Annotated in this window: 97 protein-coding genes, 1 tRNA gene, 2 rRNA genes and 2 pseudogenes (2 of these 102 only partly in view); 37 read left to right on the top strand and 65 right to left on the bottom strand. The window is 64.1% G+C overall.

All coding sequences use genetic code 11. The features are described 5' to 3' along the window. Positions 1–962: the 3' portion of a class I adenylate-forming enzyme family protein gene (locus tag G6N08_RS12780; RefSeq protein ID WP_163757824.1), read on the top strand. It extends 541 nt beyond the left edge of the window; only the last 962 of its 1,503 coding nucleotides appear in the window; its start codon lies beyond the left edge, outside the window; its stop codon occupies positions 960–962. Positions 963–1,086: 124 nt separating this feature from the next. On the opposite strand, the gene G6N08_RS12775 is transcribed toward G6N08_RS12780, so the two are convergent. Then, a complete protein-coding gene (locus G6N08_RS12775) occupies positions 1,087–1,317 on the bottom strand; it encodes an MbtH family protein (RefSeq protein ID WP_163757822.1) in 231 nt (76 codons plus the stop codon). A 1,071-nt stretch (positions 1,318–2,388) separates the two neighbouring features. On the opposite strand from G6N08_RS12775, the gene G6N08_RS12770 reads away from it, so the two are divergent. The 5 genes from G6N08_RS12770 to G6N08_RS12750 all read left to right on the top strand — a co-directional run bounded on the left by G6N08_RS12770 (position 2,389) and on the right by G6N08_RS12750 (position 11,183). Further along, positions 2,389–2,820: an MmpS family transport accessory protein gene (locus G6N08_RS12770; protein WP_163760563.1), complete on the top strand. Its 432-nt coding sequence runs from the start codon at positions 2,389–2,391 to the stop codon at positions 2,818–2,820. Next, entirely contained in the window at positions 2,817–5,699 is a 2,883-nt protein-coding gene (locus G6N08_RS12765; RefSeq protein WP_163757819.1) for an MMPL/RND family transporter, read from the top strand. Before G6N08_RS12770 ends, G6N08_RS12765 begins: the two co-directional genes overlap by 4 nt. A 22-nt stretch (positions 5,700–5,721) precedes the next feature. Then, positions 5,722–8,637: an MMPL/RND family transporter gene (locus G6N08_RS12760; protein ID WP_163757817.1), complete on the top strand. Its 2,916-nt coding sequence runs from the start codon at positions 5,722–5,724 to the stop codon at positions 8,635–8,637. A gap of 227 nt (positions 8,638–8,864) precedes the next feature. Continuing rightward, positions 8,865–9,890: a hotdog fold thioesterase gene (locus tag G6N08_RS12755; RefSeq protein WP_163757815.1), complete on the top strand. Its 1,026-nt coding sequence runs from the start codon at positions 8,865–8,867 to the stop codon at positions 9,888–9,890. A 90-nt stretch (positions 9,891–9,980) separates the two neighbouring features. Beyond that, positions 9,981–11,183, top strand: a complete 1,203-nt coding sequence (locus G6N08_RS12750; protein WP_163757813.1) for an amidohydrolase family protein — start codon at positions 9,981–9,983, stop codon at positions 11,181–11,183. Between the two features lie 243 nt (positions 11,184–11,426). Here G6N08_RS12750 and G6N08_RS12745 read toward each other — a convergent pair whose 3' ends face one another. Together G6N08_RS12745 and G6N08_RS12740 are read right to left on the bottom strand one after the other, a co-directional pair. Then, positions 11,427–12,659, bottom strand: a complete 1,233-nt coding sequence (locus G6N08_RS12745) for an acyl-CoA dehydrogenase family protein (protein WP_163757811.1) — start codon at positions 12,657–12,659, stop codon at positions 11,427–11,429. After that, positions 12,656–13,792, bottom strand: a complete 1,137-nt coding sequence (locus tag G6N08_RS12740) for an acyl-CoA dehydrogenase family protein (RefSeq protein WP_163757809.1) — start codon at positions 13,790–13,792, stop codon at positions 12,656–12,658. The genes G6N08_RS12745 and G6N08_RS12740 overlap by 4 nt, the downstream gene beginning before the upstream one ends. Before the next feature lie 178 nt (positions 13,793–13,970). Here G6N08_RS12740 and G6N08_RS12735 point away from each other — a divergent pair, with 178 nt between their 5' ends. Further along, entirely contained in the window at positions 13,971–14,810 is an 840-nt protein-coding gene (locus tag G6N08_RS12735; RefSeq protein ID WP_163757807.1) for an Rv1363c family protein, read from the top strand. Then, positions 14,807–15,433 (top strand): hypothetical protein, encoded by a 627-nt coding sequence (locus tag G6N08_RS12730; RefSeq protein ID WP_371869021.1) that lies wholly within the window; start codon positions 14,807–14,809, stop codon positions 15,431–15,433. The genes G6N08_RS12735 and G6N08_RS12730 overlap by 4 nt, the downstream gene beginning before the upstream one ends. Positions 15,434–15,526: 93 nt before the next feature. Here the strand turns inward: G6N08_RS12730 and G6N08_RS12725 are convergent, their stop codons facing one another. Further along, a complete protein-coding gene (locus G6N08_RS12725) occupies positions 15,527–16,489 on the bottom strand; it encodes an alpha/beta hydrolase (protein WP_163757804.1) in 963 nt (320 codons plus the stop codon). A 370-nt stretch (positions 16,490–16,859) separates the two neighbouring features. On the opposite strand from G6N08_RS12725, the gene G6N08_RS12720 reads away from it, so the two are divergent. Both G6N08_RS12720 and G6N08_RS12715 read left to right on the top strand, forming a co-directional pair. After that, the gene (locus G6N08_RS12720) at positions 16,860–18,074 is read left to right on the top strand and encodes a cytochrome P450 (protein ID WP_163757802.1); all 1,215 of its coding nucleotides are present in this window, start codon (positions 16,860–16,862) and stop codon (positions 18,072–18,074) included. Next, positions 18,071–19,228 (top strand): Zn-dependent alcohol dehydrogenase, encoded by a 1,158-nt coding sequence (locus G6N08_RS12715; RefSeq protein WP_163757800.1) that lies wholly within the window; start codon positions 18,071–18,073, stop codon positions 19,226–19,228. The genes G6N08_RS12720 and G6N08_RS12715 overlap by 4 nt, the downstream gene beginning before the upstream one ends. Here G6N08_RS12715 and G6N08_RS12710 read toward each other — a convergent pair. Both G6N08_RS12710 and G6N08_RS12705 read right to left on the bottom strand, forming a co-directional pair. Beyond that, the gene (locus G6N08_RS12710; protein ID WP_163757799.1) at positions 19,206–19,949 is read right to left on the bottom strand and encodes an SDR family NAD(P)-dependent oxidoreductase; all 744 of its coding nucleotides are present in this window, start codon (positions 19,947–19,949) and stop codon (positions 19,206–19,208) included. The two genes, G6N08_RS12715 and G6N08_RS12710, sit on opposite strands and share 23 nt — an antisense overlap. Continuing rightward, the gene (locus G6N08_RS12705) at positions 19,946–20,386 is read right to left on the bottom strand and encodes a VOC family protein (RefSeq protein WP_163757797.1); all 441 of its coding nucleotides are present in this window, start codon (positions 20,384–20,386) and stop codon (positions 19,946–19,948) included. Before G6N08_RS12705 ends, G6N08_RS12710 begins: the two co-directional genes overlap by 4 nt. A 134-nt stretch (positions 20,387–20,520) precedes the next feature. Between G6N08_RS12705 and G6N08_RS12700 the strand changes: the two genes are divergently transcribed. After that, positions 20,521–21,288 carry an alpha/beta fold hydrolase gene (locus G6N08_RS12700; protein ID WP_246216750.1) on the top strand — a complete coding sequence of 256 codons (768 nt, stop codon included), beginning with the start codon at positions 20,521–20,523 and terminating at the stop codon, positions 21,286–21,288. Positions 21,289–21,347: 59 nt separating this feature from the next. Here the strand turns inward: G6N08_RS12700 and G6N08_RS12695 are convergent, their stop codons facing one another. From G6N08_RS12695 to G6N08_RS12685, 3 genes are all read right to left on the bottom strand, one after another. Further along, the gene (locus G6N08_RS12695) at positions 21,348–22,568 is read right to left on the bottom strand and encodes a cytochrome P450 (protein ID WP_163760559.1); all 1,221 of its coding nucleotides are present in this window, start codon (positions 22,566–22,568) and stop codon (positions 21,348–21,350) included. A gap of 25 nt (positions 22,569–22,593) precedes the next feature. After that, the gene (locus G6N08_RS12690) at positions 22,594–23,634 is read right to left on the bottom strand and encodes an LLM class F420-dependent oxidoreductase (RefSeq protein WP_163757795.1); all 1,041 of its coding nucleotides are present in this window, start codon (positions 23,632–23,634) and stop codon (positions 22,594–22,596) included. Positions 23,635–23,710: 76 nt separating this feature from the next. Further along, on the bottom strand, positions 23,711–24,169 hold the full coding sequence (locus G6N08_RS12685) for a pyridoxamine 5'-phosphate oxidase family protein (RefSeq protein ID WP_163757793.1): 459 nt from the start codon (positions 24,167–24,169) through the stop codon (positions 23,711–23,713). Between the two features lie 120 nt (positions 24,170–24,289). On the opposite strand from G6N08_RS12685, the gene G6N08_RS12680 reads away from it, so the two are divergent. Genes G6N08_RS12680 through G6N08_RS12670 form a run of 3 tightly spaced genes read left to right on the top strand, consistent with a single transcriptional unit; the run spans position 24,290 to position 27,735 of the window. Beyond that, positions 24,290–25,786 (top strand): acyl-CoA carboxylase subunit beta, encoded by a 1,497-nt coding sequence (locus G6N08_RS12680; protein WP_163757791.1) that lies wholly within the window; start codon positions 24,290–24,292, stop codon positions 25,784–25,786. A 43-nt stretch (positions 25,787–25,829) separates the two neighbouring features. Next, entirely contained in the window at positions 25,830–26,021 is a 192-nt protein-coding gene (locus tag G6N08_RS12675) for a hypothetical protein (protein ID WP_163757788.1), read from the top strand. Between the two features lie 31 nt (positions 26,022–26,052). After that, positions 26,053–27,735, top strand: coding sequence for an acyl-CoA synthetase (locus tag G6N08_RS12670; RefSeq protein ID WP_163757786.1), 1,683 nt, complete (start codon positions 26,053–26,055; stop codon positions 27,733–27,735). Positions 27,736–27,832: 97 nt separating this feature from the next. On the opposite strand, the gene G6N08_RS12665 is transcribed toward G6N08_RS12670, so the two are convergent. From G6N08_RS12665 to G6N08_RS12630, 8 genes are all read right to left on the bottom strand, one after another. Further along, the gene (locus G6N08_RS12665; protein ID WP_163757784.1) at positions 27,833–29,020 is read right to left on the bottom strand and encodes an acyl-CoA dehydrogenase family protein; all 1,188 of its coding nucleotides are present in this window, start codon (positions 29,018–29,020) and stop codon (positions 27,833–27,835) included. Positions 29,021–29,037: 17 nt separating this feature from the next. Then, positions 29,038–30,105: an acyl-CoA dehydrogenase family protein gene (locus tag G6N08_RS12660; RefSeq protein WP_163757782.1), complete on the bottom strand. Its 1,068-nt coding sequence runs from the start codon at positions 30,103–30,105 to the stop codon at positions 29,038–29,040. A gap of 2 nt (positions 30,106–30,107) precedes the next feature. Beyond that, positions 30,108–30,956, bottom strand: a complete 849-nt coding sequence (locus tag G6N08_RS12655) for an amidohydrolase family protein (protein WP_163757780.1) — start codon at positions 30,954–30,956, stop codon at positions 30,108–30,110. Next, entirely contained in the window at positions 30,946–32,589 is a 1,644-nt protein-coding gene (locus G6N08_RS12650) for an acyl-CoA synthetase (RefSeq protein ID WP_163757778.1), read from the bottom strand. The genes G6N08_RS12655 and G6N08_RS12650 overlap by 11 nt, the downstream gene beginning before the upstream one ends. Positions 32,590–32,593: 4 nt before the next feature. Further along, positions 32,594–33,799 (bottom strand): amidohydrolase family protein, encoded by a 1,206-nt coding sequence (locus tag G6N08_RS12645; RefSeq protein ID WP_163757775.1) that lies wholly within the window; start codon positions 33,797–33,799, stop codon positions 32,594–32,596. Positions 33,800–33,837: 38 nt separating this feature from the next. Next, entirely contained in the window at positions 33,838–34,683 is an 846-nt protein-coding gene (locus G6N08_RS12640) for an enoyl-CoA hydratase (protein ID WP_163760556.1), read from the bottom strand. A gap of 166 nt (positions 34,684–34,849) precedes the next feature. Further along, complete coding sequence (locus G6N08_RS12635; protein WP_163757773.1) at positions 34,850–35,857, bottom strand: dihydrodipicolinate synthase family protein; 1,008 nt, start codon at positions 35,855–35,857, stop codon at positions 34,850–34,852. An 85-nt stretch (positions 35,858–35,942) separates the two neighbouring features. After that, positions 35,943–36,740, bottom strand: coding sequence for an SDR family NAD(P)-dependent oxidoreductase (locus G6N08_RS12630; protein ID WP_163757771.1), 798 nt, complete (start codon positions 36,738–36,740; stop codon positions 35,943–35,945). A gap of 178 nt (positions 36,741–36,918) precedes the next feature. Here G6N08_RS12630 and G6N08_RS12625 point away from each other — a divergent pair, with 178 nt between their 5' ends. Beyond that, complete coding sequence (locus G6N08_RS12625; protein ID WP_163760554.1) at positions 36,919–37,782, top strand: TetR/AcrR family transcriptional regulator; 864 nt, start codon at positions 36,919–36,921, stop codon at positions 37,780–37,782. Between the two features lie 842 nt (positions 37,783–38,624). Here G6N08_RS12625 and G6N08_RS12620 read toward each other — a convergent pair. The 5 genes and pseudogenes from G6N08_RS12620 to G6N08_RS12600 all read right to left on the bottom strand — a co-directional run bounded on the left by G6N08_RS12620 (position 38,625) and on the right by G6N08_RS12600 (position 44,953). Further along, complete coding sequence (locus tag G6N08_RS12620) at positions 38,625–39,383, bottom strand: DUF5631 domain-containing protein (protein WP_163757769.1); 759 nt, start codon at positions 39,381–39,383, stop codon at positions 38,625–38,627. Between the two features lie 1,454 nt (positions 39,384–40,837). Continuing rightward, positions 40,838–41,293 carry a hypothetical protein gene (locus tag G6N08_RS12615; protein ID WP_163757766.1) on the bottom strand — a complete coding sequence of 152 codons (456 nt, stop codon included), beginning with the start codon at positions 41,291–41,293 and terminating at the stop codon, positions 40,838–40,840. 837 nt (positions 41,294–42,130) lie between these two features. Further along, positions 42,131–42,715, bottom strand: coding sequence for a lipoprotein LppJ family protein (locus tag G6N08_RS12610; RefSeq protein ID WP_246216749.1), 585 nt, complete (start codon positions 42,713–42,715; stop codon positions 42,131–42,133). Next, a pseudogene (locus G6N08_RS12605) lies at positions 42,699–44,657 on the bottom strand (putative alpha/beta hydrolase). The gene G6N08_RS12610 and the pseudogene G6N08_RS12605 overlap by 17 nt, the downstream one beginning before the upstream one ends. Next, positions 44,639–44,953, bottom strand: coding sequence for a DUF2563 family protein (locus G6N08_RS12600; RefSeq protein ID WP_163757764.1), 315 nt, complete (start codon positions 44,951–44,953; stop codon positions 44,639–44,641). The pseudogene G6N08_RS12605 and the gene G6N08_RS12600 overlap by 19 nt, the downstream one beginning before the upstream one ends. Positions 44,954–45,150: 197 nt before the next feature. Between G6N08_RS12600 and G6N08_RS12595 the strand changes: the two are divergent. After that, a pseudogene (locus G6N08_RS12595) lies at positions 45,151–45,395 on the top strand (transposase); the annotation flags it as partial. 255 nt (positions 45,396–45,650) lie between these two features. On the opposite strand, the gene G6N08_RS12590 reads toward G6N08_RS12595, so the two are convergent. From G6N08_RS12590 to fabG, 6 genes are all read right to left on the bottom strand, one after another. Continuing rightward, positions 45,651–46,610, bottom strand: coding sequence for a hypothetical protein (locus G6N08_RS12590; protein WP_246216747.1), 960 nt, complete (start codon positions 46,608–46,610; stop codon positions 45,651–45,653). Positions 46,611–47,165: 555 nt separating this feature from the next. Beyond that, positions 47,166–47,879 carry a GntR family transcriptional regulator gene (locus tag G6N08_RS12585; protein ID WP_163757762.1) on the bottom strand — a complete coding sequence of 238 codons (714 nt, stop codon included), beginning with the start codon at positions 47,877–47,879 and terminating at the stop codon, positions 47,166–47,168. 2 nt (positions 47,880–47,881) lie between these two features. Then, a complete protein-coding gene (locus tag G6N08_RS12580; protein ID WP_163757760.1) occupies positions 47,882–49,075 on the bottom strand; it encodes an acyl-CoA dehydrogenase family protein in 1,194 nt (397 codons plus the stop codon). After that, positions 49,072–50,289 carry a CoA transferase gene (locus G6N08_RS12575; RefSeq protein ID WP_163757758.1) on the bottom strand — a complete coding sequence of 406 codons (1,218 nt, stop codon included), beginning with the start codon at positions 50,287–50,289 and terminating at the stop codon, positions 49,072–49,074. The genes G6N08_RS12580 and G6N08_RS12575 overlap by 4 nt, the downstream gene beginning before the upstream one ends. After that, complete coding sequence (locus G6N08_RS12570) at positions 50,286–51,503, bottom strand: acetyl-CoA C-acetyltransferase (protein ID WP_163760549.1); 1,218 nt, start codon at positions 51,501–51,503, stop codon at positions 50,286–50,288. Before G6N08_RS12570 ends, G6N08_RS12575 begins: the two co-directional genes overlap by 4 nt. A gap of 2 nt (positions 51,504–51,505) precedes the next feature. Further along, positions 51,506–52,246 carry a 3-oxoacyl-ACP reductase FabG gene (gene fabG / locus G6N08_RS12565; RefSeq protein ID WP_163757755.1) on the bottom strand — a complete coding sequence of 247 codons (741 nt, stop codon included), beginning with the start codon at positions 52,244–52,246 and terminating at the stop codon, positions 51,506–51,508. A 166-nt stretch (positions 52,247–52,412) separates the two neighbouring features. On the opposite strand from fabG, the gene G6N08_RS12560 reads away from it, so the two are divergent. Further along, positions 52,413–53,576, top strand: a complete 1,164-nt coding sequence (locus tag G6N08_RS12560) for an acyl-CoA dehydrogenase family protein (RefSeq protein WP_163757753.1) — start codon at positions 52,413–52,415, stop codon at positions 53,574–53,576. A 99-nt stretch (positions 53,577–53,675) separates the two neighbouring features. Here the strand turns inward: G6N08_RS12560 and G6N08_RS12555 are convergent, their stop codons facing one another. From G6N08_RS12555 to G6N08_RS12520, 8 genes are all read right to left on the bottom strand, one after another. Further along, positions 53,676–55,127, bottom strand: coding sequence for an adenylate/guanylate cyclase domain-containing protein (locus tag G6N08_RS12555; RefSeq protein ID WP_163760547.1), 1,452 nt, complete (start codon positions 55,125–55,127; stop codon positions 53,676–53,678). A 203-nt stretch (positions 55,128–55,330) separates the two neighbouring features. Next, positions 55,331–56,551 (bottom strand): cytochrome P450, encoded by a 1,221-nt coding sequence (locus G6N08_RS12550; RefSeq protein WP_163757752.1) that lies wholly within the window; start codon positions 56,549–56,551, stop codon positions 55,331–55,333. 15 nt (positions 56,552–56,566) lie between these two features. After that, positions 56,567–58,051 (bottom strand): aldehyde dehydrogenase family protein, encoded by a 1,485-nt coding sequence (locus G6N08_RS12545; protein WP_163757750.1) that lies wholly within the window; start codon positions 58,049–58,051, stop codon positions 56,567–56,569. Further along, a complete protein-coding gene (locus G6N08_RS12540) occupies positions 58,044–58,943 on the bottom strand; it encodes an SDR family oxidoreductase (RefSeq protein WP_163760545.1) in 900 nt (299 codons plus the stop codon). Before G6N08_RS12540 ends, G6N08_RS12545 begins: the two co-directional genes overlap by 8 nt. Continuing rightward, on the bottom strand, positions 58,936–60,075 hold the full coding sequence (locus G6N08_RS12535) for a spirocyclase AveC family protein (protein ID WP_163757748.1): 1,140 nt from the start codon (positions 60,073–60,075) through the stop codon (positions 58,936–58,938). The genes G6N08_RS12540 and G6N08_RS12535 overlap by 8 nt, the downstream gene beginning before the upstream one ends. Before the next feature lie 2 nt (positions 60,076–60,077). After that, positions 60,078–61,190, bottom strand: a complete 1,113-nt coding sequence (locus G6N08_RS12530; protein ID WP_163757746.1) for an ABC transporter substrate-binding protein — start codon at positions 61,188–61,190, stop codon at positions 60,078–60,080. An 88-nt stretch (positions 61,191–61,278) separates the two neighbouring features. Further along, entirely contained in the window at positions 61,279–62,085 is an 807-nt protein-coding gene (locus tag G6N08_RS12525; protein ID WP_163757744.1) for a CbbQ/NirQ/NorQ/GpvN family protein, read from the bottom strand. Between the two features lie 2 nt (positions 62,086–62,087). Further along, positions 62,088–63,812: a nitric oxide reductase activation protein NorD gene (locus G6N08_RS12520; protein ID WP_246216746.1), complete on the bottom strand. Its 1,725-nt coding sequence runs from the start codon at positions 63,810–63,812 to the stop codon at positions 62,088–62,090. Positions 63,813–63,908: 96 nt separating this feature from the next. On the opposite strand from G6N08_RS12520, the gene G6N08_RS12515 reads away from it, so the two are divergent. From G6N08_RS12515 to G6N08_RS12505, 3 genes are read left to right on the top strand one after another with little or no spacing between them, the layout of a single operon-like run. Beyond that, positions 63,909–65,066 carry an acyl-CoA dehydrogenase family protein gene (locus G6N08_RS12515; RefSeq protein ID WP_163757742.1) on the top strand — a complete coding sequence of 386 codons (1,158 nt, stop codon included), beginning with the start codon at positions 63,909–63,911 and terminating at the stop codon, positions 65,064–65,066. Then, a complete protein-coding gene (locus tag G6N08_RS12510; protein WP_163757740.1) occupies positions 65,063–66,172 on the top strand; it encodes an acyl-CoA dehydrogenase family protein in 1,110 nt (369 codons plus the stop codon). Before G6N08_RS12515 ends, G6N08_RS12510 begins: the two co-directional genes overlap by 4 nt. Beyond that, positions 66,169–67,098: an SDR family NAD(P)-dependent oxidoreductase gene (locus G6N08_RS12505; protein WP_163757738.1), complete on the top strand. Its 930-nt coding sequence runs from the start codon at positions 66,169–66,171 to the stop codon at positions 67,096–67,098. The genes G6N08_RS12510 and G6N08_RS12505 overlap by 4 nt, the downstream gene beginning before the upstream one ends. A gap of 178 nt (positions 67,099–67,276) precedes the next feature. On the opposite strand, the gene G6N08_RS21095 is transcribed toward G6N08_RS12505, so the two are convergent. Genes G6N08_RS21095 through G6N08_RS12485 form a run of 4 tightly spaced genes read right to left on the bottom strand, consistent with a single transcriptional unit; the run spans position 67,277 to position 69,602 of the window. After that, positions 67,277–67,648: an LLM class flavin-dependent oxidoreductase gene (locus G6N08_RS21095; protein ID WP_281352748.1), complete on the bottom strand. Its 372-nt coding sequence runs from the start codon at positions 67,646–67,648 to the stop codon at positions 67,277–67,279. After that, positions 67,585–67,872 carry an LLM class flavin-dependent oxidoreductase gene (locus G6N08_RS21335; RefSeq protein ID WP_163757734.1) on the bottom strand — a complete coding sequence of 96 codons (288 nt, stop codon included), beginning with the start codon at positions 67,870–67,872 and terminating at the stop codon, positions 67,585–67,587. Before G6N08_RS21335 ends, G6N08_RS21095 begins: the two co-directional genes overlap by 64 nt. A 36-nt stretch (positions 67,873–67,908) precedes the next feature. Continuing rightward, positions 67,909–68,379, bottom strand: a complete 471-nt coding sequence (locus tag G6N08_RS12490; RefSeq protein ID WP_163757732.1) for a VOC family protein — start codon at positions 68,377–68,379, stop codon at positions 67,909–67,911. Beyond that, on the bottom strand, positions 68,376–69,602 hold the full coding sequence (locus tag G6N08_RS12485; RefSeq protein ID WP_246216745.1) for an alkyl sulfatase dimerization domain-containing protein: 1,227 nt from the start codon (positions 69,600–69,602) through the stop codon (positions 68,376–68,378). The genes G6N08_RS12490 and G6N08_RS12485 overlap by 4 nt, the downstream gene beginning before the upstream one ends. 76 nt (positions 69,603–69,678) lie before the next feature. Between G6N08_RS12485 and G6N08_RS12480 the strand changes: the two genes are divergently transcribed. Both G6N08_RS12480 and G6N08_RS12475 read left to right on the top strand, forming a co-directional pair. Further along, positions 69,679–70,863, top strand: a complete 1,185-nt coding sequence (locus G6N08_RS12480; protein ID WP_163760539.1) for a sulfotransferase family protein — start codon at positions 69,679–69,681, stop codon at positions 70,861–70,863. Beyond that, positions 70,860–71,882 (top strand): zinc-dependent alcohol dehydrogenase, encoded by a 1,023-nt coding sequence (locus G6N08_RS12475; RefSeq protein ID WP_163757730.1) that lies wholly within the window; start codon positions 70,860–70,862, stop codon positions 71,880–71,882. The genes G6N08_RS12480 and G6N08_RS12475 overlap by 4 nt, the downstream gene beginning before the upstream one ends. A 17-nt stretch (positions 71,883–71,899) precedes the next feature. Here G6N08_RS12475 and G6N08_RS12470 read toward each other — a convergent pair whose 3' ends face one another. Both G6N08_RS12470 and G6N08_RS12465 read right to left on the bottom strand, forming a co-directional pair. After that, the gene (locus G6N08_RS12470) at positions 71,900–72,541 is read right to left on the bottom strand and encodes a TetR/AcrR family transcriptional regulator (RefSeq protein WP_163757728.1); all 642 of its coding nucleotides are present in this window, start codon (positions 72,539–72,541) and stop codon (positions 71,900–71,902) included. Positions 72,542–72,657: 116 nt separating this feature from the next. Continuing rightward, entirely contained in the window at positions 72,658–73,440 is a 783-nt protein-coding gene (locus G6N08_RS12465) for a spirocyclase AveC family protein (protein ID WP_163757726.1), read from the bottom strand. A gap of 303 nt (positions 73,441–73,743) precedes the next feature. On the opposite strand from G6N08_RS12465, the gene G6N08_RS12460 reads away from it, so the two are divergent. The 4 genes from G6N08_RS12460 to G6N08_RS12445 all read left to right on the top strand — a co-directional run bounded on the left by G6N08_RS12460 (position 73,744) and on the right by G6N08_RS12445 (position 78,239). Further along, positions 73,744–75,030 (top strand): amidohydrolase family protein, encoded by a 1,287-nt coding sequence (locus tag G6N08_RS12460; RefSeq protein ID WP_163757724.1) that lies wholly within the window; start codon positions 73,744–73,746, stop codon positions 75,028–75,030. Between the two features lie 6 nt (positions 75,031–75,036). Continuing rightward, a complete protein-coding gene (locus G6N08_RS12455; protein ID WP_163757722.1) occupies positions 75,037–75,684 on the top strand; it encodes a nitroreductase family protein in 648 nt (215 codons plus the stop codon). A gap of 106 nt (positions 75,685–75,790) precedes the next feature. Then, positions 75,791–77,164 carry a TetR/AcrR family transcriptional regulator gene (locus tag G6N08_RS12450; protein ID WP_163757720.1) on the top strand — a complete coding sequence of 458 codons (1,374 nt, stop codon included), beginning with the start codon at positions 75,791–75,793 and terminating at the stop codon, positions 77,162–77,164. Between the two features lie 232 nt (positions 77,165–77,396). Next, a complete protein-coding gene (locus tag G6N08_RS12445) occupies positions 77,397–78,239 on the top strand; it encodes an SDR family oxidoreductase (RefSeq protein ID WP_163757718.1) in 843 nt (280 codons plus the stop codon). Positions 78,240–78,342: 103 nt separating this feature from the next. On the opposite strand, the gene G6N08_RS12440 is transcribed toward G6N08_RS12445, so the two are convergent. Together G6N08_RS12440 and G6N08_RS12435 are read right to left on the bottom strand one after the other, a co-directional pair. Next, a complete protein-coding gene (locus G6N08_RS12440; RefSeq protein ID WP_163757716.1) occupies positions 78,343–79,419 on the bottom strand; it encodes an NAD(P)H-dependent amine dehydrogenase family protein in 1,077 nt (358 codons plus the stop codon). Between the two features lie 29 nt (positions 79,420–79,448). Beyond that, the gene (locus tag G6N08_RS12435; protein WP_163757714.1) at positions 79,449–80,429 is read right to left on the bottom strand and encodes an LLM class flavin-dependent oxidoreductase; all 981 of its coding nucleotides are present in this window, start codon (positions 80,427–80,429) and stop codon (positions 79,449–79,451) included. A 327-nt stretch (positions 80,430–80,756) separates the two neighbouring features. Here G6N08_RS12435 and G6N08_RS12430 point away from each other — a divergent pair, with 327 nt between their 5' ends. Together G6N08_RS12430 and G6N08_RS12425 are read left to right on the top strand one after the other, a co-directional pair. Then, positions 80,757–81,860, top strand: a complete 1,104-nt coding sequence (locus G6N08_RS12430) for an NAD(P)H-dependent amine dehydrogenase family protein (RefSeq protein ID WP_163757712.1) — start codon at positions 80,757–80,759, stop codon at positions 81,858–81,860. Positions 81,861–82,181: 321 nt separating this feature from the next. After that, positions 82,182–82,598: a lipoprotein LpqH gene (locus G6N08_RS12425; RefSeq protein ID WP_163757710.1), complete on the top strand. Its 417-nt coding sequence runs from the start codon at positions 82,182–82,184 to the stop codon at positions 82,596–82,598. A gap of 129 nt (positions 82,599–82,727) precedes the next feature. Here the strand turns inward: G6N08_RS12425 and G6N08_RS12420 are convergent, their stop codons facing one another. Then, on the bottom strand, positions 82,728–83,393 hold the full coding sequence (locus G6N08_RS12420; RefSeq protein WP_163757708.1) for a nitroreductase family protein: 666 nt from the start codon (positions 83,391–83,393) through the stop codon (positions 82,728–82,730). Between the two features lie 145 nt (positions 83,394–83,538). Next, positions 83,539–83,622: transfer RNA gene (locus tag G6N08_RS12415), tRNA-Leu, on the bottom strand. Positions 83,623–83,775: 153 nt separating this feature from the next. On the opposite strand from G6N08_RS12415, the gene G6N08_RS12410 reads away from it, so the two are divergent. Together G6N08_RS12410 and G6N08_RS12405 are read left to right on the top strand one after the other, a co-directional pair. Then, positions 83,776–84,156 carry a hypothetical protein gene (locus G6N08_RS12410; RefSeq protein WP_163757706.1) on the top strand — a complete coding sequence of 127 codons (381 nt, stop codon included), beginning with the start codon at positions 83,776–83,778 and terminating at the stop codon, positions 84,154–84,156. Next, positions 84,153–84,497: a DUF3817 domain-containing protein gene (locus tag G6N08_RS12405; protein WP_163757704.1), complete on the top strand. Its 345-nt coding sequence runs from the start codon at positions 84,153–84,155 to the stop codon at positions 84,495–84,497. The genes G6N08_RS12410 and G6N08_RS12405 overlap by 4 nt, the downstream gene beginning before the upstream one ends. 2 nt (positions 84,498–84,499) lie before the next feature. On the opposite strand, the gene rdgB is transcribed toward G6N08_RS12405, so the two are convergent. The 11 genes from rdgB to clpS are packed head-to-tail and all read right to left on the bottom strand — an operon-like array spanning position 84,500 to position 91,916. After that, positions 84,500–85,108 carry an RdgB/HAM1 family non-canonical purine NTP pyrophosphatase gene (gene rdgB, locus G6N08_RS12400; protein WP_163760537.1) on the bottom strand — a complete coding sequence of 203 codons (609 nt, stop codon included), beginning with the start codon at positions 85,106–85,108 and terminating at the stop codon, positions 84,500–84,502. Next, a complete protein-coding gene (gene rph, locus G6N08_RS12395; protein ID WP_163757702.1) occupies positions 85,105–85,884 on the bottom strand; it encodes a ribonuclease PH in 780 nt (259 codons plus the stop codon). The genes rdgB and rph overlap by 4 nt, the downstream gene beginning before the upstream one ends. Positions 85,885–85,916: 32 nt before the next feature. Continuing rightward, complete coding sequence (locus tag G6N08_RS12390; protein WP_163757700.1) at positions 85,917–86,690, bottom strand: cyclic nucleotide-degrading phosphodiesterase; 774 nt, start codon at positions 86,688–86,690, stop codon at positions 85,917–85,919. A gap of 42 nt (positions 86,691–86,732) precedes the next feature. Next, positions 86,733–87,569, bottom strand: coding sequence for a glutamate racemase (murI, locus tag G6N08_RS12385; RefSeq protein ID WP_163757698.1), 837 nt, complete (start codon positions 87,567–87,569; stop codon positions 86,733–86,735). After that, on the bottom strand, positions 87,566–88,219 hold the full coding sequence (locus G6N08_RS12380) for a rhomboid family intramembrane serine protease (RefSeq protein ID WP_163757696.1): 654 nt from the start codon (positions 88,217–88,219) through the stop codon (positions 87,566–87,568). The genes murI and G6N08_RS12380 overlap by 4 nt, the downstream gene beginning before the upstream one ends. A gap of 49 nt (positions 88,220–88,268) precedes the next feature. Further along, entirely contained in the window at positions 88,269–89,240 is a 972-nt protein-coding gene (locus tag G6N08_RS12375; protein ID WP_163757694.1) for a PLP-dependent cysteine synthase family protein, read from the bottom strand. 9 nt (positions 89,241–89,249) lie between these two features. Continuing rightward, positions 89,250–89,522 carry a MoaD/ThiS family protein gene (locus G6N08_RS12370; protein ID WP_163757692.1) on the bottom strand — a complete coding sequence of 91 codons (273 nt, stop codon included), beginning with the start codon at positions 89,520–89,522 and terminating at the stop codon, positions 89,250–89,252. 33 nt (positions 89,523–89,555) lie between these two features. Further along, a complete protein-coding gene (locus G6N08_RS12365; RefSeq protein ID WP_163757690.1) occupies positions 89,556–89,978 on the bottom strand; it encodes a M67 family metallopeptidase in 423 nt (140 codons plus the stop codon). Position 89,979: 1 nt separating this feature from the next. Beyond that, complete coding sequence (locus tag G6N08_RS12360; RefSeq protein WP_163757688.1) at positions 89,980–91,017, bottom strand: P1 family peptidase; 1,038 nt, start codon at positions 91,015–91,017, stop codon at positions 89,980–89,982. After that, the gene (gene aosR / locus G6N08_RS12355; RefSeq protein ID WP_163757686.1) at positions 91,014–91,592 is read right to left on the bottom strand and encodes an oxidative stress transcriptional regulator AosR; all 579 of its coding nucleotides are present in this window, start codon (positions 91,590–91,592) and stop codon (positions 91,014–91,016) included. Before aosR ends, G6N08_RS12360 begins: the two co-directional genes overlap by 4 nt. Before the next feature lie 21 nt (positions 91,593–91,613). Continuing rightward, positions 91,614–91,916: an ATP-dependent Clp protease adapter ClpS gene (clpS, locus tag G6N08_RS12350; protein ID WP_163757684.1), complete on the bottom strand. Its 303-nt coding sequence runs from the start codon at positions 91,914–91,916 to the stop codon at positions 91,614–91,616. Between the two features lie 47 nt (positions 91,917–91,963). Here clpS and G6N08_RS12345 point away from each other — a divergent pair, with 47 nt between their 5' ends. After that, the gene (locus G6N08_RS12345) at positions 91,964–93,262 is read left to right on the top strand and encodes a nicotinate phosphoribosyltransferase (RefSeq protein ID WP_281352747.1); all 1,299 of its coding nucleotides are present in this window, start codon (positions 91,964–91,966) and stop codon (positions 93,260–93,262) included. Between the two features lie 21 nt (positions 93,263–93,283). Then, positions 93,284–95,317 (top strand): ATP-dependent DNA helicase, encoded by a 2,034-nt coding sequence (locus tag G6N08_RS12340; protein ID WP_163757680.1) that lies wholly within the window; start codon positions 93,284–93,286, stop codon positions 95,315–95,317. A gap of 34 nt (positions 95,318–95,351) precedes the next feature. On the opposite strand, the gene G6N08_RS12335 is transcribed toward G6N08_RS12340, so the two are convergent. Further along, positions 95,352–97,943, bottom strand: coding sequence for a glycosyltransferase family 1 protein (locus tag G6N08_RS12335; protein ID WP_163757678.1), 2,592 nt, complete (start codon positions 97,941–97,943; stop codon positions 95,352–95,354). Between the two features lie 243 nt (positions 97,944–98,186). On the opposite strand from G6N08_RS12335, the gene G6N08_RS12330 reads away from it, so the two are divergent. Beyond that, positions 98,187–100,265: an alpha-1,4-glucan--maltose-1-phosphate maltosyltransferase gene (locus tag G6N08_RS12330; RefSeq protein WP_218033375.1), complete on the top strand. Its 2,079-nt coding sequence runs from the start codon at positions 98,187–98,189 to the stop codon at positions 100,263–100,265. A gap of 4 nt (positions 100,266–100,269) precedes the next feature. After that, a complete protein-coding gene (glgB, locus tag G6N08_RS12325) occupies positions 100,270–102,465 on the top strand; it encodes a 1,4-alpha-glucan branching protein GlgB (RefSeq protein WP_163757674.1) in 2,196 nt (731 codons plus the stop codon). A gap of 12 nt (positions 102,466–102,477) precedes the next feature. Here the strand turns inward: glgB and G6N08_RS12320 are convergent, their stop codons facing one another. Further along, the gene (locus G6N08_RS12320; protein ID WP_163757672.1) at positions 102,478–103,380 is read right to left on the bottom strand and encodes a tetratricopeptide repeat protein; all 903 of its coding nucleotides are present in this window, start codon (positions 103,378–103,380) and stop codon (positions 102,478–102,480) included. Between the two features lie 178 nt (positions 103,381–103,558). After that, a complete protein-coding gene (locus G6N08_RS12315) occupies positions 103,559–104,740 on the bottom strand; it encodes an acetyl-CoA C-acetyltransferase (RefSeq protein ID WP_163757668.1) in 1,182 nt (393 codons plus the stop codon). An 81-nt stretch (positions 104,741–104,821) separates the two neighbouring features. On the opposite strand from G6N08_RS12315, the gene mce reads away from it, so the two are divergent. Beyond that, the gene (gene mce, locus G6N08_RS12310; RefSeq protein WP_163757666.1) at positions 104,822–105,298 is read left to right on the top strand and encodes a methylmalonyl-CoA epimerase; all 477 of its coding nucleotides are present in this window, start codon (positions 104,822–104,824) and stop codon (positions 105,296–105,298) included. Positions 105,299–105,349: 51 nt separating this feature from the next. Here mce and G6N08_RS12305 read toward each other — a convergent pair whose 3' ends face one another. Next, positions 105,350–105,643 (bottom strand): Rv1322 family protein, encoded by a 294-nt coding sequence (locus tag G6N08_RS12305; RefSeq protein WP_163757664.1) that lies wholly within the window; start codon positions 105,641–105,643, stop codon positions 105,350–105,352. Between the two features lie 22 nt (positions 105,644–105,665). Continuing rightward, entirely contained in the window at positions 105,666–106,337 is a 672-nt protein-coding gene (gene nucS, locus G6N08_RS12300; RefSeq protein ID WP_163757662.1) for an endonuclease NucS, read from the bottom strand. A 59-nt stretch (positions 106,338–106,396) separates the two neighbouring features. On the opposite strand from nucS, the gene G6N08_RS12295 reads away from it, so the two are divergent. Then, entirely contained in the window at positions 106,397–108,001 is a 1,605-nt protein-coding gene (locus G6N08_RS12295) for an adenylate/guanylate cyclase domain-containing protein (RefSeq protein WP_163757661.1), read from the top strand. Positions 108,002–108,505: 504 nt separating this feature from the next. On the opposite strand, the gene G6N08_RS12290 is transcribed toward G6N08_RS12295, so the two are convergent. Then, positions 108,506–109,813 carry an ISL3 family transposase gene (locus G6N08_RS12290; RefSeq protein WP_163757659.1) on the bottom strand — a complete coding sequence of 436 codons (1,308 nt, stop codon included), beginning with the start codon at positions 109,811–109,813 and terminating at the stop codon, positions 108,506–108,508. Positions 109,814–110,592: 779 nt separating this feature from the next. On the opposite strand from G6N08_RS12290, the gene G6N08_RS20760 reads away from it, so the two are divergent. Beyond that, positions 110,593–112,311, top strand: a complete 1,719-nt coding sequence (locus G6N08_RS20760) for a PGRS repeat-containing protein (protein ID WP_443093848.1) — start codon at positions 110,593–110,595, stop codon at positions 112,309–112,311. A 578-nt stretch (positions 112,312–112,889) separates the two neighbouring features. Here G6N08_RS20760 and rrf read toward each other — a convergent pair. Both rrf and G6N08_RS12275 read right to left on the bottom strand, forming a co-directional pair. After that, positions 112,890–113,004: ribosomal RNA gene (gene rrf, locus G6N08_RS12280) — 5S ribosomal RNA — on the bottom strand. 61 nt (positions 113,005–113,065) lie between these two features. Beyond that, positions 113,066–115,343: ribosomal RNA gene (locus G6N08_RS12275) — 23S ribosomal RNA — on the bottom strand; it runs 853 nt beyond the window's last position.

The raw sequence follows: 115,343 nt of genomic DNA, 5'->3' as shown, positions 1-115,343 counted from the left end.
ACAGCGTTCCGTTCATGGCGGCCTGGTCACCGGTGCCGCAACCGCAGACGATTCTGGTGCCGGGGCCGATGTATCACACCAACGGCTTTGCTCCACTCAACAACCTGTTGGGTGGGGACCGTTTGGTAATCCTGGAAAAATTCGACGCGGCAATGGTCCTCGACGCGATCGAGCGGTATCGGATCACCAACTTCACCGCCACACCCACGATGCTGGCGCGTATTGCCGCGCTGCCCGATATTGGCCGCCGAGACTTCTCCAGTGTTGTTTGGATTTTGCAGGGAGCCGCGGTGATGCCGCCTGCGCTGCTGCACACCTGGTTCGATCTGCTCAGTCCCGAGCAGATTCTGATGGCTTACGGGATGACCGAAAACCTTGGGCTTACCGCACTGCGGGGCGACGAGTGGCTGACCCATCCGGGCAGTGTGGGCCGTGGCTTCCGGGGAACCGAGATCCGCATCTTAGATGCACATGGAAATCCGGTAGGTCCTGGTGAACTCGGCGACATCTACTTGCGCGCACCGATGAGCAGCGGGTATCGCTACTTGGGCGGGGCACCGCCGCTACCGTCGACGGCCGACGGATTCCGCTCCGCCGGCGATATCGGTCACCTCGACGACGAGGGGTACCTCTACCTCGTCGACCGCCGTGCCGACATGATCGTCACCGGCGGCGCCAATGTCTATCCCGCCGAGGTGGAATGCGCGCTGGCCGAACATCCCGGCATCGCTGACGTGGTGGTCATCGGACTCGCTGACCCGCAGTGGGGGCGCCGGGTGCATGCCGTGGTCCAGCGCGCGGAGTCGGGGCCGCCGCTGACCGAACAGCAGGTGATCCGGTACGCGAAGAGCCGCCTCGCCGGCTACAAAGTGCCCAAGACCGTCGAGTTCGTCGACCAGATTCCCCGCACGGCCGCGACCAAGGTCAACCGCTCGGCGATGATCGCGGCCCGAGGCGGGTGATCGAATCGTGTTCACGCTATCGGCTAAATACGGCAACCGTAGCTCGGCGTCGTGAGCCCCGTCCGCGTCACAGTGCAAATGCGCACCGGTCACGTCTCAGCTGAATTCCCCTCATCCAGAGGGTTCATCGGTCAACGCCTCGCCCCTCTGCCAACCTTTCGCGCAAACTCTTAGGCCGTATATCGGTCCAATTCTGTTCAATGTAGTCCAGGCAGGCCGCTCGGTCTGCTTCGCCGTAAACTACCCGCCACCCGGCGGGAACAGCGGCGAAGGTCGGCCACAGGCTGTGTTGCTCTTCGTCGTTGACTAGTACGAAAAACCTGCCGTTGTCATCGTCGAACGGATTGACGCTCACCGCTTCCCCAATTCTCGCGTATCGGACATGTCTGACTTGCGGGACAGCGCAACGTGTCGCCGGCGGTCGTGGTATCGCGGCGTGCGCCGCTTACCTAGGTTTAACACTCGGGTCGCCGAGCACCCCGGGCGAGGGTGGGCTAGCCGCGGTAACGGGGCGAATAGCGGGCAGCAAAACCACCCTCGTTGTCGAACGGGTTGACGGGCCGGGATTCTCCTGGCCGTACCGTCTCCTCGACTTGACTCCATCTCATCCACCCCATACTGAAGACCTCCGGGCGGCTCCGGGGGCCGGGAAGGCGGGAAGGCTCCTGACAAGCCTCACGCCGCAGTTCAGGTTAAAGCTGCAGCCGGGTCCGGGGTGCATTTTTCGCGTTAGTGGAGATCGACGCAAGCCAACTACCACATCGAACCACCACCGCAGCCGCGGTAAGCGCGGCTGCGCGATCAACGGTCGTCCCTCTGCAGCGGGCCGCCCAGTGACGCCAATTAGGCTTGCGACGAGAAAGACGCGGTGGGGACTGGATGCCAGCGGTGTTTGCTCGATCACGTCGGCGGCATCATGGCAGCAGCACGTCGTCATCTCGACACCTTGCCTCGATCCACGTCGTGCTCGAGGTGGCGGCGGCCTCGCCAGGCATGGGGCAACGCCGTTCCAGGCTGTCGGCGACCGCTGCCACACGTGGGTACAGCGTCTGTTTCATGATCTGTTTCGTGGGCAGATGGCAGAAGCCGGACTCGGCCAGCGCCGACGGTAAGGACACGACGTGCTCGGCGGCCTGAATAGCCAGACGACGGTCTCACGCGTTGACGCAGCCGGTATGCATTACGATCGCATACCGCGCGCAAGGGAACCAACATGGGTGCACAACCGGCATGGTTTACTCGTCGAGATCTGGTCACGTTGCTTAGGTGTGTGCCGCACGGTTGAGGTGACCGTCACCCGGTTCGCCGGGGACGCCGCCTGCGTCCACGCGGTGCAGTCGTCTGGCATGCCGTTGCCCGAGGGGTAGTTGCATTGGTCGAGCGGCTGAAATGACGCCGGTCTGGAAACGGGCGGAGGGGATTAGCGATTTTCAGGGTTCTCAGGCGATTATGGATTCCACTGGTCATACTAATTGTGATCGGTGCCGGAGGACTGGCTGTGGCGCGGTTGCACGGCATCTTCGGCTCTGAGAAACGCCCCTCATATGCCGACACGAAAATTAACGACACTCAACCGTTTAACCCCAAACAGTTGACATATGAAGTTTTCGGGCCGCCCGGAACCGTGGCCGACATCAGCTATTTCGACGTCAATGCCGACCCGCAACTTGTTGAGGGAGCACGTTTGCCATGGTCGGTCAAGTTTGCGACCACCCAGGCGGCAGTGGTGGGAAGTATTGTGGCGCAAGGCGATAGTGACAGCATCGGCTGCCGCATCGTCGTTGACGGTGAAGTAAAGGCTGAACACGTATCGCACGAAGTAAACGCATTTACCTTCTGTCTGCTGAAGGCTGCATGAGCGACCAACACGACGACGACCGCCACCCCGGGCCGTCACTGATTGCCCAAACAATCCACCGATTTTCGGTGCCCATCATCTTGATCTGGTTGGCGGTCGCCATCATCGTCAGTATCGGCGTGCCGTCCCTGGAACAGGTCGAAAAAGAGCATTCGGTATCGCTGAGTCCCGCAGATGCGCCCGCGTTCAAGGCAATGAAGCGCATGGGCCAAGATTTCCACGAATCTGATTCCGAAAGCGTGGCGATGCTCGTGCTGGAGGGTCAACGCCCGTTGGGCGACGACGCTCACAAATACTACGACCGGTTGATTCGTAACCTCGAAAGCGACTCCAAACATGTCCAGCACATCAACAATTTCTGGGGTGATCCACTCACCGCGGGCGCTGCGCAAAGCGCCGATGGTAAGGCCGCGTATGCTCAACTGAACCTCGCCGGCGATCTGAGTCAGACCTTAGGGAATGAGTCGGCCGAAGCTGTGCGGGACATCGTGGCGCACACACCGCCACCGCCGGGGTTGAAGGTGTATGTCACGGGTCCGGCGGCGTTCGCTGCAGACGTGGCTCACAGCGGCGACAGGACCGTCATCACGATCACAGCCGTCAGCGTTGCAGTGATATTCAGCATGCTGCTTCTGGTATACCGCTCGGTTATCACCGTAATTCTCTTGTTGCTGATGGTCGGAATAGAATTGCAGGTGGCCCGCGGTCTTGTCGCATTCCTTGGCGATCATCAGCTGGTCGGCTTGACTACCTACGCGGTCAATCTCTTGACATCCATCGGCATCGCGGCGGGAACGGACTACGGAATATTCTTCATCGGGCGATATCACGAGGCCCGTCAGGCCGGTGAAGACCGGGACACAGCCTACTACACGACATATCGCGGAGTCGCACGCGTTGTGTTGGCCTCTGGTTTGACTATCGCGGGAGCGGTTTTCTGCCTGGCCTTTACTCGGCTACCCGCATTCCAGCCTTTAGGCGTCCCCTGTGCGGTGGGCATTTCCGTCGCAGTTGCGGTGGCCCTGACGCTGGTTCCGGCAGTTCTCAGTGCTGGAAGCCGTTATGGTTTATTCGAACCCAAGCGGCAAGCGAAAGCGCGGGGATGGCGCCGGATCGGCGCAGCGATCGTCCGGTGGCCGGCTCCGATTCTCGCCACCACATTAGCGGTCGCGCTCGTCGGCCTGTTGACATTGTCGGGGTACAAACCCAGCTATAACGACGGTGACTATATCCCCAAAGATATTCCCGCCAACCTGGGATATACGGCAGCCGAACGTCATTTTCCGAAGGCGCGAATGATGACGCCCGAGATCTTGTTGGTCGAGGCCGACCATGATCTGCGTAATCCAGCAGATTTTCTCGTCTTGAATAAACTGGCCAAGGGTATCTTCGCTGTTCCGGGTATTTCCATGGTTCAGGCCATAACCCGACCCGAGGGCACGCCAATCCAACACACTTCGATACCGTTTATGATCAGCATGTCAAACGCCAGCCAGCTACAAAATCTAAAGTTTCAGAAAGACCGTATGAACGATATGCTCAGGCAGGCAGACGAGCTGGCGAGAACTATCAACTTGATGCAGCGTCTGTATGACCTCATGCAACAGCTCACCAACACTACCCACCACATGGTCGGAGAAACTCACGACATGGTGGTGATCACGGACGAGCTGCGGGATCACCTCGCCGATTTCGAAGATTTTTGGCGGCCGATCCGCAGCTACTTCTACTGGGAGAAGCACTGCTACGACATTCCAATCTGCTGGTCGTTTCGGTCCATTTTTGATTCACTTGACGGTGTCGACGCGATCAGCGATGAGCTGCAGGCTCTCGTCAAAGATCTCGATCACTTCGACCTGCTGATGCCACAGTTGCTCACGCAGTTCCCGCCGATGATCGCCACTATGCAAAACATGCGGACCATGGTGCTGACCATGCATAGCACCATGACCGGGATATTTAGTCAGATGGAGGATGCGAGCGACAACGCGACGGCTATGGGGAAGGCTTTCGACGACGCCAAAAACGACGACTCCTTCTACCTGCCCCCAGACGTTTTCAAAAACAAAGACTTCAAACGGGCAATGAACGTCTTCCTATCTCCGGATGGGAAAGCCGTCCGCATGCTCATTTCTCAACGGGGCGACCCTGCGACACGCGAAGGTATTTCGCGGGTCGACGCGATACAAACGGCAGCCGAGGAGGCGCTCAAAGGCACGCCGTTAGAGGATGCAAAAATCTACCTGACGGGTACCGCGGCGATGACGAAAGACCTCGTCGAAGGTTCCAAATATGATCTTTTGATCGCAGGCGTCGCTGCACTTTGTCTTATTTTCATTATCATGCTCGTCATTACACAGAGTTTGATCGCCGCTCTGGTTATCGTCGGTACCGTCGGACTTTCGCTCGGCGCTTCCTTCGGACTGTCTGTGCTCGTCTGGCAATATATTCTTGGAATACAAATGCACTGGGTGGTACTGGCAATGTCGGTGATCGTCTTGTTGGCGGTGGGATCTGACTACAACCTGTTGTTGGTATCACGCATGAAAGAGGAACTAGCCGGCGGGATAAACACAGGCATCATCCGCGCGATGGGTGGCACCGGCAAAGTGGTGACGTCCGCTGGCCTGGTGTTCGCTTTCACCATGGCGTCGATGCTGGTGAGCGACCTGCGCATCATCGGTCAGGTCGGCACCACCATCGGTCTCGGCCTGGTGTTCGACACATTGGTAGTGCGTGCGTTCATGATGCCCTCGATTGCCGCGCTGCTCGGACGCTGGTTCTGGTGGCCCCAACGAGTGCGCCCCCGCCCTGCGAGCGCCCTGCTTCGGCCGGTTGGCCCGCGTCCAGTCGTCCGTTCGTTGCTGCTCAGGAGCTAGCGGGTTTGCCGAAAGCCGCGTTATGAGCACCCAACGCTTTGAGCCGCCCGTCATACCGCGGACAATTCGCAGGTTTGCGTTGCTGATCATCCTCGCCTGGATAGCGCTGACTCTGATTGTCACCCTGGCAGTTCCGTCGCTGGAACGAGTGGGCCAAGAGCATTCGGTGTCGCTCAGTCCCAAAGATGCCCCGTCGGTGCAGGCCATGGCCCGCATGGGCAGAGACTTCAAAGAATCCGACTCAGACAGTTTCGCGATGATTGTGCTGGAGGGTCAGCAGCCGCTGGGCGACGATGCTCACACGTACTATGCCGACTTGGTCCGTCAGTTAAGAGACGATCCGAAGCATGTCGAGCACGTTCAGGATTTATGGGGAGATCCGCTCACCGCCTCGGGCGTACAAAGTTCCGACGGCAAGGCCGCGTATGTGCAATTGAATCTCGCCGGGAATCAGGGCACCACCTTGGGAGAAGAATCCGTGGCGGCTGTCCAGGATATTGTCACGCGGACTTCGCCACCTGCCGGAGTCAAGGTCTATGTCACCGGCCCGGCGCCGCTGGTTACCGAGATGCACCACAGCGGTAACAAATCGATTCTAAAGATCACCTTGGTTACGGTCGTGATGATCTTCACCATGCTATTGGTCATCTACCGTTCGGTGATTACCGTGGTGCTGCTGCTCACCACGGTCGGAATCGAATTAGCAGCAGCCCGGGGAATTGTCGCGTTTATGGGGCATCACAATGTCCTTGTGCTCTCGACGTTCGCCATTAACCTGCTGGTTTCTCTCGCTATCGCAGCCGGAACCGATTACGGGATATTTTTCTTCGGTCGATATCAAGAGGCACGTCAGGCCGGCGAGGATCCGGACATCGCATTCTCTACCACATATCGTGGGGTGGCGCCTGTTGTGCTCGGCTCCGGTTTAACTATCGCGGGAGCTATCTTCTGCCTCAGTTTCACCCGGATGCCTTATTTCCAGACTCTGGGCATCCCGTGTTCAGTGGGCATGCTCGTCACGGTCGCGGTGGCCCTGACCCTCGTTCCGGCAGTTCTTGCTGCGGGAAGCCGTTTCGGCCTGTTCGACCCCACGCGCAGGATCGGGGTTCGCGGCTGGCGGCGGATTGGTACGACAATCGTCCGGTGGCCCGCGCCTATTTTCGCTGCCACGTGCGCGATCGCGCTGATAGGCCTCCTGACACTTCCGGGTTATAAAACGAGCTACAACGATCGACTTTACACTCCTAAAGACATTCCAGCCAATTTAGGCTATGCGGCTGCTGACCGTCATTTCTCACAGGCGCGGATGATGCCAGAGCTTCTGCTGATCGAATCAGATCACGATATGCGTAATCCCGCAGATTTTCTGATCTTAAACAAACTAGCCAAAGGAATTTTTCGCGTTCCCGGGATTTCACGAGTCCAAGGGGTGACTCGCCCCGAAGGAACACCAATTGAGCACACTTCGATACCTTTTCTGCTGAGCCTGCAGAGTGCCACCCAGCTACAAAATCTGAAGTTTCAGAAAAAGCGCATGAATGATATGCTCAGGCAAGCGGACGAGCTGGCGGAGACGATCAACTTAATGCAGCGCATGTATGGCCTCATGCAGCAGCTTTACACTACTACCCATCACATGGTGGGCGAGACGCATGATGTGGAAGTCATCACGGACGAGCTGCGGGGTCACCTCGCTGATTTCGAAGATTTTTGGCGGCCCATTCGGAGCTACTTCTACTGGGAAAAACACTGCTACGACATTCCGATCTGCTGGTCGCTGCGATCCATATTCGAGTCGCTTGACGGTGTCGACGAGGTTAGCGACAAACTTCGTGATCTCGTGAACGATATGGACCAGCTGGACATCATCACGCCGCAGATGCTGCAGCAGTACCTGCCAATGATCGCAAGTATGCAAAAAATCCGGACCATGATGCTAGCCATGCACAGCACCATGTCCGGTCTGTTTGGTGAGATGGATGAATTAACTAAGGACGCCACCGCCATGGGAAAGGCGTTCGACGCCGCGAGAAATGATGATTCCTTTTATCTGCCGCCGGCGGTTTTCCAGAACAAAGACTTCCAGCACGCGATGGGCTCCTTCCTATCTCCTGACGGGAAAGCAGCTCGATTCATCATTTCGCATCGGGGCGATCCCGCCACGCCCGAGGGGGTGGCACGTATCGACCAGCTAAAGACGGCGGCCGAGGAGGCGATCAAAGGGACACCTCTCGCGAATGCCAAGATCTATGTCGCGGGGACTGCATCGACCTTCAAGGACTGGCGCGATGGTTCAAAATACGATCTTTTAATCGCGGGCATTGCTTCACTCTGCCTTATTTTCATCATCATGCTAATTATCACCCGCAGTTTTGTTGCCGCTCTGGTTATCGTCGGCACAGTGGCAATTTCGCTGGGCGCATCGTTTGGACTGTCAGTGCTGGTCTGGCAATATCTTCTGGGTATCAAACTGCACTGGATGGTGCTGGCGATGTCGGTGATTATTCTTTTAGCGGTTGGGTCGGACTACAACCTGTTGTTGGTTTCCCGGTTTAAAGAGGAGATTTCTGCGGGGATAAACACGGGCATCATCCGGGCAATGGGCGGTACCGGTAAGGTCGTCACGTCGGCAGGGTTGGTGTTTGCTTTTACCATGGCGTCGATGGTGGTCAGCGAACTGCGGATAATCGGTCAGGTCGGTACGACCATCGGCCTCGGCCTATTATTCGACACGCTGGTCGTGCGGGCGTTTATGACACCGTCCATCGCCGCTTTGCTCGGTCGTTGGTTCTGGTGGCCGCAACAGGTGCGCCCGCGCCCCGCCAGTCAATTGCTCCGGGCCTGTGGACCGCGCCCGTTGGTCAGATCGTTGCTGTTGCGGGAAGACGACTGCGACGACACGGCCACCATCGAGCTTCCCAAGCCTGTGGTGCAGTAGTGCTCGCCGTCAGGCCTGCGGCGAGCTGTCAGCCTCGTCCCCGCATTACCATCCTGTGATCGATCGATGACCGGGCGTGGGCTCTCGGATGCCTCGCCGGGGTGGCCCGTCGCTGGTCTCCGAATATCCGGGCGGATGCCCCGGCCCGCAGCCATCCGCGGTAATCTCATTCTCGGAGCGCCGGGTGGTGCGGCAGAAAAGGAGCGGCTGAAAAGGAGAAACCGCCCATGACAGGTCCGGACGGTGATGCCGAAATCACGCGCGCCGAGCGCTTCATCAAAACCGCCGTCGCGGTACTGGGCGAAACCGGGCGCACCGACTTCACGGTGCAGGAAATCGTCGCCCGGTCTAAAACCTCGTTGCGAGCCTTCTACCAGCATTTTTCCAGCAAGGATGAGTTGCTGCTGGCGCTATTCGAACGAACCATGGTGCAGTCGGCGCAGACGTGGCGGGCCGAGACCAGCGGCCTGGACAGCACCGCCGCGTTGAAGTTGGTGATCGACCGTATCAGCGCCCAACCGGAATCGAGCACCCAGGACAGCCTGAACCGCGCGCTGAGCCTGTATAACCAGCATCTGGCTGAAACCCGGCCCCGGGACTACGCACGGGTCCTCGCACCGCTGCACCAACTGATTTGCGACATCATTGGCCGTGGAATCACCGAGGGCGTCTTCCGGCCGGAACTCGATGTCGGGGCCGCGGCCGCCATCGTCATGCAGACCGTGTTGGGCGCGTCGCGACTGCACTGGCTGGGCACCGAACTCACTGGAGCACCCATCGATGGGGGGCACCTCTACGACTTCTGCAATCGGGCCCTCGGTGCAACCAACGGCGAGGCCCGGTCGGCGACGTCATCTCTGGCCGAACTGTTCGCCCAGGTTGGTTTGCGCGAGACTAGCCGCGACGGTGAATTCGTCATGGAACTGCCGGTCAGCCCGCGTGTCGTCAACACCGCCGGTGCGCTGCAAGGCGGCATGATCGCCACACTCGCTGACGTGGCAGGCGGACGCCTTGGCCTCGACTATCTGCAGCCGGCTACCGGCATTACCACCGCTGACCTCTTCATCCGCTACCTGCGGCCGATCACCGAGGGTTTCGCGCGGGCGGTGCCACGGATTCTGCGCGCCGGCCGTCGCTCCGTCATCGCGCAGGTCGAGATATTCCGCAGCAGTGACGGCGAACTCGCTGCAACGGCCACCGTGAATTTCTCCGTTGTCAAGCGCGACGATGTCCGCGCAATCGACCCGCAATAAATCAGCCCGACGGCCCTATTACATGACGACCTCAACAGTGGTAACGTCATTACCGCCGATAGTGAGCATCATTGCGACAAGGAGAGCACCATGCCGTCACGCCAACTTGCGTTTCCCGTGTTCGATGCCGACAACCACATGTATGAAACCCAGGAGGCGCTGACCAAGTTCTTGCCGGACAACCGCAAGCACGTCATCGACTATGTGCAGGTTCGTGGGCGCACCAAGATCGTGGTGCGCGGCCACATCAGCGAGTACATCCCCAACCCGACGTTTGAGGTGGTGGCCCGCCCCGGGGCGCAGGAGGAGTACTTCCGCCACGGCAGCGGCGGCAAGAGTTATCGGGAAGTAATGGGGGAGCCCATGAAGGCCATCCCCGCGTTCCGGGAACCCGGGCCGCGGCTGGAGGTGATGGATGAGCTCGGTGTCGACTATGCGCTGATGTTCCCGACGCTGGCCAGCTTGGTCGAGGAGCGGATGAAAGACGACCCGGAGTTGACCCACGATGTCATCCACGCGCTCAACCGATGGATGTATGAGACGTGGTCGTTCAACTACAAGGAGCGCATCTTCGCCACCCCGGTGATCACCCTGCCGATCGTCGAGCGGGCGCTGGAAGAACTGGAATGGTGCCTGGAGCGGGGCGCGCGTACCGTGCTGGTCCGACCGGCTCCGGTGCCCGGCTATCGGGGCAGCCGCTCATTCGGTTTCGAGGAATTCGACCCGTTCTGGCAGGCGTGTATCAAAGCCGGAATCCCGGTGTCGATGCACGCTTCCGACAGCGGTTACGCCGACTTCGCGAACGTGTGGGAACCTGGCGACGAGTTCCTGCCCTTCCGCCCGACCGCGTTCCGGATGCTGGTGATGGGCCATCGGCCGATCGAAGACGCGATGGGTGCGTTGATCTGCCACGGCGCGCTCTCGCGCAACCCCGAGCTGCGGATCCTATCCATCGAAAATGGCGCCGAGTGGGTGCCGCACCTGTTCAAAGCGCTCAAGAGTGTCTACAAGAAGATGCCGAACGCGTTCAGCGAAGATCCCATCGAAGCTTTCAAGCGATGCATCTACATCAGCCCCTTCTGGGAGGACAACTTCGTCGATATCGTCAAGATGGTGGGTTCGGACCGGGTGGTATTCGGCTCGGACTGGCCGCATCCAGAAGGACTCGCCGACCCGCTGACCTTCGTCGACGAACTCGCCGGCCTCAGCCAAGACGACGTCGCGAAAATCATGGGCGGCAACATGATGCAACTGATGAAGGTTTCGCAACCGGCAAAGCAGGTCAGCGCCTGAGCCTCGTTCCAACAGCCGTCAAGCCCCCCATCGAATGGGGGGCTTGACGGGTTGACCGCTGAGCCGTCGCTGTGAACCCGGTGTTCCCGGCGTCAACTGGACGGCACGAGCGTCTCTTCCGAAGGCGTTGTTGCCCTGACAAATTGGGATCTGCCAACACCAGCGCAAGTACGGGACACCGACAAACGCTGCCCCAGGCCGGGCGCTCGTCAACCTCGACAGGCCCACCACGGCAACCTCAGTTCACCGCGACTGACCGCGACGCACCTGATTGAAGGGCACACCGCGGTCGGCGGCGTATTCGCGCGGAAAGTTCAGTACCCGCTCGCCGATGACATTGCGGGCCATCTCGGTAGTGCCGCCGCCCAGGCACACCGTCTGACGCGACAGGTAACGCAGCCCGTTTTCCAGACCCGCGCCTTGCTTCCCCACGACTCCGGCTGTGCCCGCGATCGCCAGCGCAGTGTCCATGTCCAGTGTCACCGCCTCAGCATGAAACAACCGGATCAGCGTCCCACCGGCCGGCGGCAAAGTGCCGTCCCTGACACTTCGATACACATGGTCGACCAGTTGCTCGGCCACCGCGCGGTGCACCAGCACCCGGCCGGCCATCTCGCGGACACGCTCGTTGCCAACCTGGCCCGTCGTCGCCAGCAACGTCACGTAGTCCACCGGCGTCGACCGGCCGCCCTCACTACCGGAACCGCTGGCGAACTCCGAACCCTGCCCGACCGCGCGTCGTTCGTGATACAGCAGCCGCGACGCCACCGCCCAGCCGTTATTCACCTCGCCCACCACGGCATCGTCACCGACATCGACGTTGTCGAAAAATTCTTCGCAGAACTCGGTGGAGCCGTTGAGCTGGGTGATACGCCGCAGCGTGATCCCCGGGTGGGCGATCGGCACCAGGAACATGGTCAGGCCCTCGTGTTTGGGCACATCCCAGTTGGTGCGCGCCAGACACAAACCGTAGTCGGCGGCGAACGCGCTGGTGCTCCAGGTCTTGGCGCCGTTGATCACCCACCGCTCCCCGCGCCGCTCGGCGCGGGTGATCACACCCGCCAGATCCGATCCGCCGCTGGGCTCGCTGAGCAGTTGCACCAGCACTTCGTCACCGCGCAATGCGGCGGCGATGTGCTGCTTTTTTTGTTCTTCACTGCCGGTATCGAGCAACGTCGCACAGCAAATGGTGAACGTCGGCGTATTGAGGATCAGCGGCATCTCATAGGTGAGAGTTTCCTCGTCAAACGCCTTCTGGTAGTCGTAATCCAGGCCGAGGCCGCCGTACTCACGGGGAAAGCAGATACCGGCGAATCCGCCCTCATAGAGCCGCTTTTGCAGCTCACGCGCCCGCCTCCAGCTGCGTTCGTCGTCGCGATACGCGGCTGGTGGGGATGCGGGGTCGATGCGTGGCATGTTGTCGGCCAGCCACGCTCGGGCCCGGGCACGGAACTGCTCAACCGTTTCGGCGGTCATCGCCGCGCCGCCTCCTGCCACGCGTATACCCGCAAGTTGTGCTCCTCGGGAGTGCCGAACATGGAGCGGTACAACACAACCCGCCGCAGGTACAGGTGCAGATCGTGTTCCCAGGTGACACCGATACCGCCGTGCATTTGCACACAATCCTGCACGATCTGACCGGCTACTTCGCCCACGTAAGATTTCGCAATACTGGCCGATAGCGCAGCATCGGGTGCACGGGCGGCCACTGCTGCAACCGCCGCGGCCGTCGTCGCACGACATGCTTCCAGTCGCATCTTCATGTCGGCGAAGCGATGTTTGAGCGCCTGGTAGGACGCCAGCGAGCGACCGAAGGTGTGCCGGTCCAACGCCCACTGGACGGTGAAGTCGAACACCGTCTGCAGGATTCCGACCACCTCAGCGCACTGCAGCACCTGTGCGATTTGGCTCTGCCGATCGATCAGCGCAGCGCTCTCGTCCACCGTGCCGACGGCCGCCGACGGCTCCACCCTGACACCGTCGAAGCTGACCCGCGCGTATTGCTTGACCAGGTCCACCGACTCTTGAGGTTCGATCCGGACACCCGGCGCGTCCGTCGGGACCAAAAACTGTCGCACCCCCCCGTCACCGCGAGCCACCACCAGGAGCACACCACTTTGTGCGCCGGCCTCGACCCGGTCTTTGACACCGTCGATGCGGTAGCCGGAATCGGTTGGTGTGACGGTAACTGACGGTTGGTGCGGCGCCCAACCCGCGCCTGGCTCGTACACGGCCCACGACGCCACGGTTTCACCGGCGACCAGCGATCCGATCAGGGCGGTGTGGGTTTGGCGCTGCGCACAGTCGACCAGCCCGGCGAGCACGGTGCTGACCGGGTACAGCGGCCCGGGTGCGACGGTCTTGCCGATCTGTTCGGCGACCATGGCCAGGTCGGCCAGACCGCTTTCCGAGACGCTGCCGCCGCCCAGCTCCTCGGGAACCAGCAAGCCCGTCCATCCCAGCTCGGCGGCGCGCCGCCACCAGGCCGGATCGAACGAAAGTCCCGCAGCATGCAGTTCGCGCACGTAGGTCAGCGGTGCCTCTTTGTGCAGAAACGCTTGGCTGGTGGAGGCAAAGAGTATCTTTTCGGGTGAGTCGACAGCGGTCATGAGGCCGGCCCGGACCTTCCTTCACCGTGACGTGTGCAGTATGGGTGAGAGGGGGTGTGGCTGATCATCCGCCTGATCGGTCCTCGTCGGAGTGCGCTGGCGTTTCCGATGGTAGCAATGAGCAATACCGTAAGAGATACCGGAGTCCAGTCGATAATGATGCTGACAACTGAGCACCATGGCTGAGCGCGACGAGCGCCCGGCTGATTCTGCTAGGGCAAGGGCCGAGGCGCTAGCTTTGGCCGAGCTAGCCGAGGCCGAAGCCGCGGAAGCCGAAGCGGTGGCCGCCGCGGCGCGCGCCCGTGCGCGCGCTCTGCGGCTCCGGCGTGAGGCGGAGGCACAAGCCGCAGTCGAAAAGTCCAACGCCACCGCGGTCGAGAACCCGGCGCAGACCGGCGACGTCACGGCGGCCACCGAACCCTCTGAGTCCGATGATGTCACCAAAGCCGCTCACATTGAGGACAGCGCCGAAATCGAGGCCGGGGCTGCGCCGTCTGCGCTCGAGCGGTCCGGGTGGCGACGCTGGTTACCCCGGCCGTCGGTGTCTGCGCTCGCCAAAACGGCAACGCTCATCGCCATTCTCGGTTTCCTCGCGGTGAGCGGCTATATGCTGTGGTATCACAACGACACCATCGAGCGCCAGCAGCGAACCGCAGCGTTCGCAGCCGCAGCCCGACAAGGCGTGATCAACCTGACCTCCTTCGATTTCAAGCACGCCAAGCAAGATGTCCAACGGGTGCTCGACAGCTCCACCGGCGAATTCAAAGACGATTTCCAACAACGGGCCAACGATTTCACGACAGTGGTCGAACAGTCCAAGGTGGTCACTGAAGGGAAAGTGAACTCAGCGGCCGTCGAATCAATGGGTAAGGATTCGGCCGTCGTCTTGGTGTCGGCGACATCGCATGTCACCAATGTCACCGGCGCCAAAGAGGAACCGCGGGAGTGGCGGCTTCGGGTCACGGTAGCCGACGAAGGCGGGCAGATGAAGATGTCGAAAGTCGAGTTCGTGCCATGACCATTAACGACAAGACCGACCAGCCCACCGGCAGCAGCGCCGAGACCGGCACTGTGACAACCGAAGTCACCGACGTGTCCACCGCCACAGCGCAGGCTGAGCGATCCCGGCCGATAGATAGCGTGGTACGCCGGCTGCGCCGTGTGAAAATTAGCCCCGTCGTTCTGATCCTGTTGCTGGCGGTCTCCGCTGGACTGGCAACCTGGCTCTACTTCCACGAATACCGGCCCGACCGCCAGACCGATCAGAGTGTTGCCCGGGCGGTGTGCCGTGCCGCGTCCGACGGAACCGTCGCGCTGCTGTCTTACGCACCTGAGAGTCTCGACCGCGACTTTGCCACCGCGAAATCCCATCTGACCGGCGATTTCCTGTCCTATTACGACCAGTTCACCCAGCAGATCGTCGCTCCGGCGGCCAAACAGAAGTCGCTGAAAACTACCGCTCACGTCATGCGGGCCGCAGTGGCTGAGTTGCACCCGAACTCGGCGGTCGTTTTGGTTTTCGTCGACCAGAGCACCACCAGCAAAGACAATCCCGATCCGTCGATGGCGGCGAGCAGCGTGCTTGTCACCCTGACCAAGATCAACGGTTCCTGGCTGATCACCAAGTTCGACCCGGTATAAGCTTCCCTGGCACAGCTGGATCGCATTTACTCCTAAACTGATGTCGTTGCAGCGGTTGCACTTTCGCGACGATTCCCGGTTCTGCCAAGGTTTTCATATCGCGAACGCCCGGCACAAAACTTGAGTGTGCAAGGCACGGTTTTCTTGGGAGACAACCCAATCCGGCACGATTGAGTCAAAACCGTGAAATGTCGCTGCGAATACGTGCAGTTCGGTGTGGACATAGGCGTGCAAAAGCCGATTGGCATAGTCGATCGCCTCGTCGCGGCTCGGATCGATCTCGGCGCAGCTGATAAAAGTCGGCGCCAGCCCCTCCAAATTCGCCCGGTGCGCAGGAACATGGTGAGCGGTTCCTGCGTTATGGCCCAAATAATGTCCCCACGCCCGGCTCACAGCAGGACCATTAAGACCCGGCGTGCGCTGAAACTCCCGTCGTGACGGTGTGGAATCGCAATCGAGCATGGGCTGGTGCAGGATCTGAACCAGGATCGGCGGTCCCTCTTGGTCGAAGACGCGCTGCGCCAACCCGGCGGCCAATGCAGCACCCGCGTCCCGGCCCATCACCGCGATACGGCTCGTGTCCGCGTCGAGAGCGGCGCAGTTTTCGACGGCGTAGCGGAAGGCCGCTTCGACGTCCTCGAGAGCCGCGGGGCACGGGTGTTCCGGCGCAAGCCGGTAATCAACCGACACGACCAGGCAGGCTGCACCGCGGGCGAGCTCCACGCACTGGGCATGGTCGGTATCGAGGTTGCCGGTCACGAACGCGCCGCCGTGGGCGTAGATCACCAGCGGTGCAGCCGCACCACTGCAGCCACGGTAAAGACGAAGATCCAGCCGTTGGCCGCCCGGACCGGTGATGGACTGTGACTCGACCACGACACCGGCGGTATCGACGGCCGCGGCGCGCTCAGCAGCCTTTCGGTCGACACGATCACGCTCAGCCGGCAGCGTCTCAAGGCGGAATTCGGCGATCTCCAGGCCGGCAGCAACATCACGCAACGCCGGGTCGATGCGGCCAAGACCTTGCGGCCGAGCGAGATTCGTGTCGGTTACCATAGCTTTTCATCCTCCACACGGGCTCGTTGCGCGTCTTTGGAATCACCCTGCAATTCTGACAACCAAGTCGCCGCCGACTGTGAGTCGCCCTGACTACGGCAGGCGGTAGAGCCATCGTTGCACGCCGGGCCCGTCGTCGAGCAGCCTCATCGCGCCTCGTTACAACTCGGCGGGACGCACCCGAATCGGCATTTCGGCACAGGGCCGCACCCCGAAACGCCGATACTGTTTCCATTACGGTAAAGGCCACCACCCGTTGGGATTCGTTGCTATTTATATTATGATAGCGATGTTCGGCTCGGACAGTTCGCTGCCCAGACCGCGGGATCGGGCTGCACGACTGCCACTACGGGTGTTCAGGAGGACTCTGATGTCGATCAGCACCGATCCGGACGGTCAAGCCGTCACACTCGATTTCGCGGGCCAAACCAGCCCGTATCCGTTCTTCAACTACAAGCGGCGCACTGAGCCGGTTTGGCACGGCTCTCTCACCGACCAGTCGCAGTTGCCGCCGGAGCTGATGCCCGACGACGAATGGGTGCTGTTCGGCTACGACGACGTGTTCCGGGCCTTCCGCGACGACCAGGTGTTCAGTTCACACGCCTACGACCAGACCATCGGGCTGGTCATCGGGCACACCATCCTGGCAATGGGCGGTAAGGAGCATCACGACCACCGCAACCTGGTGGCCAAGGCCTTCCGCGCCACCGCGCTCGAACGTTGGGAACCGTCGGTGATCGGACCGATCTGTGATCAGCTGATCGACGAGATCAAAAATGACGGGTCGGCCGACCTGGTCAAGGCGGTGACATTCGAATTCCCCACCCGGATCATCGCAACACTGCTCGGACTTCCCCGCGATGACCTCGATCTGTTCCGGCGGCTGTCTTTTGACCTCATCTCCATCCAGGTCGATATCGAGGCGGGTTTGCGCGCATCGGCCGAACTGCACGATTACTTCCTCGAGCAGGTTGAGCAGCGGCGTCGCAAAACCACCGACGACATCATCGGCGATCTGGTCAGCGCCGAGATCGACGGCGAAAAGCTCAGCGACGAGGCCATCATCTCGTTCTTGCGGCTGCTGCTGCCGGCCGGCCTGGAAACCACCTACCGCTCGTCAGGCAATCTGCTGTATCTGCTGCTCACCCATCCCGAACAGCTGGCGATGGTCTATCAGGACCGCACCTTGATACCCGCCGCGATCGAAGAAGGCCTGCGGTGCGAGACACCGCTCACCACGGTGATACGGACCACCACCCAGGACGTTGAAATCGGGGGCAAGACGATACCGTCTGGGGCGCAGGTCGATTTGTGCATGGGCTCGGCGAATCACGATGAAACCCGTTGGACCGACCCCGACACGTTCGACATCTTCCGGCCGCGCCAAGCACATATCGCATTCGCCGGCGGGATCCACATGTGCCTGGGTATGCACCTGGCACGGCTGGAAACCCGGGTGATGCTCAACAGCCTGTTCGACCGGGTTACCAACCTGGCACTGGTGCCCGACAACGACGCCCGTATCATCGGACTCACCTTCCGCTCCCCCACCAAACTTCCGGTTACCTTCACCCCTGCGTCATGAAAAGCCGGGCCGCCATCCTGCACGATGTCGGCGGGCCGTGGTCGGTCGAGGAATTCGAGCTGGATCCACCCCGCGCCGGCGAAGTGCTGGTCGAAATGGCCGCGGCCGGGTTGTGTCACTCCGACGAACACATCCTGACGGGCGATCTGTCGGCGCCCAACGCGGTCCTGCGATCGTTGGGACTGCCAACCATGTTCCCCACGATCGGCGGCCACGAGGGCTCGGGAACAGTCCTGCAAGTCGGCGCCGGCGTCACCGATTTCGAAACAGGTGATCACGTGGTGACGTCGTTCGTGGCCGTCTGCGGCCATTGCCGATGGTGCGCAACCGGTATGGAGTACCTCTGTGACGCGGGTATCGGCACCCTGACCCCGGGGATGCCCACCGACGGGACATTTCGTCACCACACCGTCGATGGCCGACCGCTCGGCCATCTCTCCAAGATCGGTGCTTTCGCCGAACACACTGTGGTGGCTGCGAATTCGCTTGTCAAGATCGAGCCGCATCTTCCGCTGGTGCCAAGTGCGCTGCTGTCGTGCGCCATTCCCACCGGGTACGGTTCGGTTGCACATCGAGCCGGTGTGCGCGGCGGCGATGTCGTCGTCGTCATCGGCGCCGGCGGCATCGGCACCGCCGCGATCCAGGGCGCGCGGATCAACGGCGCCGCGCGGATCGTCGCTGTCGACCCGGTGGAGTTCAAACAGAAATCGGCGCTGCAGTTCGGTGCTACACACAGCGTCGCAACGGTTTCCGAGGCCCTGGACCTGGTATCTGGCCTGACCTACGGGGTGATGGCCGACGCCGTCGTGGTATCACCCTCGCTGATCGGCGCCGACGACGTCCGCAGCGCGCTGCAGCTCACCCGCAAAGGTGGCACCTGTGTGCTCACCGGCATGACCGCGCAGACCACCCGGTCGATCACGGTCGATCTGCAGGACTTCATCCTGATGAACAAGACTCTGGCGGGCACCGTGTTCGGCTCGTGCAACCCCCGCGCGGATATCTCCCGGCTGGCCAAACTCTACGAAACCGGTCAGTTGCTGCTCGACGAGATGATCACCAAACGTTATCGCCTCGACGACATCAACGACGCCTACCATGATCTGCGCAGCGGCGCAATCATTCGGGGCGTCATCGATTTCGGTACCGGTTAGGCTGGCGCAGTCGCTGCATCTGGCCGTACGCGTCAATCGGGCTGTGCAGTGCCAAACCCCCGTCGGCGTGCACGACTTGACCTGTCACCCAAGATAGTTCGAGGATACCGACAATGGCGTCGGCCACGTCGGCGGCTTCCCCCAGCCGTCCCAGCGCGGTCCGCTCGCACAGTCCGTCCACCCAGCCGGGAAGCCTTTCCACGTCTGCCAACATCGGGGTCCGGGTGACACCAGGGCCGACGGCGTTGACCCGGATGCCGTAGCCGCCCCACTCCGCGGCGGCGACCTTGACCAGCATGTCCACCCCGGCTTTAGACACGCAGTAGGCGCCCATATCCCGGTCGGCAAGCCTGCCGCTGATACTGGAGACCGCGACAATCGACCCGCCGACCCCGGCATCGACCATGGTCTGCGCGGCGGCCCGCATGGTCAGCCAGGTGCCGGTGAGGTTCACCGCCAGCACCCGATTCCACTGCTCAGGTGAGTGCTCCAGCAGCAGCCCCGAGGCGCCGATGCCGGCGCATGCCACCATCCGGGTGGGCACCCCGTGCTCGCGCACGGTCCGATCGATGGCTGCCGCCACTGCCTCGGGATCGCTGATATCGCACTCAATATCGCCGCCGGCTTGATCCCACACCACGACGTCATGCCCGCTGCTGCGCAACCGGGCGGCGACTTCGCGACCGATTCCGGATGCGCCGCCGGTCACCACCGCGCTCATGCGGGTGGTCCGATCAGCTCGACCAATACCCCGTCGGGCGCGGTGATGACCGCCATCGGCACCGCTTTGCCATCTGGGGTCGGCATGCTGATGCGGCGAACACCGTCGGTGAACCCCAAGGCGGCCAGGGTCGACAGTGTCGCGTCTACGTCGCGCTGCAAAGACAGCAGGAAAAATCCGTGCCGCGGTTCCGCCGATGGGGCCGGCGCGTGGCCGGCGCGGTCGAAGACCACCAGTTCGACGATGCCGGTGTCCGGGGTCTGCGGATCACCCAGAAAGATCGATCGCAGCCGATCGGTCTTGGCGCCGAACAATTCCGGCCAATCGCCGGTGAAGGTCTGGTCGAACAGTTCGGTCAGTCCCAGACCGTCGCGCCAAAACCTTATCGACCGGTCGACATCGGCGGTGCATATCGCCGCGTGATGAACACCTCGCACGCGTTTCCTCGTCTTCCGTGTGTCGACCCGCACGGTCAGTCGCCGCGCCGGAGCAGCATCGCTCGACCACGAGCGGTGCATCTTTATAATGTTGCAGTTTGAGGATTTTGGGTAGAGGTGGGGAGAAGAGTCCTGTGCTGCCCGCGCTGGTTCTCATTCATGGGGGTGAGCACTCAGCCGACTGCTGGGATCTGACTGTCGCCGAATTGCACCGGCAGGCACCGGGATTACCGGTGTTGGCGGTGGATCTGCCCGGCCACGGTGCAACCCCCGGGGAGCTGGCCACCGTCACCGTCGCCGATTGGGTGCGGTCGACGGTGGCACAGATCGAGGCTGCCGGCCTCGATGAGGTAATCCTGGTCGGTCACTCACTGGCCGGGCTGACCGTTCCAGGCGTGGCAGCCACGCTGGGTTCGCCGCGCGTACGGGAGATGATTTTCGCAGCATGCTCGGTTCCCGTGCAGGGACGGGCGATCGTCGACACGCTCAGCGGGCCGTTGGCCTGGTATGTACGGCGGGCCGTCCGGCTTGGAAAGCCCCCGGCCACGACGCCGAACCTGGTTGCCGCCTGGTTGTTCTGCAACGGCATGACCCGCGCGCAGCGGCGATTCGCGTTGTCGAGGATTCACCCCGAGTCGCCGTCGGTCATTGTCGAACCTGCCGATCGCAGCGACCTGCCCGACGATATCCCGCGGACGTGGATCATGACCTTGCGCGACCGTCCGCTGTCTGTGCGTGCGCAGTATCGCAGCATCGCTGCGCTGGGGGGTGTGCGCACGCTGATTCCCGTCGACACCTGCCACGATCTGATGATCAGCGAACCGGCTCTGCTGGCCACGATCCTCATCGAGCGCTGCCGGCTGGCCGGGCGAGCGCGGTCGGCCAGACAAGCCCGCCGATAGCGCGGATGACGTGACTGGTCCGGCAGGCGCTGCGTGGGCTTGCAATGCGTGTCGTCCGGTTATACGAGCGAGTAGCGAACCGGCAAATGCTTGAGACCGCCGACGAACGTGGTGGCGACGAATTGCGGGTCACCGGCCAGCTCAATGGATTTCAGCCGGGGCAGTAGCTCGGTGAAAAAGCTGGTGACCTCCATTCGGGCCAGCGCGGCACCGAGACAAAAATGCACACCGTAACCGAACGCCAGGTGCTTGTTGGGGTCGCGGCCGACGTCGAAGCGGAACGGGTCGCCGAAGACGTCCTCGTCGCGGTTGGCGGACACATATGACAGCAGCACCGATTCTCCGGCCGCGATCGGCACCCCCCGCACGGTGGTGTCCGCGGCGGCGGTGCGCATGAACGCCTTGACCGGAGTGACCCAGCGGATCATTTCCTCGGTCGCCAACGGCATCAGACTCGGATCCTCGCGCAAACGCCCTAGCTGATCGCGGTTTTCGATGAGCGCCAACAACCCGCCGGAAATGGTTGCGCTGGTGGTGTCGTGTCCGGCGGTGGCGACGATGAGGTAGTACGACACCGTGTCGATATCGGACAGCGGCTGGCCGTCGACACGAGCGTTGGCGATCGCCGACGCCAGATCCTCGGTGGGGTGTTGGCGCCGTGCGGCGGTGACGCCGTTGAAGTACTGAAACATATCGAGCAGCGCCGGCAGCTGGTCCTCATTGCTGGTGCCGCGTTTGAACTCAGCGTCGTCGCTGCCGAACAGTTCCTGGGTGAGTGTGAGCATCCGCGGGAAGTCCGATTCCGGCAACCCCAGCAGCGACATGATGACGTAGAGCGGATAGTTCACCGCGATCTCCTGCGCGAAATCGCATTCCGGCCCGGCGGCCATCATCTTGTCGACGTAGATCGCGGCCAGCTCGTCGACACGCACCTTGAGTGCCCGCATGGCCTTGGGGCGGAACCAGTCCGCCCCGATCGCCCGCACCACCCGGTGCTGCGGGTCGTCCATGTGGATCAGCGTGCGCACCCCGGAGGCAGCCTGCAGCTCATCGCCCTCAGCGGTCGTCAGCACCGGGCGCGGCCAGTTGGTGAACAGCATGTTGTCGCGTTCGATGTCGAGGATGTCGGCGTGTTTGGTGATCGCCCAGAACGGCCGATAGTTCGGTACCTCGACCCACGACACCGGCGCGTGGGCACGCAAATGAGCCAGCCCCGCATGCAGTTTCGGCTCGTCGGTATACGCCATGGGATCGGCCAGCAGCTTGGCGGCCTCATCCATCGTACGAGTACTCACGGGCGGCTCCTCACCTCGGTTGTGCCCGCAACTCGTGCAGCACGGCGCTGACAGCGGTCTCGGAGAGCTGGGCGGGAAGGCTCGGCAGAACGCGGTCGATGACACCATCGCAGCGATCTCTGATCTTGGCGGCCAGCTCACCGAGATCAGCCACGACCGCGAACGCCTCCAGCATCTCATCGTCGATCAGCGAACCCATGGTCTCCCACTGGCCGCGCAGCGACAGTTCATGCAGCTCGGTTTGCAGGTCGCCCCACCCATGCAGTTCGAGAACCTTGCGGTAGGCGGGCGTTGATCCGTAGAAGGCGATCTGTTTGCGGGTGCCGTCGGCGGCGGCCTGCGACTCGGCGTCGTTGGTGCCGGTAACCACGAAAAGTGGGCAGCTGAGCTGAAACTCGCTGCGGTCGCGATCGGCGCGCCGCATTCCGCGCTGTAGGGCCGGCATCGTCACCTCGTCCAGGTAGCGCTTGGTGGTGAACGCGTGAGCCAGCATGCCGTCGGCGACCTCACCGCACATCTCGGTCATCGCTTCGCCGACCGCGGCGACGAAAACTCTCGGAAACCCGTAGGGCTGTGGCTCCGGGGTGAACATCGGCGTCATCAGCTTGTGGGTGTAGAACTCACCCTCGAAACGCAATGGTGTGCCGTCCCGCCAGGCCGACCAGATTGCCTGCAGTGCGCCGATGAACTCACGCATCCGGCGCACCGGATGACTCCACGGCATGCTGAACCGTTTCTCGACGTGCGCCTGTATCTGCGACCCGAGGCCGAGAATGAACCGGCCCCCCGAGTAGGCCTGCAGGTCCCAGCCGATGTGGGCCACAGTCATCGGATTGCGGGCGAATGCGACGGCGATACTGGTTCCGAGCTCGATTGTGGAGGTGTGCTCGGCGGCCAGCACCAGCGGCAGGAACGGATCGTGGTTGACTTCAGCCGTCCAGCAACCGTCATAACCCTGCCGCTCCAGCCTGGCCGCGGCCTGTGGCACGCGAGCCAGGTGGCTGGAAATTCCTGCGTCGACCTTGAGGTTCGACATCGCCGTGGCGCTCATTCGCCGGCGCCCCCCGGCACATCACTCATATGAGGGAAGCTACAGTAAGCGATTCGGTAGGGTCAACGTGTTCGGATCATGTCCGCCCCATGGTGATCCGGGCGTTGTCCCATGTCAGGATGCGCTCGTCGGGTACGAAACGCAGAAACACTTCGTCGGCGTAGTAGGCCCGGGTGGCTGAAGGCAGTTTGTCGAGTTGGGGACGAAACGCGGCGTACTTGGCAGTGAGCGCGTCGTCGATGCGGGACTTGGCATCGGGATCGTCGACAACCTCGACACGCCCGGTGAAATGAACACCGCGCAGCTCGGCCCAACGCTTACCCGATTCGACCAGAAACGACGCCCGGGGATCATGGCGGATCCGCGCGATCTTCTTGGTGCCGGCCGGTGTCATCAATGCGATCGTGCGGTGCTCGGCCACGAACCACACCGGCAAGCTGATCGGCATCCCGTCGCGACGCAGGGTGGTCAGAATTCCGGTGTGTGCATCCGCGACCACTTCCCAGGCCTGGTCGGTCGTCAAGCGGATCGTCACAGCGCTCCCTTCTCCGGTGTGCTCCTGCGGCCGATGACCGGACACCTTGCCGCAGACGCTACAGTAAGCAGTTCAGTACTTTAGGCTCCCAACCTGATGGTGACGAGTAAGGACGAGAGCATGACCAACGCCCAGGACTGGGAGGCAACGCTCGACGACCTGCACCGTCGCCGTGAACACGCGCGCGCGATGGGGGGCCCGGAGCGGCTGGCCAAGCACCGCGAACAGGGCAAGCTCGACGCCCGCGCACGCATCGACCGGCTCCTGGACCCCGGCACCTTCCGTGAGCTGGGCACCCTGGTCGGGGGCGAGGTTGCGGCCGACGCGATCGTGGCCGGCTCTGGGCGTATCAACGGATCACCGGTGATGGTGGGCGCCGAGGACTTCACCACGATGGCGGGCAGCATCGGCCCGGGCGGCAACTCCAAACGCTACCGCATCGCCGAATTGGCGTTGCGCGACAAGATTCCGCTGGTGATGCTGCTGGACGGGGCCGGCTTCCGCCCCACCGGCGCGCACTATGGGCGTACTCCGACCGACCTGCTCGCCCAGACACAGTGTTCGGGCCGGGTTCCGACCGTGGCGGCGGTCCTCGGGCCTTCCGCCGGGCATGGGGCACTCGTCGCTCCGGTGTGCGACTTCCGGATCATGAGCCACCGGGGCGCCATCTTCACCGCGGGCCCGCCCGTCGTCAAAGAGTCGACCGGCGAAGACGTCTCCAAGGAAGACCTGGGCGGGCCGGACGTCGCGCTGGCCAGCGGGGTGGTGCACAATGTCGCCGACGACGACGAAGCGGTGCTCGCCGCGATCCGGCGCTATCTGGCGTATTTTCCGCCCAGCGCGTGGTCGTATCCGCCGTCGCTGCCGGCCGGCGAAGCTGCCGGACCACGGCCGACGCCGGAATTGCTCGACATCGTCTCGCGCGATAACCGTCGCATCTACGACATGCGCGCCGTGCTCGACGTCGTGTTCGACCGTCCCGACTGGTTCGAGGTTCAGCCCAAGTTCGGTCCGGCGATCATATGCGCGCTCGCCCATCTCGGTGGCCACCCGGTGGCGGTGATCGCTAACCAGCCCAAGGTGCTGGCGGGCTCCATCGATGCCGACGCCGCCGACAAGGCAGCACATTTCATCATGGTGGCCGACTCGTTTCACCTGCCGATCGTCTTCCTCGCCGACAACCCGGGCATGCTGCCCGGCAGCCGCTCCGAGCGCCACGGTGTGCTGCGTGCCGGCGCGCGAATGTTCGCCGCGCAGACGGTGGCGACGACCCTCAAACTGCACCTCACGCTGCGCAAGGCCTACGGGTTCGGTTCGATGGTGATGTCATTGATCGGGTTCGACAACCAAGTGGCCACTTTCGCCTACCCGGGCGCGACGATGGGCGCGATGAGCGCTGCTGCGTTGAGCCGCGCGTCGCACGCCGGTGAAGACCTTTCCGTCAGGCTGCGCAATGCCGAACTGCAGGCCTCGTATCGGTCGGCCGAGCATATGGGCTTCGACGAGCTCATCGATCCCCGCGAGACACGTGACGCGCTGCTTGGTGCGCTGCAACGCGGCCTGCACAGCCGCCAAGCCGCACCGAAGCCGGTGACGCGTACGGCGATCGTGCCGTGACGTTTCCACCGCGAGCGTGCGTGTTCGCACACGACACGCCGGCATGACGCGTCATTCTGTGCACGCTCGCGCCCTGCTGGCGGCCATCACGACGACCGATGAGCTGCTCAGCGTCGGAAACAGCCATACCGACACCGCCTCCACATTTGTTTCAGCCACAATGGCGGGCTTCGACGGCACCCAGCTCACCACAGCCCCCGGGTTCATGATTCGATTATTTTCGCACCAGCCATGAGCTGATTGAGCTCACCACCACTGGAGAGGGGATGTCGGAAACTCTCGACGAGGCAGCGACACCCACCGCTGCAACCCAATTCACAGTTCCGGCCGTCGCCGACGCCGTTGCCGCCGCGCTTCCCGATCGAGAATTCGTTATCCAGGGTGAACGGCGATATACCTACGCACAGATCGTCGAGCGTTCCAAACGGCTGGCCGGGTACCTGCACTCCCGCGGGCTCGGCTGTCACACCGAGCGGTCCAAGCTCGCCGGCCATGAAGTGGGCCAGGATTTACTGGGCATCTACGCCTACAACGGAAACGAATTTGTCGAGGCGCTGCTTGGCGCCTTCTGGGCGCGGGTCGCGCCGTTCAACGTCAACTTCCGTTACGTCAAAAACGAACTGCGCTATTTGCTTGCCGACGCGGGCGCGAGCGCGCTGATCTACCACGCGGCTTTCGCGCCGCGAGTAGCTGAGGTCCTGCCGGAGCTTCCCCAGCTCCGCGTTCTCATCCAGATCGCCGACGATTCGGGCAATGACCTGATCTACGGGGCGGTGGACTACGAAAGCGTCATCGCGTCCAGTTCGCCGACACCACCGCCGGTAGAGCCTTCCCCCGACGACGTGTATGTCCTCTACACGGGTGGAACAACCGGAATGCCGAAGGGTGTGCTGTGGCGCCAGCACGACATTTTCATGACGTCTTTCGGTGGCCGCAATCTCTACACCGGCCAGCCGGTGGGCTCCTACGAGGAGATCGCGGCACGGGCAGCCGCCGTACCGGCAACCAAGGTCATGATTCTGCCACCGCTGATACACGGTGCCGCCCAGTGGACCGTTATGACCGCCATGACAACCGGGCAGTCGGTTGTCTTTCCCAGCGTGGTCGACCACCTGGATGCCGATGACGCCGTCCGCACGATCGAGCGGGAGAAGGTGTCAGCCGTCACCGTCGTCGGCGACGCGATGGCCCGACCCCTCGTGGCAGCAATCGACAAGCGCATAGCCGATGTGTCGTCGTTGACGGTGGTGGCCAATGGCGGCGCAGTGTTGACTCCCCACGTCAAGGAACGCCTGATTCAAGCGCGTCCCGGCCTTGTCGTCTTCGACGCCGTGGGCGCCTCGGAGTCCGGCGCCCAGATGCACCACTTCTCCACCCCGGGAGCGGCGTCGAGCGGCACGTTCGCCCCCGGACCAGACACTTGCGTGATCGCAGAAGACCTTAGTCATGTCCTCGAACCGGGCCACGAGGGCGTTGGCTGGCTGGCCCAACGCGGCTACGTGCCACTCGGCTACAAGGGGGATGCAGCGAAAACCGCTGCAACCTTCCCCCTCATCGACAACGTGCGCTACGCGATACCCGGCGACCGCGCGCGCCATCTCGCCGACGGCAGCATCGAGTTGCTTGGCCGCGACTCGGTGACGATCAACTCCGGTGGCGAGAAGATCTTTGCCGAAGAGGTGGAAGCCGCGATCGCGTCGCATCCCGCAGTGGCCGACGTGGTCGTGGCCGCGCGGCCCAGTGAGCGGTGGGGCCAGGAGGTCGTCGCCGTCGTCGCGCTAGCCGATGGCGCTCAGGCCAGCGAGCGCGAATTGATCGAGCACGCCGCCGGTTCCATCGCGCGCTACAAACTACCCAAGGCGATCGTGTTTCGCCCGGTGATCGAGCGCAGCCCGTCTGGTAAGGCTGACTACCGGTGGGCTCGTGAACAGGTGCTCAGCGAGGGCTGACCCGCTAACCGCTGCGTCTTGTGGGCCTGAGCTCGCCGAGCGTGCAATTACGGCGCCGACACGCCGAGAAGGGCTGCCGCAGATGCACGTTCGACGTTCAGGATGTTTTCGGGGGCGCGTACGCCGGCTTTCCCAGCCCGAGCACGTGCTGGGCGATCATGTTGCGAAACACTTCCAGCGTGCCGCCGTAGATGCCGACGAGCGGCGCGAACCGGTAGCAGTATTCGGCGCTTCCGTCATCGACGGCGCCCTCGGTTCCCTTCGGTAAGGCCGACGCGGCGCCCAGCAGGTCCATCAGGTCAGGCGAAATATCGCGCATCGTCTGCGCGATGGCGACACGCCCGAAAATGCCCGGAGTGGACAGCGCCGCCTCCATCCGGGCGATGCTGCGGCCAAGCCGATACGCCACCGACTCGTCATCGAGCAGACGCCGGCCGCCGGCATCGGGCTGCGCCACCTGCGCCGCGGCCCTGTCAACAGCCTCGGCCAGGTACCCGGCCTGGTGCATCATGATCGACGTGTCCTGCAGCCCGTCGGGAGCGGCCGCAACCGCGCCATGCTCGACGTTGAGCGGCTCGCGTAACACCGTCCAGCCCGCATTCACCTCGCCCAGCCGATATTTGTCGGGAACGCGCACATCGCTGTAATAGACGATGTTGGTGCGATCACCGTCCACAGTGCGGATGCCCTGGATGTCGATGCCCGCTGAGTTGAGCGGAACCAGAAACATGGTCAGGCTCTTGTGTTTCGGCGCATCCGGGTTGGTGTTGGTGATGAGGAAGACGTACTGACAGTTGTGCGCGCCGGTGGTGAACATCTTGGACCCGTTGATAATCCAGTCCTCACCGTCACGCACTGCCCGGGTCTTACAGGTGGCCACGTCAGACCCGCCTTCGGGTTCGGTATAGCCCAGACACATCCGGATGTGGCCGGTGAAGACCCCGGGCAACACCTCGTCTTGCAGTTCGCGCGAACCGAACTTCGCCACCGACCGGGCCACCATGGCGGTGGTGCCCCAGGTTACCCACGGCGCATGAAACCGGCGCTTCTCCAGTTCCCAGATACGGCGCCGCACCCGGCTGAAACCACCTTGAGACTCCGGCTTCCACTCGGCGGCCAGATATCCCGCGGCGCCCATCGCCAAGTGCACACCTTCGTCGAAGTTGTCCCCCGTTTCACGATCACGGCGTCTGACCTCATCGGTGACATGCGTCGCCAGGAACGCCCGTGCCTCGTCCAGGAAAGCCTTGTCCGCATCGGACAGTTCGACCCGTGAGAAGTCCATCGGTGTGGTTCTCCGTTCTAGCATTGGTTCGCCGCTGGCGAATTGATTTCGCGAGCCGCAACGATTTCCGCGATCTGTTTTGCGCTGGCGGCCGGATCCCCACCAGCCAGCGGCCATCCCCTGGCGCGCACCAGGTAGGCTGTTGCAGCCGCCTCCGCTGACACGCCCAGACCGCCCTGAATGTGCACCGCCATGGTGGCGGCTTTGGCGGCCTCCTCGGCCATGAACAGGAACGCCGACAGCGCCAACTCGGGGCGCTCATCGGGTTCGTTGTCGAGGAACCATGCGGCGCGGTGGACGAGGTTGCGTCCGCTCTGGACGGTGATCGCCATATTCGCCAGCGGATGCGAGATGGCCTGCAACGTCGAGATGGGCACGCCCAGCGTGTACCGCGTCTTAGCGAACTCCGCGGCGATGGTCATGGCCTCCTCGACCAGGCCGACCAGCGCAGCCGCGGTGAGCAGGCGCCACTCATCAAGCGCCCGCCGGTAATTCGTCAACGCGCCGGTCCCGCCGGCCACGACGGTACGGGTGTCCGCGGCAGCCGGGTCGACCCATGCCATCGGCAGCCGGCCGACATTGTCGACCTTGGCCGGTCGGGAGGCAAACGTCAGGCGTATGATCGCATCACCGTCGCGCATGATGACGTGATCGGCGATCGAGCCGGTCGGGATAAGCCTGGGCCCGTCACCTGGTTCGATGTGCGGGTCCAGCGCGGCAAGTTGCGTTCCGTGCACCAGGTCGTCGGCGTTTGCCCGCAGTGCCCCCAGCCGCGCGAGCAGCCGAGTGGCACACACATGGTCGATCCACGGAACCGGGGCCAGCGACCGGCCGATCTCCTCGGCCACCAGGGTCAGGTCGACCAGCGTCGCTTCATCTCCGCCGCAGGACTCCGGCAGCGCCATCGTCGTCGCGCCCATTGCGCACAACCGCTCCCACAGGTTCTTGTCGAAGCCGGAAGGCTCGGCGGCACGGACGGTTTCGATGGGGCAGTGGGTTTTGAAAAACTGTCTGTATGTGGTCTGCAAAGCCACATGGTCCTCGGACAAGCTATAGTCGAGCCTGCGCAACTCGTAGCGGTCCATCGTCAATGCTCCTGTTCCTGGCCGCGATCGTCACCGAAGAAGAATCGGTGGGCATTGTTGTAGAGGTAGTTCTCCAGGATTTCGGGCGGTAAATCGAGCGCACAGGCTTCGGGCACCACCCGCCGCATCCGCAGCACCGGCCAGTCCGACGCGAAGATCACTTTGCCGGGGCCGCGAGTCCGCATGTAGTGCAGCAGACTTTCAGGCAGCCGCTTCGGTGACCAGGCTGACGTCATCAGCCGTAGGTTGTCGTACTTGATCAGCAGCCGGATCGCGACATCCCACCACGGATCGGCCCCGTGAATCATGCACAGCCGAAGTTCGGGAAAGCGCACGCACACCCGGTCCAGATGCATCGGGTGCTGCACGTCGCCAGGTATGGGTGGACCCGGGATACCGGTGTTGACACACAACGGCAGGTCAAGCTCGGCGCATTTGGTGTACAGCGGATAGTAAACGGCATCGCTGGGGGGATACTGGCCGTCACCCCAAAAGCTCGGTCCCACCACGGCGTACACGACCGGAAGATCATTGGCGACGGCGTTGAGTTCCCGCAGCGACGGCATCGGGCGCAGCAGGTTGATACCGCCCATCGCCAGCGCGAAACGCTCCGGCTTGGCGTCAGCGAACTTGCGCGCAGTAGTAGAGGGCGTGCTGAGCGAATCCATGAGAATGGCCTTCTGCACGCCTTGTTCGTCCATCTCGTCGAGAAGGGCGGTCAACTCGACCGGCGCGAACATCGACTCGGGGCCTTTGAAGTAGTCGTCCCTGACCTTGAGCATCCATGTCGGCTGCGCGTCGGATTCCCCGAAGTGCACATTGACCAGACAGTCAATCACCCTATGAGTCATACGGTCCCTCGAGTACAGTCGAATTCGGTATCTGTTGACTAGCAGCCTGTTTTGCCCAGCGGTAGTCAGGTTTGCCGTTGCCCAGGCGCCGAACTTCGTCGACGAACAAAAAAGCCTTGGGTGTTTTGAAACGGGCCAGCTGCGACATGCACACCGCACGGAGCGCGGTGTCGTCGACGTCGGCACCCGGATGCCGCGCCACCAGGGCAACGACTTCTTGGCCCCACCGCTCACTGGGGCGGCCGACCACCAGCGCGTCGGCTACGCCGGGATGTGCGCGCAGCACCTCCTCGACTTCCTCGGCGAAGACCTTCTCGCCACCGGTGTTTACAACCTGGGAATCGCGACCGTACAGGCGAATTGTGCCGTCTTTCTCGAGGGATGCCCGGTCGCCGGGAATCACCACGCGCTGACCCGCGATTTCTGGAAAGGTTCGTTCGGTGGCCTCGGGGTCGTCGAAGTAGCCGAGTGGAATACGCCCGGTTCTGGCCACCCAACCGATCTCAGGCTCACCGGGATGCAGGAACCGGCTTCGGTCCGCCGAGACGACGGCCCCTCCGGGTCTGAGTGCGAACGTATCGCTGACGGTCCCACACCGACTGTGCCCGAACCCCGCATTGCCGGACTCCGAGGAGCCGTATCCGTCGATGACGGTAATCTTCGGCAAGCACTCCATCAGTGCGCGCTTGTACTTCGGGTTGGTGGCCGCGCCTCCGGTGCCGATGGCAGACAGCGACGACAGGTCGTAGGAACCTCGCTGAAGTTCCGCCACCAGCGGACTCGCGTAGGCGTCACCGACCATGGTGAGCATGCCCACCTTTTCGCGCTCCGCGGTTTTCCACACCGACTTCGCCTCGAACCCATCCCGGTCGTCGTAGAGCACCACCGTCAAACCGTTGAGGACGGCCGAGAACGCCGTCCACATGCCGGCCGCATGCATGAGAGGTGAGACCGCGAACCACGGCCGGCCTTCGTTGCGCACCTTCTGGTGGATCTCGTCGACGCTCGCGTGGTCAGCTCCAGTCATCGACGCGACGTACATATCGCTTTGGCGCCATAACACCCCCCTTGGACGGCCGGTCGTGCCGCCGGTGCACATCATGATCAGGTCGTCTGGTGAACCTGGTAGATAGTCGGTATCCCCTTGGGAAACCGCGTCATCCAGCGACACAGCGCCTGGCAGACGGGGGGCGCTACTGCCATCCTCAATTGACACCAGCACGTCGGCGCCAGCAGGTGGCAGCACCTCCGCGAAACGGTTGCCCAGCGACCGGTGATAGATGATGCCCCGCGGCCGCAGATAGTCAAGCAACTCGTGGACCTCGCGTGGCGAGTAGTGGTGGTTGACATTAACCGGGACCACGCGGGCCTTCAGGCAGGCTATCACCATGTCCGGGTAAAGGTCGTTGTACATGATGAGCGCCACCCGGTCCTGCCCGCATTCCCAGCGGTCCAGCTCCTCGCGCGGACGATGGACACCAAACCCTTGCCGGCTCAGGAAACTCGCAAGCCGGCTGGTCCGCTCCGCTGTTTCGGCGAAAGTGCTTCGGCGGTCACCGCACACCGTCATGAGGCGGTCGGGAACGACGTCCGCGATGGCATCGAGCACCGCGCCGATCGTCCATTCGGGCATGATCTCAGGCCGCCGACGCGACCTTGACACCTAACAAGTTCAATGCATTGTCGCGCATGATTTTTCGAATGTCTTCGTCGCTGAATCCAACTAGTTCGTCGGTGAATGACAGCGGATCTTCGAGACCTTCGCCATGTGGCCAGTCCGATCCGAACACAATTTTGTCGACGCCGATGACGTCAGCCAGAGCCGACAAGTCATCCTCGTAATAGGGAGCGATCCACACGTTGTTACGCAGCTGCTCTACCGGATCTTCGGGGAATAGGTGCGGATGATTGTTGGCCGCCTTCTTTAGCCGTTTGATCAACCGGTATACGAAGTAAGAGCCGTTCTCAATGCTGACCACCTTCAGGCGCGGATGGCGGGTGAACACCCCATGCACGATCATCGAGGCCATGGTGTCGTGAATCGCGCGGTCGTCGACGAGAATCTGGTCCAACGGGTCGGGCTTGGACCCGAACGGCTCGAACGTGGATTTACCGCCCCACATCGCGGCCAGTTGTAAATAGCCGCTATCGCTTAAGTGGAAACCCACCGGAACCCCGGCTTCTGCCAACCTAGCCCATATCGGATCATGGACGGGATCGCCCAGCGAACGCGGCTTGACCACGCCGGGCACCGGCGCAGGGCGTACCAACACGAGCTTCGCTCCGCGCGCCAATACGAACTCGACCTCCTCGAGGGCCTTCTCCGGGTCGGCCAGCGAGATGACCGGTGCGGCGATAATCCGGTGATCGGGCCGGTCGAAGCCCCAATCCTCATCGAGCCACAGGTTGAACGCGTGCAGCGACGCCATTGTGGCCTCGATATCGCGTTTGAGTGCTTCTTCGACCCCGCAGGCGAAAGTAGGCAACATCAAGACCATCTCGATACCCTGGGTGTCCATCACCGTGATGCGGGCGTCCCGATTCTGGTATTCGGGATGCTTCTCGAGCCGCTCGACCTTCATCAGCGACGCCGGGTCCACACCCTCGGGAACCGCGCCGCGAAACAGTAAGTCCAGACAGCCCGGCACGATGATCGGATCGAAGGTGGGATTGGGGATGAAACGATTGACACGGTCTCCGATGATCGCCAGAGTGTGCTTTCCGTCGCTGACCATCTGCACACCGCGCCGTTTGAACTTCTTGTCCAGATGGCGGGTGAAGGCATCGAGCGGCTCGTAGTAGTGGTTGTCGACGTCAATCGCCTTGTAGCTCAAATTGGCCATGATCATCCCTTCCGGTACCGCAAGCTGCTGCCGGTTCGTTAGTCCGGCGCCGTCAGCTCCGGGAAATTCGGCGCGCGTTTTTCGAGGAAGCTCGTGATGCCCTCGATGACGTCAGGTCGCTGCAGTGACTGCTGCAGCAGCGTCTCGGCGAGCGCAGTGGCTTCCTCCACGGTGCGACGGGCGTCACCATATGCTTGGCACTTGATAACGGCCAGGGACGCGGGCGAGCAATTGCGTGCAATGTCTTCCGCGTAGTCCAGGGTACGCTGCAAAAGTTGTTCGGGCGCAACGACTTCCTTGATCAGTCCCAGCTGTAGGGCTTCGTCGGCAAGGAAAGTGCGGCCGCTCAGCAGCAAATCGAGCGCAACACCCCAGCCCGTCAAGCGCGGTAGTATCCATGAAACCCCGTATTCGGCGACCAGCCCGCGGCGCGCGAATGACGCAGCGAACTTAGCACCGGCGGCGGCGAATCGAACGTCACACATCAACGCCACGGTCAGGCCGATACCCACACACGCCCCGTTGATAGCCGCGATCACCGGTTTGCGCAGCGTGGTCAGAAAATGGGGTTGCCGGTCGCCGACCAGTTCGCTCAGATTCCGCTGCTCGATGTTGTCCAGCGATTCGCCGACTGCCGCCATGGCGCCCAGCTGAGCACCGGCGCAAAATGCCTTGCCGCGACCGGTCACCACGATCACCCGAACCGCCGGGTCTGCGTCGGCGCGCTCAAGGCTCGAGTAAAAGGCACCGGCAACATCGCCGCCCCACGTGTTGAGGCGTTCCGGTCGATTCAACGTGAGCACCGCGACGCCACTGGCCGTGGTCTCAACGAGCACCGCGTCGTCTTGACCTGCGTTCGACTCAGCCGCGCCGGCGGTGCTCATCGGAGGGTCCTCCTCGTGGCTGGCCGCTGATTCCAGCATCTCCGGTTCCATACTGTATACCTATCGGTACAGCATTCCGCAACTGTCGTCGCAGCCTCTCGGAACCCGCTAAGAGCAGGCTAAACCCGCCACCGGCGTGATGGTTACCCAGGCCTTCCCGGCCCGGCTAGGCCTCGATGAGCCCGAGGCGGTGATATGCCTGTTTGATCCGATCTCTGGTCGCAGCGGGTAGCTCGGCTTGAGGAGGCCGAGAATGCGGATAGGCACCCACCGGCAGACCAAGTAACGACGCGGCGTATTTGAACGCACCGCCCCAGTGCGTGAAATAGTCGGGCCGAGCGGGATAGCAGGTGAAGCACGACCCCAGGTCGATGTCGAATTGGTCCAGACCCGAATCGCGTCCATAGTCCATGGCCTCAACTAGTTTGTCGCGCAACACCAAATCCCAGTATTCGGTCAGCAAACGCCGCTGCGGGGTTTCGTAAAGGTATCCGGCGGTGCCGAGCTGTGCCGGACAGACTATGCCGGCGCGCAACCATCCGGCGCGATACACCGTTGTGTCACATTCCCAGATCACCAGGCCCGGCGCCATGTCATGCAGGAGACGGCTGCTGGCAGGCCGGAAGGCGCCCTCCTTGGTGGCGCAGACCGCAGGCACCTCGTCGTAGATCCGCGCGCTTTCTTCCGGGGTCAACACATAGCCGGAAGACGGTGAATTGAACATTCCCAGAGCAATGTCGGTACGGTCGGCGATGTACCGGAAAAACCGCAGCACACCCTCGCCGCCGTGTGTTTCCATCATCGGCGTCTGGATGTAGGCGATGTCAGCACCGGCCTGCTGGGCGTGCAGGGTCAACTCCAGGCAGTCCTTGGCCGACATGGCTGCCGTGCAGGCCTGCACCACGACGCCCGGGTTGACCGCGCGTGCTTCCTCGATCGCCACCTCCAGCAGGCGCTTGCGTTCGTCGAGCGTCAATGACCAGAACTCCCCAATCCCACTGGTACACCACAACATCGGGTGCCCCAGATCGCCGACGCAATAGCGCACCAACGTTCGGTAGGCGTCCCAATCGATGTCGTCACCGTCCATACCGCAAAACGGTGTATAGAGCGAGTCACCGATTCCCCGCAGCGCGTTGCGGGCCCACTCACGCGCCTCCCGTGCCGTCGCCACCATCCACTCCTTCCCAAGCCCTGAGGGTCATGTGTCCGTCTGCTTGCCCATGCGGTTGCGGCCGGCAGGGTCGCCGCAGGCGGGGTCACGTGAAATCCGAACCGCCGTCGACGTTGACGTTCGCCCCGGTCATATATGAGTTTCGCCGCGACGCCAGAAACGCGACAACGGGCCCGATTTCGTCTGGTAGTCCCGCCCGGGGCAGATGAGCCGGGTGCCCGAAGTGTTTGGTGATGGCACCCATCAGCTGATAGGGGTCCTCGCCGTCGACGCCGACCGACTTGGCCCAGCCGATCAGCGACTCGGATGCGATGCTGCCCGGCGACACCACATTCACCAGGATCTCGTCCTTGGCGAGCAGCAACGAGAGATTTTTGGAGATGCTGGTCAACGCCGCCTTGGCGGCGGTGTAGGCGGGCAGCACCGTACTTTGCCGCTGCGTCGAGTGCGCCGAGAAGTTGACGATCCGCGCCCACGCCGCCTTGCGCAGCAGCGGCAGTGCCGACCTGACGCAGCGCACCATACCCATCACACCTTCGTCGAAGGCTCGGCGCCACTGGTCATCGGTCAAGTCCTCGAAACTACCCACCACACCGGGCCCAACGGCGTTGATCAGCACGTTGAGTTCGCCGTCCCATCGCTCATGGAGCTCAGCAAACACCCTGTCGACCTGTGCGCCATCGCAGATATCGGCGACAAGTCCGATCGCGTCCGGGCTGCCGCGGCGGACCAACTCGTCGGCGGCGCGGTCGACATCGGACCGGGAGCGGGCGACAATGGCGACTCGGGCACCGTCTTCGGCCAGGCAGCGTGCGGTGGCTAACCCCATGCCGCGTCCGCCGCCGACCACCGCCGCGGTGGCGTTACTCAGTCCAAGATCCATGGTGTGCGCCCAGTTACGCTTCGGCCGGCCCGTGAGCTACCAAAAACCCTACGATAGGCATTACAGTAGCAGAAGCGCGGCGGCGATACGTCTGCGTAGCAGCAGTTCAGGCGGCAGCTGCCGGTACATTCGGTTTCCTGGCCGCGCAACGCGGACTGTATGCGTGGTGTTGATCGTGATGGAGGTGCCCGTAGTGGCAAGGCAGGCTACCGTCGACAAGCGTCAGCGACGCGAACGCGGGTCCATCAATCCCGACGACATTATCAGCGGCGCGTTCGAGCTCGCCGAGCAGGTATCGATAGACAACCTGAGCATGCCGCTGCTCGGTAAACACCTCGGAGTGGGCGTCACCAGCATCTACTGGTACTTCCGCAAGAAGGACGACCTACTCAACGCAATGACGGATCGGGCTTTGCGCAAGTACGTGTTCGACACGCCCTACGTTGAAGCCAGCAACTGGCGCGAGACGCTGCGAAATCACGCCCGATCGATGCGCAAGACGTTTCTGGGCAACCCAATACTGTGTGACCTGATTCTGATTCGTTCCGCGCTCAGCCCGAAAGCCGCCCGGGTGGGAGCGCAGGAGATCGAGAAGGCGATCACCGGCCTGGTAGAAGCGGGGTTGTCGCCGGAAGAAGCTTTCGACACCTATTCGGCGATATCGGTTCATGTCCGGGGATCGGTGGTGCTGCACCGGCTCCAGGAAAAGAACAGGGCAACCGAGAACGGAGCGCGCACATTCGAGGAAGCCATGGTCATCGATCCCCATTCCGCGCCGCTGCTCGCTCAAATGACCGCGAAGGGCCACCACATCGGGGCGGCCGACGAGGCCAATTTCGAATACGGCCTTGAATGCATTCTCGACCATGCGGCCCGGCTCATCGAGCAGAGGACCAAGCACAACAAGCCAGCCGCATCGCAACGTAAGCCGGCCACCGCAACCGGGGCGCAACGTCAAGCACACAAGCCGGCTTCGCGGCCACAACGAAAATCAGCCAATCCGGTCACAGCCCGCGGGCGGGCCAAGTCGGCCCGTTCGTAGCATTTTGCGCACGCAGCGAGACGACGAAACCGGGTTCCGAAATCGCCTTGCCGTTATCGTGTCTTCGGCTCAGGTACGTCAAAGTGTTCGTCTCGCAACCGGAATGCTTCTTTGGTTCCATACTGTGCGCGCGTTTTGATCTCGGTCTCCCCGATACGGAGGCGGGCAGATCGCGGCCGCGGTCGTGGTCGTCGACGATCAAGATCGGTTCGTGGCGCATCGCACACGCCTGAAGGCGGAGCTGCCGGCCTCCAAGATCTCCAGAAGGTTCGCCGCGTTGCGCGCCCAGAGTTGCCGATACTGGCGAGGGGCAAAGTCGATGTGCACGCGCCCCGGTGACGGGGCGTTGTATTACACCACACTCCCAACGCTGCGCCACATCCGGCCTGACAAACAGTTGGCGCAAGTCACCGCGAGCCATTCAGCGATCGTGGATGAACTCGCCTCAACGGTCACACCCAGTGATCTGCTGACCACCATCGTCACCTCCGGCAGCCAGTGCGGGCCAATCTGTTCGTATAACCGAAGCTGCCAGCAGCCGCTCCTCGCGTGGCGCGGGAACGACCACACACGGGTCACCTACGAGCCCCATTTGCAAGCCTCTCCTCGCGCGGCGCGGGAACGACATGGTGCAAACGGCCCAGCCGAAAACTCGAAGGGGCCGTTCGGATCGCTCATCCCACCGAAACATCTGCGGGAACAGGATTCTCGCTGCCGTCGCGATAGGACCGGTTTTCCTGATGCTATGGAGCGGCCACGCGGTGGCCAGCCCGGAAATCGGTGCGCAGCTGCCGAGGAGGCGGATTTGTCGCGTGCTTCGCCGATCACTTCGATCTCACCGGTTATGACCGGGATCCTGCTTGTGTTTTGCTGAGCGCCTGAAACCAGGCCAAGTGGTAGTTCGCGGCGGTCTTGTCGGCCTCGACGAGCGCATTGATCGCTGCCAGCAGCTGCCAATTGCCCACGAGTGCGGCATCGACATTACCCGGATAGGACTCGAGCACCTTCTCCCGGATCTTGCTGAGTTCTTCGTGCAGCAACTCGACTTCTTTGTCGAGCACCCCGGTACCCCGAAAGGCGGCGATCGCCAGGGTGTGGGCCAACCGGGGCAGCCCGTCGCGGTAGTGGGTGGCCCGGTTGAGTTCCCAGCCCAGATCTTCGACTTCGGCGGCCCGACGCGGTCGCGGCGAGGTGGGCACCGGCTCGTCATCCTCGTCGGGCACCTGGTGGATCGGGGAATAGCGTGCGACCACGCTGACCTCACCCAGCAGCGATTCCAGCTCACCGCGGCGGAGTCCCGGTTCGAGCAGCGTGACCACGGCCGGCAGATCAATCCGGGGCGGGATCCAGCCGCTGGCCAGGTCGGTCACCAACACGGTGGCGCCGTCGGGTCGATCCCCGGCCGCCCAGGCCAGCTCCGGTTCCTGGCGCGCCACGAAGTCGACCAGACGCTGCAAACGCGCCCGCGCCGTCACGTCGGCTGACGCCAGACCGGCAACCGCTCCCCCGGCGGTAGCGGCCACCGCCTGGGTGCCGATGCCCGACGACGACGGCGGGGGTGTAGCCGCGGCCGGTTGCCGCACCATTGCGGGTTGGCTCACGCTGGTCTGCCCGGCTGCCGGATGCACCGGTACCGAACCCGGCGCTGACGACGTTGGCGGCGCGGCTGGAGGAACAGGCGGTGTCGGGGCTGCGGGGGTCGGGGGTCGCAGGTCGGCGCCGTAGGCCGGCAGCGGGCCCACCGGCGCGGACGGCGCCGCCGGAGCACTCGATGCGACGGGCGCTGGCGTAACTGGCGGTGCGGGCGGCGGCCCCGGATGTTCCACCGGCGCAGGCGTTTCAACCACCGGCGCGTGCGCGGGTGTTCCCGCACCTGCCATCGGCACCGTCGGCGCCGAAGGCGGCACCTGCGATACCGGCGCATCTATCGGACTTGACGGTGGCACCGCGCCCGCAGCCGCCGAGAGCGGTGTAGCCGACTGCAGCCCAGCGTTGAAACCCTGCATCAGGCCAGCCGGGGTCACACCTTGTGCGGGGCCGCTCGGCGAAGCAAGCGGAGCACTCGAGAGTGGCGGTGTTGGAGCACCCGGCAGCGACGGCACTCCAGCCCCCGGCATCGACGGCGCACTGGAGGCAGGCAACCCCGGGGTCGAGACCGAGGGAGCGCTAGGGGCGTGTGCGGAACCCGGCGCTGGCGCGGGAAGCGTTCCGGAACCTGTAGGGGGTCCTGCTGGCCTGAAGCCGGCGGGAGCGCCCATCGAACCAGACCCAGCGGGAGCTGCCGACGGTGGGGCGGGCGGTGCTGCTGGCCTGAACCCGACAGGAGCACCCATTGCGCCAGAACCAGCGGGAGCCGGTGGAGTTTCTGGCGGTGCGGCAGGTGGCTCTGCCGTGGAGTTGACGCCTGATGTTATGCCCATCGTCGAGCCGGGCAGCTTGTTTAGCATGCCTCGTACCTGATCCCCCAAGGCCTCTTGATCGTCGGACTGTCGGTACATCTGGCTGAGATTGGCACCGTGGGCTTGGGCGAACTCACGAGCCGACTGCCCGCTTCCCTGCGAGTCCAGGATCGACTGCACTGAGCCGAGTACGTTGTCGCCGTATTTCGCCGCGGCGAGGTTGGCCAATGCTCGATACTGATTTATTGTGGCGACAATTTGTGTCACCTTGATTTCCTCGGGCTCTTTGGAGTTTCGAATATCGTTGAGTTCTTTGTTGCCTTCCTCGGCTAAACTCGCCAGTTCCTGCCGAAGGGTCTCCATGCTATCGTAGGCGGTGCTACACGCGTTTTTATAGATGCCGAATTTCTCGGCCAGCTGCCGGTCTTGCTCGGCACCTTGACGGTAGGATTGACGGATGTCATCGGCAGTCCTACCCTGCTGTTCGTCCTCGGACAGTGGAGCCGCGATAGCTTGCAGGAGTTGGTTTTCACGATCGTAATAATTGGCTTCGAGAGCCCCCCAATGAGCTATACCATCACAAAGAGCAGCCATTGCCGGGTCAGTCGGCCATTTATCACCGACAAGAATAAAGGACCATTCACCCGGTGGAAAGCTCACTTGCACAACCCTTGGATCGTTGATGTCGCATCGTCACCAGCACGCAGCGTCGGCTCTAATTCGGGATTACCCTGTCCATTCAGGTAGTCGATGGTAAGTTCCTGAAAAACATTGACGAGCTTTCGAACTGCCGTCGCCAGATCCCGCGGCGTCGCCGGCTGATCAGCAAGTGTAGTCGTGAGGTAGACGCTGCCGGCAAGAAGCGCCTGTTCCACGGAAACCGTGACAGCGAATTGCTGCATGGGGTCGGCTCCCTGATCTCGGGCGAAATTCCGGCGAACGGCCTGATGGACTTTTTCAAACGCGGCGCACACCTTCGACTTCGCGTCAGCGACTTGCCGGTCGGTGTAAGTGGGCGGGGGCGAGGCGGTGGAAGCCTTGTTGTTTGGCAGGGGCCGGAACCAGGCGCCGATCGCGATGCCGGCTATTACCGCCAGCGCAGTGATGAGCAAGATGCGCGTCAGCCACTGTGATGGCCGCCTCGGCGTTGGCCGCGCTGTCGGCGGCCACGGCGGAGAGGCTGTGGGCGGCCCCGGAGGCGGCGGGGGAGACAACTGCGGCATGGGCTTTATCGTATTGCTGCCTCGCTATCACGGTAGTCACCATGCAAGCGCGGCTCCGCAACTTATTGACGCCAGTAAATTAGCTGCTCTTGTTAACCTGCGCGATGTCGTCCGTTGCGAGCGCTTCTATGCGGCTGATCCTCGGAAACTCGCCATACCGGACTGCGACAATCCACTCGACAAACCCGGCCGCAGTCAGTTCCGCTTTGGCGTAACCAGGTTGGGTGAAATCGAGGATCGCGGCCAGCGGTCGCTAGGACGTCACGGGGCTTCTCTTGCTGGACCGCTTCATTGATCGCCGCTGTTAGCGTGCGATTCCGGCCTTCCCAGGCGGCCAGTATCTTCGCGTTGTCCGCGTCGGCGCCCTGATTTGCCGCCAGCAAAAGCGCTTTAGTTGCTCGGTGCGCGACGCGCCAAAAGCAGAGGGCAGCGGTGTAGGTTCGATGGTCGGCGGGCGATTGTGCAGCGCGGGCCACCCGCAGCGCCACCTCAGGCGCTCCAGGCAGGGCCGCGTGTCGCGGGTTCGGGAACCAGTCCGTGCATCCGTGGCAAAAAGTGGCAAAAAGTGTTGTGCAGCAAGTAGATCACACGTATCTGCACAACCAGCGCAGTCGGTGCCTGCTTGTCGAAGCCAGTTGACAAGTGGTTATCGTCGTGGCTGGGCGAAAATCAGCGAGCACCCACCCGGGCCGTCGATAGGGCAGGCCGCCGCGATCCCACCGGCAATCAACGGTCACGTAATTGGTCGGTGATCTCGAAGCCCAGCATTGTGCCGTCACGGCGATGGTTGGTCATGTTGCGGCATTCACCGGAGACCCGGATAGCCCCCCTACCACTGGTCGGGTCCTGGGTCGCGACCGCCACCACCCCGTCTTTGTGGATGACCCTTCCGTATGAGTGCCAGCCGGGTGGGGGCCCGTCACTCCAGCCGTGGGCGACCATTGTCGCGGCGAGCTTTTCGAAATAGGCGTTGGGCTCGACCTCGGTGGGGTAACCCTTGGCGTCGTCCATAGGCCACTTGAAGCTCATCTCCACTAGTCCCCGATAGGGCGGATCGCCTTGGTCATTGCACGACTCCCAGCGGAAACCTCCTGAGACGTCCTGCAGGTCGGCGTCTTTCACGATGTGCTTTGCGGGCTCGATGACCTGGGCCATGGCTTGTTGATCCGACATCGGGTTTGCTGGGTGGTCGATGTCGTGGCGGTTGGGGAACATCAGCGCACATCCTCCCATCATGAGCGGCACGGCCAACACCGCCAACACCGGCAGCGCAGACCAGCAGCGGCCCCGACGGTCACCGCGGAGATTCATCTGTGCGGTATGCGTGATCATCGTGGATGGTATCCGGTGGGCGGTTGGCTTCCGGGTCGATGAAGGCCGGTATGCCCGGTATTCGGAGGGGGCCGATGTGCGGTTGGCGCCTGCCCTCTGCGAGCATGCCGTCGGTTGCCAGTCGATCGGGATGGCCGCTGGCGACGTCGGTGATGCTGCGCAGCGCCTCGCTGCCCCGTACGTAGTAGTGCGAATGGTCGTGTTCGTTGAGAGACCCATGGCCGGGCACTTCAGCGTGGAATCGGATCGAGCCGAATCCGCTGCCGGCCGGATCGAAGCCCAACCCGGCGGCTGCCGGGACGGGGATGTGGTGTTCCCTGAGGTAGTCCTTGAGCATCTCGCGCGGCACGCCGTCGGAATTGCCGATCCAGCTGATCGGGTCGCTGGACGCCGAGCCCACGTAGACGTGTCCGCCACCGAGGTGGAAATCGGCGGCGCTATGGGCCAGATCGGTGCCGGGACACCCGAGCAACACCGCGTCGTTGGCGCGCATGCCGCTGTGAGCGAACGCGTCGGCGACGGTCGTGGCCCCATAGGAGTGCCCGATGACCGTGATGTGCTCGGGGGCCAGCCCGTTGTGGGTAACCGCCAGAGCGTTGACATCTCCGGCCAGCAGATCGCCCCCTTGCCGGGCCAGCCATGGCTGGCTGACCCGAATGTCGGTGAATCCATCGGGTGCGTCATATCCCATCCACGCCATGACCGAGGTGTAGCGATGATCGGGATCGGCCGCCAGGGACTGGTCATACAGGTTGATCGCATCATCGTGCCCGACCAGCCAACCCTGCGCCACGCTGCTTCCGGTACCGGGCACAATCACCGCGGTATTTCGTGCCCAATCCGGATTACCGATTGCGATCGCGGCCTTGCCCTGACCTTTAAAGGCCAACGGGTCATAAGCCCACAGCATGACGGGCCTGGGGTTTTTGGGGTCGGGTCCTCTGTCGTACTTCAGTCCGTCACGCGTTCTCACCGCGTTTTGATACCGGGTGATGTCCGTGGCCGAGAGCCCGTAGAGTGCCGGACTGCGCACCACCTCCTCCGGAGACACCCCGTGCCCCTTAGCTACATCCAAAACCCGGTTGAGATCATCGTTCATCACCGCCTGGTTGACCATGTCGCGGACGGCGGCGTCAATACCATTGAGGTTGCCCAACTCTGGCGGGTGTTGGGTAATCAGCTGATCCTTTTGCTGCTGGCTGAGCGAATCCCACCACTTTTTGACATCTTCAGCGCTGGTATCCGGGGGCGGAATCGGGATCGCCGGTTGTTCCGGTTTCGGCGGGGAAAGCGGCGCGTCGAGGCCCTGGACCAGCGCCGGGTCATACCCATCGGTGCGCAGCTTGGCCTGCGCCTTCTGCAACGCGGCGGCGTAACCGTCGCGGACGTGCTCGACCCGCTGCAGGGTTGCGGCGGTGTCATCGATGGCTTGCTATTCGAGCTCGGTGATGTGTTGATCGAGGACGGATTTTTCCAGCCCGGACAGGTGCCCGTTTCTTTCCAGTTCGAGGGCTTCGCCGAGCTCGTCATCGATCTGCTGCAGCTCGTTCTCGAGCGAGGCGATCTGCGCGCCTGCGAAGCGCTGCGCCTCGGCCAGAGCGGCCGCGACGGTTTCCAGATCGACGGCGATCTCGGGCAATTGGGAAGCCTGCACACCCAACGATGCGGTGGCCCGCCGCACCCCGGGGGAGTCGTTGATGGGATGCTCGCCGGTCTCCCGATTCCAGGCCTTCTCGAAACACTCCCGTGCTTGACCGAAGGCGCTCTTAGCCTCTTTTGTGGATTCACCGGCGTCATAAAATGCTTGCGCCAGATCGGAAATCTCCGCCGGCCGGCCACTTTGGAGGCTTTGGTTGACCCTCCACGGATCACCACCGGCGAACATGACCAGCAGGCCCTTGCTTATGTGCCGAAGCTGCACCGCACCACCACCAACGTCACGGCGCTGCGCTCTTCCATCACGGTGAACGACGACACCGCCTGATCCGCTTCGCCCCCAACGTCACCGAGGACCTCTTGGTGGGCCCGCAAGGTTTTGACGTGGTCGGGACGAGCGACGCTTGGGCCGTCGTAAGCTGCCTCAGCGACTGCGAACGAGCCGAGCAGGGTCGAGTCCAACGACACCCGCGACAGGTGACTCGCACCCTGATAGACGTGCTGTGCGCCGCAGCGCCAATCGGTCCCCCCACACCGCAGCAACCCGGCGTCACCGGCCATCACCGACCCCTTCCCGAGCTGCCAGGTAAAGCTACCACCGCAGCCATAGCGGTCAAATCACTTCCGTCGGGCACCCGGCACGCCGGCAAAGGCGCACTACCCCGCGGCAGAGCCGCCCACCACCGTCACCGTCCCACGGCAGGATCGCCAAAAACGCCAAGTACGCGCGATCGGCCGCGATGAGGCGAACCTGGCGGTTGCACGCCGAGTGCACCAAAGCGCGTCGGGGACGAATGATCAGCATCCACCCCCATGAAGCCGCCCTGCAACACGCCAAAGCCCGCCAACGCGATCCGGCCTGGCAGGCCGATTACCGGTCCTACCGGCCAGAGGTAGCACGCAAAATCAGCCACCTCACTCGGCCCATCCCCGGGGCGGGCGAAAAGCCCGCTGCCGCGGACACCAACGCATCCTGACCGACATCCTGACCCGAGCCAGCGCCCCGGTGACGTGGATGGTTAGGGCACAGACCATCGGGGCCTCAAGGTGATCCGGGCGGGCCGGCCACTTCGTCGGCTGTCGTCGATGGCACACGTGTCGCCGCCGGCAGCGACGATCAACGCCGCGGTGGTGATGTCTCGCAGGTGCACGGTCGCAGCTCACCGCCGCCACCCAGTAGTGAACATCGGCCCTGCAGCCAGGAAGCTGCCGCCCACCGGCTCGAGACCCCGCGGATGGAGTCTCGGCCACAAAAGCATCACCGGGTTTGATCAGCCCCGTCGTCTTCAGAGCCGTGTTCGGGCAAAAGGATGCGCCGACTGGCGACCGGCTTACCCTCCACGCGCTTTGTCACTTCGGGTGTAGCTGGGGGCGTGATGATCCGCCCCTGCACCGGACCACCGTTTTTCACCGTCGGCGGGACCACCCGTTTGGTGTCAGGTTTGACGTCGCTGCCTGGCCCACCGCCGTGCACCGCGCCCGGCGGCACCATCGGCATCGCGCCCATCCCACCCCTCGGGCCGGCCGTCGGCTCGGGTGTGGTGGGCGGCACCGGCGGTGTGCTCGGCGCGGACATCGGCACGGTTGCGGCCGACGGTGCCGGCGGCGGCCCAAGCATTGCGGCCGGTGCGGTGTCCGCCAAACCAGCCGCGCCAGTGCCAGCAGCACCGAGCCCTCCCTCACCAGCGCCGAGTGCGCCCTCGGCGCCCAGCAGCTCAGCGGGTATGCCCTCAGCAGCCGCAGCCCCACCGCCCGCGCTCTGCTGGAGGGCACCCATGCCCGCCTGCAGGGCCTGCTGGCCCACCTGGGCGGCCTGCTGCGGAATCTGGGCGAGTGGGTTAATCAAACCGCCGATAGCGCCAGCAACCGACTGGGCGACCCCGGTGGCCATCTGCGGCAACTGCTGGGCCATCTGCAGCATCTGATTAGGGTCACTGCCAACGGCGGACAGCTTGGCGGCTGACTCCTCCTCATTGGCCGGAAACTTTGTGAGCGCGTCACCGACCTTCAGCTCGCGATCCGCATACCCGGCCTGTGCTGCGGTGTTGTCCGCAGGGACGCTCGTGTTGGCAGCCAAGGGAACCAACCCCAACAAAGCATCCATCGGCGAGGCCGGTGGCGGCACCGGGGCCGGACTAATCGGCGGCGGGGGCGTGTTCGCCGCGCCACCCTGCACATATCCGGGAATGTCGGCCTTAAGCACATCGCGTGGTGCCATCGCATCCTCCCGCCCGATGTTCGCGGCCCAGCGCCTGGAACCAGCCTATGATAGTCCGCTTCCGGCCTTTACACCCTTCACCAATACATGGCCATCATGAGCAGCCGTGACTTCTCTATCACACTGGCCCGATGCCCCGTGAAAAGTGTTGCGGCACTTGCCGCGAAGCTGGATCTGCCCCCATTCACGGTTGGGGCTGGTCGGGCAGCGCGGTATCGATGTCCGCGATGACACCATCTTTGTGGATGAATCGGCAATCTGCGTGCCAATCCCACATCGTTGTACCCCTTTTCCACCTGGCGCTAAGGGCACAACCGGACGCTCGCCGGTCAATTCAGCTTTTTCGTCGCCGCAGGCGGCAGTTGGCCATCGAACAACCACACCCCGCGGACACGTCTCGAAACTCCTCCCCGAGCGTTTCGCCTACACGTCGGGCCCAGGAAACCTGGTATGCATAAGCGGTGCTCGGCCACCAGAACTGCGGCCTCAGAGACTTGCTGGCCCCGACGTTCTGGGCACCCTTACCGACCCGCTGAGGGCGGCAGGATAAGTCAATCAGTTCTGTCGACGGCCCCGTCGCCGGGATGTCACGCCACTCCCCTGCTCGACAACGCCCCGCTCGATGAGGTGCTCGATCAACGGCACCGCGCCGGCGGACAGGTGATCCGACATGGCATGGCGGGCGAGCTTGTCATCGTGTTTTTCCAGCGCAGCCAGCACCCGCCGATGGTGCTTCATCGACTGCCCCGGCCAGCCCGCAATGCTCGGGAACACCGATTCCGGTGCGTAGCGGGTGATCTGCGACATCATTTGCGCAAGTTTGGGCGAGTCGGCAGCCACGTTGATGGCGCGATGGAATTCGTGGTTGAGCCGCACCGCACCTTGGTCGTCGCCACGGGCATAGGCGTCCTCCAGTGCGACCTGGATCGCCTTAAGATCGCGTAATTGCTCTTCACCGATGTTAATTGCGGCCCTGGCCGCCAGTTCACCACCGACATAAGCCTGGACGTTGGCGACGTCGGTGAGATCTCGGGCAGTCACCGGCAGCACCACAAATCCCCGCCGGGGCTGCTGCGCGAGTAATCCTTCGGCGCGCAGTTCAAAAAGCGCTTCGCGTACCGGTGTGACACTGATACCCAATTCGGCGGCCAATTGGTCCAGCCGAACATACTCACCTGCGGTATAGGTGCCGTCGAAGATCCGCTGGCGAACGAAGCGCGCCACATCCTCGGAAAGCTGGGGCCGGGCAGCGAATTCCGGAACCATCATGGTCACATCCGGTACTCGGCAAGCAGCCGCTTGCTGATGATGGACTTCTGGATTTCGCTGGTTCCCTCGCCGATGAGCAGAAACGGTGCGTCGCGCATCAACCGCTCGATCTCGTACTCCTTGGAGTAACCGTAGCCGCCGTGGATGCGAAAGCTCTGCTGGGTGACCTCCGAACAGAACTCGCTTGCCAAGTATTTGGCCATGCCCGCCGCCAGGTCGTTGCGCTCCCCCGAATCTTTTAGCCGGGCGGCGTTGACCATCATCAGGTGCGCGGCCTCGATCTTGGTTGCCATCTCGGCCAGCTGGAACGCGATGGCCTGATGCTCGGCGATCGGCTTGCCGAACGTGCGGCGTTGCTGAGCATAACGCACGGCCAGTTCGAAAGCGCGGATCCCGACACCGCACGCTCTCGCCGCAACGTTGACCCGCCCGACTTCGATGCCGTCCATCATGTGGAAGAACCCCTGCCCGGGCGTGCCGCCCAGGATGTCCTCACCGCTCGCGCGGTAGCCGTCGAAAACCAGCTCTGTGGTGTCGACGCCTTTGTAACCCAGTTTGTCGATCTTGCCCGGGATCACCAGTCCCGGAGCCACTTCACCGTAACCAGTTGGCTTTTCAACGAGGAAAGTGGTCAGGTTGCGATGCGGGCTCTCCGCGCCCTCATCCGTTCGCACCAATACCGCGATCAATGTCGAGCTGGCGCCGTTGGTCAGCCACATCTTCTGCCCGTCAATCGTGTAGCTGCCATCAGGATTGCGTTGGGCACGGGTGCGGATCGCGGCGACATCTGAGCCCAGCTCCGGTTCTGACATGGAAAACGCGCCGCGGGTCTCCCCCGTTGCCATCCGCGGCAAAAACCGCTGCTTTTGCGCGTCGGTGCCGTGCCGGAGCAACATGTAGGCAACGATGAAGTGGGTGTTGATCACCCCGGAGATGCTCATCCAGCCGCGGGCGAGTTCCTCGACGCAGAGCGCGTAGGTCAGCAGCGACTCGCCCAGCCCGCCATACTCCTGCGGGATCATCAGCCCGAACAAACCCATGCCGCGCATCCGCTCGACGATGTCTTGAGGATAGGTGTCGGTACGCTCGAGTTCGGCCGCGTTAGGGATGATCTCTTTCTCGACGAATTGCCGCACCGTCGAAAGGATCTCAGTCTGAAAATCGGTAAGGCCAAGCGTCTGCGCGAGTTTGGTCATTGGTCGGCTTCCCTTCTCCCGGGGGCACAGTCGATCGTCTTTGCTTCTGCCAGACGCGCGATGTCGGCTGCGCTCAACCCCAGATGCTCGGCCAAGATCGCCGCGGTGTCCTGGCCCAGCGCGGGCGCGGCCCGGCTCGCCGGGTGCACGCCATCGAAGGCGGCAGGCATGCCGGGGGCCAGATACTCGCCGATACCTTCCTGGTGCAGCCGAGTAAACACTGGATTCGACGTCACCCGTTGCTCCGCAACGACTTCGCCGAAAGTCCGATAGCGCTCGAACAGCACCGTGGTGGTCGACAGCGCTGCGCTGATCTCCTCGGCGGTGTGCTCGGCGAACCAGGGGGTGAACAGACCGGTCAGCACATCGCGGTATCGGTACCGGTCCCCTTCCTCGTTGAAGTCTGCGCCCAAGGCTTCGGCAAGCGCTGTGATAGTCGCCCCGGTGCCGGTGACCTGGACCAGTTCGCGAAAATGCCTGCCCGTCAACGTGACGACCATGAATGCGACGCCGTCGCGACTGGTGAAATCCTGGCCGTACTGGCCGTAAATGGCATTGCCGAGGCGCTGCCGTTCGGTGCCGGATACCTGAGGCTCGGTCAAAAGCCCCAGGTTTCCGGCGGTGGCCAGCGCCACGTCTTCCAAAGCCACGCTGATGCGCGCACCTTTCCCGGTCTGGTCACGACGGCGGATGGCGGCCACGACGGCCAGGGCGGCATAAAGGCCGCAACACACGTCCCAGGCGGGCAACACATGGTTGATCGGACCGGCGTGGGTTGCCGGGCCGGTAACGAGCGGATACCCGATCCCGGCGTTGACGGTGTAATCGACGGCTGTAGACCCATCGCCGCGGCCGAGCAATTGCACGTGGATCACATCGGGACGCAGCCCGGCAAGCTGCTCGTGGGACAGCCAGGACAAGCCGGTGTTGGTCACCACGATACCGTCGCCGTCGACGATCAGCCGCTGCACCAACTGTTGGCCCTCCGGCGATCGTAAATCGATTGTCGCCGACCGTTTTCCCTTGTTCAGACCGGTCCAGTAAATCGACCTGCCGCTTTTTGCCAGCGGCCAGCGGTGGATATCGGATGCCCCGCCGATCGGGTCCACCCGGATCACCTCAGCCCCAAGCTGGCTCAAGGTCATCCCGCATAACGGTGCGGCGACGAAGCTGGACACCTCGACAATCCTGACTCCGGTCAACGGCATGCTCATTCGGCGGTGACCCGCTCAAACACGGCGGCAAGCCCCTGTCCCCCGCCGATGCACATGGTCTCCAGCCCGTAGCGGGCTTGGCGGCGATGCAGTTCGCGCGCCAGCGTCGCCAGCATCCTGGCCCCGGTCGCACCCACCGGGTGTCCCAGCGAAATCCCCGAGCCGTGCACGTTGGTTCGTTCCCGGTCGGCGGCGGTGAACTTCCACTCTCGCATCACCGCCAACACTTGGGCGGCAAAAGCTTCGTTCAATTCGATCAGGTCGATATCACTTAGCCGCAGACCGGCTTTGGCCAGCGCCGCCTCGGTGGCAGGCACCGGTCCGATCCCCATGATGCCGGGCGGCACGCCGGCGACAGCCCATGACACCAGCCGCACCAGCGGCGTCAACCCGAGTTCAGCGGCTTTCTCCGGTGTTGTCACCACACACATGGCAGCGGCGTCGTTTTGCCCGCTGGCATTGCCCGCGGTGACGGTTGCTTCCGGATCGTCATCGAGCAGAACGGGTTTGAGCTTGCCCAGTGATTCCAGCGAGGTATCAGCACGAGGGTGCTCATCGGTATCGATGAGTTGCTCGCCCGCGCGGGTCCGTACCGCAACCGGGATGATCTCCTCGGCGAATATACCGTTCTGCTGCGCGGCGACTGCACGCCGGTGTGACGTCACCGCAATCTCGTCCTGCTCGACCCGCGAGATTCCGTATTGGCGGCGCAGGTTCTCGGCGGTTTCCAACATCCCGCCCGGCACCGGGTGGTGGCGTCCACCCGCGGTGGTGCGGCCCCGAACCAGACCGTCGTGCACCCGGATTCCGGTGCGGGCACCACCCCAGCGCATGTCGGTGGAATAGAAGACGACGTTGCTCATGCTCTCGGTTCCGCCGGCGACGACGAGATCGGCGTCGCCGCTGGCGACTTGAAGGCACGCGTGAATCACCGCCTGCAACCCGGACCCGCAGCGGCGGTCGATCTGCATACCCGGCACCGTCACTGGCAGGCCGGCATCCAACGCGACTACCCGTCCGATCGCCGGCGCCTCACTGCTGGGATAGCAGTGACCGAGGATGACGTCTTCGACCGATTCGGGTGGGATTCCGGTTCGCTCGAGCAACCCCTGCAAGGCGGCGACACCGAGGTCGACAGCGCTCTGCGCCTTGAACATCCCGCCGTAGCGACCGATGGGGGTCCGCACGGGTTCGCAGATCACGGTTTGGCGGATCCTCACATGAATCGCCCCCCGGTGACCTCGATCACCGTGCCGGTCATGTACGAGGACATGTCGGAAGCCAAAAACAGCGCGACGCTGGCGACCTCGCTGGGCTCACCGGCCCGACCCATCGGAACCTCCGCAACCTTCTCGTCCCAAATACGTTGCGGCATAGCTTCGGTCATCGCTGAGCGGATCAAGCCGGGCGCAATCGCATTCACTCGCACGCCGACATGGGCGAGCTCCTTGGCGGCAGCCTTGGTCATGCCTACGATGCCGGCTTTGGCCGCCGAATAGTTGGTCTGCCCGACCAGGCCGACCTTGCCCGACAGCGACGACATGTTCACGATCGCGCCACGCTTGTTCTCCCGCATGATCGCCGCCGCCTTCCGAGTGCCATTCCAGGTTCCTTTCAGGTGCACGGCGATGACTTCGTCGAATTGTTCCTCGGTCATCTTGCGCATCGTCGCGTCACGGGTGATGCCGGCATTGTTGACCATGATGTCCAGACCGCCGAAGCGCTCGAGGGCAGTTCCCACCAGGGCGTCGACGTCGGAGGCGAGTGTCACATCGCAGCGCACGGCGGCAGCGACATCGTCGCCAAGCTGTTTCGCCGCGGTCTTGGCCGCGTCGAGGTTCACATCGCCGAGCACCACTCGTGCCCCCTCGGCGATGAACCGTTCCGATATTGCGAACCCCAGCCCTTGCGCACCGCCGGTGACCACCGCGGTTCGGTCGGCCAGTAACGACACCACATCACCACCCTCACATCGCTGGACAGGAGCCGGCCACACAGGGCCGACAGACGGCCAACATCATATTTCATATAGGATCTGCCCACCGCCGCGGGCGCGCCCAGCGCAATGCTCTGCCCGCGGTGGCAAGACGCGCGCACCACCGGCCGAAAAGGAGCATTTGTCGATGAGCGAAGTCAGCGACGAGGATTTCCAGGAGATCTTGGCGCAGACCCGCCGTTTCGTGCGCAGCGCCGTGGTCCCGCGCGAGCAGGAGATCATGGCCCACGACAACGTGCCCACCGACCTGCGCGACCAAGCCAAGCGGATGGGCCTGTTCGGGTACGCGATACCGCAAAAGTGGGGTGGTCTGGGTCTGAACCTGATCCAAGAGGTCGAACTGGCGATGGAGTTGGGATACACCTCGCTGGCGCTGCGGTCGATGTTCGGCACCAACAACGGCATCGCTGGCCAGGTGCTCGTCGGGTTCGGCACCGATAACCAGAAGAGCCGCTGGTTGGGGCCGATGGCGGCCGGCGACGTCGTCGCCTCGTTCGCGCTCACCGAGCCGGGTGCGGGGTCGAACCCGGCCGGACTGCGCACGAAAGCGGTTCGCGACGGTGATGATTGGGTGATCTCCGGGCAGAAACGATTCATTACCAACGCGCCCGTCGCCGATTTGTTCGTGGTCTTCGCGCGTACCCGGCCCGCCGACGAGCACGGCCCGGGGATCGCGGTGTTCCTGGTGCCCGCGGACACCGCCGGGGTCGCGGTCGGCCCCAAGGACGCCAAGATGGGGCAGGAAGGAGCCTGGACCGCCGACGTCAGCTTTACCGACGTGCGCGTGGGGGCCGATGCCCTGGTCGGCGGTAGCGAAGACATCGGCTATCGGGCGGCGATGACCTCGCTCGCGCGCGGACGTATCCATATCGCCGCCGCTGCGGTGGGAACCGCGCAGCGCGCACTCGACGAATCGGTGGCATACGCGGCCACTGCCACGCAGGGCGGCACACCGATCGGCAACTTCCAATTGGTGCAGGCGATGATCGCCGACCAGCAGACCGGGGTGCTGGCCGGGCGCGCACTCGTCCGCGACACCGCCCGCCAATGGGAGCATAATCAGGATCGCCGCATCGCCCCGTCGGTGGCTAAGCTGTTCTGCACCGAAATGGCTAACAAAGTCGCCGATCTGGCCGTGCAGATTCACGGCGGCAGCGGTTATATGCGCGAGGTTCCCGTGGAACGCATTTACCGGGATGTGCGGCTGTTGCGGCTCTACGAGGGGACCAGCGAAATTCAGCGCCTGATCATCGGGTCGAATCTGGTCAAGGCAGCCCAACGCCGGCAGTAACCATCGCATTGGCCGCCCATTGCCGTATTGCGGCTGTAGTGCGCCAGTGGTCATCCGGCCGGGCAGTCTGGTGCCGGGCTGGTTGCGAGAGCGCCTCTTTCAGGCCGACGTGCCCGTCGGTACGAAAACGTGTGTGGGTGTGGTGCGTCCACGCAGGACCGTGTCGCCGCGCGAGGCCCAGTGTTGGCGTTCGGCCTGGTCGGCACGATCAATGGCGGCTGCCGAACACACAACCCTTCCTGCGAAGGTCTTCGCCACATCAGCCAGCCGCGCAGCCTCGTTGACAGCATCGCCGATCACCGTGTATTCGTAGCGATTCTCCGCACCGATGTTTCCGGCGAAGACGGATCCGGCTGAGACGCCTATCCCGAAGTCCACGAGCGGCAGCTGGCGCAGCTGGTCGCGCAGAAGACGTGCGGTCGCCAACGCCGCGGACGCGGCTCCGGGGACGCTGAGCGGTGCCCCGAAAACGGCCAGTACAGCATCACCTTGGAACTTGTTGATCAACCCGTGTCGCCGGTCAACAGCGTGGACAACGATCTGGAAAAAGTTGTTGAGCACCTGAGCCACCTCTTGCGGTGGCCGGTTCGCAGCAAGGTTGGTCGAGCCCACCAAGTCAATGAAAAGGATCGCGGCTTCTCGGACGTCTCCAGAGAGCGATACACCCTCCTGCAGGGCACGGCGAGCCACATCAGCTCCGACGTGGCGACCGAACAAGTCCCGTAGCCGCTCACGTTCGGCGATGCCGGCGACCATGCGATTGAATCCGCTTTGCAGCCGACCGATTTCCGAGCGTTCGTAGACGGCGACGGAGGTGCTGGTTCGGCCGCGTTCAACCGCTGCCATCGCCTCGATGACCTCGTGGATCGGATCCGAAATCGACCGGGACGTCAGGATCATCACCGGCAGCCCCAGAAGCACCGCCGCAAGCGACACCACCACAATCGCAATCTCCACGGCCGCGGTCTTTTCGAGGATCCAGCCGTTGGCTTTGATGAACATGAGACTGGCGATCGCACCGCACGGAAGTGCGCTGCAGAGGAGCCACATCAGCACCAGGCGCGCCAGCACGCCCGGCACCATCACAATGCCTTCTGAATCCCGCGCAGCGACGGCCAGGATCGCCCGCAGGGGGCGCTGGGTGAGCAACAGGCTGGTGCTCACCGCGGCAGCGGCACCGAACGCCACACCCAGCAGAGCCGGGACCGCAACAGCGGACCCCGCATCACGATTCAGCAGGATGAAGGCCATGCCGCTGGCCGCCCACGTCATAACCAGGATCAGCGACTGCCGGCCAGCCAGCTTCGTTGCCGTACGGCGTTGTTGGGGATCCGGCTCCTGCCCAAGACTAAACCAGCGCAGCGCCGGAGCGAGATTGAGAACGCCGCCGACCCAGACGGCTACTCCGCCCAGCACGACCAGGACGACGATGGTGAGCAGGTTCTTTCCGGCGAAAAAATCATGTACTGGCCGGCCCGTGTGGCCGTTGAGCGGGATCAAGATAACCGCGGCCGCGATCAGGCCAGACACGTGGGCGCAGGTGAGCCCCATCGCGTAGTGAACCAACAACCGGCGAGCAGCCGCCCGAGAGCCTCTGACGGGCCGGACCGCCGCGCTATACCGTCGGCCGACCCGAAACCCGCGACGCCACCGCGGCTTGGTCACGGGAACACGCTAACCGAGTGTGCGAGCTGGACCTCCCGAATTCCCGCCCCCCGTTGCGGGCTGTCGGCGACAGAGGCGGGCGCGAGGGGTTACTTGGCCGACGACGAGCCGAAAAGCACCGGCAGCGAAGTCGGTGACCTAAACACCTGGCCCCGGATGTGCGGGTCGTCGCCGTCGGGATCAAGGCGCAGGCCGGGCAGCCGGTCGAAGAGCAGATTGAGCGCAACGCGCATCTCGAGGCGCGCCAGATGCATTCCGAGGCAGATATGCACCCCGTGACCGAACCCTATGTGGGCCTTTGCCGGGCGGAAGATGTCGAAGCGGTCCGGATCCGGGTAGCGATCTTCTTGCCGGTTGGCCGCACCCAGCACCGGCATGACCGCCGAGCCGGCCGGGATCGGCACCCCGGCTAGCTCGGTGTCCCGGGTGGCCACCCGGGTGATGGTGAGCAGCGGCGGCTCCCAGCGGATCGCCTCTTCGATCGCTTGGGGAATGAGCGACCGATCGCTCCGGACCGCGTCGAGCTGATCGGGGTTGGACAGCAGCCCGAACAACAGGTTCCCCAGCGACCGGTAGGTGGTTTCGACACCGGCGGGAAGCAGCAGCCGCAGGAAGGAGAAAATCTCCTCGTCGGACAGCTTCTCACCGTCGATCTCAGCCTGCGCGAGCCCACTGATCAGATCGTCACGCGGCTGTTCGCGCCGAGCAGCCAGGATCGGGATGAAGTACTCCCGCAACGCCTCTGACGCGGCCAGTCCCCGCTCACGGTTGAACAGAATGCTCAACAGCGCAACCGACCAGCGCTGAAACTGCGGGTAGTCCTCGCGTGGCAAACCGAGCAGGCCGGCGATGATCTGAGTGGGGTACGGGAAGGTGAATTCGCTTCTCAGATCGGCGCGCCCCCGGTGGGCGAACCGGTCGATCAGCTGGTTAGCCACCTGCCCGATGAGCTCGTGCTCCCAACGGGCCAAAGCCTTTTGTGAAAAGGCCTTGGAAACCAGTGCGCGGTGGCGCCCGTGCTCGGGTTCGTCCATCCCGAGCATGACGTGTTTGCCCAGCGCGTCCCCGAATGCGTCGATGACGATCGCGGAGGAGAACGTCTGGTTGTCCCGCAGCATCTGCTGGACCTCTTCGTGGCGGTAGACCATGAAGACGGGCTTGGACTCTTCGTGCGGCATGGTCGAGGTGTCCAGGCGTTGCACGGGTTGTTCCCGCCGCATCGCGGCGAGCCCGCTATAGGGGTCCCGGACATCACCGGACACCACATCGTCGAACTTGCCGAAGTCCTCAAGATCGTCAAACAGGTCCACTCCGGTATTTCTCCTTCAGCCGGCGGGATAGCCCACCGATTTGATCTCGGTGTATTGGTCGAACCCGGCGACACCGTTCTGGCGGCCCACCCCGCTGGCCTTGTAGCCGCCGAATGGCGTGTCGGCGCCGTAGGGTGCGGCGCCCTGGACACCGATGAAGCCGGCACGCAGACGCCGCGCCACCGCCAAGGAGTGCTCCAGCGAGCCCGACATCACATTGCCCGCCAGCCCGTAGGCACTGTCGTTGGCGATTCGGATGGCGTCTTCCTCGCCGTCGTAGGGGATGACGGCGAGCACCGGGCCGAAGATTTCCTCTTGGGCGATGGTCATCGTGTTGTCGACATCGACGAACAGTGTTGGCCGTACCCAAAATCCTTTGTCAAAGCCGGCTGGGGGCTCGGTCCCGCCGACCAGACAGGTGGCTCCTTCCTCGATACCCTTCTCGATGTAACCCAGCACCCGCTGACGCTGTTTGTCCGAGATCACCGGTCCGCACAGCGTCGCCCGATCCTGCGGGTCACCAGGGGCAACGTTCTCGTACATTCCTTTGAGAATCGCTACCCCTTCGTCGTAGCGAGAGCGGGGCAACAGCAGGCGGGTTGGATTGGCGCAGCCCTGGCCGGCGTGCATGCACGGCGCGATGCCGATCGCACACGCGGCGGCGAAATCGGCGTCTTCCAAGACAATGGTGGCCGATTTGCCGCCCAGCTCGAGGAACAGCCGCTTCATCGTCGCCGCGCCCTTCTCCATGATCCGCTTGCCGACCGCGGTCGAGCCGGTAAAGGAGATCAAATCCACTTTCGGCGAAAGCGTCAGTTCCTCGCCCACCAGGTGGTCGGATGCGGTGACCACGTTGACAACCCCGGCCGGGATATCGGTGCACTCGGTGATCAGGCGCCCGAGCCGGGTCGCGTTGAAGGGGGTGTCCGGCGCCGGTTTGAGCACCACGGTGTTGCCGGTGGCCAGGGCCTGAGCCAGCTTGTGGATGCTGACCTCGAACGGGAAGTTCCACGGCACGATCGCCCCGACCACGCCCACCGGTTCGCGCCACACCTTGCGGGCGGTCATTTGGCCGGTGAGCGAGACCATAGTGGTGCCAAGGTCTGTCTCCCACGGGTATTCGTCGATCAGCTTGATCGGGTATTTCAGTGCGTCGGCCAGCGGCGCATCCAGCTGGGGCCCGTAGGTGATCGCGCGCGGACACCCGGCTTCGGCGATGAGCTCTTCGCGCAGCGCCTCCTTCTCGGCTTCCAGTGCTTCCTGGAACTGCTCGAGGCACGCTCTGCGGAAGCGCCGATTAGTCGACCAGTCGGTCTCGTCGAAGGCGCGCCGTGCGGCGTCGATGGCCCGGTGCATATCGGCCTTCGACGCATCGGCGACCTCGCCCAGCACCTCTTCGGTGGCCGGGTTGATGTTGGTGAAGGTGCCGGCCTGCCCGTCGACGAGCTTGCCGTCGATCAGCATCTTGGACTCGAACCGAACCTTCTGGGTCTCAGTCATGGTTCTCGCTCTCTTCAGACGGGGCGTTCCACAGAGCGCCGGGACGGGGGAGGCCCATCGCCAGACGGGTAACTCTATGGAGAGCCTTACTGGAAAGCAGCCGATTGGCAACCAGCAACATCCGGGCGTCGACGCCGACGGCATGCCGGGCAAACGGCGCGGGGTCATCGACCGCCTTGGCGAGCCCTTGGGCGAACCGCCGGGGCGGGCGCGCGAACCGCATCGCGAAACGGCCCCGCCGATCGATTTTGCGGTGCAGCGCGGCATACGGTCCGCTGAAGTCGCGGTGGTCCGAGGTTCCCGCGTCGGTGATGATGTCGGTATCGAACATGCCGGTCACCACGACCGTGACACCGAGCCCGAACGGCGCCACCTCGCCGGCCAATGATTCGGCCCAGCGTTCCAGTGCGCCCTTGGCCGCAGAGTACGCCGCGATTTCGGGCATGCCCCGCACACCGCCCTGACTCGAGATCACGACAATTCGTCCTCGCCCCGCGGCCCGCATCGACGGCAACAGCGCTTTGGTCAGCAACACCGGGCCGAAAACGTGCGTCGCGAACATCCGGTCCCACAGGTCGATCGGTGTCTCCTCGACCATCCCGGCCGCGGAGATCCCCGCATTGTGCACCAGCACGTGCGGGGCCCCGACCGCGTCTTCGATTGCTTTGGCGGCAGCCGTGACCGACGCGGAATCGGTGAGGTCCAACGGGATGGCGATCAGCCGGGGATCGTCGACGTCGGCGCCGGTCTTGGCCCGCAGCTTTTCCAGGCCGGTGTCGGGTGAGCGCATGGCGGCCACGACGCGCCATCCCAGTCGGTGCATATGGGCGGCCGACGCCAGACCCAGTCCGCGGGAAGCGCCGGTGATGACGATGCTGCGCGGCTCACCCATGGGCCGCCCCGCAGCGTCCCCCATCGGCCGGTGGCTGCACGTGCGGCCGCCCGTGGGGCTGGGCGCTCATCCACGTCGACCAGATGCCCACCGAATACGGGCCGGGCTGGCCGTTCTTTTCGTAAAAGCCCTGGGGGTCATACACCTTGGCCTCCGGGTACGGCCACGGGCAGGCCACGGAGGTGGCGGTTCTGGTCCATTTGACAATCGCGAAACTCAGCCCGTATCCGAAGTAGGCGACGTTGACGATGACAAGCATCACCACGAACATGCCCAGGGTCGGGCGATTGGCGAAAACCCGGACCCGTTGCGCGAGTTTTTCGGCCACCGTGCGGCCGGTGTCGTCGCGGTAGAGCAACACGCCGGCAGGCACCATCACCAACGTGACGAGGGCGGACTCGTAGATCAACGGGAATTGCCACGGCTTGCCCGAAAAAACCGAAAGCCACGGAATCACTTGGGAATAGATATACATGCCGGTGCGAACCAGCGTGATCTCCATGATCGCGTCGACGATGAACCCGATGACGACGATCAGTGCCGCCAGGCTGATCAGCGGATGGCGCCAGACGAACGAGTCCACCGGCCGACGGGCCTGAATGCGGCGCAGAATCCAGATGGCCGGGAAGTAGGGCAGCAAATAGAACGTCACATAGCCGATGACCAGGAACGGCTCGACCGTCGGCGACAGCGACACCAAAGGCCAGTCTTCGGGGAAGTGCCACAGTTGCGGGTTATAGACGGCGTAGGGGGCCCAGTTCATGATGGGGTCTTGCCAGACGATCACCGTCGTCACGATGGCCATCAGCAGAATGGGGTGGCGGGGGTGGCGCCGCCAGGCGATCACGAACGCGACGACGATGGCGGCCATTACGACGATCGTGTAGATCTGCAAGAGCCCCAGCCAATGGCTATAACCAAACAGCGGTCTCACCGGGCGGGGGGCGCCGATAACATCCGGGTTGCGGATACGGTCGGAGACCGCGCCGGTGCGCGCGTAGTAGGCGATGACGCCCAACACGGCGAGTGCGACGAGGATTCCCAGTGCGGTCAGGAATGGTCGCTTCATCGATTCGGCGACCGGGCCGGCGGTAGACGGCTTCGACGACGGCTGGGTCTGTTCCGCGGTCATCGTTATTCCTCACCGAAGCGGTCGACGAGATGGGAGTTGACGCCGTCCGGATCCAGGCGGCGCGCCACCAGGTAGCCGGCGCCCATCCACGCCCGGCGGGTCCACTTTCCGAAGGAAACCCTGGTACCGGGCGCACCCGCCGCAGCCGGCAACATTTTCACCCGTTCCAAAGCTTCCTTCACGCCGCGCGGGCTCAACGGGTGGGCGTCTGCGAAGGCACGCAGCAGGGTCGCAGCCACATCGCGGTTCACCACCGGCACGCAATACTGCGGCCGCCGGCCATAAGCCGCCTGGTATTGGTCCAAGAAGCGCTGCCCGACCAGGTTGCCCTCGTCGTACTGGTCGATGCCGATCCAGCCCAGAAAGGCGTTCCACAGCACCGGGTTGATCCACGCGTTCTGAAACGCGGTGCTGGTGTATCGCGGCGGATCCCAGTTCAGCTCTTGCAACGCCGGATTGATAAAGACGATCCCGAAACCGAAACCGCAGTGCACAATCGCTTGCGCCTTGGCTTCGTGCAAGCTGCGCACCGCTTCGTTGACATCTTGTGCCGTCTGCGCGATCGACGCTTCTGCCACAATCCGAATGCCCTTGCGCTCACACGCGTTTCGGAAGTTCCTCAGGTAGCTTTCACCGACCAGCGACCGCTCGGTCAATACACCGACCTCACTATGACCGCCCTTGGCCAGCAGATCGGCCCAGAAGATCGGTTCGTCGGTGAACGACCCTTGCGGGAACGCGAAGGTCCACTCGCCCAACCACTCGTCACTACCGCATACATTGATCGCGGGAACCCGGAAGCGCTCCTCGATCGCTTCACGCGTCGGCACGGCGTTCTCGCTGATGTGCGGGCCGAAGACCACCAGGCAGCCCTCGTCGACCAGTTCACCGAAGGCGTCGATCACCGCCTTGACCGTTCCCTTCGGAAGCCCTTCGACCTCCCGGTATACGATCTGGACCGAGCGGTCGATAATCCCCTGTTTCACCCCTTCGCTGAACACCAGATCGAATGGCTGGGTGAGGTCGTCTCGCATCTCCCGCGGATAGCCTTCTGGCAGCAAAAAGTCGAAGAGATAACCGATTTTGATCGGCTCCGCGGCGCTCTCGTAGGACATCTCACCTCCACTGGAACGGCTGCCCGCCCGGCCCCGCCATCGATAAACCTAATATTTGTTCAGACACTAGCGTCGCGTGCCGTGATGGTCAATCAGGGCTGCTCGTGTCGGCCAGGTACGCATCCATCAGCTCCACCAGCCCCGCGGTCACAGTCGCGTCGTCGGTGAGCGGCCCGACAATGGCGGCGCGGGCCGCCTCGCGCGGGCTGAGCCCTGCGCCGATGAGCCGCCCGGCCGCAATCAGCACCCGAGTCGACGCCACCTCGCGCAGCCCCACATTCTCGAGGCGACGGATCGCCTGGCCGACCCTCACCAGCTGGGCCGCCACGTCGTGGTCGATCCCGGCTTCCACGGCGACGATTTTCTCCTCGACGTCTGCCGCCGGGAATCCGAGTTCGATGGCGACCATCCGTTGGCGCGTCGAGTCCTTGAGATCCTTGAGAACACTTTGGTATCCGGGGTTGTAGGAGACCACCAGGCAGAAACCCGGGGCTGCGTCAAGGGTTACGCCCAGGCGCTCGATCGGAAGCTGGCGGCGATGGTCAGTTAGCGGGTGAAGCACGACTGTGGTGTCCTGGCGGGCTTCCACGACCTCATCCAGGTAGCAGATCGCGCCTTCGCGCACCGCGCGGGTCAGCGGTCCGTCGACCCACTCCGTGTCACCACCGCGCAGCAGGAACCGTCCCACCAGATCAGCAGTGCTCAGGTCGTCGTGACAGGCCACGGTGATGAGCGGGCGTTTGAGGTCATAGGCCATCGCCTCGACGAAGCGTGTCTTTCCACATCCGGTGGGACCCTTGAGCACAACCGACAATCCTTGCCGGAAAGCCGCTTTGAACACATGCTCCTCGTTACCGACCGGCACGTAATACGGACGGACCTCTGAACCCGGCATCGTTATCCTTTCCCCGCGCCCGCCGTGCTATCGGACCAGGCATGGGCCGCTGTCAGCCGACTTGATGACACCCGCCGGCGAACCTCCGCCGAGCGCAGCGCGGATCGGAACAGCGGACCGATCAGCTGGCCCAGCTGCTCAAGCCGCGGAATCGTGGCATGGGCCGCACTGCCGAACACGCGCTGCAGATCCTCCACATCGGTGCCGGCGCCGATAGTCAGACACAGGCAGCCGATGCCCCGGTGACGAGCCTCGGCAAGCGCTCGGCGCGCATCGGCCGCGCCGTAGACGCGTTCGTAGCCATGGTCGTAAGCCAACCCATCGGACAACACCACAAGCAATCGCCGCGTGGTGCCGCCCTGGCGGTCCAACACCGTCGCGCTATGACGGATCGCCGCGCCGAGTCTGGAGTACGCGCCGGGCATGAGGCCGCTGAGACGCCGCATCACCAAGGCGTCAAGCTTGTCATCGAAACGTTTCACCGGCATCAGGTGAACAGCGGACCGGCCCTGCGAATGAAATGCGTACAGCGCCACCCGATCCCCCAGATGGTGCAACGCGAAGACTAACGCTGCGGCGGCCGCCCGTTGCTGCTGGTGCACGGTCTGGCCGATTGTGCCGGCCTCGGCGACCGAGCCGGAAACGTCGAGCAGGACCAGCACCGAAAGGTCACGCAGGCGACGTAGGTTGTCCAGGTAGACCGCGTCGTCGGGGGCCGACCCGGCCATCGCTTCCACGCGTGCCTCAACCGCAGCGTCGATGTCGATATCATCGCCCTGAACCTCCCGGTGGCACCGATCCAGGCCCATCCTCAGACGGGCAAGCGCTCGGCCCAACCGCGCATCCGACAACTGCGGCGAAGTGCCGTCCTTCGGGTCCGGCGTCACCTCCCGGACTGTGCACCAGTTCAGCCGATACCGCCGTCGATGAACGTCCCACTCCGGATATTTCGTTGCGGTCCCTGTGCGCGGGCTTTCCTCGAACGCGCCCGCTTCAGCGGCCGAGACCACCGCGTTGCCGCCGCGGCGTGTACCCGAGCGCGTCCGACGCGTCGGCGCGTCCACGCCGGGAGGGCCGCCCTCGTCGAGCCGGCGCACCACTCGCAGCATCTTCTGGAGCAATCGGCCGAGCGCGCCCCCGCCGCCTACCGGGCTGGAGAAGGTGTCGACGCCACCAGCGTCGTCGTCCAGCTCGGCCCGCGCCCGACTTTGCCTCCGCTGCTCGAGGCGCCGGTTCGGCTCCGTCGGCGATGCGCGGTTTTTTCCAACCAACACATTTCGGGCCCGGATGACGCCGAAGACCTCCGGCGGGTCGGCAATCGGTTGCCGGCTCAACGCCACTTCCAGGGACGCGGCAGGTGAATCGCTGCGAGCGGCCATGTCGCGGTCGATGAGCGAGCGCACCCGTGGCGGCAGCACGTGCTCGTTCGCCGCCAATGCCCGGTGGGCTTCGACGGCAAGATAGCGCCTGGCTAATGTGCGACGGCGGACGAGCCTGCGGAGTACGTTCGGTTCCAGACTTCCGGCCGCGAGCAGCGACGCCTGCACGGCAAGTGCCTCGACCTGGCTGCGGGTGCTGGCCTCGGAGTCGAGAAATACGGTGCGGCCATCCGTCCACGCCGGCGTGCCCGGTTCGACCGGCGCCACCCGCAGCGCGTAGCCGGACAGTGCTGACGCAAGCAGGTTCAGTCGCTGCACACGCTCAGCAATGACGTCGTCGTTCGCCAAAATTCAACGCCTATGCCCTAGTTGACCAAATATCTGTTCCACCGTAGAGTCCGGCATTGGCTGCAGTCAATCGCGTGAGGTTCGGTAAAGGGCAACGTGGATTTCGCATACCCGGCGGAGGTGGAACAGTTCCGCGAGGAGCTGCGAACGTGGCTGGCCGCGAACTTGACCGATGAGGTGGTGGCGGCCCGCCGCCGGGCGGGCGCGGACGATGCCGCGTTCGAGACGCTTCGCGCCTGGGATCGCAGGATGGCCGACGCGGGCTGGGCCGCGGTGTCCTGGCCGCGCGAGTACGGCGGCCGCGGAGCGACGATGCTCGAGCAGCTCGTCTACGCCGAGGAAACTACACGCGCCCGGGCGCCGCTCCCGCTCAACGTGATTGGGATCAACAATATCGCGCCGGCGATCATGCAGTACGGAACCGAGGCCCAGAAACACACGCTGCTCCCCCGTATGGTCCGCGCGGACGATATCTGGTGTCAGGGCATGTCCGAGCCCGAAGCCGGCTCCGACCTCGCCTCGCTGCGGACCCGCGCCGTGCGCGAGGGCGACCACTTCGTGGTCGACGGCCAGAAGATCTGGACCTCGCTGGGGCACCGCGCCGACTGGTGTCAGCTGTATGTGCGCACCGATCCGGATGCGCCTAAACACCAGGGCATCTCCTGTCTGATCGTCGACATGTCGTTACCGGGTATCGAGGTCCGGCCGCTCGTCACGCTCAACGGCGACACGGATTTCGCGGAGATGTTCTTTACCGGGGTGCGGGTACCGGTAGAGGCCCTGCTCGGGCCGGTCAACGAAGGCTGGCGGATCGCCACCACCACACTGAGCCACGAGCGCTCCGGAGCCGCGCGCCTTTACACCGAGATGCAGCTGCGGCTGGAGGATCTGGTCGCCGATCTTGGCGAGGTTGAACTCGATGGTCAGAGCCCACTCGACGACCCGGTGACGCTGCGGCGCCTCGGCGAGATCGCCGTGCGCATCAAATACCTCGAAGTGCTGTGTAAGCGCTCGATCTCGGCCATGCTGCACGGCGGCGACCCGCTGGGTTCGGCCAGCCTCGCGAAGACGATCTGGGCTGAAATCGGCCAGGACATCGCCGCTTTGGCCTTCGATGTGCTCGGCTCGCGCAGTGCCAACGGTCGGTGGGCCGACTACCGCCTGACGTCGCGTTCGCTCACCATCGCGGGCGGCACAACCCAAATCAACAAGAACATCACCGCGCAGCGCGTCCTCGGGTTCCCGCGCCAATGAACCTCGAGCTCACCGACGAACAGGCGGCACTGCGCGATACCGTGCGGCGCTTTCTCGCCGAGAAGGCGACGACTTCCGGGCATGTGCGTCCGATGCTCGAGGATCTCACCGGCACCACGCATGTGGTCTGGCGGGGCCTGGCCGAGCTGGGCGCCACGGGTCTGCTGGTACCGCAGGAGTGCGGCGGTGCCGGTATGACCATGGTGGAAGCCGGCATCGTCGCCGAAGAGCTCGGCGCCGCACTGCACCCCGGACCGTGGCTGTCAACGGCGGTCGCCGCGCCGCGTGCCCTCGCGCGGTTCGGCGCCGAGGCCGCCGCACTTTTGACGGCCATCAGCGACGGCACCGTGATCGCGACGGTCGGCGCCCTTGGCGGCGCCCGGCCGGCGGCTATCGAGCGGGGCGACGGTGCTGTGCTGCGAGGCGAGATCGACGCTGTAGCAGATGCCGCCGCGGCCGATGTCCTGCTTGTGCTTGCTGACGGTCCGGACGGCGCAGGACTTTTCGCTGTGGATTCAGCGTCATCTGGCGTTGTGGTGGCACCCGAGCATGGTATCGACCAGACCCGCAAACAGTTTCGTGTCACCCTCGATGACGCGCCGGCGCAACGTCTTGCCGACGCCTCACCGGAAGCGGTTCAGGCGCTCGCCGACGACATCCTGGTCACGCGCGCCGCCGACGCGCTGGGCGCCGCACGGGCGGTCCTGGATCTCGCCGTCGACTACGCGAAGGTGCGCCGTCAGTTCGGCCACCCTATCGGGTCGTTTCAGGCGGTGCAGCACCTGTGTGTCGACATGTATGAGACCGTGGAGCTGGCCCGCAGCGGTGTGATCCACGCGCTGTGGGCGGCCGACGCCGCCGGTACCGACGAGCGTCACCTGGCGGCGGTGCGGGCCAAGGCGTTCGCGGGGCGGCTCGCCGCCGTCGGTGATACCGCGATTCAGGTGTTCGCCGGCATCGGCTACACCTGGGAGCACGACGCGCACCTCTACCTCAAGCGGCTGCTGAGCTGGAACGAATTCACCGGCGGACCCGATCACTACCTCATGCACGTGGGCGCCCAACTGGCACAGTCTATCCGACAACGAAGGAGCAGCTCGCCGTGATCGACTTCAGCGGTCAGGTTGTCATCGTAACCGGAGCGGGTCGGGGCCTCGGCCGGCTCTACGCGCTTGAGTTTGCGCGACGCGGCGCGTCGGTGGTGGTCAACGATCTGGGCGGATCCATGCACGGCGAGGGTGCGGATCCCGGCGTCGCCGACAAGGTCGTCGCGGAAATCGAAAGCGCCGGCGGTGTAGCGGTGGCATCACACGACTCCGTCGACAGCCCAGAGGGCGGAGAGGCGATCGTGGGGGCCGCGGTCGAACGGTTCGGCCGCCTGGACGCGGTGGTGAGCAATGCCGGGATCTTCAACAGCGTTGCCTTCGACGAACTGTCGCGCGACGACTGGCGGCGCATGCTGCGCGTACACCTGGACGGCGGGTTTTATTTGAGCCAGCCCGCATATAGGGTGATGAAATCGCAGGGCTACGGCCGATTCGTGTTCATCACCTCCTCGGCGGGCGTGTTCGGGCAGCCGCTGGAGGCCCATTACGCGGCGGCCAAGGCGGGCCTGGTCGGGTTGGCCAACGTCATCGCCATCGAGGGCGCGCAGCACGGCATCCTGGCCAACACTGTATTGCCGTTCGGTTTCTCGCGAATGGTCACCGAAACCGTTGGCGACCCGAAAGTCCTTGAGGAGACAGGCTTTCTGAAAGTAATCCAGCCTGAACTGGTGGTGCCCATCGTCGTGTTCCTGGCCAGCCGGTCCTGCGGTTTCACCCATCACAACTATTCCGCCTGCGCCGGGCGCTTCGCGCGGGTCTTCGTCGGCCTCGGCCAGGGCTGGCTCGCGGAAAAGGGCAGCAACCCGACCGCCGACGACATCGCGGCCCATCTGTCCGAGGTGTCGGCCACAGAACCGTTCACCGTTCCCGGCTCGATCTTCGACGAAGTCTTCGCGGTCTGCGATCGGCTTGGCATTAGCACCTAGCTCCATGGCACCGTAACGACGAAGCCGGTGACCCACTCGCGGTTGGGCGCGGCGGTGGTGAAATCGCGATCGAACAGATCCGGCGCTCGGCGAGAATTTCACAAAAAGAAGCGGCACGGTTCAGGTTTGCTTTCGCTGATAGAGAAGACCTCCGAGTTCTCGCAAGGCCTGCGTGAAATCAACGGATTAGATACCCGCCAGCCGATCGACGATCGGCACCAGGTCCTGCGGCTTCGTACCGCGCGGCCATAGACAAGATTCTTCGCCCTCCACGTCCGACCAGGATCGGAGGTCCGCCGCGTTGCATCGGCGGCGGATTGCTTTCGAGGTCGGCGATGGTGAAGTGCTTGCCGGCGAAATTGCATGTCCCCTGGGCTAATAGCTGCTTGACGATGTCGATGATTTCCTCCAGCCGGACGATCCGCCGGGATGCCGGTTCGAACGCGATGCCAGATTGCACGTAGTCGGCGCGCACCCATCCTGCGCCTAGGCCAAGCTCCACCCGTCCGCCAGAGAAGACGTCGAGGGTAGCCACTTCCTTGGCCAGCACCGGGGATGTCGCAGGTCTTGATTGAGCGCCGCTGTCGAGAGTCGTAGGCGCGACGTGGCGCCTGCCATCGCTTGGAGACCGACTAACGGTGCGACGGTTGAGTTGAAGTGATCATTGAGTCCGATCGTTGAATAGCCTGCCCCGTCGGCCGCCTGTGCTGTTTGGATGAGTTCGCTGGCATCTGCGGCTGCCGCGATTAGCCCGAACCGGATGGGCCGAAGCAACCATGGCGCAAATGCGTTCGTGACGTGACGGTCATGTCAGCCTGATTGCGAGGCGGTGTCGGCAGTGGCGAACCAGTAGTGGATGAACGGTTCCATAGCCCGGCTGACAAGCTCAATACGCGGTCCGGCCGGGCCTTTGCAGTACGCCCACAGAAGTTCCCCGGACCCATCCGGGTTGAATGCCTTCACCTCGTATCGCATGCCGGTCGCCTCGAGTGTCGCAAGATCTGACTCCACGTCGTCGGACCAGTAGCCGAGATGATGCACGCCCGAATCCGCAGGGACCCAGATCGTTCCGGGAACTGTCTGCAGAAGCTCCACCCGAGGGTCTCTCCCCGAGTACGCCATTCGCATGGGAATGGTGATCTCACCGTCCGGCGTCTGGGCGACCTGGTCGACCTCGACCACGTCGGTCCACCGGTAGCCGGCGACTTTGATGAACCAATCCAGGGTTTCATCGAAGTCGTCGACCACGATGCCGGTGTGGTAGAGGTCCTCGGGCTTCATTCGCACTCCGTATCGTCGGTGGTCTTCTTGATTTCCTGCTCCAGCCATTGCGTCTCGCTGAAGTTCTCCCGTCCGGAGGCGGCTAGGAGCTGTTCGAGGGCAGCACGCTTCACCCGTAATGCGCCGGGGTCACTGGGTGAGTGGCCAAGGACGATATCGGTCAGGTGCAGCGCCTGCAGGGCACGTCCCTGTTCGACGTGAGTATGGGCGCGCTCGGTGAGAGCGGCGACGCCGCCGGCCAGATCGACGATGTCGGGCCATACCGCCGACGGCGGTACGTCGTAGAGCTCGGTGGTCGACTCGTACCGAAACCAGCCGACGTGTTCTTCCCAGATTGCCCGCACGATCCATGGCACCTTGCCGTGCACCTCGGGTAGCGCAAGATCGGCCGGCAGCCTGATTTCATGCATCAGGGTCCACAGGTCGGTGCCCGCGTTCATCCCCTCGATGGTCCGGTCGCGCAGATAAGCCGTGGCGTCTCGGACTGTGGTCATCGTGTGCCGTATCTCGTCGGCACCGCGAAAGACATCGTGACCGTTGATGAGCGTCTCGGGCCCGAGTGCGATTACCCGGTCCACCGAGTGGATGAATGCCATCGCGCTGCGGATCTTGTCCCCGCGCAAGGTGTACAGATTTGGCACATGACCGAAGAACGGCCCCATCAGGTTACCGATGAAGGCGGTCCGGTGCTCAGGCATCCAGACGACAAGGGCGTCGGTGGTCTCACCGCCCGGGGTGGAGTAAAGCTCGAACCGGCGGCCTGCGAGCTCGAACGCATGGCTGTCGATGAACGTGGTGGTGAGCGCTGGTTCCGGCGGTAGTTTCAGCGACGCCGCGTCGACATCCACGAATGCGCCCCACAGCCTCATGATGCGCCGCGAGTAAAACGGGTGCAGGCGCCGCCAGTACTCCCGGACATCAGTGTGGTTCGCCTGAGCGATGGTCTCAACACCGGGCCCGTGGAAGAGGCTCCACCCACCCACATGGTCCGGATGGCCCTGGGTGAAGACGATGACTCGAAGCGGCCCGCTGCTCACCCGGTCAAAACGCGCCTTGATTCGGGCGGCTTCGAAGTCGGTGCCGGTGTTGATCAGCACGTCGCCGTCGGCCGTCGTCACCAGGTAGCTGTTGGCGATGTTTCTGGACATAAATATGCCGTCGCCAACATCGACGGCGTCCTGATCGCCCTCGCCTTGTTTCACCAGCGAGTCCAGCGATGGCACCAGCAGTCAACCTCCCATGCCGCGTCCGCTGCCTAACCTAACATTTGTTCTCTACGATCGTATAGTCTCTGGTCGCATGGCGACCTTGCGAAGCACCCAGAACACTCCGGAAGTCGAGCACCTGGTCGCCCGCGCGTGCGAGCGCGCCGGCCTCGACGACTTCGGTAGTGATTCGTGGCGCGAGGGTCTGACAATTCTGGTGCAGACCGTCGAATCCGCGCCCGGTGTGACCGCCGGGGGACGCGACTACGTCTACGGCCGGTTCGTCGACGCCCTGTGGAACCGACTGCGCGTCGTCGATTACCTCAAGCGGCATCCCGAGGTCGGTGCGGAACGCATCGAACGTCCGCTGGTGGTTCTTGGCTTGCCGCGGACCGGTACATCGTTGGCGAGCTATCTGCTAGATCAGGACCCCAACCGGCGGTCGCTATTGACGTGGGAAGCGGAGAACTCCGTCCCGCCAGCATCGCCTGAAACATTACGCACCGATCCGCGCTGCCTGAAGAAGAAGGCCGAGCTGGACATGATGGCTGAGGGGTTGAAGGCAGCGAACATCCCGATGGTGCATTGGGATGAGGCCGACGGGCCCACCGAGTGCGTGTTCGTGCAAAGCCAGGATTTCAAGGCCTACCTGTGGGAGGCGTTCATGCCGACCAGCGCCTACGCGGACTGGCTGCTCGAGGCCGACATGACGAGTACCTATGCCTACGAGCGGTCGGTGTTGCAGATGCTGCAGTCGCGGGCGCCGGGTGTGTGGTCGCTCAAGATGCCATCCCACGCCGTGCACATCGAAACGCTGCTTTCGACGTTCCCTGATGTGCGCATCGTCTGGGCTCACCGCGATCCGTTCAAGGCCACCGCATCGTTCCTGCGGTTGAATTATCTGTCGCGCGCAGTGCTGGGTGCTGACATCGACGTTGACGACGTGGTGTCCAACGTGCTTCGCCAGTTGCAGGCACATGTCGCCCGACCGCTGCAAGCGCGCCGGCGCATCGGCGACGAACGGTTCTTTGATTTGCACTACGCCGCGCTTATGCGCGATCCGATCGGCGTGATGCGTTCGCTGTACGAGTGGGCGGGCGACGAGCTCACGGCGTCTACCGAGGCCGCCATGCTCACGTGGTTGGAACGACATCCGCAGGACCGCTTTGGCGTTCAGCCCTATTCGCTCGACGGCTCCGGCGTCACCATTGCCGACCTGGAACGGGTCTTCGACCCATACCTGTCGGCGTTCGAGATCGAGATGGAAGGAACCTCGTGAGGGCGGCCGTCACGACGGAGGCCCACGGATTCGAGATCGTCGAACTACCCGATCCGGTACCGGGTCCCGATGAGTTGGTGATCCGGGTTGCGGCATGCGGAGTTTGCGGCTCGGACGTCAAAGCGCAGCCGTTCATGCCTGCGGGCATCGTCATGGGCCATGAATTGGGTGGCGAGATCGTCTCCGTGGGATCGGAGGCCGGCAACTGGCGCACGGGCACCAATGTTGCTGTGCTGCCGGTTGTTTGCTGTGGCGCCTGCAGCTACTGCGTGGCCGGCGTAGTCGCGCACTGCGCTCAGACCCGTTACATCGGTATGGGGCCAGATCGGGGCGGGTTCGCCGAGCTCGCTGTCGTCCCCGCCCGGCATGCGTTCGCCCTGCCCAATGATTTGACTGGCACTTGCGCGGCCTTGGTTGAGCCGTTCGCGGTGGGACTGCACGGTGTCCACACGGCTGAGATCCGGTCGGGTGATGAGGTGCTGGTTATCGGCGCGGGTGGTGTTGGTCTTACCACGATCGCCTGGTTGTCGGCGAAAAGAGCCGCGCGGATCACGGCGGCCGACCCTGACCCCGAGCGCCGTAAGTTGGCCAGCGTCATGGGCGCAACCGATGTGGTGGGCTCGGTCACCGAGTGCACCGCTGGTGCGTATGACGCGGCGTTCGAGTGTGTCGGGCGTCCCGAGCTTCTCCAGGCATGCCAGACGGCCGTGCGCCCGCTTGGTCGCATCGTTATCTCGGGGGCCTGCGCCGAGGCGGTGCCGATCGAACCCGTCGGTGCGCTGCTCAAGGAGCTCACTATCCGGTTCTCTGTCTGCTATCGGCCTGACGAGTTTCGCGAGGTGATCGCCGCCTTCAGCAGTGGAGACATCGAGCCGGCCCCCATGATGGGGCCGCAACTCGATCTGAACCGGATCGCCGACGCCTTCGATCTCGTCCGCAACGCCGGTGTGCATGGACGTGTTCTCGTCACTGCCGACACAACCCTCCAGCGGCACAAGAGTATTCGGCGTGCGCGATAGCGCTCCCGCAACGCGAGTCAACCCGCCGCCCGGATTCGTGTGTGTTCGGCGGCGACGCCAGTAATTACGGCATGGAGGTACCCCTCGAGTTGCTTGGCGTCGTCAAGCCGGGCCAGACCGTTGGCCAACCGGAAGAGAAATCCGCCGAGGAACGTGACCACAGCGAATGCCTGCTCATTGATCAGCTCTCGATCAGGTACCACACCGGCGGGCTGCACTTGAGCCACCGCCTCTTCGCTAATCGCGACGAATCGATCCATGAGGCCCTGGAACACCGCACCCAGTTCCGGATCGCGCGCTGCGATCATCAGCAGCTCAAAACGCGCACGCGCACGTGATCGTTCGGGTTCGACCGCGGTCCTCATTGCCTGCTCGGCCAGTCGAGACAGAAGAGAGTCGACTCGATCGCCGCCGGAGGCACTGATCGCGCTCATCGCGGCGGTGAAGTCCTCCACGTCGAGCTGCACCACCCGGTCAGTAGCCCCGCGCAGCAGAGCAGCTCTTGTCTGGAAATAGAACGACGTCGTCCCGTCGGCGACCCCTGCGCGCCGGTCAACACGCAGGTGGGTCAGTCCCCGCGCCCCATCCTCGGCCAACAACTCGATCGCGGCATCGCACAGATCGCGGCGCCGCTGCTCGGCGTCAGGCTTTCTCCTCATCGCAGTGACGGCAGTTTAACTCGACTTAACTCGTGACACCGGAGCAGACCGAGTAACCAGATTCCGGCTCGTCGTCCTGATACCTCGCTCATCTGCGGGCCTTGATTGTCGGTTCTTTACTGCGGTTGGTTTGGCACCCCGCCGAATAACTGCTCGGTGGGCCCAGCACTCACCAGGCCGGCCAGTTTGGTGACGAGGTGCGGGGCGAAGACCGCGCCGTAGACGACGTGCCCGATGACGACGAAGGCGACAACCGACAGCAATGCCGACTGCAGACGGCCCGTCGACCGTGAATCAGCCCACTGGTCGATGATCGTGCGTCCTTGTGGATCGGTTCGCCCAAGGATGTAGGCGAACACCATCACTACGACACCCATCGCAAGCGCGTCATAGAGCGGGTACTGGTGCTTCGTGCCCTCCCACAACGCGAGTCCGCCGATCACGCGGCCGTAGTAGAACATGCCGAGCCGGGCCCCCAGGATCGCGTTGAACAGAAACGCCCACAGGAAGCCGATGATCAGTCCGGCACCCAATAACGTCACCGGCCTGCGCCACTGGAACCTCAAGCTCAGCCGGCGCCCGACGAATGCTGCGATCACGGCAGGAAGAACGAAGTAGGAAATGTACCCGGGAGGGACCGCTGCCGGCAGGCCACCCCACGTCATGTTCAACGGCCACCAGGACGGCATGCGAGGGATGGCAGGCGGGAACTGCGCGTACACCGCCCAGTCGTACGGCGCCTCGATCCACGAGATCGAAATCGCCGAGATGCACACGAGTAAAAGCGGATCCAGGCGACGCCGGCGATAACTGCGGTACACACCCAAGGCTACGAACGTGAACCCGCCGATATAGGCGAACGCGATACTTGCCTTCATGAGGGGAGTCAGGGTGCTCATGCGCCGTCGCCCTTGCGGATGGAAGGACCGCGTGCTTGCGGGTCAAACCGAACCACCAGACCAACGATGAGAACAATCAGGCTGAGAAGTGTGCCCAGCATGATGACTGCACCCATGATCCCCGTCCCGACGTGCGCGCGCGTCCCATCGCTTAGTCCACGACCCGTTGACCAAATATCTGTTCCACAGTAAAGTGCGGCTTGTACTGCAGTCAATGAGTTCGGCTGGGCGGGGAACGGGTCTGCTGCAGGTGGGTGGTTGAGGCGTGCATGGGGCTTCCACCGAAAACACAAGGAGCACACCATGAAAATGGATGATTTCGTCCTGGTCTCCGTCGACGACCACCTCGTCGAGCCGCCCGACATGTTCAAAGGCCACATCCCCGCCAAGTACAAGGACGACGTGCCCAAACTGGTCAAGAGAGAGGACGGCACCGATGCCTGGGTGTTCGAGGGACAAGAAGCCACCAACGTCGGGCTGAATGCGGTCGCGGGCCGTCCACCCGACGAATACGGTGCCGAGCCAACCAAACTCAGTGAGATTCGCGAAGGCTGCTACAACATCCACCAGCGTATCCGCGACATGAACGCCAACGGCGTCGTCGCGGCGATGAACTTCCCGTCGTACCCGCAGTTCTGCGGGCAGTACTTCGCCCGCGCTCGCGACAAGGATCTCGCGCTGGCGGTGCTGCGCGCGTACAACGACTGGCACATCGACGAGTGGTGCGGCACCTACCCGGGCCGCATGATCCCGCTGGCGCTGCCACCGATCTGGGATCCGCACCTGATGGCCGAGGAGGTGCGCCGGGTGGCCAAGAAAGGTTGCCACGCCGTCACGTTCTCCGAAAACCCCACCAAGCTCGGCTACCCGTCACTACACGATCCACACTGGGATCCGTTCTGGGCCGCCTGCAGCGACGAGAACACCGTCGTGTGCCTGCACATCGGCTCGTCCTCATCAGTGGTGATCACCTCGGTGGACGCCCCCGTCGACACCATGATCACGCTGCAGCCGATGAGCATCGTCAACGCGGCGGCCGATCTGGTGTGGTCGCCGACGCTGCGCAAGTTTCCTGATCTCATCTTCGCCCTGTCCGAGGGGGGTATCGGATGGATCCCCTACTTCCTGGAACGCATCGACCGCGTCTACACGATGCACCGCGCGTGGACACATCAGAACTTCGGTGACAAGTTGCCCAGCCAGGTGTTCAAGGAGCGCATCGTGACCTGCTTTATCGACGACATGTTCGGGATCGAGAACCGCCACAAGCTCAACCTGGACATGATCACCTGGGAGTGTGACTACCCGCACTCGGACTCGACATGGCCGGTCGCGCCCGAAACACTGGCCGTCTATCTCGACGGCGTGCCCGACGACGAGATCGACAAGATCACCCACCTGAACGCGATGCGCCTCTTTTCGTTCGACCTGTTCCAGCACATCCCCAGGGAGCAGGCCACCGTCAAAGCGTTGCGCGCCCAAGCCACCGATGTCGACCTGGGCTACCGATCCTCGGCGCGGCTGAAGAAGATCGGCACCGATATCGTGACGGTGCTGGATTTGGCGAGCAAGCTACCGTCGTCGGGCTAAGCGATCGTGGACGTCGAGTATCTGCTGCGCGCCACCCGATCGGCGCGTACGTCGCTCGACCTCGACGCGCCAGTTGACCGTGGTGACATCCGCGAGTGCCTGCGCATCGGTTTGCAAGCCGCCAACGGCTCCAATCAGCAGTCCTGGCGGTGGCTGGTCATCTTTGACCCGGCGCTGCGGGAGAAGATCGCCGCGCTGTACCGACAGGCATACCTGCGCAGAGTAGGCGGGCAGCTGGTCGCCAACTTGTTGCCGGCCGATACTCCCGGCAGACGTCTGATGTCGTCGACCGAGTGGCTCGTCGAGAACATGGCGAAGGTGCCGACGCTCGTGATCCCTTGTTATGAGCCCTATCTGCCTCGCATCGAGGGCGACGAGTCGTTTTACCGGGCGACGCTGTACGGGTCGATCTTCCCCGCGGTGTGGAACTTCCAGCTCGCTTTGCACACCCGCGGTTATGGGACTTGTGTGACAACGCTGCACCTTCATCACGAAAACACCGTCCGCGAGCTGCTTGGCATCCCGGCCAGTTACGTGCAGGGATGCCTGCTCCCGATCGGCCGTCTGCGTCACGGTACGCGCTTCCAGCCGGCGAGTCGGCGACCCCTCAGCGAAGTGGTCGCCCTCGACCGCTGGGATGGCCCAGCCCTGTAGAACGGCAGCAGAGACGGCGACCGTCCGCCGGCTGGTCGGTCGCTTCAACTTACCGGGATGACCCGCCCGGTCTGGTAGCGTTAACAAATGTTCGGTTACGCCGCCGATGACAGGAGTCGATAGCCATGGAGGTGTTGTGGCGCTTCAACATCCACCTGAGGCTTCAGGCTCCCACGAATCCGCGCGTCTGAACGCACCCGACATCGGAGCGGCCGCCCAGTCGTCTCCCTACCGGGAAGCAGACGGCACGCGCCGATCGGAGATACTTCAGACTGCGGCTTCGCTGTTCGCGTCCTCCGGTCTGCGCACCTCGCTGCAGGAGATCGCCGACGCTGCGGGAATCCTGCCGGGAAGCCTCTACCACCATTTCGAATCCAAAGAGGCGATCCTCGTCGAGTTGCTGCAGCGCTATCACGCCGACCTGGATCGCATCGGTGAAGCCGCCCAGCAGCGGCTGGACGACGCCGACTCACGCCCGGTGTCTGAGAAGATCGTGCAGCTGGGATCGGCCATCGCGAAATGCGCCGTTCGGCACAGTGCCGCACTCGCGATGTCGTTTCACGAGGCACCCAGCGCCAACCCGGAGCTGATGCAGCTGGTGCAGCGTCCCCCGACCGCCATCCACCAGGCGATGCTACAAACACTGCGGGCCGGCCGCTGGAGTGGCTACATCAGATCCGACATCGACCTTTCGACGCTGGCCGACCGGATCTGTCAGTCCATGTTGCACATCGGTCTTGATGTCATCCGGCAAAACGCCCCCGCCGACCAGGTGGCCACGTTGATGTGCCAGATCATTTTGGGGGGTCTGGCCAGTCGCTCGCCCTCCGACGCGAAACTGGACCGCTCCAATGCCCTCGCCGCCGCCAACGCCGTTATCGACACGTGGCCTGACGAACACCAAGCCGACCCGGACGACAAGGCAGCCCATGTTCGGGCGGTGGCACGCGCCGAATTCGGCCGCCGGGGCTACGAAGTCACCACCATCAGGGATATCGCGGCCGCTGCAGGGCTGGGCACCGGTACGGTTTACCGGCTGATCGGCTCCAAGGAGGAGCTGCTCGCATCGATCATGCGATCCTTCGGCGAGAAGGTCGGGGCGGGATTCGTCAGCGTGCTGCGCTCGGATTCGACGTCGATCGAGAAGCTGGATGCGTTGAGCTGGATCGACATCAATGCCTTGGACCGCTTTCGCGACGAGTGGAAGATTCAGCTGGCCTGGATGCGACAGTCTCCGCCCAACACCCCCAACCCGGGCCTGGCCTTCGCCACCCGCATGCGGCAGCTGAAATCGCTGTTGTCCGAAGGAATCCGATCTGGAGACATTCGTGTTGACGCTCCTTCGACCGCGATGCTGTCGCGGTGTGTGATCGATGTGTTGTGGATGCCGCAGAACATCATCGACGCGATCGGCAAGCGCGCCGCGCTGATTCACGCCCGTGACACGGTGCTGCGGGGAGCCGCCTGCCGAAAGGCCTAGCCGGCAGTGTGCTGATCCGTGAATGCCCGGGCACTGCGGCCTCGCGGCGCTTTGAGTCGGCCAGGAGCGGGGTGTGCGCGGCGATGGCCGAGGCCGATGAGGGCGGCTGGGCAGACGGCCGCGACGCACGGTGGGTCATCAACTTGGCGGGCGCCACCTATTGAACCAAATATATGTTCTGCGTACAGTGCTTTCGGGCCCTCCGCTGGCCACCGAACAGAGAGGACGAGCGATGACCGGCATCGAGCAGTTCCGGTATGACGGCAAGCGGGTACTTGTCGTTGGCGGCGCCACGGGCATGGGCGCTGCCGCCGCCCAGACCGCAGCGGCGCTCGGCGCCGAGGCGATCGTGATGGACTACGCGCCGGTGGCGTATGAGGTCGCGCAATCGGTGCAGGTGGATCTGGCCGACCGCTCGTCGATCGACGCGGCTCTTGAGCAGATCGACGGACCGGTTCATGCCATCTTCTCGGCGGCCGGCGTGGCCGACGGACCGAAGCTGATGCGGGTCAATTTCATCGGCCACCGCCATCTGATCGAGACATTGCTGGCCGACGGCCGGCTTCCCCGCGGCTCAGCGATCTGCTTTATCTCCTCGGTGGGCGGTATCGGTTGGGAGAACGATCTGCCGCGGCTGCAGGAATTCCTGGCGACACCCGACTACGAGTCGGCCGACGCCTGGGTCAAGGCTCATGAGCCCGAAGGGATCATCCATTACGGCTTCAGCAAACAGGTAATCAATGCATATGTCGCGATGAAGGCCTACCCGTTCATGGCCAAGGGTGTACGCATCAACGCGATCTGCCCGGGCCCGACCGACACACCGCTCGCCCGGGCGAATGCCGATTTGTGGCTGACCTTCGCTCAGGACTACCGGGATGCCACCGGCTGCGAGATCCACACACCGCAGCAGATGGCCAACGCGATGGTCTTTCTCAACAGTGACGCCGCCGGCGGCATCAGCGGTGTCAACCTTCTCGTCGACAACGGACACGTGATGTCGTCGATGACGGGCTCTTTCGCGCCCGGTAAGCCGATCATCGACCTGATCATGGGCCGGGTATCGCTGACGTAGCCGTCATCGTCCCGGCCGGCCCGGCGAGCACGCGCCCAGATGCGCGCCTACAGTCTGGACATCCCAGCCCGCGCACAAGCTCGGCGGTCTCCCTGAGGGTTGCTCACTCCAGGGCGTGCCGGGGCAGTGTTATCGGCAGATCGAGCGAACTGAGGAGTCCCGCGGGTGCTTCCACCACGTAGGGAACCGCGTTGACGACACGCATTGTGGTGGCCGCCATCGCTCCCCGGCCCGCGCCGTGGCCCTGGGCGTCGCCGAGGGTCATGGCGCAGTGGATATCGGGGTCGCCCTCGATGTCGACGCGGTAAGTGGCGTCGTGTTCAGAGCTCAACCAGTCGGGTGCCACGTCGCGGGCCATCCGGATGATGTGCTCGATCACGATCGCTTCGTGGCCCCCGACGACACCAGCCGCCCGGGTGCAGACTGCCCCGCATGTCCCTGCTTTGACCGTGCCGAACGCCACATCGATATCGCGGTCGGTCACCCGGCGGTCCAGTGACCCTCGTATTTCGGTCACTTTGACTCCGAGACCTTCGGCGATCAGATGAATCGGTGCACTCCAAGCTATTTCGATAAAACCCGGAGTCTTTAACATCGGGTCGAAATCAAGAGGCCGGCCAAATCCCATCCCATCCATCATGACGCTGGCCACCGGGTAGTGGTCGTTAAGCGCCACCTCGGTGGCCTTCACGGTGCGGATCGATTTCGACTGTGTCGTCAAGACAAGCGCCAGCTGGTCGGACCCGAATCCCGGGAAAATGCCCGATGCGTAGAACGAAGCGTTGCCGGACGCCGCCGCCGCTGCGAGCTGATCGCGCCAGTCGGGCGCAAAGTACGCCGGTGGGTAGACCAGACTCGTTGACGTCGTCGACACGATGTTGATCCCGGCCCGGAGCAACCGCAGATAGTCGGGTACCGCGTCGGCGTCGCGCTGCGGACCGCTCGCGGCATACACCACGCAGTCCGGCTGTAGCGCGAGGAGCGCGTCGGCATCGTTGGTGGCCGCCACGCCGATCGCTGTGCCGCCGGCGAGCTCACCCGCGTCGCGTCCGACTTTTTCCGGTGAATGTACCCAGACACCAACGAGTTCGAGGTCGGGCCTACGCCGGATTGCGTCGATGGCGATCGAGCCGACACCTCCGGTCGACCACACCACAACACGAATGGGATCGTGGGCCATATGATCTCCTCGACCGTTCCCGTCGCTCCTCAGCTGTTTTGGTGTGCTCGTGCTGATGCCGACACCGCCCGCTCGAGATAGGGCCAGGCCAGGCTGGGCGGAATCCCGCCGCACAGCGGCACCAGCGGCAAGCTGCGACCGCCCCGCATGTAAGCGACCGCGTCGTCAGTCGTGAAGATGCGGTAGGGGCCCTCAGCGGCTCGCAACTCAGGCACAGTTTTGGCACGGGAAATGCTGGCCACCGTGTCGTCACCGTGCCGGTAAGCCGCCGCCGTCAGTGCGTCGTGAAGCAGATATGGCCCCAGCTCGTTCCATGCGCGGTCCAGCTCGTCAGCGACAAACACCGTGGTCGGCGCGCTAGTGTCGGGGAACTGCGTAAAGCCAGGGGCGTGTCCGTGGGCGTGGCACGCCGACTCGTAAAGCTCCTTCAGTGCAAGAGAATTCGTCTGTGAGATAAATCCAAGTCCGTACTTCGCCGCCCGCTTGACCGCAGCCGGGCTGCCACCCGCGAGCATGATGGGCGGCCCGCCCGCGGTCACGCATCGGGGCGTCACGTGGATCCGCCGGCCCTCGTGGACGACCGGCTCACCCTTGAGCAGCTCGAGCAACAAGGCCAGCTTTTCGTCAGCGAGCCGCCCACGCCGACGCATGTCGACCCCGAAATGCTGGTATTCCTCAGGGCGATGGCCGATCCCGAAGGCATAGCTGACGCGGCCGTTGCTGAGGATATCTAAAACGCTCATTTCTTCGGCGAGCCGGACCGGGTCCCAGAACGGAATAGGAACTGCGGCAAGAATTATCGCTAGCCGCTCGGTCCGTGAGGCGATCGCCGCGGCGAGTATCAGCGGGGACGGCAGGTGCCCGTCGTCGGTGCCATGATGCTCCGAGAGAACAGCCGCAATGGCGCCGCGCGTCTCGGCCCATGCGCACATCTCCAGTGCAGCGGCGTAAAGCTCGCTCGGCCGAGCATGCTTTTCCGGCGCCCGCATGTCGAACCTAAGCGTAAACATCAACGCCGCTTTTCGAGCCGGAGTGCCGCAAGCGCTTCCTCGGTGGAGTTCCGTTAAGACTATGCAGACTATAACCTAATGTTTGGTCAGCACGAAGCTATCGCGGGTCCCGAAGCCCTTGACCGTCTGCTTCGGCCGTTGATAGGTTCGTCGGAACAAAATTTAGGTCTGCTCGGCTGGAACGGTTTCACGGGTCAGGGTGGTTGGATGAAACGCCCTGGTTCGACCGGGAACTGCCGCGAGATTCGTCGTTGTGATCGTAGCTTCGATGGCCAGGCACAGCGCTGCGGGCCGAGATGGCGCAATTATCTGAGGTGGAGGAACAGCATGCCATCACAGTCACACCGGGTGGTTGTGTGGGCGACGGGTGGTATCGGGTCGATCGCCATCCAGGCGATTCGGCGTCGACCCGATCTCGAACTCGTCGGTGTATGGGTCCATTCCCCCGACAAGGTGGGCAAGGATGCCGGTGAACTCGCCCACGGCGAACCCATCGGTGTCGCCGCCTCGAACGACGCTGATTCACTGATCGGCCTGCGTCCGGACTGCGTGGTCTACGCCGCCAGCGCACCCGAGCGTGACGCCGCCGCCATTCCGGATTACGTCCGGCTGCTGGAAGCCGGTATCAATGTCGTCACCACGAGCACCACCCGGCTCATCAATCCTGCCGCTTATGAACCGTCTAGCTGGCGCGAGCAGCTCGCCGCCGCCGCAGAAAAGGGCCAGGCCTCGCTTTACGCGTCCGGTATCGAGCCCGGGTTCGCAGCCGACTACCTCCCGCTCGTGCTGATGACGCAATCTCACGTTGTCGAGTCGATCCATGCTTACGAAATCGGCTTATACGATGACTACGCCGTGGCAGACATCATGATGGACGGACTGGGATTCGGGCGTCCGCTCGACTTCCAGCCGTTCGTCAGCATTCCGGGCGCGATCGCTGGAGAGTGGCAGGGTCAACTTCGTTTAATCGCCGATGCCCTGGGCGCCGAAGTGCAGGAAGTGCGGGAATACTTCGATCGCAGAACGACAAACCGCACCTTCGATGTCGCTTTCGGAACCGTTGCGGCCGGGACATGTGCTGCTGTGCGGATGAAGGCGATCGGCGTGATTGCCGGGCGTGAGCGCATCGTCATCGAACATGTCACTCGGTTGGCCCATGACATCGCCCCGGAGTGGCCGAAGGGCGTGGGTGATCTGTCCTACCGGGTGGTCGTCCGGGGTGAACCGGACATTGATTGCACCCTGGCTGTCACGCTGCGTGACCCGCAACGCTCCGCCATCCCCGGAATGAAAGCCGGAGCAGGAGCAATGGTCGCAACCGCCATGCGGGTAGTGAACGCGGTGCCGCATGTCGTGGCAGCCCCGCCAGGTTTGCTCAGCGCGTTGGAGTTACCGCTCACACTTCCGTCGTGCGCTTTCGCCAGCGCGTAAACCCTGACCACCCCGATGAGCTGGACATGAGGATGGCGATGGCCCGCTCACCGATCAGGCGATACCTGCGCTGGGTTTTCGTTTTGCGGTCACTTGTTAGCTCTTGACGGTCGATGTCTGCCAGCCAAGTATCTATGCACAGGTGTAACTGAACCCGCAGAGGTGTCGGATGTGCCTTATGACGAAGTGCTTACCGCATCGTGCAGTGATCCCCCGCTGGGTCGCTCCACGAAGCCGTAAGCCATCCTCGAGACAACCGTAAAGCTGGTGACTGTGATGCGACGACCACCACAGCGACGGCCCGCGGGTCGGCGGTGCCTGATGTCGCAGCGGTTTTGCGCCATGGTGCTCACCGCTTTGGTTCTCGCGACGGCCAGCGCCGCGTGTTCCGGACACACAGTGCCGCAGAAAACCGCGCGGATCACCGTCGACAACAACACCCGAACGTCACAAGCCGTCTCATGCACTCAACTTCAGTGGTTGCTGACCATGGATATCAGCGCCACCCCCGCTCACGTCCGCGCAGTGCTCAACCTCCAAGCCGACAAGCCGAAGCCCGAGAGTGTCAACATCGACAACTTCAACGGCTTCAGCGGCATCGCAGACTCGGGTGCCGGCAGCGCCCAGGCGGCGTTCGCCCACGACACCTACACCATCACCGGCGCTGCCCAGCAAACCAACCCGGATAATCCCAACACGCCAACGACGGCAACGTTCAGGATTGAGGCGAAATGCTGACCGCCCGGGTCGGTGCGCAAACATAATTCGCCGATGACGCGGGCAATCCCGGCGGGCCCGCCCGGGTGTCGGATAAGACGCTGGCCTGTCTGCCGCCGCCGACCACGTATCTGCCGGTGGCGAAACGGGTTACCGTGCCGAGAACTCCGCACCGGCCAGCAGGTTATCCGCCCGCTGATTCCAGTGATCAAGGGCCACGGCCTCCGCCAGCGGCCGGCGGCGCACCGGGCCGTGCTTACCCTTGGGCCAACCCACCACGATGTGCCCGGCCAGCATCCAGTCCTCGGGTACACCCACCGCGTCGCGCAGCAGCTGCTCGCCACCATACGACGCCCAACTGGTCATACACGCCCCCAAGCCCTGGGCGCGCGCAGCCAGCAGAAAGTTCTGCATCGCCGGAAAGATCGACCCGCCCAGGAGCAGCTCGGAGGCCGTCGGGTAACGCTTCTGGGTGAACAACACCGAGGTGAACTCCCCGGCCCGGTCGTGCAACTCGTAGATTGCGCGGTTGGTGCGAGCTCGCCGGTCAGTGTCCTGTGCGCTCGGCCGAGTCATCCCGTAGACCGGCTCGATCACCGCCAAGGCGTGAGCCGCCGCTTTGGCTACCACGGCCCGCTGCTCCGGCGAGCGCAACACGATAAACCGCCACGCTTGTGCGTTAGCCCCCGAGGGCGCCCACGTCGCCGCTTCCAGGCAGCGCCTCAGTGTGGCATCGTCAACCGGCTGATCGGTGAACCGCCGAATCGTGCGGGCAGTCGACATCACCTCCCAGACGTCATTGGTGACAGCCCTCATGCAGACTCCCTCCTGGCCCCGCTGAGCACGCTAGTGGTGATGCTGATGTGCTCTCGCCCGGACCACATACGGCTACCGGCGGTCAGAAGGTTAACCAGCACACATGACCTGCCGTCTAGCTGCATCAACACGGATACCACTTGGGTGCGGGCGGAGGGATTCGAACCCTCATGCTCTCACGAGCACCGGCACCTAAAACCGGCATGTATCCCAGTTCCATCACGCCCGCAGCCTGTCGATGGTACCGCTGCTCGAGCCGGCGAAGCGGTTGGTGGGGGCTCCTGCCTGGGCCCGTCGCGGCGAGCGCGCAACGGTGCGATCCGTCGAAGAATTCGACGCCGGGTCGAGCCCCCCGCCGGCGGGCGCGCGGTACCGTCAAAGGGTGTCCACTACGCGGCGTCGGAGGGCTGCGCTGGCCGTGCTGGTGATCATCGCGGCCGGGAGCTGTCTGGCTCTCGGCTGGTGGCAGTGGACACGGTTCCAGTCGGCGGCGGGCACATTCCAGAATCTCGGATATGCGTTGCAGTGGCCGATGTTCGCGTGGTTCTGTGTTTACGCGTACCGCAAGTTCATCCGGTATGAGGAAGCACCCCGCGAGCCGCTCAAGAACCCAGCCCTGACCGAGATTCCGCCCGGATTGCTGCCCGAGCGACCCAAACCGGTCCAGCAGGCGACCGATGACCCCGTGTTGCGGGAGTACAACGCCTACCTGGCTGAGCTTGCGCAACGTGATGCCGAAAGACAGAGCAGGAACACCGCATGACCAAACCTGAGACACCGCCGCAGGCGGCCGCCCCGGTCGACAAGATCCGCACCGCGCTGCTCGGCTACCGCATCATGGCGTGGACGACGGGTATCTGGCTGATCGCGCTGTGCTACGAGATCGTCTCCCACCTGGTGTTCCACCACGAGATCCGCTGGATCGAAATCGTGCATGGCTGGGTGTATTTCACCTATGTGTTGGCGGCCTTCAATCTGGCGGTCAAGGTCCGCTGGCCGATCATCAAGACCATCGCTGTCCTACTGTCCGGGACCATCCCGCTGCTCGGCATCATCGTCGAGCACTTCCAGACCAAAGACGTCAAGGCCCGTTTCGGTCTTTAGCGTCAACTGGGCGACGCAAGCGCGCGCAAAGCCGGCAGCAAGGCTGCCAACGCGCGGCCCCGATGCGAAACCGCGTCCTTTTCTTCCGGGCTGAGCTGCGCAGCGGTGCGGGCGCAGCCGGCCGGAATGAACACGGGATCGTAGCCGAACCCGCCGTCGCCGCGCGGCTCGTGCGCGATGGTGCCCGGCCATTCGCCGCGGACGACCACTTCGCCGGATGCCGAGACCAACGCGCAGGCCGACACGAACGTCGCCCCGCGCCGCTCGTCGGGCACATCACGTAACTGCGCCAGCAGCAGCGCAGTGTTAGCGGCATCGTCGCCATGTACACCCGCCCAGCGCGCCGACAACACACCGGGCATGCCGTTCAACGCGCCCACCTCCAGACCGGAGTCGTCGGCCACCGAAGCCAGACCTGTGGCGGCGAATGCCGCACGCGCCTTGATCCGCGCATTGTCCTCGAATGTCAGACCGGTTTCTGGTGCCTCTTGGTAGGGCGGTACGTCCTCGAGTGAGAGCAGCGTCAGCGAGGAAAGCCGGGCACGGTCCAGCACCCGGCGCAGTTCAGCCAGCTTCCTGGGGTTACGGCTGGCAACCAGCAGCGAGGTCAGCTTCCGAACGCCTTCTGTGGCGCGGAACCCCCGGGCAACACTCCGGGATACGGCTTTTGCAACGCATCCCGTTGCGCGGCAAAGAGCTGGTCGCAGGCGCCCAGTGCGACGTCGAGCAGTTTGTCCAGTGTCGACCGAGGAAACGTCGCGCCCTCGCCGGTGCCTTGAATCTCCACCAGAGTGCCGGTATCGGTGGCGACGACGTTCATGTCAACCTCGGCGCGCGCGTCTTCCGCGTAGGTCAGGTCCACCCGGATACGGCCGTCGACCACACCGACACTGACCGCCGCGATCGCACATGACAGCGGCCGCGGATCAGACAGCTGCCCGGCTGCGGACAAGTAGGTCACCGCGTCGGCCAGCGCGACATAGGCGCCGGTGATGGCGGCGGTACGGGTGCCACCATCGGCCTGCAGTACATCGCAGTCGATCGCAATGGTGTTCTCCCCGAACGACCCCAGATCGATGCAGGCCCGCAATGAACGGCCCACCAATCGGCTGATTTCCTGGGTGCGCCCGCTGAGTCGACCTTTGACCGATTCTCGCTCGCCGCGGGTATGGGTGGCCGCCGGCAGCATCGAATACTCCGCTGTCAGCCAGCCCAAGCCCGACCCTTTTCGCCAGCGCGGCACCCCCTCAATGACGCTGGCCGTGCACATCACTTTGGTGTGGCCGAATTCCACCAGCACCGAACCCGCCGGGTGCGAGGTGAACCCGCGGGTGATGGCGACCGGGCGCAGCTCGGCGTCGAGGCGACCGTCTTCTCGTTCGGACACGCGCCAACCTTAATCTGTCAGTTCGCCACGGTTCAGGGACGCCGGATCTCAAAGGTCTCACCGCACACCACCGCGTGCACCGGACCGTCGAACTCGGCTTTGGCCTCGCTGATCACGTCCTCACGCGACGTCCACGGCGGGATATGGGTGAGCAGCAGCTCACGTACGCCGGCGTTCGCGGCGATCTGACCGGCCTCGGTACCCGAGAGGTGCAGTTGGCAGGGCCGCCCCGGCGCGTGAGTCCAGGACGCTTCGCAGAGGAAAACGTCGGCGCCGCGGGCCAGGTCTACAAGGGTGTCGCACGGCCCGGTGTCGCCGCTGTAGACGAAAGATGCCCCCGCAGGATCGGTGATCCGCAGGCCGTAGGACTCGGTCGGGTGGGCCACCACACGCGGCAACACGGTCAGCGCACCTAATCGCACCGGCTCACCATCGACCCAGTGGCGGACGTGAAAGGTGTCAGAACAATCGTCGATCTGGCCACCGTAGGGCGACGACGCCGCGCCGAGCCGGGACCAGGTGTCGCTGGGGCCGTATATCACCGCCTTACCGGCAGGCGGCGATGGGTGATAACGGCGCCACACGAATAACCCGGGCATATCCAGACAGTGATCGGCGTGCAGATGCGACAGCAGCACGTGCACCGAACTCGGATCGATGTGCCGCTGCAACGCCCCCAACACTCCCGGGCCGAAGTCGATGACCAGCGGCGGAGTGTCGGGCGCCCGCAGGAGATAACCCGATGCCGGCGAGTCCGGGCCTCCGACGCTACCCGAACAGCCGAGCACGGTGATTTGCACGGTCACTACTGTGCCATGCTCGACACCGCGATGGCGAACATCACGGCTCTACGTGCGACCAGAATCATCGTGGCTCACGGGTGTGACGGGGACAGGTTCAACATTGGTGATGCTGGGCCCTAAGAACCTCGCCGCCAGTCTAGTGAATTCTTCGGGGTCGCCGGTGGCTTCGAACTGCCGCACCGGGGGTGCGGCGTCATGCGGGCGGAGCAGATCCCGTTCGGTCAACACCCGCACCAGCTCTTTGGCGGTTTCCTCGGCGCTGGAGACCAGCGTGACATGCTCGCCCATCGCGAGCTGGATGATCCCGGACAGCAGCGGATAGTGCGTGCAACCCAGCACCAGGGTGTCCACTCCAGCGCGCTGCAGGGGCTCTAGGTAGCCTTCCGCCAAGCCGAGCACCTGGCGGCCGCTGGTGATGCCACGCTCGACGAAGTCTACGAACCGCGGGCAGGCCACCGCGGTGATCTCGATGTCACGGGCAGCGGCGAAGGCGTCTTGGTAGGCGTGTGAGGTGATGGTCGCGCGAGTACCGATAACCCCGATGCGGCCGTTGCGGGTGGTGGCGACCGCGCGCCGCACCGCCGGCACGATCACCTCGACCACGGGCACGTCGTAGCGCTCGTGGGCGTCTCGCAGGCACGCCGAAGACGCCGCGTTGCACGCGATCACCAGTGCCTTGACGCCGCGGCCGACCAGGTCGTCGCCGAGGGCCAGCGCGTGTGCACGAATCTCGGGGATGCGCAGCGGACCGTAGGGGCCGTGGGCGGTGTCGCCGACGTAGATGATGTCCTCGCCGGGGAGTTGGTCGATGATCGCGCGTGCCACCGTGAGCCCCCCGACGCCGGAGTCAAAGATCCCGACGGGCGCCAGCGGCGAGCTCACCGGCGCACCGGACCGGCTCGGCGCAGAGCACGAGTGCTGCGCTCCGGCCCGGACAGCAGGTAGGCCGCCGCCACGCCGGCCAGCGCGCCGCACAGATGAGCCGGCCAGGACGCACCTCCGCACATGTGGAGCACAGGCACGGCACCCAGCAAGATGCCGCCGTAGCAAAACAGCACCAAAACCCCCACCATGATCTGCCACACCGTGCGGGTGAAGAAACCGAACACCACGAGGAAGGTTAGCCATCCGAAGATCAGCCCGGACGCCCCGATATGGTCGGTTTCGCCGCAGGCCGAGCCCACGTTGCCGATGAGCCATGTGCCAAAACCGCCGCCGATCCACACGATCGCGGTGGCCCACACAAATCGGGCCAGGCCGCACAACGTCACCAGAAAACCGAGAACCAGCGCCGGACCGGTATTGGCCATCAGATGCTCCCAATTGGCGTGCAGCAGCGGAGCGAAGATGATGCCCCACAGGCCCTCGACTTCTAGCGGCCGGATGCCGTTGCGATCCAGCGTGTGGCCGCTGAGCTGGTCAATCAGCTCGCAGACGTAGAGCAACACCACGAAGCTGATGATCGTGGCTCCGCCGACCGTCCAGCGAGCACTCCGCGCGGTCTGCGGCCGTGTTCTCGTCGGCCTGGTCATCGGCGCCGCATTGTGTTCCCGGCTACCCTGGCACCCTGGTCGAGGCGTGTCATGCCCATAGCTGACCTTCCAGCGCGTCCTCAGCCTCGTCCAGGCTACCGGCGTAGGCGCCGGTAGACAGGTACTTCCATCCGGCGTCGGCCACCACGAAGGCGATATCGGCGCGCTCACCGGCTTTCAGGGCCCTGGCCGCGACCCCGAGCGCGGCATGTAGCGCCGCACCTGTGGAGATGCCGGCGAAGATGCCCTCCGCATCGATCAGCTCGCGGGTGCGGCGCACCGCATCGGCGGCGCCCACGGAATACCGGCTGCTCAGCAATTCCGGGTTATACAGCTCAGGCACGAAGCCGTCATCGATGTTGCGCAAGGCATACACGCCTTCGCCATAGCGAGGTTCGGCAGCCACGATCCGGACATCGGCCACATGCTCTCGCAGGAACCGGCCGACACCCATGAGTGTGCCCGTGGTGCCCAGCCCGGCGACAAAGTGGGTGATCTCAGGCAGATCGGCCAATAACTCCGGACCTGTGCCGTAGTAGTGCGCGTCGGTATTGGCCGGGTTGCCGTACTGGTAGAGCATCACCCACGAGGGATTGGCCGCTGCGAGCTCCTTGGCAGTGGCCACGGCGGTGTTGGAGCCACCCTCCGCGGGCGAAAAAATGATCCGCGCACCGAACAGTTCGAGCAGCTGGCGTCGTTCGACCGACGTGTTCTCCGGCATTACACAAACCAGCTGATAACCCTTCAGCCGCGCCGCCATCGCCAGCGAGATGCCGGTATTGCCGCTGGTCGGCTCCAGGATCGTCGTCCCCGGCGTCAGCAGCCCATCAGCCTCGGCCTGCTCGATCATGCGCAGGGCGGGCCGGTCCTTGATCGAGCCTGTCGGATTGCGGTCCTCGAGTTTGGCCCACAGCCGCACATGTGGACCCTCGGGCCCGTCTTCCCAGCGCGGTGACAGGTGGCGCAAACCCACCAGCGGGGTGTTGCCCAAGGCATCCAGCAACGAGTCGTATCGGGCCATCTGCTCGGCTCACCCGCCGGCGACGGCCGGCAGGATGGTGACCGAGTCGCCGTCGGAGATCGCAGTGTCCAGGCCGCCGGAAAACCGGACGTCCTCATCGTTGACATAGATATTGACGAAGCGATGCAATTTGCCGTTCTCCAGCAGCCGCTCAGAAATTCCGGCGTAGTTCGCCTCCAGGTCGTCGATAACGGCACCCAGGGTGTTGCCGTTGGCTTCGACACGTTTTTGTCCGCGGGTGTGGGGACGCAGAATGGTCGGAATGGACACGGTAACGCTCATAAGACGTGTTCTTTCTCTGATCGAGTACCTGCTCTAGAAGTGCTCATAGTGTTCGACAACGGTGACAGGTTCTTCGGTGACGACGCCGTCGACGATGCGATAGCTACGGAGCTCGTCGTGGTGCGGGTCCCGCGTCGACACCAGCACGTAGTGCGCACCGGGCTCAGCGGCCAAGCTCACGTCGGTTCGGCTCGGGTAGGCCTCAGTCGCGGTATGCGAGTGATAGATGACGACGGGCACCTCGCCGGCGTCATCCATTTCCCGCCACACCTTGAGTTGCTCCGCCGAGTCGAACCGGTAAAACGTCGGCGAGCGTTCGGCGTTGACCATGGCGATATGACGCTCGGGTCGATCAGAGCCTGCCGGACCGGCGAGCACCCCGCAGGCTTCGTCGGGGTGGTCGGCACGCGCGTGGGCGATCATCGCCTCCACCAGGTCAGCGCGGATCACCAGCACGTCAGCGGTTTCCTTTCGGTTGTGGGAACGCTCCGGGCAACGTGCCACGATAGGTCGGTATTCCAGCTACCGACTCGGCGGTAATCACCCCGACCAGCACGGCGCGGGCCAGGCAGTCAGCAGCCGCAGCGCCCACCTCGGCGACCAGGGCAGTCTCCGGAGAGAATGCGGTCGGCGTGTCGATGTGCGGCGCCACCTCGACAGCGCCGGTGGCCAGCGCGAACACCATATCCCCGTCCGTCGGGGTATGGGCCGGCCGGATAGCGCGGGCCAGCCCGTCATGGGCGGCGCGCGCCACCTGCTGACATGCCGCCGGGCTCAGCGCCGCGTCGGTGGCGATCACCCCGACCGCGGTGTTCAGCGAGCTCGACGGCGCCCGCAGCCTCGCCAACGCGGCAATCTGCTGGGGCGGAGGCGGTTTCAGCCCGAACTCGTCGGCCAGGTGCGCCATCCATGGTAGACCGGTGGTCTGGTCGATGACATTGCCCGCGGAGTTCACCGCAACCAGAGCGCCAACGGTCACTCCAGACGCCAGCGTCGTCGACGCGGTCCCAACACCGCCCTTGAGAACACCGGCGCACGCCCCCACCCCTGCCCCCACCGTGCCCACAGCGACGTCGACACCGGCTGCTTGACATGCTGCGTACCCAAATTCCGGTGTCGGCCTACAGTTCCAGGCACCGATGTCCAGGTCAAAGATGACCGCGCCCGGCACGATAGGAACCACTCCGCCGGGCATCACCACTCCCCTGCCGTTTTCTTCCAGCCAGCGCATCACTCCCTCGGCAGCCGCCAGCCCGTAGGCGCTGCCGCCGGCGATCAGCACCGCATCGACATGACGCACCGTGTTGGCCGGATCCAGCAGGTCGGTTTCCCGGCTGCCGGGCGCTCCACCGCGGGAGTCGACGGCACCGACCGTGCCGGGCGGGGTCACCACGACGGTGACACCGCGCGCCCAACCGGTACCCAATCCCGCGTCGGGGTCTAATTTCTGATGGTGGCCGACGCGGATACCGCCCACGTCGGTGATGGAGTTCATCGGGTGGGTTTCCCCATCAGCGCCAGCACCAGGTACTCCTGCAGAAAGGTCAGCCACTGGTAGACGTCGAGATGCGCCGCCAGCGGGTGGCCGACAGGCAGCCGCTCGGGTCCGTCCGGGCCGATCGCAAGCATGGTGCCCAGCGCCAGCCGGATGTCATTGACCGCCGCAATCCACGCTCTCGCCCCGTCCTCGTCCAGCTCTAGCCGACCGCCCCCATCCGGGACGGTGTCCAGCAGCTGTTGCGCGGCACCACGTTTAGCGTCAATGATCTCCGGCTCATGCAGACTCCGCAGAGCGGCGTTCAGGTTTTCGGCGGTGTCCGCCCCGACCTGGTCGGGCTTGTAAAAATCCGGCAACAAGCGCCGCAGCGTCGGCTCGTCCGGAGGCCGGGTGTGACCGGTCCTCATCCCAGTGATCTGCTCGAGTTCATCTGGCGGCGCGGAAGATTCGCGCTCATTCAGCATGCCGATCAGCGAGCCGACCAGGTTCTTGAGCAATGCCGCCTCATGCGGAGCGAGAGCGGACCGAAAACGGGGACCGCCAGCGGTCTCAACCCGTTTCCATTTGCGCACAATGAGGACGACCCCTGATCGTTATCGGTCCTGCTGCATGGTCGCCCACAAACCGGCGGCATGCAGCCTGGATACATCGATTTCCATGGCCTCGCGGCTGCCCGACGACACCACCGCTTTACCTTCGTTGTGCACCTGCAGCATCAGCTTGGTGGCGTGCTGCTCACTGTAGCCGAACAGCTTCTGAAAAACGTATGTCACATAGCTCATCAGGTTGATCGGGTCGTCCCAAACGATGGTGACCCACGGGCCGGCTGTGACGTCGGCCGGATCGACGTGACGTTGCCCGGTGGTTCCCGGCTTGGTGGGAGCTGATGCAACCATGCCTCCAGGATAGCGAGAGGCGCCGATGCACCCGATACCGTTGCGGTGTGACCGACTGGCCATGCACTGGGCTGCTGACCGACAAGTACGAGCTGACCATGCTGGCGGCGGCGCTGCGCGACGGCACCGCGAACCGGCGGACCACCTTCGAGCTGTTCGCCCGCCGACTCCCCGAAGGACGCCGTTACGGTGTTGTCGCAGGGACCGGTCGCTTCCTGGAAGTGTTGCCAGAGTTCAGGTTCGACGACACCGCATGCGAGCTGCTGGCGGGTTTCCTCGATCCGCGCACAGTGGAGTATTTGCGTGACTTTCGCTTCCGGGGTGATATCGACGGCTACCGTGAGGGGGAACTGTACTTTCCCGGCTCCCCGGTGCTTTCGGTCCGCGGAAGCTTCGCCGAATGCATTGTGCTGGAAACCCTCGTGCTCTCGATCTTCAATCATGACAGCGCGATTGCGTCAGCGGCTGCTCGCATGGTTAGCGCTGCCCAGGGCCGCCCTTTGATCGAGATGGGCTCGCGTCGAACCCACGAGCTGGCCGCGGTCGCCGCAGCGCGCGCGGCCTACATCGCCGGTTTCGCCGCGTCCTCAAACTTGGAGGCTCAGCGTCGCTATGGCGTGCCTGCGGAGGGGACAGCCGCCCACGCGTTCACGCTGCTGCATACCCGCACCGACGGGCCCGACGAGCTGGCCGCGTTCCGCGCCCAAGTTGAGGCACTCGGCACCCAAACGACGCTGCTTATCGACACCTATGACGTCAGAAGCGGTGTGGCCAACGCTGTGACGGCCGCCGGTAGCACACTCGGCGCGGTGCGCATCGACTCCGGCGAGCTGGGAGTGTTAGCCCGTCAAGCGCGCGAACAGCTCGACCGGCTCGGGGCCACCCGGACCCGCATCGTGGTATCCGGTGATCTCGACGAATTCACGATCGCCGCGCTGCGTGCTGAACCGGTGGACAGCTACGGCGTCGGCACGGCGCTGGTCACCGGATCAGGCGCGCCGACCGCGAACATGGTCTACAAGCTGGTCGAGGTGGACGGTATACCGGTGCAGAAACGCAGCACCCACAAAGAATCCCTCGGCGGGCGCAAAGAGGCGTTGCGGCGGGCACGTCCGAGCGGCACCATCACCGAGGAAGTCGTGCATCCGGCGGGCCGGCCGCCTGAGGCCGCCGGCGATTGCCGGGTGTTGACGACGCCGCTGGTGCGCGCCGGGCAGCCGGTAGTCGACGTGGACTTGGCCGCCGCACGCGAGTTGGTGGCGTCGGGCCTGCGCAGCCTGCCGTGGGAGGGTCTCAAATTGTCGCACGGCGACCCGGCGATCCCGACGCTGCAGATCCCCGCCTGACCCGGCTACCGTCTAACCGGCATGGTCCCACCGACGGCGCGAGAAACCAGCCCAGATGTGTCCGTGCCGCGGCTCTTGGCGACCGCGGTGGCCGCGCTGGGCGGCGACGAACGTCGCGGCCAGTTGCAGATGGCCGTCGCGGTCGCCGACGCCTTCGACACCGGCGAGCACCTGGTGGTGCAGGCCGGTACCGGCACCGGCAAGTCGCTGGCCTACCTGGTTCCTGCGATTGCCCGCGCAGTCTGCCACGACACACCGGTGCTGGTGTCGACGGCGACGCTGGCGTTGCAGCGCCAACTCGTTGACCGCGATCTGCCCCAGCTCATCGATTCGCTCGCCGATGCGCTGCCCCGCCGGCCGCGGTTCATGCTGCTTAAGGGACGACGGAACTACTTGTGCCTGAACAAAATCCACGGTGGTGCAGCGAGCGGGGAGCCCAAGGACGATCCGGACCAGAAGGAACTCTTCGAGCCGGCCACGGATTTGGGTCGCGACGTGCAACGGCTTACCGCGTGGGCATCGACGACCGAATCCGGTGACCGCGACGAGCTACGGCCGGGTGTGCCGGATCGGTCGTGGATCCAGGTCAGCGTCTCGGCGCGGGAATGTGTTGGCGCGCTTCGCTGCCCGTTCGGCAGCAGGTGCTTCGCTGAACGGGCCCGCGCCCGGGCCGCTCAGGCCGATATCGTCGTCACCAACCACGCGCTGTTGGCCATCGACGCACTGTCGGAGTCCGCGGTGCTGCCCGATCACCAGCTGCTGGTGATCGACGAAGCACACGAGCTGGTGGATCGGGTCACGGCGGCGGCGGCTGCGGAGCTGACCCCGGCCATCCTCGGCGCGGCGCCGCGCCGGATCGCCAGGCTGGTCGGACCGGAGTTGACGCAACGGCTGGAGGCGGCGTCGGCCGCTTTCATCGCAGCGATCGGCGATGCGGATCCCGGGCGCATCGACGTCCTCGACGACCAGCTGGCCACCTGCCTGGCCACACTGCGCGACGCGGCCGGCGCGGCACGATCGGCCATCGACGCGTCGCCCGCCGACATCGCCGCCGCGGCTGCTCGCGCTGAAGCAGTTGCCGTCCTGACCGAGATCGCCGACACGACCTCGCGGATCCTGACGTCTTTTGCCCCGGCGATCCCCGATCGCAGCGATGTGGTCTGGCTGGACCACGAGGACACCTCTGGTTTGGCCCACCCGAGGCTGCGGGTGGCACCGTTGTCGGTCGCCGGATTGCTGCGGACCCGGGTGTTCGCTCGCTCGACGACGGTGTTGACGTCGGCGACCTTGACGGTCGGCGGATCCTTCGACGCGATGGCCACAGCGTGGGGGCTGACCGGCGGGCCCGGCGACGACGCTGTCGACTGCCGGTGGCGTGGGCTCGATGTCGGTTCCCCGTTTCAGCATGCCAAAGCGGGAATTCTCTACATCGCCGCTCATCTGCCGCCACCGGAGCGCGACGGCACCGGCTCCGCCGTCCAGCTGGCCGAAATCGCCGATCTCATCACCGCCGCCGGTGGGCGCACACTGGGGTTGTTCTCGTCGATGCGGGCAGCGCGTTACGCCGCCGAGGCCCTGCGCGAACGGCTGCCTACGCCGGTGTTGTGTCAAGGCGACGACAGCACCGCCGCACTTCTCGAGCGGTTCGCCGCCGATCCGGCGACCTCGCTGTTCGGCACGTTGTCGCTCTGGCAGGGCGTGGATGTGCCGGGCCCGTCGCTGTCACTGGTCATCATCGACCGCATCCCCTTCCCGCGACCCGATGATCCGCTGCTCAGCGCCCGCCAGCGCGCGGTGTCCGCCCACGGCGGCAACGGGTTCATGACGGTGGCCGCCAGCCACGCCGCGCTGTTGCTGGCCCAGGGCGCGGGCCGGCTGTTGCGTGGTGTCAAGGACCGCGGGGTGGTCGCGGTGCTGGACTCCCGGATGGCCACTGCCCGCTACGGAGGCTATCTGCGCGCTTCGTTGCCACCGTTTTGGCCGACCACCGATGCCGTGCGGGTCCGCGACGCGCTGGTTCGGCTACGCACCATGACCACCGATCCCCGCACATGAACAGGACGCACAGCGCCCCGCGTCGTCGCCGAGCTCACGCGAGGGTGACCAGGCCGAGCTCGCTGGGGGCGACCAGCATTGGGTGACGCGGCAGCACCCGCACCGTGTACCCCACCGAGCCGGCCACCGGCAGCGGTGTCGTTGTCGAAAAGATCTCGCCGCCACCTGTGGTGCCGGTGTGCGTCATCTCGACGGTAACCGGATCCAGCAACGCATCAGCGGCGTCCACCCTGCCCAGCACTGCCTGCACAACCACCTCGTCGGGTCGCAGCCCGGCCAGCTGCACGGTCGCGGTCAGCGTCAGTTTGGACCCGAGCAGCGGGGTGTCGGGCAGACCGGTGCTGTCCACATCGGTGATGCGAATCGTCGGCCACGCCTGCTCGGCGCGTCGGCGATAGGCGGCCAGCTCACGAGCCGCGTCGAACTCGCCGGGACAACCCTGGCTGCTGGGTGCCGTGATCCTGCGCAGCGATTGCGCCGCCGGGATGTAGTAATGCTCGACATAATCGCGCACCATGCGCGACGCCAGGACTTTCGGGCCGAGCGTCTGCAGGGTGTGTCGCACCATTTCGATCCACCGCTGCGGTATGCCGTCCCTATTGCGCTCGTAGAATTTCGGCGCCACCGCCTGCTCGAGCAAGTCGTAGAGAGCGGCGGCTTCCAGGTCGTCGCGACGATCTTCCTCGCGGACATCCTCCGCGGAGGGTATCGCCCAGCCGTTTTCGCCGTCGTACCACTCGTCCCACCAGCCGTCGCGGATGGACAGGTTCAACCCGCCGTTGAGGGCGCTTTTCATCCCGGATGTGCCGCAGGCCTCCAAGGGGCGCAGGGGGTTATTCAGCCAGACATCGCAACCCCAGCACAGCCGCCGCGCCATCGACATGTCGTAGTCCGGTAAAAAAGCGATGCGATGACGCACTTCGGGACGGTCGGCGAACCGCACCACCTGTTGTATGAGCGCTTTGCCGCCCTCGTCGGCCGGGTGGGATTTTCCGGCGACGATCAGCTGGATCGGCCTCTCATCGTCGAGCAGCAACTGCTCGAGCCGCCCCGGGTCACGCAGCATCAGCGTCAACCGTTTATAGGTCGGAACCCGCCGCGCGAACCCGACGGTCAGGATATCCGGATCGAAGGCCGTCGCTATCCAGCCCAGCTCAGCCTCCGATGCCCCGCGCTGCAGCCACGATCGCCGCAGCCGTGCCCGGACGTCTTCGATTAAAAGTGCTCGCAGCCGTGAGCGGATCGACCACAATTGGCCGGGATCAACCTGCTGGAGCCGTTGCCAGACGGCGGGTTCGCTGGGCGAGTCGGAGCCGGCCAGCTCCCGGCCCAACTGCAACCACTGGGGCGCGGCCCACGTGGGTGCGTGCACACCGTTGGTGATCGAACCGATGGGCACCTCATCAGGGTCGAACCCGGGCCAGAGCGAGTTGAACATGACGCGGCTCACCTGGCCGTGCAGCTGCGAGACACCGTTGGCGCGTTGCGCCAGCCGCAGGCCCATATGAGCCATGTTGAACATGCCGGGGTCCTCCTCGGCGCCCAATGCGATGACCCGCTCGGTCGGCACGCCCGGCAGTAGGGCGGAGGCACCGTCGTCGTTGAAGTAGCGCCGCACCATCTCCACGGGGAACCGGTCGATCCCGGCAGCCACCGGGGTGTGGGTGGTGAACACCGTGCTGGAACGCACGACCGCCAACGCGGTATCGAAGTCCAGCCCTGACTCGGTGATCAGTTCGCGAATGCGCTCTACTCCCAAAAACCCGGCATGGCCCTCGTTCATGTGGAACACCTCGGGCGCCGGAAAACCCTGAATGGTGCTGAAAGCCCGGATCGCGCGCACCCCGCCGATACCTGCCAGGATCTCCTGTTTGATGCGGTGTTCCTGGTCTCCCCCATACAGGCGGTCAGTGACACCGCGCAGGTCGTGTTCGTTCTCCGGGATATCGGAGTCCAGCAGCAGCAGCGGAACCCGACCAACCTGCGCGACCCATATCCGGGCCCGCAGCTGTCTGGAGTCGGGCAGGGCCAATTCGACGAGCACCGGCTCACCACCAGAATCGACGAGCAGCCGCAGCGGCAACCCCTGCGGATCCAGCGGCGGGTACGTCTCATGCTGCCATCCATCAGCGGTCAGCGACTGGCGAAAATACCCGGAGCGGTAGTACAGGCCCACCCCGATCAGCGGTAACCCCAGATCGGATGCCGACTTCAGATGATCGCCGGCCAGTATTCCCAACCCCCCGGAGTAGTTGGGCAGCACTTCGGCCACCCCGAACTCCATGGAGAAATAGGCGATCCCCGCGGGCATGGCGGCGCCGTCACATTCCTGCTGCTGATACCACAGCGAGCGGTTCAGATAGTCGGTCAGCTCAGCTGCCAGCCCGTCAAGTCGCGCCAGAAACTCACCGTCGGCGGCTAACTCGTTCAAACGGGCCGGGCTCACCACCCCCAGCAAGGCCACCGGATCGTGGCCGCATTGCTCCCACCGCGCCGGATCGATCATTGCGAAGAGATCCTGCGTCGGCTTGTCCCACGACCACCGCAGGTTGCTTGACAACTGTTCCAGCGCGGCCAGACGCTCTGGCAAGTGGGCGCGGACGGTAAACCGGCGGAGGGCTTTCACGCGTTAGTACCTTACTGACAGACCTTACTGACAGCCCCGCAGCGCTCAGCCCATCGAAACGACCACGTTCGCCCGGTGTGTAGCCGAGCACTACGGTGGGTAATGGGCGGCGTGGAGCGTGGTCGACAAACAGGCTGTCGCAAAGCGGCAGGCCAGGACGCCCGGCCGACCACGCGGGCCGTGCGGCTCCGAAGCGTACTCCGGCGTGCGGGGCGAACCAGAGAACACAGAACGGAGTGGTGGGTGCCCGGTCGTATCGAGATCGATGACGTCCAGCCCGTCGTTTCGTGCGGCGTGTATCCGGCGAAGGCGGTGGTCGGTGAGGTAGTCCCGGTGCGAGCCACGGTTTGGCGAGAAGGCCACGACGCGGTCGCCGCGACCCTGGTGGTGCGTTACCTTGGGGCGCGTTACCCGCAGGTCATGGAGATGCGCCGGATCAAGGCCATCCAGGTAATGGCGCCCGGCGCCACCGAGACGCCGCTTCGGGTCAAGCCTGTGCAGCTGCCGATGGCGATGGGTGAGGAACCGTATGTGTTCCACGGCCAATTCACCCCGGACAGCGTCGGGTTGTGGACATTCCGGATCGACGGCTGGAGCGACCCCATTCGTACCTGGCGGCAGGCCGTGGTGGCAAAGCTCGACGCGGGCCAGGGAGAGACGGAGTTGTCCAACGACCTGTTGGTGGGCGCGCGGCTGTTCGACCGCGCGGCCACCGGCGTGCCGCGCGCACGACGGGAGCCACTGCTGGCAGCCGCGGCGGCGCTGCGCACACCGGGCGACCCGGTGACCCGAGCGGCTCTGGCGTTAACCGCCGAGATCGATGAACTGCTGACGCTCTACCCACTGCGCGACCTGCTGACGCGAGGTGAGCAGTACGGGATCTGGGTGGACCGGCCGGCTGCCCGTTTCAGCGCCTGGTACGAGATGTTTCCTCGCTCCACCGGTGGGTGGGACGCCGACGGCAATCCCGTGCACGGCACCTTCGCCACCGCGGCTGCGGCGCTGCCGCGCATTGCGAACATGGGTTTCGACGTGGTCTACCTGCCGCCGATCCATCCCATCGGCAAGGTGCATCGCAAGGGACGCAACAACGCCGCAACCGCCGCGCCCGGCGACGTCGGATCCCCCTGGGCGATCGGCAGTGACGAAGGCGGCCATGATGCCGTGCACCCGCAGCTGGGCACGATCGATGACTTCGACCGGTTTGTCGCTGCGGCACGTGATTTGGGCATGGAGGTGGCTTTGGACCTCGCGTTGCAATGCGCACCGGATCACCCCTGGGCAAAAGAACACCGGCAGTGGTTCACCGAGCTGCCCGACGGCAGTATCGCTTACGCGGAGAACCCACCCAAGAAGTACCAGGACATCTACCCGCTGAATTTCGACAACGATCCCGCCGGCCTTTATGACGAGGTGCTGCGCGTGGTGCGCTACTGGATTGACCACGGCGTGAAGATCTTCCGGGTGGACAATCCGCACACCAAGCCACCCGATTTCTGGGCCTGGCTGATTTCTCAAGTGAAAGCAGTCGATCCCGACGTGCTTTTTTTATCCGAGGCGTTCACCCCACCGGCCCGACAGTTCGGGCTCGCCAAGCTCGGCTTCACGCAATCCTACACATACTTCACCTGGCGCACCTCGAAGCAGGAGCTCACCGAATTCGGTAACGAGATCGCCGCACTCGCCGACTTCCGCCGGCCGAACCTATTCGTCAACACGCCCGACATCTTGCACGCTGTGCTGCAGCACAACGGCCCGGGCATGTTCGCTATCCGGGCAGTGCTGGCGACCACCATGGGCCCGGCGTGGGGAATGTACTCCGGATACGAACTCTTCGAGCACCATGCGGTACGCGAGGGCAGCGAAGAGTACCTGAACTCCGAGAAATACGAGCTGCGGCCACGCGACTTCGCGGGGGCACTCGCGGAGGGCAGGTCGCTTGAGCCGTTCATCACGCGGCTCAACGCCATTCGCCGACTGCATCCCGCGCTCCAGCAACTGCGCACGATCCATTTTCACCATATCGACAACGACGCGTTACTGGCCTACAGCAAATTCGACCCCACCACAGGCGATTGCGTGCTGGTGGTGGTGACGCTCAACGCGTTCGCACCCGAGGAAGCGACCTTGTGGCTGGACATGACCGCACTGGGGATGGAGCCCTACGAACGGTTTTGGGTGCGAGACGAGATAACCGGCGAGGAATACCAATGGGGACAGGCCAATTACGTTCGCATCGATCCTGCAAGAGCAGTGGCCCATATCATCAACATGCCCCTGATACCCGAAGATTCCCGGCTGATATTGCTGCGCAGGAGGTGAGGCGATGACACCGACCGACCAGCTCGCCCGAAGCCACCTCGCGCCCGAGCCCGGGGATCTGGCACGCCTGGTCGCCGGTGTGCACCACAATCCGCACGGAATCCTGGGGGCTCACGAATACGGCGACCACACCGTCATCCGGGCCTTCCGCCCGCACGCGGTCGAAGTCGCCGCACTCGTTGGCGGTCAGCGGTTTGCAATGCAGCACATCGAATCCGGGCTTTTCGCGGTCGTCTTGCCGTTCGTCGACCTCATCGACTACCGCCTCGAGTTGAGCTACAACGGATCCGACGTTTACACGGTCGCCGACGCGTACCGCTTCCTTCCAACTTTGGGCGATGTCGACCTGCATCTGTTCGGCGAAGGCCGCCATGAACGCCTGTGGGAAGTGCTGGGTGCGCATCCCCGCTCGTTCACCACCGCCGACGGCGTCGTCGACGGAGTGTCTTTCGCTGTGTGGGCGCCCAACGCTAAGGGCGTCAGCTTGATCGGCGATTTTAACGGCTGGAACGGCAACGATGCCCCGCTGCGGGTACTCGGCTCCTCTGGGGTGTGGGAGTTGTTCTGGCCGGACTTCCCCCGCGACGGTTTGTACAAGTTCCGGGTGCACGGGGCCGACGGTTCCGTCACCGACCGGGCCGACCCGTTCGCGTTCGCCACCGAAGTCCCGCCACACACCGCTTCACGGGTCACCTCGAGCAACTACACCTGGGGCGACGACGAGTGGATGGCCAAACGTGCCGGGAAAAATCCGGTGTTCGAGCCGATGAGCACCTACGAAGTCCACCTGGGCTCCTGGCGTCCCGGTCTCAGCTACCGCGACCTGGCCCGAGAGCTTACTGACTACGTTACGGCGCAAGGCTTTACCCATGTCGAGTTGCTGCCCGTTGCTGAGCATCCATTCGCCGGCTCGTGGGGGTACCAGGTGACGTCCTACTACGCGCCGACTTCCCGGTTTGGCACACCCGACGATTTCCGGGCCCTGGTCGACGCGTTACACCAAGCGGGAATCGGTGTCATTGTCGATTGGGTGCCGGCCCACTTCCCGAAAGACTCCTGGGCACTGGGCCGTTTTGACGGCACGGCGCTCTACGAGCATTCTGACCCGCGGCGTGGAGAGCAACTCGACTGGGGCACTTATGTGTTCGATTTCGGTCGGCCAGAAGTTCGCAACTTTCTGGTGGCCAATGCGCTGTACTGGCTCGAGGAGTTCCACATCGACGGCCTGCGCGTGGACGCGGTGGCTTCGATGCTCTACCTGGACTACTCTCGACCGCCGGGCGGCTGGACACCCAACGTCTACGGCGGCCGTGAGAACCTGGAAGCCGTGCAATTCCTGCAGGAGATGAACGCCACCGCACACAAAGTGGCACCCGGTATCGTAACCATCGCCGAAGAGTCGACATCATGGCCGGGCGTATCACGACCGACCAGCCTTGGTGGCCTGGGTTTTTCGATGAAGTGGAACATGGGGTGGATGCATGACACACTCGACTACCTCAGCCGTGACCCGGTGTACCGCAGTTACCACCACCACGAGATCACTTTTTCGATGCTCTATGCGTTCAGCGAGAACTTCGTGCTGCCGCTCAGCCACGACGAGGTAGTGCACGGCAAGGGCACGCTGTGGGGGCGAATGCCCGGTAACGACCACATGAAGGCTGCGGGGCTGCGCAGTCTGCTGGCCTACCAGTGGGCGCACCCCGGGAAGAAGCTGTTGTTCATGGGACAGGAATTCGGCCAACGGGCCGAGTGGTCTGAGGAGCGCGGCCTGGACTGGTTCCAACTCGACGAGAACGGCTTCTCCAACGGTATCCAGCGTCTGGTCCGCGACCTCAACGAGATCTATGCCAGCCACCCGGCGCTGTGGAGCCAGGACAGCAGACCCGAGGGGTACTCCTGGATCGACGCCAACGATTCGGCCAACAATGTCGTGAGCTTCCTACGCTACGGCAGCGACGGCTCGGTGATGGCATGCGTGTTCAATTTCGCCGGGATCGAGCACAGCGGTTATCGGCTCGGCCTGCCCAGGGAGGGTCGCTGGCGGGAACTGCTCAACACCGACGCGACCGCCTACCGGGGGTCGGGGATCGGTAACCTCGGCGGTGTCGACGCCACCGACGAGCCCTGGCACGGGCGTCCTGCCTCGGCGGTGCTGGTGCTGCCGCCCATGTCGGCTTTGTGGTTAGAGCCCGCGTAGCGAAGCGCGAGCTCAGTACAGCGCGTTGGCGAGGTTGCGCCGCCCGGCAATCACCTCCGGGTCGGAAGGGTCGAACAGGTCGAAGAGTTCGATGAGCCTAGTGCGAACCTTGGTGCGCTCGTCACCGGATGTGCGCCGCACCAACGCGATCAGGCGGTCGAATGCCGCACTCACATCATGGTTGAGAATCTGGACATCGGCGGCCGCGAACGCGGCTTCGATGTCATCAGGCGCCGCGTCGGCGACCGCCACCGCGTCGGGAGGCTGCGCGGTGGCGCGCTGCAGAAAGTCGATCTGTCGCAGCGCCGCCGTGGCTTCGGCGTGGCGCGGATTCGCGTCCACGATGGCCTGGTAGGAATTGCGCGCAGCAGCAAAGTCGCCGGCCTGCAGCTGCTCACGTGCCTGCGCGAGTGCCGGATCCACTTCCGTTGACTCCCCGGCACCGGCCGCGCCGCTCAGCTTACCGGCCGTCGCCGAGAGCAATGAGTCCAGCCAACGGCGTAACTGGTCAGCAGGCTGCATACCCTGAAAGCTGGACAGGGGCTGCCCCGCGGCCAACGCCACCACGGTCGGAACCACTTGTACGCCGAATACCTGGGCAACCCTGGGCGCGGTGTCGACGTTGACGGTTGCCAGAGCCCACTTTCCGTTGTCGGCGGCTGCCAATCCGGACAGGGTCTCGGCCAGCTGGCGGCACACGTCGCTGCGTGGCGACCAGAGCAGCACCACGACGGGTACCTCGTTGGACCGAACCAGGACCTCTTGTTCGAAGTTGGCCTCGGTAATCTCGGTGCCGGCCTGGGCCGCCGCTGCCGCCCCGCCAGCCGAGCTCTTCCGCTGGGCACGCTCCTTCAGCGCCGACAGATCGACCGCGCCGGCCATCGCCGGCCCTATTTGAGGTCCGGGTCGCGTCACGTCGTCAAGTCTGTCACGGACTTCAGGTGCGGCTCCAGCGGCCTGGCGTCCCATGGCGGTCGGCGATCGGCGCCAACCGGCCAGGCGGGCGGTTGCAGATCAGCTCATATGACGAAGATCACACTGCTTCCGGGACACCGTCTGCCAGCAACACCGGTGACGCGATGTCAAGCGTTAGCTAGCCGGTGCGCAGCACCAGCGCATCCCCCTGCCCGCCGGCGCCGCACAGGCCCGCAACCGCGTAACCGGACCCGCGGCGGGCCAGCTCAAGGGCCGCGTGCAGGGTGATACGGGCACCCGACATGCCCAGCGGATGCCCGACGGCGATCGCACCGCCGTTGATGTTAACGATCTCGGGGTCCACACCGAGTTCGCGCGTCGACGCCAGCGCCACCGCCGCGAATGCCTCGTTGATTTCCACGACATCGAGCTGATCGACAGAGATACCTTCGCGCGCAATGGCTTTCTTGATCGCGTTGGCCGGCTGGGACTGCAGCGTGGAATCCGGCCCGGCGACCACGCCGTGTGCCCCGATCTCCGCCAGCCAGGTAAGCCCCAATTCCTGGGCCTTGGCCTTGTTCATCACGACAACCGCAGCAGCGCCGTCGGAGAGCTGCGATGACGAACCGGCAGTGATCGTGCCATCCGAGCGGAATGCCGGGGGAAGAGCCGCCAGTGCGTCGGCGGTGGTATTGGCCCGGATGCCCTCGTCTTCGCTGAACTGCAGCGGATCGCCTTTGCGCTGCGGGATGCTCACCGGCACCACCTCGTCGGCGAAGACACCGTCCTTCCAGGCCGCGGCGGCCCGCTGATGCGACCGGGCCGCGTACTCATCCTGTTCGCGGCGGCTGAACTTGTCGACTTCGTTGCGTTGCTCGGTGAGCGCACCCATCGGCTGGTCGGTGAACACGTCGTGCAACCCGTCGTAGGCCAGATGATCCACGACGGTGACGTCGCCGTACTTGTAGCCGGCCCGGCTACCCATTAACAGATGCGGCGCCTGCGTCATCGATTCCTGACCACCGGCCACCACCACATCGAACTCTCCAGCCCGAATGAGCTGGTCAGCCAGGGCAATGGCATCCAGGCCGGACAGGCACATCTTGTTGATCGTCAACGCGGGAACATCCCAGCCGATACCCGCCGCCACAGCTGCTTGGCGTGCCGGCATCTGACCGGCACCGGCGGTCAGCACCTGGCCCATGATGACGTATTGGACCAGCGAGGGCGGGATTTGCGCCTTGTGCAGGGCGCCTCTGATCGCGATAGCTCCCAGATCAGTCGCGGCGAAATCCTTGAGCGAACCCATCAGCTTGCCAATGGGAGTGCGTGCTCCAGCAACGATCACCGACGTCGTCATGAGTACCTCCAGATCGGGTGTTGACGGCTAATCCGGCCGACCCGAGAAGCGCAACTGTTCCCACCAGGTTACCGTTACGTTATGACGATCGATGACGTTGATGTCCGTCGAACCCTGGCCACCGCATTGGTGACGGCGGTCGACCATGTCGGCATCGCCGTTCCCGACCTGGACGCGGCGATCGCGTGGTACCACGACCACCTCGGCATGATCGTGCTGCACGAGGAGGTCAACCACGACCAGGGTATTCGGGAGGCGATGCTTACGGTGCGCGGCGCGCCGGTGGGCAATGCGCAAGTTCAGTTGATGGCCCCGCTCGACGACTCGTCAGCGATCGCGAAGTTTTTGGACAAACGCGGCCCCGGCATCCAACAGCTGGCCTACCGGGTCAGCGACCTCGATGCCCTGAGCGAACGGCTGCGCGAGCAGGGCATCCGGCTGCTTTACGACACGCCGCGGCCCGGTACGGCGAACTCACGGATCAATTTCATCCATCCGAAAGACGCCGGCGGGGTGCTGATCGAGTTGGTTGAGCCCGCGGCCGACTCCGAGCACTGACTCACAGCACGACACCGGGCCGCAGCCCGCTATTCGGGGCGAATCTCGAAGTTACGACCACTGTCGAGTCGGACGACGCGTTGCGCGGCTGGCCCAACACGACGTGTGCCAGTGCCGCCGGTCGTCAATGCCGGCCTGTGGTGAATCAGCTTGCCATACCACCACATGCGCAGTGCCCGGGCGGATTTCGTGATCACACCCCGGGCACCGGTAGGTCTTGACGGCACGAGCCGCAGCGACCGGCCGCACATAATAATCGTGGCCGTCGGATCCGGTCTCCACCCGGTGACCGGGCAACAACCAGGGCGGCCGCTGCCCGCGTGGTGGTGTCCGGCGCCGGACCATTCCGCCAGTGTAGGCCACCGACTCAGAACAGCCGGTATTCACCACTTTCCAGACCGCGCATCTTGTCGTAATCCAATGTGACGCAGCGTATACCGCGGTCGGTGGCGAGAGCGCGCGCCTGGGGTTTGATCCGCTGGGCGGCGAGCACTCCTTTGACTGGTGCCAGCACGCTATCCCGGTTGAGTAACTCGAGATATCGGCTGAGCTGCTCCACGCCGTCGATCTCGCCGCGACGCTTGATCTCCACGGCGACCGAGTGGCCCTGCTCATCACGGCACAGCAAGTCCACCGGCCCTATCGCGGTCATATACTCCCGGCGAATCAGCGTGTAGCCAGCGCCGAGCAGCTCAACATGCTCGGCGAGTAACGCTTGCAGGTGCGCCTCGACCCCGTCTTTGACCAGTCCCGGGTCCACTCCCAGGTCGTGGCGGGAGTCGTGCTCGATTTCCTCGACGGTAATGCGCAGCTGTTCGCCAGCCTTGTTCTGCACCACCCAGACCGGCGATACCCCGTCAAATTCCTCGGTCAGCCAGCAGGGTGGACTCATCCAGTTCAGCGGTTTGTAGGCGCGGTCGTCGGCGTGCACGCTTACCGAGCCGTCGGCCTTGAACAGCAGCAGTCGGCGCGCGGACGGCAAATGCGCGGTGAGCCGGCCAAGGTAGTCAACGGTGCACCTGGCGATCACGAGACGCACCCGACTCACCATAAGCCAAGGGGCACGCAGATGCCGACACAAATTAAGCTGACGCCACCATGATGGCCAAGCGAACGGCGGCACAACGCCTGGGCCGGGTGCTCGAGGCGGTCACCCGCCAGAGCGGCCGGCTATCGGAGACGCCGGAGTACGGCTCGTGGTTGCTGGGCCCGGTGTCGGAAAGCCAGCGCCGTCGGCGGATACGCATACAGGTGATCCTGACGGTATTCATCGTGGCGGCGAACCTGATCGGGATCGGCGTGGCATCCCTGTTGGTGACGGTGGCTTTCCCGGTACCAAGTGTTTTCAGCGACGCGCCCGCATGGCTCACGTTCGCGGTCGCACCGGCCTATGTCGCGATCGCACTGGCGCTGGGCACTTATTGGATTACCCGGCGAACCGTCGTGGCGCTGCGATGGGCGATCGAGGAACGCAAACCGAGCCGTATCGACGAGCTCAACACGTTTTCGGCCCCGTGGCGGATAGCGGTGTTCCATTTGGTGTTGTGGGGATTCGGTGCGGCACTGCTGACGACCCTGTACGGCCTGGCCAACAGCATGTTCATTCCGCGATTCTTGTTTTCGGTGGGATTTTGCGGTGTGTTGGTCGCCACCAGTTGTTACCTGTTCACCGAATTCGCGCTGCGCCCAGTGGCCGCCCAGGCACTCGAAGCGGGGCCACCGCCTCGCCGGTTAGCGCCTGGTGTCATGGGCCGCATCATGACCGTATGGCTGCTGGGGTCCGGCGTACCCGTCGTCGGAATTGCACTGACGGCGTTCTTCGCGCTGTTACTCCGCAATCTCACCGAGACCCAGTTCGGGGTGGCGGTGCTGATTATTTCAGCCGCAACGCTGGTCTTCGGGTTCATCCTGATGTGGATCTTGTCATGGCTGATTGCCACACCAGTGCGAATGGTACGCGCTGCGCTCAAACGGGTTGAGCAAGGGGACCTGCGCGGCGATCTCGTCGTGTTCGATGGGACCGAACTCGGTGAGCTGCAGCGCGGTTTCAACGCGATGGTCGACGGCCTGCGCGAGCGGGAACGAGTACGCGACCTTTTCGGCCGTTACGTCGGGCGCGATGTAGCCGCTGCCGCGGAACGCGAGCGACCAAACCTGGGCGGCGAAGAGCGCCACGTCGCAGTGGTTTTCGTTGATATCGTGAATTCGACGCAGGTCGTGGTGAAGCGGCCGCCCGCAGAGGTGGTTCAGTTACTCAACCGGTTCTTCGCAGTGATCGTCGAAGAGGTTGACCGCCACCATGGACTTGTCAACAAGTTCGAGGGTGACGCCGTGTTGGCCGTCTTCGGTGCCCCGAATCGGCTGTGCTGTCCCGAGGACGAAGCGCTGGCCGCCGCCCGGGCCCTCGCTCACCGGCTGCGCTCCGAGGTGCCGGAGTGCCCAGCTGGCATCGGTGTAGCGGCGGGAAAGGTCGTTGCTGGACACGTCGGAGCCAAACAGCGTTTCGAGTACACGGTGATCGGCGGACCCGTCAATGAGGCAGTGCGACTCTGCGAGCTGGCCAAATCACGACCTGAACGGTTACTCGCGTCGTGGCAGGCAGTCGGCAACGCCAGCGACAATGAGCGTCGCTATTGGACTTTAGGCGAAACGGTTACGCTGCGCGGACATAACGAGCCGACGCAGCTGGCCATGCCGATCTAGCAACCCTTGGTCGGCGACGGCTTCGAAGACGCCCTGGCCGAGAACCCGTGGTCGGCCATCGAGATCGAGCTCATCTACTGCCCGCGAACACATTCGCGGCCAGAGCGGAAGTGCAAACGGCTTCCGCTGCATCGACGGATGGCCCAACCCCCGGCGCATCCAACAAGACGTCGATGGGCTGTCGCCCGAGAAATATAAGGCTGCCTGGCAGGCCCAGCGCCACCACCGCCAACCGGCTACCCTCCAACCCCAGGGCATCGATGCCAGATAGGCAAGTCTCCCGAAAAACGGGGGAGGTCCAAGACTAGGAAACCGAATACAATACGGTTCGGCTCCACGAATCGATCGGATATATCACCCCGACGACGAACACAGCGGTCGCGGTGAGGCCATCCGCCAAGCTTGCCGCGAGGAAGACTCGAACGCATCCGGCAACGCGGCCTCGACTACCATCGCCAACACCCTCACTGGGGGAAGACGGCATGCAGTGGGTAATTTGGCTCTTCATGATTGAGGGTGTAGTTGGGGTCTGAATCCGCCGGTTTCTAGTAGTGATCGGGCGATGTAGTTGGTGAGGTTGCGAAATCCGAAGGCGGAGCCGCGCAGGTGTTCGAGTCGGCCGTTGATGGCTTCGGTTGGGCCGTTGCTGGTTCCAGGCCGGTCGAAGTAGGCCAGGATGTCGCCGGCCCGTTTCTTCAACGTGCGGCCCAGTGTGATGAGCTCGCGCAGGGCTTTGGGGACGCCACGGCTGAGGGTGTCGATCACGGCCTGCATCATCGCGCGGCCCTTGGCCCGGTTGGGTTCGCGGTAGGCAGCGACGGTGCGCTGATAGATCGTCCAGGTGGCTTCAACCTCGACATGGGCGTCGGCGGCGAACAGGGCGTGCAGCCGGATCTTCTGTTTGTCGGTGAGCAGGTCGGCGCCGGTGTGTAGGGTGTGCCGGCAGGCGTAGAGCGGATCGGTTTTGCGGCCACGGTGCCCGCAGGTGTCCAGCTGGACGCGGCGTCGGCACTCATCGAGGGCGTCACCGGCGAGCCGGACCACATGGAAGGGGTCCATCACCGCGACCGCTTCGGGCAGTTCGTCGCTGGTGGCGGTCTTGAACCCGGTGAATCCGTCCATCGCAACGACTTGCACGCCGTCACGCCAGGATTTGGGCCGCTCAGCTAGCCAGGTCTTGAAGGCCTGTTTGGAGCGTCCTTCGACCATGTCGAGCAGCCGAGCAGGACCGGTTCCGTCGCGCACCGCGGTCAGATCGATGATCACCGTGACGTGCTTGTCGCCTTTGCGGGTGTGGCGCCACACGTGCTCGTCGACGCCGATGACGCGCACACCGTCGAACCGGCCGGGATCGTCGATGAGCACGCGCCGGCCTTCGGCCAGCACCGCGCTGTTGGCGGTGTTCCACGACACCCCGAGGCCTTCAGCGACTCGTGCCACGCTCAGGTGTTGACACACCAGGGCTTCCAAGGCCCAACGCAGAGCCCGTCGCGACAGCTTGGCCCGCGGCTCGGCCGCAGCACTGCTGTCTTGGCGCCACACATGCGCACAGCCGGCACACCGGTAACGGCGCACGGTGACCAGCAAGGTCGTCGGCCGCCACCCGAACGGCTCATGCGCCAATTCCCGAGTGACGGTGTCGCGGGGGGTGCCCTGTTCCCCGCAGCGGCGACACCACGAGTCGTCATCGACGATCCGGCACGCCAGCACCGCCCGATCAGCCTGCAGGCGTTGGCCGGTCACCTCCAGCCCGAGCTCATCAAGGCGGCAGAACATGGTCAGATCGGGGCAAGCGAAGGTAGCGTCAGGCACGTCGAGGTCTTCTGATAGGCAGTATGGAAACTCCCATCATCAGAAGACCTCGACCCCTATCCCGGCAGCGACGCGCCGACCACCTCTACACCCTCAACTGCGAAGAGCCGGTAATTTTCGGCGCCTTCTCTGCGGCAAAGTCAAACGCAAACCATAGCCATGAGTGACCGCATTCGGGCGAATACCCGTTGGCGAAATGTCTGAACTGAACAGAGGTTTGCTAACCGCCGCTTCTGCCGAGTTCCGCACAGTGTCTTCGGTTAGTGATCTTTATTGACATAAAGACAACTTGGGATAAACTTAGCCCATTCTCAGTCACGGCTCAGGGTTGAGGGCCGGGAGAGGCGGGTGTCGGGATGGCTCGAAAATCGCGGAACAGGCGGGGTCGGGGTGGGTCGGCGCGGCCGGGAATGGGTGCGGCCCGGGTAGTGGGTTTGGGTGCTGCGGCAAGCGTATTGGGCACCGCGGTGTGGGCACCAGGGGCACGCGCTGATGTACTCGACACGATTCTTGATCCAATTATCAATCCATTGCTGGGTGTCATTGACGCGGGTCCGGCGGCTGCGGGGTCGGCTAATGTGGCCGATGCGGCTGCGATAGCCGGAGCTGATCCGTTGAGTATGCTGGACTCGGTGCTGGTGGGGGTGGTTGCCGATGTGGATGCCGCCATAAATGGAACCGCTCAGGCGTGGATTAGCAGCCCGTTCGGCCAGGTGGTTGATCCGGTGATTAATGCGCCGACATTGTTTTTGTTCGGGCGGGAGCTGATTGGTAACGGGATGAATGATTTCACCGGAACCAATGATTCGGTGTTGGGCAGTTCCGGGCTGTTCGGCAACTTAAGCGACGGGGGGTTTTTGATTGGTAATGGGGGCACCGGGGCCACCGGGACGCCCAGTGTTGATGGGGGTGTGGGCGGAGTCGGGGGTTCGGCGGGATTGATCGGCGACGGCGGCGCAGGTGGCGCCGGCGCCCCCGGTGATCCGGGCGGCGCCGGCGGGAACGGCGGGCTGCTGCTGGGCAACGGCGGTGACGGCGGCGCCGGCGGGGCGGCCACCACCCCCGGTGGTACCGGCGGTGCCGGGGGTGACGGGGGGTCGGCGATCCTGTTCGGTAACGGTGGTGCCGGTGGTGACGGCGGGGCCGGTGCCACCGGGGCCCAGGGTGCGGCGGGCACCAATGGGATGACGGGAACGCCCGGCGACCCCAACGTTGACCAGGGTACTGGCGGTCTCGGTGATGCCGGCGGTGCTGGTGGCGCCGGAGGCGCCGGCGGGGCCGGGGGCGCCGGGGGTGCCGGGGGTGCCGGCGGCTCATTTATCGGCGACGGCGGCGCCGGAGGCGCGGGCGGCAGCGGCGGCTTGGGCGGCACCGGCGGCACCGGCGGCGCCGGGGGTACCGGCGGGCTTGGCGGCCCGTATGCTGCTCCTGACGGCGGGGCCGGCGGCGGCAACGGCGGTACCGGTGGCGCCGGCGGTCTTGGTGGTGTCGGCGGTGTCGGCGGCAACGGCGGTACCGGTGGTGCCGGTGGAGTCGGCGGCATATTTGGTCACACTGGGGCCGGCGGGAACGGCGGTACAGCCGGCGACGGTGGTACCGGCGGGACCGGGGGCGCCGGCGGCGCAGGCGGTCTCGGCTATGCCACCAACAACTTCGGCGGCGACGGCGGCAACGGCGGCAACGGCGGCAACGCCGGGACCGGCGGTGCCGGTGGTGAGGGTGGTGCCGCAGGCGGCCCCGGCGGCAGTGCCGGTGCCAACGGGCATACCGGGGCCGACGGTGATGGCGGCAGCGGGGGCTCCGGTGGAAACGGGGGTAATGGCCTCTCTGGCGCAACAGTGGGCGGCAGCGGCGGCAACGGCGGCAACGGGGGTTCGGGTGTTGTCGGCGGCAACGGCGGTGACGGCGGCGACGGCGGAGCCAACCCCACCGCTGGGCAGGAGGCAGGTAACGGCGGCAACGGCGGTGACGGCGGGTCCGGTAGCGTCACCGCTGGTATCGGGGGCGCGGGTGGTGCTGGTGGCAATGAGACCGGCGACGGCGGAATCGCCGGTAACGGGGGTAACGGTGGCACTGGCGGGCCCGGGGGGACCAACGTGGTTGGCGGTGCCGGCGGTGTTGGCGGTGCCGGCGGTAATGCAACTGGCGCCGAGGGCACAGCAGGTACCGGCGGTACCGGTGGTGACGGCGGTGTCGGCGGTAACGGTCTGACGCAGGGTGCTGATGGCGGGCCGGGCGGGACCGGCGGCGCGGGTGGCAATGGTCCTATATTCGGCGGCAGCGGGGGTGCCGGCGGGACCGGCGGCGCGGGTGGCAATGCTACGGCAGCCGACGGTATCGGAGGTACTGGCGGAACCGGCGGTGCCGGTGGTCATGGCGGTAGCGGTAATGGTGTACCCGGCCAACCCGGCGGGTCTGGCCAGCCCGGTGTGACACCCACCGACGCCACTGGCGGGAGCGGCGGTGCGGGCGGTAACGGTGGCGGTCCCGGCGGCTGAGGCTCACCGCTGGTCATGATCGGCCCAGCGGGGGTCCGCTCTCTGCGGAGGGGAGGCCGGTCGCGTGGCGCTGACCGATCCTCAAATCGGCGGATGTGGGGCCGCCACGAAGCTTGTCGCGCACGCCTACAACCTCAGCGTGCCGCGCACAAGCTGGTCGTGCTGGCCGACAACGGCCTGGCTGTTGTTTTAGCCCCTGGCCAGGTGTCGATCTGTCCTGGCAACTTCGCGGATAACAGAACCACGAACCGAACCAGTCACACGTGTTGGCGATGTATGCGTGCCAGCGCCGTTGATCGTGGCATTCTTATTTCACCGGTGAGCGCACCAATTTCGATGCGGAAATCGATTTTCATGATACCGAAATTACTGTGTAGAACTTGCCAGGATCGCGCTGCCAAAGCCCGGATCTAATAACTATTAAACGATTCAGCGCTTCGGCGACGGTTAATCCATTTATATTGCCCGCCGGCGGATTCCCACTGCAATTGCTGCCTGCGGGCTCTGGGCACCGGCGGCTGTTTAACTTATTAGCCACATGTAAACACCCCCCGTTGTTGTGGGGGGTGTTGTGTGGTGTTCGGCGGTGTCCTACTTTTCCACCCGGGGTGGGTAGTATCATCGGCGCTGGCTGGCTTAGCTTCCGGGTTCGGGATGGGTCCGGGCGTTTCCCAGCCGCTATGGACCGCCGTAACTTTTTTGTGTTGTTGGTGTGGTGGTGGGGTGTGGGTTTTGGTGGGTGTGGTTGTGGTGTGTGGGTAAGTTTTCGGCCGGTTAGTGCCAGTTCCCTGAGCTCATTGCTGGGCTTGTAGGTCTGGTCTATTGATCCCGTGTTCTGCGGGGGGCCTTATCCCATGTGGTGGGTGAGAAGCCTGGTCTTGGAGGGGGTTTCCCGCTTAGATGCTTTCAGCGGTTATCCTTGCCGAACGTGGCTATCCAGCGGTGCCCCTGGTGGGACAACTGGTGCACCAGAGGTTCGTCCGTCCCGGTCCTCTCGTACTAGGGACAGGTTTCCTCAGGCTTCTGACGCGCGCGGCGGATAGAGACCGAACTGTCTCACGACGTTCTAAACCCAGCTCGCGTGCCGCTTTAATGGGCGAACAGCCCAACCCTTGGGACCTGCTCCAGCCCCAGGATGCGACGAGCCGACATCGAGGTGCCAAACCATCCCGTCGATATGGACTCTTGGGGAAGATCAGCCTGTTATCCCCGGGGTACCTTTTATCCGTTGAGCGACACCCCTTCCACTCGGGGGTGCCGGATCACTAGTCCCGACTTTCGTCCCTGCTTGACGTGTGGGTCTTGCAGTCAAGCTCCCTTGTGCACTTGCACTCGTCACCTGATTGCCGTCCAGGTTGAGGGAACCTTTGGGCGCCTCCGTTACGTTTTGGGAGGCAACCGCCCCAGTTAAACTACCCGCCAGGCACTGTCCCTGAACCCGGTTTCAGGGTTCGAGGTTAGATGTCCAATACGGCCAGAGTGGTATTTCAAGGACGACTCCACACAAACTGGCGTTTGTGCTTCGCAGTCTCCCACCTATCCTACACAAGCCGCATCGAACACCAGTACCAAGTTGTAGTAAAGGTCCCGGGGTCTTTTCGTCCTGCCGCGCGTAACGAGCATCTTTACTCGTAGTGCAATTTCGCCGAGTCTATGGTTGAGACAGTGGAGAAGTCGTTACGCCATTCGTGCAGGTCGGAACTTACCCGACAAGGAATTTCGCTACCTTAGGATGGTTATAGTTACCACCGCCGTTTACTGGGGCTTAAATTCTCCGCTTCACCCCCGAGGGGGTTGACGGGTCCTCTTAACCTTCCAGCACCGGGCAGGCGTCAGTCCGTATACCTCGTCTTGCGACTTCGCACGGACCTGTGTTTTTAGTAAACAGTCGCTTCTCCCTAGTTTGTGCCACCCCCTGCCGCTGCCCCCAGCGTGTGGGTTGACGGTGTGGGGGTCCCCCTTCTCCCGAAGTTACGGGGGCATTTTGCCGAGTTCCTTAACCATAGTTGACTCGTACGCCTTGGTATGCTCTACCTGACCACCTGTGTCGGTTTGGGGTACGGGCCGTGTGTGTGCTCGCTAGAGGCTTTTCTTGGCAGTAGAGGATCACCGAATTCGCCTCACTCGGCTATGCATCACCTCTCGGGGTTTACGCCAAACGGATTTGCCTATCTGGCCCCCTACGGGTTTGCCCCAGTGTTACCACTGACTGGTACGGCTACCTTGCTGCGTCACCCCTTCGCTTACCTACTAGCAGACCGGGTCCCACGCAGCGGGCAGGCGCTGGTTTTTCCGAAGAAAAACCAGTCACCGGCCGTTTGGGTGGTTAGCGGATCTGATTCGGTATGGGCGCGCACACACGGGTACGGGAATATCAACCCGTTGTCCATCGACTACGCCTGTCGGCCTCGCCTTAGGTCCCGACTCACCCTGGGCGGACTGGCCTGGCCCAGGAACCCTTGGTCTTTCGGCGGGCAAGGTTCTCACTTGCCTTATCGCTACTCATGCCTGCATTCGCACTCCCCTCACCTTCACCGTGGATCACTCCACGACTTCACCGATGAGGGGACGCTCCCCTACCCAGCCGGCCACTGGCCGGCTGCCGCGGCTTCGGCGGTGTGCTTGAGCCCCGCTACATTATCGGCGCGCAATCACTTGACCAGTGAGCTATTACGCACTCTTTCAAGGGTGGCTGCTTCTAAGCCAACCTCCTGGTTGTCTTCGCGATCACACATCCTTTCCCACTTAGCACACGCTTAGGGGCCTTAGCCGGCGATCTGGGCTGTTTCCCTTTCGACGCGCGAAGCTTATCCCCGCCGTCTCACTGCCACGCTTACCACCACGGCATTCGGAGTTTGGCTGACGTCAGTAACCTAGTCGGGCCCATCGGCCATCCAGTAGCTCTACCTCCGCGGTGAACCACGCAACGCTGCACCTAAATGCATTTCGGGGAGAACCAGCTATCACGGAGTTTGATTGGCCTTTCACCCCTACCCACAGCTCATCCCCTCAGTCTTCAACCTAAGTGGGTT

Origin of the sequence: Mycobacterium botniense (assembly GCF_010723305.1) — a bacterium.
GTDB lineage: Bacteria > Actinomycetota > Actinomycetes > Mycobacteriales > Mycobacteriaceae > Mycobacterium > Mycobacterium botniense.
Note: the sequence above shows the minus strand (reverse complement) of the source record. Positions and strands in the feature narration are given on the sequence as shown.

What these genes read in the sequence shown, in the direction of transcription:
- G6N08_RS12735 (WP_163757807.1), top strand. Translation starts at nt 13,971, where the DNA reads ATGGCTGAGCGCGACGAGCGCCCGGCTGATTCTGCTAGGGCAAGGGCC.
- G6N08_RS12445 (WP_163757718.1), top strand. Translation starts at nt 77,397, where the DNA reads ATGACCGGCATCGAGCAGTTCCGGTATGACGGCAAGCGGGTACTTGTC.
- G6N08_RS12575 (WP_163757758.1), bottom strand. Translation starts at nt 50,289, where the DNA reads ATGAGCATGCCGTTGACCGGAGTCAGGATTGTCGAGGTGTCCAGCTTC.
- G6N08_RS12370 (WP_163757692.1), bottom strand. Translation starts at nt 89,522, where the DNA reads ATGAGCGTTACCGTGTCCATTCCGACCATTCTGCGTCCCCACACCCGC.
- G6N08_RS12630 (WP_163757771.1), bottom strand. Translation starts at nt 36,740, where the DNA reads ATGGATCTTGGACTGAGTAACGCCACCGCGGCGGTGGTCGGCGGCGGA.
- G6N08_RS12480 (WP_163760539.1), top strand. Translation starts at nt 69,679, where the DNA reads ATGGCGACCTTGCGAAGCACCCAGAACACTCCGGAAGTCGAGCACCTG.
- G6N08_RS12755 (WP_163757815.1), top strand. Translation starts at nt 8,865, where the DNA reads ATGACAGGTCCGGACGGTGATGCCGAAATCACGCGCGCCGAGCGCTTC.
- clpS (WP_163757684.1), bottom strand. Translation starts at nt 91,916, where the DNA reads ATGGTTGCATCAGCTCCCACCAAGCCGGGAACCACCGGGCAACGTCAC.
- G6N08_RS12750 (WP_163757813.1), top strand. Translation starts at nt 9,981, where the DNA reads ATGCCGTCACGCCAACTTGCGTTTCCCGTGTTCGATGCCGACAACCAC.
- G6N08_RS12625 (WP_163760554.1), top strand. Translation starts at nt 36,919, where the DNA reads ATGGAGGTGCCCGTAGTGGCAAGGCAGGCTACCGTCGACAAGCGTCAG.
- G6N08_RS12530 (WP_163757746.1), bottom strand. Translation starts at nt 61,190, where the DNA reads ATGTCCTACGAGAGCGCCGCGGAGCCGATCAAAATCGGTTATCTCTTC.
- G6N08_RS12340 (WP_163757680.1), top strand. Translation starts at nt 93,284, where the DNA reads ATGGTCCCACCGACGGCGCGAGAAACCAGCCCAGATGTGTCCGTGCCG.
- G6N08_RS12610 (WP_246216749.1), bottom strand. Translation starts at nt 42,715, where the DNA reads ATGAATCTCCGCGGTGACCGTCGGGGCCGCTGCTGGTCTGCGCTGCCG.
- G6N08_RS12645 (WP_163757775.1), bottom strand. Translation starts at nt 33,799, where the DNA reads ATGGCCAATTTGAGCTACAAGGCGATTGACGTCGACAACCACTACTAC.
- G6N08_RS12420 (WP_163757708.1), bottom strand. Translation starts at nt 83,393, where the DNA reads ATGAGGGCTGTCACCAATGACGTCTGGGAGGTGATGTCGACTGCCCGC.
- G6N08_RS12740 (WP_163757809.1), bottom strand. Translation starts at nt 13,792, where the DNA reads ATGACCGCTGTCGACTCACCCGAAAAGATACTCTTTGCCTCCACCAGC.
- G6N08_RS12695 (WP_163760559.1), bottom strand. Translation starts at nt 22,568, where the DNA reads ATGGATGAGGCCGCCAAGCTGCTGGCCGATCCCATGGCGTATACCGAC.
- G6N08_RS12585 (WP_163757762.1), bottom strand. Translation starts at nt 47,879, where the DNA reads ATGATGGTTCCGGAATTCGCTGCCCGGCCCCAGCTTTCCGAGGATGTG.
- G6N08_RS12440 (WP_163757716.1), bottom strand. Translation starts at nt 79,419, where the DNA reads ATGGCCCACGATCCCATTCGTGTTGTGGTGTGGTCGACCGGAGGTGTC.
- G6N08_RS12435 (WP_163757714.1), bottom strand. Translation starts at nt 80,429, where the DNA reads ATGTTTACGCTTAGGTTCGACATGCGGGCGCCGGAAAAGCATGCTCGG.
- G6N08_RS12380 (WP_163757696.1), bottom strand. Translation starts at nt 88,219, where the DNA reads ATGACCAGGCCGACGAGAACACGGCCGCAGACCGCGCGGAGTGCTCGC.
- G6N08_RS12460 (WP_163757724.1), top strand. Translation starts at nt 73,744, where the DNA reads ATGAAAATGGATGATTTCGTCCTGGTCTCCGTCGACGACCACCTCGTC.
- G6N08_RS12690 (WP_163757795.1), bottom strand. Translation starts at nt 23,634, where the DNA reads ATGAGCGCCACGGCGATGTCGAACCTCAAGGTCGACGCAGGAATTTCC.
- mce (WP_163757666.1), top strand. Translation starts at nt 104,822, where the DNA reads ATGACGATCGATGACGTTGATGTCCGTCGAACCCTGGCCACCGCATTG.
- G6N08_RS12745 (WP_163757811.1), bottom strand. Translation starts at nt 12,659, where the DNA reads ATGACCGCCGAAACGGTTGAGCAGTTCCGTGCCCGGGCCCGAGCGTGG.
- G6N08_RS12490 (WP_163757732.1), bottom strand. Translation starts at nt 68,379, where the DNA reads ATGAAGCCCGAGGACCTCTACCACACCGGCATCGTGGTCGACGACTTC.
- G6N08_RS12675 (WP_163757788.1), top strand. Translation starts at nt 25,830, where the DNA reads ATGACGCGTCATTCTGTGCACGCTCGCGCCCTGCTGGCGGCCATCACG.
- G6N08_RS12715 (WP_163757800.1), top strand. Translation starts at nt 18,071, where the DNA reads ATGAAAAGCCGGGCCGCCATCCTGCACGATGTCGGCGGGCCGTGGTCG.
- G6N08_RS12600 (WP_163757764.1), bottom strand. Translation starts at nt 44,953, where the DNA reads ATGGCCGGTGACGCCGGGTTGCTGCGGTGTGGGGGGACCGATTGGCGC.
- G6N08_RS12765 (WP_163757819.1), top strand. Translation starts at nt 2,817, where the DNA reads ATGAGCGACCAACACGACGACGACCGCCACCCCGGGCCGTCACTGATT.
- G6N08_RS12670 (WP_163757786.1), top strand. Translation starts at nt 26,053, where the DNA reads ATGTCGGAAACTCTCGACGAGGCAGCGACACCCACCGCTGCAACCCAA.
- G6N08_RS20760 (WP_443093848.1), top strand. Translation starts at nt 110,593, where the DNA reads ATGAATGATTTCACCGGAACCAATGATTCGGTGTTGGGCAGTTCCGGG.
- G6N08_RS12295 (WP_163757661.1), top strand. Translation starts at nt 106,397, where the DNA reads ATGATGGCCAAGCGAACGGCGGCACAACGCCTGGGCCGGGTGCTCGAG.
- G6N08_RS12710 (WP_163757799.1), bottom strand. Translation starts at nt 19,949, where the DNA reads ATGAGCGCGGTGGTGACCGGCGGCGCATCCGGAATCGGTCGCGAAGTC.
- G6N08_RS12315 (WP_163757668.1), bottom strand. Translation starts at nt 104,740, where the DNA reads ATGACGACGTCGGTGATCGTTGCTGGAGCACGCACTCCCATTGGCAAG.
- G6N08_RS12430 (WP_163757712.1), top strand. Translation starts at nt 80,757, where the DNA reads ATGCCATCACAGTCACACCGGGTGGTTGTGTGGGCGACGGGTGGTATC.
- G6N08_RS12450 (WP_163757720.1), top strand. Translation starts at nt 75,791, where the DNA reads ATGACAGGAGTCGATAGCCATGGAGGTGTTGTGGCGCTTCAACATCCA.
- G6N08_RS12655 (WP_163757780.1), bottom strand. Translation starts at nt 30,956, where the DNA reads ATGACTCATAGGGTGATTGACTGTCTGGTCAATGTGCACTTCGGGGAA.
- G6N08_RS12665 (WP_163757784.1), bottom strand. Translation starts at nt 29,020, where the DNA reads ATGGACTTCTCACGGGTCGAACTGTCCGATGCGGACAAGGCTTTCCTG.
- G6N08_RS12760 (WP_163757817.1), top strand. Translation starts at nt 5,722, where the DNA reads ATGAGCACCCAACGCTTTGAGCCGCCCGTCATACCGCGGACAATTCGC.
- G6N08_RS12555 (WP_163760547.1), bottom strand. Translation starts at nt 55,127, where the DNA reads ATGGGGCTCACCTGCGCCCACGTGTCTGGCCTGATCGCGGCCGCGGTT.
- G6N08_RS12525 (WP_163757744.1), bottom strand. Translation starts at nt 62,085, where the DNA reads ATGCCGGGTTCAGAGGTCCGTCCGTATTACGTGCCGGTCGGTAACGAG.
- G6N08_RS12650 (WP_163757778.1), bottom strand. Translation starts at nt 32,589, where the DNA reads ATGCCCGAATGGACGATCGGCGCGGTGCTCGATGCCATCGCGGACGTC.
- G6N08_RS12560 (WP_163757753.1), top strand. Translation starts at nt 52,413, where the DNA reads ATGAGCGAAGTCAGCGACGAGGATTTCCAGGAGATCTTGGCGCAGACC.
- G6N08_RS12425 (WP_163757710.1), top strand. Translation starts at nt 82,182, where the DNA reads ATGTCGCAGCGGTTTTGCGCCATGGTGCTCACCGCTTTGGTTCTCGCG.
- G6N08_RS12725 (WP_163757804.1), bottom strand. Translation starts at nt 16,489, where the DNA reads ATGGTAACCGACACGAATCTCGCTCGGCCGCAAGGTCTTGGCCGCATC.
- G6N08_RS12305 (WP_163757664.1), bottom strand. Translation starts at nt 105,643, where the DNA reads ATGGTCCGGCGCCGGACACCACCACGCGGGCAGCGGCCGCCCTGGTTG.
- G6N08_RS12535 (WP_163757748.1), bottom strand. Translation starts at nt 60,075, where the DNA reads ATGACCGCGGAACAGACCCAGCCGTCGTCGAAGCCGTCTACCGCCGGC.
- G6N08_RS12470 (WP_163757728.1), bottom strand. Translation starts at nt 72,541, where the DNA reads ATGAGGAGAAAGCCTGACGCCGAGCAGCGGCGCCGCGATCTGTGCGAT.
- G6N08_RS12580 (WP_163757760.1), bottom strand. Translation starts at nt 49,075, where the DNA reads ATGACCAAACTCGCGCAGACGCTTGGCCTTACCGATTTTCAGACTGAG.
- G6N08_RS12680 (WP_163757791.1), top strand. Translation starts at nt 24,290, where the DNA reads ATGACCAACGCCCAGGACTGGGAGGCAACGCTCGACGACCTGCACCGT.
- G6N08_RS12405 (WP_163757704.1), top strand. Translation starts at nt 84,153, where the DNA reads ATGACCAAACCTGAGACACCGCCGCAGGCGGCCGCCCCGGTCGACAAG.
- G6N08_RS12465 (WP_163757726.1), bottom strand. Translation starts at nt 73,440, where the DNA reads ATGAGCACCCTGACTCCCCTCATGAAGGCAAGTATCGCGTTCGCCTAT.
- G6N08_RS12660 (WP_163757782.1), bottom strand. Translation starts at nt 30,105, where the DNA reads ATGGACCGCTACGAGTTGCGCAGGCTCGACTATAGCTTGTCCGAGGAC.
- G6N08_RS12510 (WP_163757740.1), top strand. Translation starts at nt 65,063, where the DNA reads ATGAACCTCGAGCTCACCGACGAACAGGCGGCACTGCGCGATACCGTG.
- G6N08_RS12720 (WP_163757802.1), top strand. Translation starts at nt 16,860, where the DNA reads ATGTCGATCAGCACCGATCCGGACGGTCAAGCCGTCACACTCGATTTC.
- G6N08_RS12540 (WP_163760545.1), bottom strand. Translation starts at nt 58,943, where the DNA reads ATGGGTGAGCCGCGCAGCATCGTCATCACCGGCGCTTCCCGCGGACTG.
- G6N08_RS12590 (WP_246216747.1), bottom strand. Translation starts at nt 46,610, where the DNA reads ATGGCACCACGCGATGTGCTTAAGGCCGACATTCCCGGATATGTGCAG.
- G6N08_RS12375 (WP_163757694.1), bottom strand. Translation starts at nt 89,240, where the DNA reads ATGGCCCGATACGACTCGTTGCTGGATGCCTTGGGCAACACCCCGCTG.
- G6N08_RS12640 (WP_163760556.1), bottom strand. Translation starts at nt 34,683, where the DNA reads ATGAGCACCGCCGGCGCGGCTGAGTCGAACGCAGGTCAAGACGACGCG.
- G6N08_RS12360 (WP_163757688.1), bottom strand. Translation starts at nt 91,017, where the DNA reads ATGAACTCCATCACCGACGTGGGCGGTATCCGCGTCGGCCACCATCAG.
- G6N08_RS12545 (WP_163757750.1), bottom strand. Translation starts at nt 58,051, where the DNA reads ATGACTGAGACCCAGAAGGTTCGGTTCGAGTCCAAGATGCTGATCGAC.
- glgB (WP_163757674.1), top strand. Translation starts at nt 100,270, where the DNA reads ATGACACCGACCGACCAGCTCGCCCGAAGCCACCTCGCGCCCGAGCCC.
- G6N08_RS12730 (WP_371869021.1), top strand. Translation starts at nt 14,807, where the DNA reads ATGACCATTAACGACAAGACCGACCAGCCCACCGGCAGCAGCGCCGAG.